Genomic DNA, 112,757 nt, shown 5'->3' on the forward strand with positions numbered 1-112,757 from the left:
ACTCGAGCAGATCGCTCTCCAGAAGGCCGACGTCGCATCGACATTCGCCGGCGTTGCCACGCAGTTGCAGCAGATCATCGACCGGCAGATCACCCCCAAGCTGCCGAAGTAGTAGGAGAGAACACTCATGGCCAACGTGCAATTCGCGGGAGTCACGCACCGCTACGAAGGAACCGATCGACCGGCAGTCGACCGTCTCGACCTCGACATCGCCGACGGTGAGTTCCTGGTACTCGTAGGACCTTCCGGTTGCGGTAAGTCCACCAGCCTGCGAATGCTCGCCGGTCTCGAGTCCGCGTCGGACGGTCGGATCGAGATCGGCGGCACGGACGTCACGCACCTCGCTCCGCGAGCACGTGACGTCGCCATGGTGTTTCAGAGTTACGCGCTGTACCCGAACATGACCGTCGAGCAGAACATGGGCTTCGCGCTCCAGAATGCCGGAGTGGGAAAGACGGAGCGCCGGGAGCGGGTACTCGAGGCCGCGCGGATGCTCGAACTCGAACCCTTGCTCGGACGGAAACCGGCAAAGCTGTCGGGCGGGCAACGTCAGCGAGTTGCCATGGGTAGAGCCATCGTTCGCCATCCCAAGGTGTTCTGCATGGACGAACCACTCAGTAATCTGGACGCCAAACTGCGCGTCAGCACACGGTCGCAGATCGCCGCCCTACAGCGTCGACTCGGCACCACGACGGTCTACGTCACCCACGATCAGGTCGAGGCGATGACGATGGGGGACCGAGTGGCGGTGATGCTGGACGGTCGCTTGCAGCAGGTGGCGAAGCCGCGCGAACTCTACGACAACCCCGTCAACACCTTTGTGGCCGCCTTCATCGGATCGCCCGGCATGAACCTGATCGAAGCGCCGGTCGAGGGTACCGTCGCAGTGCTCGGTGATCTGCGGATTCCGCTGCCCACCGGGGCGTCCGAGCGGGAGCGGGTCGTCGTGGGAGTGCGCCCGGAATCGTGGGATCTGGTGGGAGCGTGGCGAAAGGGCTCGCTGGCCGTGGATGCCGATCTGCTCGAAGAGTTGGGAGCCGAATCGTTCGTCTATGCAAAGGGTGCCCCGGATTCGCAGTGGCAGAGCCGATCCGGTCGAATCGTCATTCGCGTCGACCGGAAGATGTCGGTGGCACCGGGGGAGTCGCTTCATCTGCTGCCCAAGGCCGGCGAGGTGTACTTCTTTTCCGCGGAGACCGGAGTACGTCTGTAGCGATACTGTGTGCGGCATGACCGTCGCACGTTCGCTGTTGCTGTTCGTACTCGCCGCGCTGCTCGAAATCGGGGGCGCGTGGTTGGTGTGGCAGGGAATTCACGAGCACAAGGGATGGATCTGGGTGGGGCTCGGCGTCATCTCGCTCGGCCTCTACGGTCTGGTCGCCACCATGCAACCCGATGCGAACTTCGGGCGCATCCTCGCCGCGTACGGCGGGATCTTCGTCGCAGGTTCACTGCTGTGGGCGGTGGTGATGGACGGATTCCGCCCGGATCGTTTCGACATCGCCGGTGCGCTGATCTGTCTGGTCGGCGTCGGGGTGATCATGTACGCCCGGTAGGCCTTCGGCCCCGTGCGCGCTCAGGGAGTCCAGGGGGTCCCTAAGCGCGCACAGGGGCTTGCCCCTGCTACCAGATCTTCACACGCTTCTCCGGCTCCAAATACAGTGCGTCACCGGGCTTGACGTCGAACTCCTCGTGGAACGTGTCGAGGTTGCGGACGACGCCGTTGCACCGGAACTCCGGCGGCGAGTGCGGGTCAACGGCCAGACGGCGAAGCGCTTCGGCCTCACGGGCCTTCGTGCGCCATACCTGCGCCCACCCGAAGAACACGCGCTGCAAGCCGGTGAGTCCGTCGATGACCGGAGGTTCGGTACCTTCGGTCGCGATCTTGTACGCCGCGATCGCGATCGACAGGCCGCCGAGGTCGCCGATGTTCTCGCCGATCGTGAACTCGCCGTTGACGTGGTGGCCCGGCAGTTCCTTGGGCTCGAACTCGTTGTACTGCTCGATGAGAGCCTTTGTGCGCTTGCCGAATTCGCTGCGGTCCTCGTCGGTCCACCAGTCGACCATGTTGCCGTCGCCGTCGTACTTGGCGCCCTGATCGTCGAACCCGTGGCCGATCTCGTGGCCGATGACGGCGCCGATGCCGCCGTAGTTGGCAGCGTCGTCGGCTGCCGCGTCGAAGAACGGCGGCTGGAGAATGGCTGCGGGGAAGACGATTTCGTTCATGCCCGGGTTGTAGTAGGCGTTGACGGTCTGCGGCGTCATGAACCACTCGTCACGGTCGACGGGGCCGCCCAGCTTGGCCAGGTCACGGTCGTACTCGGCGGCGTATCCGCGACGGTAGTTGCCCACCAGGTCGGTTGCCGAGATCTCGAGTCCGGCGTAGTCGCGCCACTTGTCGGGGTAACCGATCTTCGGGGTGAACTTCTCGAGCTTGGCCAATGCAGCCTCACGAGTCTGCGGGCTCATCCACTCGAGGTCGGAGATGTTGCGGCGGTACGCCTCCTGCAGGTTTGCGACCAGTTCCAGCATGCGGGTCTTCGCCTCTGCGGGGAAGTGTCGATCGACGTAGAGCTTGCCGACGGCCTCGCCGAGCAGATCCTGGACCAGGCTTACCCCGCGCTTCCAGCGCTCACGGTTCTCTTCGGTTCCCGAGAGCGTGGTGCCGTAGAAAGCGAAGGTCTCGTCGACCAGGGCCGAATGCAGGTAAGGGGAGCGGGCATGAAGCACCTTCCACGCCGCCCATGCCTTCCAGTCGTCCAGTGACTCCGACGCCCAGAGTGCGGTGAAGGTGTGCAGGAAATCGGGCTGGCGGACCACGATCTCGGCGAACTTCTCCGAATCGGCGCCGAGACCGGACAGCCATGCCGCCCAGTCCAAACCGGGGTTCTGTTCGGTCAGTTCCTCGAAGCCCACCAGGTTGTAACTCAGATCTGCGTCACGACGCTTGACGACGTCCCAATGCCCGGCCGCGATCTTCTTCTCGAGCTCGAACACACGCTGGGCGTCGTAGCCGACGCCGGCGAGGGTGAACATCTTGTCGATGTGCGCGACGTACTTCTCGCGGATCTCCGCGTAGTTGTCCTCGCGGTAGTACGACTCGTCGGGGAGGCTGATTCCCGACTGGCTGAAGTGGATCAGGTACCGCTCAGAGTTCTTGGCATCGGTGTCGACGTAATGCGAGATGGCACCGCCGACGCCGACGCGCTGGTGGCGTCCGATCACGGTGGCCAGCGACGACCGGTCCGGCGCATCGGCGACGGCGTCGAGCTCGTCGTCGATGGGGCCGAGGCCTGCGGCCTCCACGGCGTCGGCGTCCATGAAGCTCGAGTACAGGTCGCCGATGCGCTGTGCATCGGTACCGGCGGCCGAGTTGGACTCCGCGGCTTCGGTGATGATGGTCTGTACGTCTTCTTCGGCCTTGTCGTAGAGCGTCCGGAAGGCCCCGTCGACTGCGCGGTCTGCCGGAATCTCGTATTCGGCGAGCCATTTTCCGTTGACGTGGACGAACAGATCGTCCTGCGCCCGTGTGTCGCCGTCGAGGTGGGTGAGGTCGATGCCTGAGCGATGAGCCGTGGTCATTTCTCCATCCTTACACGATCATGACGAACTGCTCGGTGTGTGCGCGATCGCTCCACGCCGAGTTCATCTCTTGTGCTGGGCAACGTCGGTATGGCATGGCACGATCGAATACGTGACCAGCAGACCTGCCGCAGATCCGCACCTGCAGGACCTCGCGCGACTGCGACGTGTGCGAGACCGTATCGACCGGGAGTACGCGCGGCCTCTGGACGTGGAGGCGCTCGCGCGGGGAGTGAACATGTCTGCGGGGCATCTCAGTCGCCAATTCCGTCAGGCATACGGAGAACCGCCGTACGCCTACCTGATGACCAGGCGAATCGAGCGAGCGATGGCGTTACTGCGGCGCGGAGACCTCAGTGTCACGGACGTCTGCTTCGAGGTCGGTTGCAGCTCTCTCGGCACTTTCAGCAGCAAGTTCACCGAATTGGTGGGGGTTCCGCCCAGTGTCTATCGGCGTGAGGCCGAGCAGTCGACGGCAGGAATGCCGTCCTGCGTGTCCAAACAAGTCACCAGACCGATCAGGAATCGAGAAGCGCAGACCGCGCAGCCGCAATTAACGTGATCGCCATGGACATCACCATTCACTCGAGTTTCCTTCCGCAGGACGACCCTGAAGCCGCCCTGAACTTCTATCGCGACACGCTCGGCTTCGAGGTTCGCAACGACGTCGGCTACGACGGGATGCGTTGGATCACGGTGGGGCCGCCCGGCCAGCCCGGCACCTCCATCGTGCTGCATCCGCCGGCCGTCGATCCCGGAATCACCGACGAGGAGCGCCGCACCATCATCGAGATGATGGCCAAGGGCACCTACGGCGGACTTCTCCTGGCCACCAAAGATCTGGACGACACGTTCGAGCGGCTTCAGGCCGGCGACATCGACGTCGTCCAGGAACCGACCGAGCAGCCGTACGGCGTTCGCGATTGCGCCGTCCGGGACCCAGCGGGAAACCTGATCCGTATTCAAGAACTGCGCTGAGCCCGTCAACTGCGCTGAGACCGTCGGCGATCGACTGACAGATGGAGACACGATGACTGCCTTGCACACCGCAGACAGCCACGATTTGATCCGCGTGCAAGGCGCGCGGGTGAACAACCTCGAAGACATCAGTGTCGAGATCCCGAAGCGGAGGCTGACGGAATTCACCGGCGTCTCCGGTTCGGGGAAGAGTTCGCTGGTGTTCAGTACGATCGCCGCGGAATCGCAGCGGATGATCAACGAGACCTACAGCGCTTTCGTTCAAGGATTCATGCCGACGCTCGCGCGGCCGGACGTCGATGTTCTCGACGGCCTGACCACCGCGATCATCGTCGATCAGCAGCGGATGGGAGTCGACCCGCGCTCGACCGTCGGAACCGCCACCGACGCCAACGCGATGCTCCGCATCCTGTTCAGCCGTCTCGGAAAGCCTCACATCGGTTCGCCTCAGGCGTTTTCGTTCAACGTGGCCTCGATCTCCGGAGCAGGCGCGGTCACGATGGAACGCGGCGGACGTCAGACGAAAGAGCGTCGCAGCTTCAAGATCACCGGCGGCATGTGTCCGCGGTGTGAGGGACGAGGGGCGGTCAACGATTTCGATCTGACCGCGTTGTACGACGACACCAAGTCGCTCAACGAGAGTGCGATCACGGTCCCCGGCTACAGCATGGAGGGTTGGTACGGCCGGATCTACCGCGGCTGCGGTTTCTTCGATCCCGACAAGCCGATCAAGAAGTACACCAAGAAGGAACTGAACGATCTGCTCTACAAAGAGCCGACCAAGATCAAGGTCGAAGGCATCAACCTGACGTACACGGGTCTGATTCCGCAGATTCAGAAGTCGTTCCTGGCCAAGGACGTCGACGCGATGCAGCCCCACATCCGGGCTTTCGTCGAGCGGGCGATCACGTTCACCACCTGCCCCGAATGCGACGGGACGCGACTGAGCGAGGGGGCGCGGTCGTCGAAGATCAAGGGCGTCAACATCGCCGACGCCTGCTCGATGCAGATCAGCGATCTCGCGGAATGGGTCAGCGGACTGAAGGAGCCTTCGGTCGCGCCGTTGCTCACGACGCTCGGTGAAACGCTCGACTCGTTCGTGGAGATCGGACTCGGCTACCTCAGTCTCGATCGGCCGTCGGGAACCCTCTCCGGCGGTGAAGCTCAGCGCACCAAGATGATTCGTCACCTGGGTTCCTCGCTCACCGACATCACGTATGTATTCGACGAGCCCACCACCGGCCTGCATCCCCACGACATCGCGAGGATGAACGACCTACTGCTGCGCCTGCGCGACAAAGGCAACACCGTGCTCGTGGTCGAGCACAAGCCGGAGACGATCGTGATCGCCGACCACATCGTCGACCTCGGTCCGGGTGCGGGTAGCGCCGGCGGAAACGTCTGCTTCGAGGGCACCGTCGAGGGCCTTCGTGCCAGCGACACCGTAACCGGCCGTCACTTCGACGACCGGGCCGCAATCAAAGAGACCGTGCGGGAGTCCACCGGAGCAATCGAGATTCGTGGAGCGAACTCACACAACCTCCAAGATGTAGACGTCGACGTACCGCTCGGCGTACTGGTCGTGGTGACCGGTGTGGCAGGGTCGGGCAAGAGTTCGCTGATCCACGGCTCACTCGCGAAACGCGAAGACGTGGTGTCGGTCGATCAGAGTGCGATCCGCGGCTCGCGTCGGAGCAACCCGGCGACTTACACGGGGCTGCTCGACCCGATCCGCAAGGCATTCGCGAAGGCCAACGGCGTGAAGCCGGCGCTGTTCAGTGCCAACTCCGAGGGCGCCTGCCCGACGTGCAACGGCAACGGCGTCATCTACAGCGACCTGGCGATGATGGCCGGCGTTGCCACTCTCTGCGAGGAGTGCGAGGGCAAGCGCTTCCAAGCCGAGGTACTCGAATACAAATTCGGTGGCAAGGACATCAACGAGGTTCTCACGATGTCGGTGGCCGAGGCCGAGGAGTTCTTCGGCGACGGTGAGGCCAAGACCCTCGCTGCGCACAAGATCCTCGTCCGACTGGTCGACGTGGGGCTCGGATACCTCACGATCGGCCAGCCGTTGACGACGCTGTCGGGCGGTGAGCGCCAGCGAATCAAGCTGGCAACTCACCTGGGCGAGAAGGGCGGCGTGTACGTCCTCGACGAGCCGACCACCGGACTGCACCTGGCCGACGTCGAGCAGTTGCTCGGCCTGCTCGATCGACTGGTCGATTCCGGTAAGTCAGTCATCGTGATCGAGCACCACCAAGCGGTGATGGCACACGCAGACTGGATCATCGACCTCGGACCTGGTGCCGGTCACGACGGCGGTCGGATCGTCTTCGAGGGCACTCCCGAGGAGCTCGTCGCCGACGGCTCCACACTCACCGGAAAGCACCTCGCGGCATACGTCGGCAGCTGACCGGGCTCCTACCTCAGGCGTCGATACCCAGGTTGATGACGGCGAGGTAGGACCCGTCCGACTGCTTTTCGACGGTCATGAGGCCGGTGTCGTCGTAGATGCCGTCACTGGCGTTGTTCGTGTTGTTCTCACGACCGGTGTGCTCGCTGTACGGGGACTGCGAGTACACCTCGTCGAGAAGGGTCTCGTCGAAGAAGGTCTGCGACGTGAGGACCGTCTTCTTGTCGATGTGAACCTTGACGTGGATGTGGGTGGTGCGGCCCATGTACCAGCCGGGAAAGATCGTGGTGAACTGCGCGATGCCGTTTGCATCGGTGGTCTGGGCGCCGCGCAGGTAGGTGCCGTCGTCGGTGGTGGTGGCTTCGGTGTCGCCGACGCTGTACGAACCGTCGGAGGTCTCACCGGACCCTCCCATGCCGCCGCCCATTCCGCCGGGGGCGCCTGACGGTGGTTCGCCCATTCCGCCTCCGGGTGCACCTGACGGAGGTTCACCCATCCCGCCGGCCGGGGGAGTTCCGCCACCGCCGCCGCCGTTGGCGCTCAGCGAACCGGATTCGAAGCCGGAGTACACGCCGCCGGCGTCGCAGTGCCAGATCTCGACGACGGCGTTACTGACCGCGCCGATGCTGCCGTCGACGTTGCACTGGCTGTTGTCCTGCACGCGCATTGCCACCTGCAGTGTGGTGCCCGGACGGTCTTCGCGGATGTCGCCGCGAATGGAGTCGACGTCGAACCAGTAGGGGCCCTGTGTCTCTTCCTTGCTCATGACACACTGCGGTGCTTTGGCCAGAAGTGCGGTGACAGCGTCGCCGGACGTGGCCGCGGCGGAAGCGCCGGAAGTCGTTGTCGTCGACGCAGTCGCAGCCGAAGTCGTCGTGGCGGTGCCACTGTTGCCGGAGCACGCTGCGATGAGCCCGCCGAGACTGATGGTTCCGCCGAGGGCGAGAGCCCGCCGACGGCTCACGCGCAGCCTGCTCGCTTCGATGTCTTTGTTCACGCCGCTGTACCTCCATTGTGTGGGCTGTTGTCTCAATGGTGGACGGGCGACCTGGTGCGGAACTGGTTATCCGCTGTGAACTTGCTGGGAGAGCATCTGGATGCTCGAGGTGGCCCGTACGTAGACCTGTCCGCCGGCGTCGACGATGCGCGTTTCGATCAGCGCGAGCCTGCGCCCGGCACGAATCACGGAGGCCTCGGCGCGTAAGACCGGCCCGCCGATGTCGGGTGAGCGCAGGAAGTCGATCTTGTGGTCGAGGACGCGATAGTCCTGGTCGACGCTGGTCAGGGTCTGGGCAGACAGGCCAGTGATGGCGTCGACTGCCGAGATGAGGACACCGCCCTGAACGGCGCCCAACGGGTTGGCCATCCAGGCCACGGGTGCGAACTCACCGACGACGGAACCCGGGGTCACGTCGACGACAGCAAGATCGAGGAGTCCGGCGAGTGGACCGCGTTCGAGTTTGCCGTCGCGGATTCCTTCGACGACGTCGGACCCGGACAACCCGCTCAGGTTGCTTGTCTTCTCCGGCGTCGGGACGGGCAGCGGCTCGCCCTCTACGTAGTCGTCGATTCCCACGACGGGGGGACGCGAGACCACCATGGCGCGACCAGCCATCACTGCCAGAAGGGTGCCGTTCTCGTCGCGAAGTTGCCCGGATGCGAGTCCGACGCCGTCGTCGAGATGCACGAGTGTTCCGGTGGCACCGACGTCCGCGATGTCGGGGATGTCGGCGCCCGCACTGACCGTGACCTGCGCGAGCACGGACTGATGGCCCGAGGTCAGTCCCGAGTACACCGCGCCACCCATGGCACCGTCGATCATGACTCCGATGGAACCGAGCACGGTCTTGCCACGGTGATCGTGGAATCGCTCGCCGACGGCCTGCGCGAAGGCCAGGTCCCCGGGCTCGACCGAAACGGCGCGCACACCCATCAATGTGTTGAGTGGGTCAAGCTTCTTGACGGGCGCGGCGGAGTTGTCGATGCTCATCCGTCGAGTATCTCCAGCGCGCCGAGTCCTGCCGAGACCGGGTCTCAACCACCGATACGTGAATGCATCTCCCAGACGAGGACTTCGGCCCCGGCGTCGGAGGTCAGCTGCTGGCCACCCGAATCGCTCAACCGGACAGCATCGCCCTCGTACAGTGTGCCGACGCCCTCCATCTCGGCAGTGCCCTGCGCGACGAAGACGTGCAGGAACCGTGCGCCCGGAAGATTCACGGAGGTGCCCGGCATAATGCGTGCGACATGCATGGCGGCGTTCTTGTTGTTGATGCGAATCGCCGAATGATCCTTGTAGCGCTCCATCCCGGAGGCAACCGGGATCAGACCGCCGCGCAGCAGTTCGTCGTCGATCTCGAGCTGTTCGTAACCGGGGGTCAGTCCACCTTCGTCCGGTACCACCCACATCTGAATGAAATGCACGGGGTCGGAATGCTGTTCGCCGCCGATACGCCACGAATCGTTCTTCTCACTGTGCATGATTCCGGTACCGGCGCTCATGCGCTGGGCGAGTCCCGGATAGATGACGCCGGTGTGGCCGATGGAATCCTGGTGCACGAGCGAACCGCGAAGCACCCAGGTCACGATTTCCATGTCCTTGTGCGGATGGGTGTCGAAACCGGTTCCCGCCAGTACGGTGTCGTCGTTGTTGACGAGCAGCAATCCGTGATGAGTGTTGTCCGGATCGTAGTGCTGTCCGAACGAGAACGAATGTTTCGAATCCAGCCAGGAGACGCGGGATTTCAAGCGATCGCCGGAGCGGTGCACATCGATGTGCGGTGTCGTCCGTGGGGCCTGTGCTCGACCAGATGCCATGGCTCCTCCTTCTGTACCACCGGGATCCACCACAATCGGGATCCGCCACTACCGGCATCCACCCTACGACGAACCTGCTGTGTAGTCCGAACATTGGGCGTACTCGGTGGTGTCGTCAGTTCGTCGACGCGTGCATCTCCCACACGAGTATCTCCGCATCGCCGATTCCCTCGACTCGTTGACCGCCAGTATCCTTGAGTCGCAACGAATCTCCCGGACCGAGCAATCCGACTCCCTCGACGTCGACAGTGCCACCGGCGATGAAGCCGTGCACGTACGGCGCATCCGGGAGAGATACCGACCCACCGGTCTCGAGGCGAGCAACATGCAGTGCCGCATGTTTGTTGTGCAAGCTGATCGCGCTGTGGTCGCGATGCGCGGGCATCCCCGACGCCAGGGTGATCAGGCCACCGCCGTCGAGTTCGGAGTTGATGTCGAGTTCCTGATAGCTCGGAGTCACTCCGGATTCGTCCGGGGGTATCCACATCTGGACGAGGTGAACGGGCTCGGTGACACGCGAGCCGTCGGCCCGGAAGCGATCGTTGCGCTCGGAGTGCAGGATTCCGGTACCGGCGCTCATTCTCTGCGCGAGTCCGCGATGGATGACCCCGGAGTGCCCAGCGGAATCCTGGTGAACCAGAGATCCGCTGAGCACCCACGTCACGATCTCGGTGTCGCGGTGCTGATGAGTGTCGAAACCGTAGTCGGCTTCGATGATGTCGTCGTTGTTCACCAACAGAAGTCCATGCGCGTACGCGGCGTGATCGAAGTTTCCGGCGAAGGGGAAACTGTGACGCGCCGTGAGCCAGCCGTAGTTGAGATGCGCACGTTCGTCAGCTCGCTGGACGACTACCGACGACATGTCAGCTCAGCGTCTCGTGTGCCGCCGGGATGGATCCCAGGCGTCCGGCCTGGAAGTCCTCGAAGGCCTGCATGACCTCGGACTTGGTGTTCATGACGAACGGCCCGGCCATCGCGATGGGCTCACGAATCGGTTTGCCGCCGAGGATGAATACCTCGAGAGATTCGGTCCGTGAATCCTGGCGATCGGAGGCGGCGACGGTGATGGAGTCACCGCGTCCGAAGACAGCTGTCTGTCCGACACGAATGGGCCGACGCTCGGCCCCGACCGTGCCTTCGCCGGCGAGCACGTAGACGATCGCGTTGAACTCGGGGTTCCACGGAAGCGTCAGGCTCGCACCCGGGGCCACAGTCGTGTGGGAGAGCGCGATCGGTGTGTACGTCGAACCAGGTCCGGCGTGGCCGGCGATGTCTCCGGCGATGACGCGTACCAAGGCTCCGCCGTCCGGCGAGGAAAGCAGGGCCACCTTGTTACCGGTGATGTCCTGGTACCGCGGAGATGCCATCTTGTTGTCGCGAGGCAGGTTGACCCACAGTTGGACGCCGTGGAAAAGGCCGCCGCTGAGGACGAGGTGCTCCGGCGGAGTTTCGATGTGGAGGATGCCGCCACCCGCGGTCATCCACTGGGTGTCGCCGCCGCCGATAATGCCACCGCCACCGTTGGAGTCCTGGTGCTCCATGATGCCGTCGATCATGTAGGTCACGGTTTCGAAGCCGCGGTGCGGGTGCCACGGTGTGCCCTTGGGTTCTCCGGGTGCGTAGTTGACCTCGCCCATCTGGTCCATGTGGATGAAGGGATCGAGGGCGGAGAGGTCGATGCCGGCGAAGGCGCGGTGAACGGGAAAGCCTTCACCTTCGTATCCGACCGGTGCGGTGGTGATGCTCTTGACGGGGCGGTCGACTGCTGACTCTGCCGGCTCGTCGAGACGGGGCAGGGCCAAGATGTTCTCGACTGTCACAGCAGGCATGTCGTACTCCTTGTATCCGTGAAGCTGATGTCAGGTAGTTGATTGTTCAACTATCTCATTCGGAGTCAACAAAGTCGAGCCCCGGGTATTCCCGGGGCTCGACTGGTGTTCGGATCAGCGCAACATGCTGCCGAGGGTCTTTGCCGCTGCCATGACCTCGGTGCCCAGCGCTGCTTGGTCCTCGGAGTCGAAGACGGAAATTCCGAGGCTGGAGATGGCGTCGCGGCGTCGGCCGGGGATCACCGCCGAGATTCCCAGGACGGACGGGATGACCTCGCCGACGGTCACTGCGTAGCCGCGTGCGCGTGCCGCCGTCACTTCCTCTCGTTCCCCGCTCGTCGGCGGGAGTGAGGCAAGGATGGAAAGCCCGGCGGAGCCGCGGTCGATCGGATCGACCTGCCCTGGATGAAACGCGACGTGAACCTTGGCGCTGCGTGGTTCGACCACCATCAGCGCGCGCACTTCGGTATCGCTCTCGCGGACCACCAGGTGCGCTGTCGCCTCGGTGGCCTCGGCAAGTTCTTGAAGTATCGGGCGAGCGAGAGTGCGCAAATCCTGTTCCACCGGTTCGGCGAGGGTGACCAGGCCGGCGCCGAGAGTGACGCGCTTGAAGGAGTCCTTGCGGCACAGGTGATGAGCCTCGAGCGTGCGGATCAACCGATGTGCGACAGTCCGGTGGACTCCCACTCCGTCGGCAATGTCGGTGACCGACAAGCCGTGCGGATAGGACGTCAGGAGTTCCAGGATCTCGAGTCCGTGGTGCAGCGTTTTCGACATGCTGGAGTCCACTTGAACTGCACTTTTGCGCGGTCGGTGTTCCTCGCTCAGCTCTGACATCAAATCCCTTTCTTGACGTTTGTGAGGTATGCCACCTACGCTTTGAACATATCGCACAGTGTGTGCGATTATCGCACACTTTACGAAGCTGCACAACCTTCGGGTGGATGCAGCGCAGCGTGTTCGGAGAGAACCTTCATGAGCAACTACAGCGTCGTGGCAACGGAGGACGTTGCCGCAATCCACCAGCTGTACGGCCACCAGAGTCATTGCATAGACTCTGGGCGCCAGCAGGATTGGGCGCAGACATTCACCGATGGCGGTGAGTTTCATTCCCCCAGTTATCCGGAACCCGTGGTCGGTTTCGACGACCTTGCGGCTTTTGCTGCTCGCTTCTTCGCGGCGGCGGAAGCTGCCGACGAGGTGCATCGCCACGTTCTGACCAATCTCGTCGTCGAGGCGGTGGACGAGAGTGCTCTCACAGTGCACGGGTACCTGCAGATCGTTGCCACCGCTCGCGGCGGAGACTCGCGACTGGTGCGGATGACAACTGTCACAGATCACGTGGTTCGGGTCGGTGAGGAGTGGAAGATCGCCCGCCGCACCGTTTCCCGCGACGACGCGCCCCGAGCGTCCGAACAAGCTTGAAGTGCCGAAATGTTTCTTGCACAACAATATTCAGTAGGAGAAGTACATCATGACCGAAAGCTCTGACCAGACGAACCCGGGCCGTACCGTTGTGACGCAGATGTCGGCGGTGTACCCGGAGTTGGCAGGCAAGGTCGCAGTGGTGACCGGCGCGGCTCAGGGTATGGGTGCGACGTTCGCCGAAGGACTGGCAACGCGCGGCGTACATGTCGTCGGCGCCGACATCAACGAAGAGCAGATGCTCGCCACGGCCGCACGAATCAACACGGACCTCGAATCGAATGCACTGGCGGACAAGCCGGGTCGCGTCGTCGGAGGTCGGGTCGACGTCACCAAGCCCGACGAGCATGAATTGCTTGCACAGTTGGCGTTGAAGGAGTTCGGCCGGGTCGATTTCTGGATCAACAATGCGGGTATCTTCCCGTTTGCGCTGGCCGAGGAGATCACCCCGGAGCAGATCGGCGCAACGCTGAGTGTCAATGTCGAAGGAGTGCTCTACGGTGCGCAGGCGGCGGCACGTCACCTCGGTCCCGGCGGCGCCATCGTCAACATGTCTTCGGTGTCTGCGCTGCGTGTGCGGAAGGGGAGGGGCGCATACTGCACGTCGAAAGCTGCCGTTGCGCACCTCACGGAGTCTCTCGCAGTGGAGTTCGGCGACAAGGGTATTCGGGTCAACTCCATTGCACCCGGCTACATCGACACGGCGATGACGAAGTGGGTCCAGGAAGATCCGATCGCGCTCGCGAACGCACTCGACGCGGTACCGCTGCATCGTCTGGGCTCGCCCGAAGAGGTCTTCGGCCCGCTGCTGTTCCTGCTCTCGGACAGCGCGCGTTACGTCACCGGGCACAGCATTGCGGTGGACGGTGGTTCGCGGCATGTCTGAGTCCACGACATATCCCGGCGTCGTTCTCGTTACCGGCGGTGCTGCCGGGATGGGAGCGCATCACGCGCGCACTCTCGCCGCGCGCGGTTCGCATGTCTGCATTGCCGATGTTTCGGATTCATCCGGCGTGGTCGACGACATCGTCGCCGCAGGCGGATCGGCATCCGCTCATATTCTCGACGTCACCGATGCCGAGGCCTGGGACCGGGTTGTCGACGAAATTCGCACCACCCGTGGGGAACTCGGCGGACTGGTCAACAATGCCGGTATCTCGCGTCGGCTCGAATTCATGGACACCCCGAACGACATCTGGGAGCTGACCATGAAGATCAACCTCTTCGGCCCGTTCTACGGTATGAAGGCGGTGGCGCCGCTGATGCGCGAGAGTGGTGGCGGATCGATCGTCAACATCTCGTCCATCGCCGGTCAGATCGGATACTTCTCTCCGGCTTACTCGTCGAGCAAGTGGGGTCTGACCGGTCTGTCGAAGTCGGCCGCAGGCAACTTCGCGCAGTGGGGGATTCGCGTCAACTCGGTGCACCCGGGACTGGTCGGTACGGCGCTGCTCGGCGGCGCGAACGACTTCGTCGCCGCGTCACTGAAGTCGGTTCCCTTCGGACGCATGGGAACTCTCGACGAGATCACCGAAGCAGTGCTGTTCCTGCTCTCGAACAGTTCCACCTACACCACCGGTACGGAACTCACTGTCGACGGCGGGTTGGTGTCGAACGGTCTTTACCACCGCATCATCGCGGAGACTGGAGAACTTTCATGACCGAACACTGGGACGTCGTTGTCATCGGTGGCGGCGGAGCAGGTCTCGCCGCTGCGGTGTCGGCAGCTGAAGAAGGCGCATCCGTTCTGCTGTTCGAATCCGAAACCGAACTCGGTGGATCCACCGCGCTGTCGGCCGGCATCTTCACGGCCGCCGGAACGAGCGTGCAGGCCGGCCTCGGCGTCGACGACTCGGCAGAGAAGTTCTTCCAGCACTACATGGACCTCAACCAGTGGATGCTCTCACCCGGATTGATTCGTGCGTTCTGCGAAAACGCCGGTCCGACACTGGAATGGCTCATCGGACTCGGCGTCGAGATTCCCGCGACGATCTCGGGTAACGCTCACCAGCCGGGACTCGCCCAAGCCGGCGTCGAGGACGTCTGGCGCGGCCACGTGCCCAAGGACCAGGGATACGGACTGATTCAGGTGCTGGACAAGGCTCGTCGTAAGCACGGGATCGAGGTCATCTTCGGAACACGGGTGCAGAAGCTGATCGAGGAAGACGGTCGGGTTGTCGGCGTTGTCGCCGACGACATCGAGGTGCCTGCGGGCGCCGTCGTTGTTGCCTCCGGTGGATTCGCGCAAGATCCGGGTTTGGTGGAACGCCACTTCCCGGACGCGAACAAGGCCGGAGAGGCCTTGTTCGTCGTCGCAGCCGAGGGGAGCCGCGGAGACCATCTTCGTTTTGCCGAAGACCTCGGTGCTTCCCTGGCGGGCGACGGCTGGGGTCTGATGCTGCCCACCGTCTACTTCCAGCGATTCCACCACTGGCAGGCCGGCTTTCCGCCGAAGTCGCGGATCTACGTCAACCAGGACGGCCGTCGTTTCATGGACGAGGACAGCTCGTACGCGGTCTCGACCGGCATCATCGACCATCAGGGTGGATACGGTTGGATGATCTTCGACGAGAACGCTCGCGTGAATCTGGCTCCAGGATATGCGGATTGGAATCCCGAACGCATCGAGGAAGAAGTTGCCGCCGGTGGCACGATTCGTGCGGACACGATCGAAGACCTCGCAGTGGCTACGGGTGTTCCGGTTGCGACGTTGGCGCAAACCCTGCGTCGATGGAACGACCAACTGCCCAGCGGTCACGACGACGACTTCCTCCGCCATCGCACGTTGCGGAACAAGGGTGCCGTCGGCAATCCGGATCCTATTGCGACAGCTCCGTTCTATGCCGCGAAAATCCTTCCGGCAGAGCTCGTCTGTACGCATGCGGGAATGGAGATCAACACCGATGCCGCCGTGCTCGGCAGCACCGGAGTACCTATCGAGGGTCTGTACGCCGCAGGTGAGGCCGGCGCCGGAATCCTCGGACTGAGATACGTGGGCGGCGGCAATGCGGTTGCCAACGCTTTGACCATGGGCCGCGTAGCGGGACGTAATGCGGCGAATTACACCAGGACCAGCGCTGAGAGCGCACCGGTCCATTCCATCGCGCACTCCTGACGTCCGACGTCTGCGCGGCACCGAATCCAGTCAGTATCCAATCCAGGCAGGGAACAACATGTCAGAGAATGAGACCATGGCGAGAGCCGAATCCACCGAGGGCAGCAGCGTGGCAACCGAACGACAGTCGACGACGAAGGTAATTCGCGCGGCCATCGTCGGTACCGTCGTCGAGTACTACGACTTCGGTATCTACGGATACATGGCCACGACGATCGCCGCGCTGTTCTTCGTTTCCCATGACCCGAACGCAGCACTGCTCGGTACCTTTGCAGCATTCGCCGTGGCCTTCTTCCTACGCGTGCCCGGCGGCATCTTCTTCGGCCACATCGGCGACAAGTACGGCCGCAAGAACGCGCTGTCCTGGACCATCCTCCTGATGGTTCTCGCGACAGCCGGAATGGGCCTGCTGCCGACTTACGCCACGTTGGGTGTGTGGGCGACGTCCATCCTGGTTCTGGCTCGTTGCCTGCAGGGCTTCGCGGCCGGCGGTGAACTCGGCGGCGCCAACGCGTTCGTCTCCGAGTCCGCTCCCAAACGGTGGCGTGCGACGCAGACCTCGATGGTCAATACCGGCACCTACCTGGGTTCGCTGGCAGCTTCGCTCATGGCCCTCGGCCTGACGTCGGTGTTCTCGCAAGAGCAGATCCTCGAATGGGCTTGGCGTATCCCGTTCCTGCTCAGCCTGCTGATCGGTGGCATCGGTATCTGGATCCGCAGCCAGATGGAAGACACTCCTCAGTTCGAAGAACTGCAGGACAAGGGTGAGACCAAGAAGCTTCCCATCCGTGAGTTGCTCAGCACCTCCGGTGGCAGCGTCGTCAAGATCATCCTGCTGGGCGCACTCATCACCGGCGGTTACTACATCGCCTCGGTGTATGCCGCGACGTACCTGCAGACCACCGGCGGTCATTCGTCGCGCGTTGCTTTCCTTTCCACTTCTCTTGCACTGGTTCTCGGCGTCATCACGTTGCCGATCTCGGGATACATGGCAGACAAGTACGGGCGTCGGCCGGTGCTGTTCGCCGGTAGTGCCGCCGCAGTGGTTCTCGGAATCCCGATGTTCATGATGATGGCCGGTTCTGGCATCTGGCAGGCGGTTGTCGGTCAGTCAGTGCTCTTCATCTGCGTTTCCGTTGTCAACGGTGCTTCGTACGTGACCTATGTCGAAATGCTGAAAGCATCTGTGCGGTACAGCGGTCTGGCATTGGGTAACAACGTCACCAACATGTTCCTCGGTGGCACCGCGCCTTTCATCGCCACCTACCTCATCAGCTTGACCGGCAACTCTCTCGCTCCGGCTGGATACTTCGTCTTCTGTGCGGTGATCACCCTCGTCACGGTCTTCTTCATCAAGGAGACCAAGGGTGTTGAACTGCAGGTTGATTGATCATCGGGTAGAACAGGAGCCTGACCGTGTCCCTCGCTGACAAGCAAGAAATCACCGAAGTTCTGTATCGCTACGCTCGGGCCGTCGATCGGAAGGATTTCGACAGCGTGGCCCTCTGCTACTTCGACGACGCGATAGACAACCACGGTGGCTACATCGGAACCGTCGACGGGCTGATCGAAGACATGAAGCTCAGACACAAGACGATCGACTCGTCGATTCACTGCATTTCCAACATACTGATCGACGTCAACGGCGATGTCGCTCATTGCGAGTCGTACTGTTTGTGCTTTCTGCGGCAAGAGCGTTCCGGTACGGATACGGTGCAGACGCTTGCGACGATCAAATGCCGTTACGTCGACAGGTTCGAAAGGCGCCACGGTGAATGGCGAATCGCCGATCGGATTGTCGTGTTCGACGAATCCCGTGAAGACGTGATCGAGAACATCCTGTCCACGGACTGGGTGACGCAACGTCGATCCTTCGACGATCCGGTGTACACCAGGACGCCTTGACCAGTAGTGCAGACGAAGGCCTTCACACACATCGTGTGTGAAGGCCTTTCGCCTGTTCACTTCTCGTGTCAGCTCACTGCGCCCGGTGCGGCGACCTCGGTCAAACGGCCGTCCGAGAGCCTGAGCCAGCGTTCGACCTTGACCTCGGCCAGGAATCTCTCGTCGTGGCTGACCACCACGAACGCCCCCTGATATGCATTCAGGGCACTTTCGAGTTGAGCAACGCTCACCAAGTCGAGGTTGTTGGTCGGCTCGTCGAGAAGAAGCAGCTGCGGGGCCGGATCGGCGAAGAGAACGCACGCCAATGTAGCCCGCAGTCGTTCACCGCCCGAGAGTGCAGCGACGGGAAGATGAGCACCCGCACCCCGAAAGAGGAAGCGCGCCAGGATGTTCATGCGTTCCGGTGCCGGTAGGCCTGGAGCAGACAAGGCAAAGTTCTCTGCGACGGTGCGTGCGGGGTCCAGTAGGTCGAGCCTCTGCGACAGGTATGCCACTCGACCGTCGGCTCGCGTGATCTCACCGGAAGTCGGCGCCACATCCCCGTTGACGATGCGTAGCAACGTCGACTTTCCGACGCCGTTCGGCCCGGTCAACGCGATACGCTCCGGTCCTCGAATGGCCAGGTCGATTCCGGAGTCGGCGAAGATCGCATGATCACCGAACGCGAATTGCATTCGCTCACCGAGGAACACCGTCCGGCCGGCGGGTACATGTGTGCCAGGCAATTCGAGTGAAATCGTCTGGTCGTCTCGAAGAGCGCGGCCCGCTTTGTCGAGTCGGTCCTTCGCCGCGTCGACCCGGGCGAGGTGTGTCTCGTTGGCCTTGCCTGCCGACTCCTGAGCATTGCGCTTCATGGTCCCCGCAAAGATCTTGGGCAAGCCCGCGTTCCCGAGATTGCGGGCAGCGTTACTTGCGCGTCGCGAAGCACGTTCTCGGGCCTGCTGCAGTTCGCGCTTCTCGCGCTTGACCTCTTGCTCGGCGTTGCGGATGTTCTTCTCCGCCACTTCGCGAGCCGAGCGTGCCGCGGCTTCGTAGTCGGTGAAATTGCCACCGTAGAAGCTGATCTCGCCGCTGTGAAGTTCGGCGATGCGGTCCATGCGGTCGAGTAGTCCTCGATCGTGACTGACCACCAACAGACAACCACTCCAGTCGTCGAGAACGTCGTAAAGCCTGCGGCGCGCGTCCAGGTCGAGGTTGTTGGTGGGTTCGTCGAGGAGAAGGACATCGGGGCGTCGCAGGAGTTGCGCCGCCAGTCCGAGCGAGACGACCTGCCCGCCGCTCAGAGTGTCGAGGCGACGATCGAACGTCATGTCGGCCAAACCGAGTCGACCGAGTTGGGCTCGCGTTCGTTCCTCGATATCCCAGTCGGACCCGATTGTCGTGAAGTGTTCTTCTCGTGTGTCCCCGGATTCGACTGCGTCCAACGCAGCGAGCGTCGGGGCGATGCCCAAGACCTCGGCAATGGTCAGATCGCCCGTCAGTGGCAGGTCCTGCGGAAGGTATCCGAGAACGCCGTCGACGGACACACTGCCGGCGCGCGGCCGCAACTGGCCGGCGATCAATCTGAGCAGAGTGCTTTTCCCGACGCCGTTCTGGGCCACCAGCCCGGTTCGGCCGCCGGGCACGGTGAATGACAATTCGTCGAAGACCGGAGTGTCGTCCGGCCAGGCAAAAGACAGATTCGAGCAAACGATGTAGGTATCGGACATGAATAGACCTCAGGTGTCGTGCGGGCGCGGCAACGCTGCTCCGCGAAGAGTCGGGTAAGTGAACGACAACAGGGCCACGACGGCAGCGCTCCGAGGCGTCTGCCGGTGGCCGTCATGCCCGGTTTTATCCGGAGATGTCGAGTTCACCAACCATGTCTGATCCTTTTTGGTCTGTGTTGTTTCATCCGACGATAACAGGAGCCGGTATCTACATACGAGCAATACCGGCGCAGAGAAGTTCGACCAGTCGTCGATACACCCGATCCGGGTCGGTGCCGGCCGGTTGTCCCTCTACCGATTCGAGGATGCAGAAGCCGTGCAGCGCACTGCGAAGAGACCACGCCGCCTGCTCCGAATCATCCGGGCTCAGACCGTATCCCGCGATCACCTTGTTGATGACGTCGACCACCTCGCCGACGGCGGAGACCAGATCGGGATGCGGAGCAGTGGGGTAGCGGTCGGTGATGGCGTAGAGCCCGGGGTGTACTCGGACGAACGCACGCCATGCGTCCGCGAGCGCCATGACGGCGTCGTCGCGCGAGAGACCGACCGCGGCGGCACGCAGTTGTTCGGCGAGAAGGCTGCGTGCGAGGAGGCTGAGTTGATGGTGGACGTCGTCGACCCCGTCGACGTGTTTGTACAGCGCTGACTGCCGGACGTCGAGGGTCTCGGCGAGTTGACTCAGTACCAGAGCGTCGGCGCCTTTGCTGTCGACGAGATCGGCTGCGGCAGCGATCACGCGTTCACGGGTAACCGGAGTTCTCATGCACGCATCTTCCCTGTATGACAGGCTTCGCGTCGGTGATACATTATCACCATGAGTGATGAAGTATCGCCACGCGAGCCGTCCGGCGATCAACTACGCCGTCGTGACCTGCGCGTAGTCGTCACCGGTGCATGCATCCTCGGGTTGACCTCGGTGCTCTACGAACTCTCAGGAGTGTCTCCGTCGACGGGTGCATTCTTTCGGTGTCTCTATGCGCTCATCCCTCTCGGCATGCTCGTGCTCGTTCAGCGTCGTCGGTCACCCCGGCCTTCGGTCTCGGCGCCCTGGATCGTGAAGTCTCTACTTGCCGGCGCGTTCCTCGGAATCGATCTGGTGCTCTGGCACGAGTCGATTCATTCGATCGGGGCAGGTCTTTCGACTGTGATCCTGAATTTGCAGGTGCTGTTCGTCGCAATCCTCGGCTACGTTGTCCTGCGCCAACGGATCGGCCGGGAACTGGTCGCCAGCCTTCCGTTGCTCTTTGTCGGAGTTGCTCTGGTAGCCGGGACGAGCACAACGCTCACCGGGTCGAATCCTGCTGTCGGAGTGTCGTTTGCCGTGATCGCCGCAGGCGCGTACGCGGTCTACATCTTCCTCATGGGTCTGGCTACTCGGGCGGCGGGCAGAACGGCGTTGCCGATGTTCGTCTCGACGGGAGCCACTGCCCTCACGGCAGGTGCATACGGCCTCGTGAGTGGAACTTTGGATCTGACCCCTTCGCTCGTAGCTCAAGGCTGGCTTGTGCTGCTCGCGTTGGTATCTCAGGTGATCGGGTGGCTGCTGGTAGCCAGCGCCAGTCAGCGTCTGCCTGCCAGTGCAGTCGCCGCCAGCCTCGTGTTGCAATCGGCGTCAGCACTGTTGTTCGGCGCGGTGATGCTTGCGCAGACCCCAACTCTCGTCCAACTTGCAGGTGCCGGAATGATTTTGGCCGGAGTGGTTGTGGCGACGCGGATACCCGCGAAGAAATCCTCGACGACTGTTGTCGGAAAACGAATGGAGACAAGCGTATGACCACGGCGGCTGACCACATCTACATCAACGGCGACATCAGGGCCATGGACGGTGCGGTCGGCGACAACGCGACCGCTGTGGCAGTCAAGGACGGCAGATTTGTCGCCCTCGGAACTGACGCCGAGATCTCGGCGCTGACCGATTCCGAAACCTCCGTTGTCGATCTCGCCGGAGCGGTGGTTGTTCCGGGGTTCATCGAGACGCACCTTCATCCGATGATGTGGGGTTTGATGCTCAGTGGGGTCGACGCAACGACGAATACGTGCCCGACCATCGAGAAGTTGATCACGGCGTTGGCCGCGCGGGCCGCGATCACACCAGTTGGCGAGCCCATCGAAGCGTGGGGCTTTGACGACAGCCTCGTGGCGGAAGATCGAGGCCTGACCGCGGTTGATCTGGACAAGGCTTCCACCGATCATCCGATTCTGGTGCGGCACTTGTCTGCTCACGGAATCTATGTCAACTCGGTCGCACTGGAGAAGGCCGGGATCGATGCCACCACGGTCGATCCGGAGGGTGGTGTCATCGTTCGGGACAGCGACGGTGTACCCACCGGTGAACTGTGCGAGGTTCCGGCAATGTCTCTGGTTCACGGACTTGTTCCGGATATGAACCCGGACGCGTCCAAGATCGCGATGCTGCGGGCGCAGGAAGTCATGGCGTCGGTGGGCGTGACGAGTTTCCACGACATGTACGTCACGGCCGAGATGTACGAGGCGTACCGGCAACTCGACGCCGATGGTGACTTGAGGCTGCGTGCGCGCCTCTATCTCGGCCACGGGGTTCACGATCAGTTGGGTGAACTCGCCGATTCGACGGAGCGAGTTCGTGTGGGCGGCGTCAAACTCATTTCGGACGGGTCGATTCAGTTGCACACCGCTGCGCTGACCGCGCCGTACCACGATCTGGGCGGATGCCACTGCGGCGGAATGGCAATCCCGGCAGGTGCGCTCGGGGCACTCGTCGAGGAACATCACGCCGCCGGCCGACAGGTTGCGATTCATACCAACGGTGATCAGGCCATCGATTTTGCATTGGACGCAATTGCAGCGGCACGGACGGCGCACCCGGACATCGAAGTTTCGCATCGCCTCGAGCACGTTCAGACGTTGCGGGAAGATCAGATCGCGCGGATGGTCGAACTCGGGGTGGTGGCGTCGATCTTCGTGAACCACGTCTACTACTGGGGTGACCGGCACCGCGATCGTTTTCTCGGACCGGGTCGCGGCGAGCGGATCAGCCCCGTGGCGTCGGTCGTGGCGGCGGGGCTTGCCTACGCGCTGCATTGCGACTGCCCTGTCACTCCAGTGAACCCGCTCTTCACGATGAACACCGCCGTACATCGTGTGACGCGAGAAGGTCATGTTCTGGGTGCGGAGCAACGGGTTTCCGCGTCCGAGGCGCTGGCCGGCTACACAAGCGCAGCCGCTCGTCTCACCGGTGAGTCATCGGACAAAGGTCGGATAGCGGTGGGACTTTTGGCGGATTTTGTTGTGCTCGACGGAGATCCGCTGCGCAGCGAATCGACAGACTTGAATGAACTGTCGGTCCTGCGCACGGTTGTCGGAGGTGAGACCGTCTTCGGGGCGTAGATGCTCGTCGTTTTACCTTGGGATTGGGTGCCGGTAGTCAACTCCTTACCGGCTTCGCAACTGTAGATGCACGTGGGCCGGGGAGCGAATTTGCTTCCCGGCCCACAGCTTTGGATGCAGCACGGGCAGTCGCGATTCGATGGTCGGACAAAGTTATTGGTGGAGTGCTGGTTTCGGAGCGCGCGAGAGTTTGTCCTGGCCGGCCGATCCGGCGGGGCGCAGCGATCGATGGCGCCCGTGTCCGTGGCGCTAGTGGACGAAATGCGGGGGTCTCGAAACGGCTCGATCCTTCTGTTTGCTCGAGGGTCGCTGTTCTCGGCGAGTTCGTTCGTGGATTCCCGGACATACCAAGAGTATCTAGAACTTGTTCTTGTTTGGATCGGAATGAATCGCCCGTTCGATCGCAGAACACTTTTTGGTAAATAGTTGCGATGCACAGCTAACTATTTCTAACGGTACTGGTCAGGGTGCAGAATTAGCCCTTGAGGGATGTCGAAATTCCTTCTGAACGTTTGACCAGTAAAACCGCCACAAAAGCTGATACGTGTGATAAAAATTGATCCGAAGCGGAGCGGTTGCTATGTATGAGCGAGGGCATGCACAGCGTCACGGTTCGGCTCGCAAGCTTTCTGCAACATGTTTGGCACCGATGGCGGATGTACCTCGTTCCGCCATCTCTTCACCCAATGCCCGGCAACGGGACAGACGAAATGAGTCTTCACATGCCTCGATTTTTCCCGGTCGGGGACGGACGAGAATCCCGTCTCCCCCGGCGCGCCACTGCTGTGTTGGCGGCTCTGCCGGCTGCACTGCTCCTCGCGACCTCGGGTGCGCTGCTTGCACCTGGTAGCGCCGCGGCCGCCCCGGGCGACGACATCACTGACCAGTGCCTGGAGATGTCCCAGAACGGTGGACCCTGGGTGAAGCCGGCGGCCTTCGATCCCAGTGGAACCGACTACATCCCAATCCCCGGTGACGAGGGCACGCAGTTGGCCTTCAACGTTCGTAATGTCTGCGACCTTCCTGCCACGCTCACTCTTTTCAGTGAGAGCTGGTCCGTCTCGGGCGGCGGCACTGCGACAGTGCGGGGCAAGCTCGACGGCCAGGTCGGCCAGCAGTTCGTGATCGGGCCGAATGCGAATTCGTCGACGCGGATCGAGCTGGTGAAAACGCCTCTCGCACAGAACGCCAACGTGATGGCTGGTTTCATGATTGGCATCCCTGCCGGCGAAGTTTTGCAGGGATACGAGATCAACCCCGGCTGGGGTCTCGTCCTGGTGGAGGGCGAGCCCGTCGTTGTTGCTCCCAGCGCGCCGACCGGTTTGACTCTGGGTTCGGCCGAAGTAGCGTCGGGCACACCCGTCAAGGTCTCCGGCAAGGCAGAGCCGAACAGTACCGTCACCGTGACCGGAGGCGGCGCCACCTGCACCGCCACCGCGGATACGAGTGGGAACTTCAGCTGCAACCTGACGATCACCACGCCCGGCAGTCATCCGATCACCGCCACTGCGACAAATGAGGGTGGGACCAGCCCGGCCTCTACCGCGGTGACGGTGAAGGTCACGGCGAAAACCACCGATCCAGGTGGCAGCAGCAGCGGTTCGCTCGGAAGTAGCACCGGTTCGCTCGGAAGTCTCGACCTGTTCGGCAGCCTCGGCGGATAACCACTCCGGCCCAACCGGCCACTTAGACCTCGCGATGCGCGGGGCGATCTCGACCATCTCCGCGCATCGCCAACCTTCTCGGTCACCGAATTCAATTCGGCGGCTTCATTTCCCATGCCCCTTCCTGGGGCTGTTTCACCGGAGTGCACATCCGCACGGCCCGGGCTCAACCAAGCGCGTCGGATGTCCCGCCGCGAACTGCACAGGAGGAATGCCAGATGAACAAGACCACAAAGGGTGCGATCGCCGCAGGTGCGGCTGCTGTTCTGCTCGCAGGTGGTGCCGGAACCATGGCTGCGTGGAACGCGTCGACCGGCGCTGGCGGAAGCCAGACCGTCAATGCCGGCTCGATGACGATCAGCGAAGCGGCCGGCTCCGGCGTATGGAAGCTCGGCGCGAACACGTTCAACCCGGCCAGCGACAAAATTGTCCCCGGTGACGTACTCACCTACACCGCCACGTACAACTACACCCTCGTCGGCACCAACCTGAAGGCGACGCTGACACCTACCGTCGGCGGAATCTCCGGGGCTCTCGCGAGCAAGCTGGAGGTCGCGACTGCCGGTGGTCAGAACGCGAGCGTCTCCGCGGGCACTGGCACGCGCGATATCACCACGACGATCACGTTCAAGCCGGACACCACCAACACGGACGGCGCTGGCCAGGCAGCCACGCTGTCGGGAGCCTCGGTCACCCTCGAGCAGACGCTCACCCCGTAGTTAATCCGTAACCAGAAGAAGGTCACGTGAAGACCCAATACAAATGGGCGATCGCAGCGTCGTCGGTTCTGCTCATCGGGTTCGTCTCGGTGCAGCAGACCGGCGCGCTGTGGCGCGATACCGCAGAATCGACCGGCGGCACTATCCAGGCAGGCATGCTCGATATCTCTGCCGGCGGTGAAGGGGTCAAGCAGTTCAACCTCGATGGGTTCAAGTTGGACAACAAGGGCCCGGGCGACAGCATTCAGATGCCTCTGCCGGTGATCAACTCCGGCAACGTGCAAATGAACTACGTGCTTTCCGATGTTGTACTCAACGGCGCGACCCCACCGCCGCTGAGCCTGCGCGTGGCCAAGGTAGCCAACGAGGCGGCCTGCACCGCCACTGGCGACGTGGGCACTGAGCTCTACAACGGTGCCATGGACGGCGCGGCCTTTTCCGAACAGCTGGTTCCGGCCGGGCAGATGCAGGTGTTGTGCCTGCGGGCCACGTTGGGCCAGGGCGCGGCAGCGAGCCAGCAGTCCAACGCGACGTTCACTTTCGACGCAAGCTCAGTGAGCCAGTCATGACCGTCACCGCGAGAAGCCGGCGTGCAGGCGAACGTGCCGAGTATCGACCCCGGCACAGCGCACACGTGGAAACATCTGAGCGGCAACATGATCCCGAACAAGGCGGAGACGACAAGACCACCCTATGGTGGTGGACTCGCACCATCGTCTCGTGGGTACTGCTGCTGCTGATGGTCGGCATTCTCGCGGTGATGGTCGTTATCCCTCGACTCACCGGCTCTACCGCGTACACGGTTCTCACCGGTTCGATGGAACCGACCATGCCCCCTGGCACGCTCATCGTGGTCAAGCCGACCCCCAACGAGGATCTGACCACCGGGGACGTGATCACGTTCCAGCCCGTCTCCGGCGATCCAGCGGTGGTCACCCACCGCATCGAAGGCATCTACTACACGGGGGAAGGGGAGCGTCGCATCCACACTCGCGGCGACAACAACCCCGTCGCCGACTCGTGGTCGCTGGTGCCCGAGCAGATCCGTGGTCGGGTCATCTACTCGGTGCCGTATCTGGGCCGGGTGAACTCGATGATCAACGGGCAATCGCGTTCGATTCTCACCACAGGCGTAGCTGCGGGCCTGGCTGTATATGCCGTGTGGATGGTCGTCAGTGGCATCCGCGACAAGCGGGGCAAGGCCGGTGACGACGAAAGTGGCACAGACCCGACTCTTTCCGGCCCTGAACTCGGCGCGCCGGTATTGCCCGCCGATCCATCGGCACCAACCTCCGAATCGAAATAGGACAGCAGAATGTCTACAGAACAGAAATCGGGCGGCGACGCGCGTCTCGGGGCGCGGATGCGAAGCCGTCTGGGCGAGACCGGTTGGATACGGACCCGGGCCGTGCTCTCACTGGGCATGGTCCTGGGCCTCGGAGCGGTCGGCACGATGGCGGCGTGGTCCGACAGCGCTACTGCGACCACCGGCATGTTCAGCACTTCGTCGGTCCAGCTGAAAGTCGACAACCAGCGGCCCGCACACCAATTCACCGAACTCAAGCGCAACAGCATGCTGCCAGGCCAGAGTGAGGCTGGGGCATTGACGGTTCAGAACACCGGAACTGCCAACTTCCAGTGGGCGGTATCGGCAACGGCCACGGGTTCGTCCGAGCTGATCGGGAAGCTCAAGGTTTCCCTACATCAGACCGGCGCCAACGACGGCAGTACCTGTTCAGGACCGATCATCGGGACGCAGCAAGCGTTCTCCGGGAACCCGACACTCGTCTCTGGCCGATCACTCGCTGCCGGTGTTTCGGAGCAGGTGTGCATCAAGGTGACCGTCGATTCGACCGCGGGTCAGACGGAGCAGTTCAAGATCGCCGATCTGGGCTTCAACTTCACCGCAACGGGGCAGTGATCATCGCGATGGACAGCACCGATGAGGAGGTGAGCGTGGGACGCAGTCGTGGCAAGGAAATTGCCTTGAATGTGGCTGCGGTCGCCGGGCTCATCTGCATAATCGCCACTCTCGCGTCCCTGATATTCGGGATCAAACCACTGGTGTTTCGCTCGGGTTCGATGGAACCTGCAATTTCCACCGGTGCGCTGGCGCTGGCGAAGACCGTGCCTGCAACTGAATTGGCTGTCGGCGACGTGATCAGCGTCGACAACGACCAAGGCGTGCGCATCACCCACCGCGTGGTCGAACTCGAATCGGCAGGAGCGGACACCGTGCTCGCCACGCTCAAGGGCGATGCCAACAATGTGGCTGATCGACTGCCCTACACCATCACCGAGGCCGACCGAGTGTTCATCAGCGTCGGCGGGCTCGGCTATGTCGTTGCTTGGCTTTCCAGCCCGCTCGCAACCTTCCTTGGCGGCGGATTGGTAGGCGCGGTGCTGGTCATCGCATTTGGACGAACTAAAGACCGGCGTCTGGAGAATGCCCGCGCCGCCACTACAAATGACGCCCGCGTCGATGCTGACGAAACCTGCGGGGAGCTTCAGGAGGCTCATAATGATTGAAATGCGACGGGCTAGCACCCGCATGAAGTCGCTGCGGTCGTTGATCGCTGTCGGCGGCGCTGCTGCAATGGCTTTCGGTCTGGCTCAGGCCACTGGGACGTTGGCAAATCCAACTGACGTGGTCAATTCGACTGGCGCACAGGTGGCGACGGGCAACTTCTATCCGACGCCGTTGACCTCGACTGTGAACTGCTCGACGTCGGGAGGAGCAGACCTATTGGGACGTAGAGCAAACCTGAGCTGGCCCGCGGTTCCAGGTGTCACGGGGTACAAGGTGGTTTTCGTGAGGAAATCCGATCCGAGCTACATCGTTCGAACGGATAATCTGTCGGCGAGCCAAACGTCCATCAGTGGAATTACCCATGGCAGTCGCAATGTGATGTGGGCGCGGGTGTACACCGTGAACGGGCCGGCAATCTCATCTGGTTTCATGTCGTCTGTCGAGATAACCCATAAGGACCTCGTAAGTAACAGGACCGAATGCGAGGGTAATCGTGGTCCGCAATTGGCTAACCAGGCCTGGGAAAATACCAACACCTGGAATCCGGCGACACCGGCACCCAACGGGGCGAACCCTCTGAGCAGGATGCAGGCCGAAGCGATGGTGCCGAACGAGCCTGATGCGTTGGAGACGACCACCACCCAAGCTCCGTCCACGAGCGAGACCGCCAATCCGACAACGTCTACCGAGCCGACCAGCACCACCGAGGCCACGACCACGACGGCACCGAGCACGACAACTCCGGCACCGACCACCCCGGAAACCACGTCGCCGGAGACCACTCCCTCGGCTGATCCGAAGCCGGTTCTGACGGACACAGTCGAGAGTGGCGGCCTCACCGGCGGCTGGACTGCGGGTGGTAACAGGGTTGCAGTGGTCGACGCCGACGGCAACGAACTCGCAAGTGGCCGTGTGGAATCGGGTTCCACTCTGCATTGGTACAACGGCCAGTTGTGGATTGTCGGGGCAACCGAGGTCTACCGCATCATGGAGTCACCGCAGGACGGCACATGGAAGTTCTACAAGGACAGCGGGCAGAACATGCCTGACTTCGGGTAGCGGCCAATCACTCGACGTCTGGACTGTGCCCCCGAGTTTCCGGACCCGGGGGCACAGTCGTAGCTGCGCATGTTCCGACGGTGTCGGGCAATCAGGTAACCGGCTGGTCGCCCGCTGGAGAGGTTTCGGCCGCCCGTGAACTGGATAAACCAACTGCAGACGGCAACGACGTGTAGAGATGCCTGAAGCGTTCGCAGTGGATTGGCACTTATTCGGGGCTCGAGTTATCTTACTGCAAAGTAAGTGTTTGGTGTCGGCGTCGATTGGGGCTATGCCGACCTGAGTACAGGGATCGATATGCGGATGAACCTGGGGGCAGGTGTTCGGCGACGTCGTTGGGCGCGCGACGTATTGGCAGCCGCGACGGCATGTGCGCTGGCGATGTCCGCGTTGCTCTCGGTACAGATTTCAGCGTCGGCGTCCGAGCTGGACGAGTACGTGAATTTGCCTTTGGTGAATCGGAATGCCGAACACGGTCCGGGCGGTGTCCATCCCGCGTTGCCGACTGATCTCGGCACCTTGCAAGCCCTTGTGGAAGAAGCCCGCGCCAGTGGTCGCAGTCCGGAATCCTATGCGGCCTTGCTGTTTCAGTATCGATTGGTCGCTGCCACGGAAGCCGCCGGAATCGATCTCTCATCGTGGAATCCGCGCGCCGGAGTGTCGGCTAATCGCACGAACCTGGTGAAGTCGTACCGCTACTACGAGGATCTGCAACTCGGTCACCCGGAATTGCAGTGGGCGGGCATGGGCGGACAGGTTGGTGCGGACTTCGGCGGAGGACTGATCGACTTCGAACTGATGGCGGACATGTACTCGTTTCCGAATCTGCAATATGTTTCCAATTCGATAGTTTCTCAGGTCACGGATCAGGTTGGCGTGCAAGCGCTGAACCAATTGCCGGCAGGGCTGCGCGCACTCGCCGCGGTGGGCAGGAACGTCACAGCGGACGACTTGGATTATGTGCTGGGGATGATCCTGGTGATGCAGAAGAACATCTTCTCGGATCTGATGCCGATGCATCAGGCATACGTGGATGAAGGACTTCCCGCGCTGGAGGAAATGCAGAGTGCCGGATTGTTCGGTCAGGATGTCATGGACGCCTGGCGTGATGTAGCCTCTGGCGATTCGAATCGGATTGCACGTGGGAACGTAGCACTGCTCCAACGTGAGCAAGGGGTGATCATCCGCGACCAGTGGGATACCGTGCGCGCCTACAAAGGTGATGTGGGAGAAGCGATCACCTACGCATCGACCGTTGCCGGCTCGCCCTCGGTCGCCGGCGTGGTCCCGCCTCGCTCGTTCCGGCCCCTCGAGTTCACGACGACACTTGCCGACGGACGCACCGCGACAGTGACACTGCCCCTACCGGATTGGAACTGGTCGGTGTACGAGGACCGGTGGGACTACATCACCTCGCAGCTCTTGCCGAAGTACCGAGCGATGGTCGAAGAAGATTGGCCGCGGCTCGTAGCCACATTGAGTGTTCCCTACGAAATTCAATTGGAGAGTCACCGCCCGATGGTGACCCTCCCACAAACTCTCGAATCGGCCCTCTCCAGTTTGAAAGTGACGGTTCAGTGATGTCGTCGGCGACATTCCGAAGGTTGGCGCCGCTGGTAGCGCTGACCGTTGCGCTGGTCCTGCCAGCAACGGCTGGAGCTGAGGTGCCGGACAGTGATGCCCCGAAAGACGTGCAAACTCCTGTATCCGAGGAGTTTCGAACCGACACCCCAACTCTGGGAGAGGTATTCAACGGGTTCACCGTCGGTGCTCTCAGTTCGGGGGAGTTCGCATCCGAAGAGGAGATCTTCACTGCACTCACGCCCGATGATCCGTTTTACGACGAGCCGGTGTTGACCGGCGCCGAGCGTCCCGGTGATCTCCTGAAGTCGAAGAAGGTGGATGTACTGTTCACCGGATACAAACCGGGACAGCTCGACGCCTACAAGATCATGTACGTTACAACCGGAATCGACGGTTCGACGCCGGTGGTGAGCACCGGGATCATGATGATCCCGATCGACGGAACACCGGCATCGGAGAAGAAAGTCATCAGCTACCAGGAGGCCAACGACAGCGTCGGCGGCTACTGTCATCCGAGTTCGCACTGGACGGGCGGCGATCCGTTGGACGGCGCCTCCTGGTCGGCGTTGGGTCCGCTGGCACTGATGTTCGGAAAAGGCTATGCCGTAGTGATATCCGACGTCGGGAACAACGGAGACCGTGATCCTCACGGCGTCTTCGCGGGCAAGTTCGCGGGGCACGCGCAGTTGGATGCTGTGCGCGCAGCATTTCAGCTGCAGGATTCCGAGCTGAATCCGGATGCGGAGATTGCGTTGTTCGGAATCGCTGGTGGTGGAGTCGGTTCGGCATTCGCCGCAGAATCTGCGCAGTCCTACGCGCCGGAACTCGATATCGTCTCGACAGTCCTCGAGGGCATGGTGATCAAGCCCCGAACATTCATGGAGACAACAGATTCCTCGGTCGGCGCAGGCTTCGGATTTGCGACGCTCCTTGGCCTCGAACCCTGGTACCCCGAGATGAAGTTGAACGACAAGCTCAATCCCGTGGGCCGAGCGATTGCCGACGTGTACCGGGATGAGTGCCAGATGCCGGCGTACTTCACGCTTCCGTTCGTACCGCTGGCGAGCCTTTTCGAGCCGGGGATCGATCCGATCACAGAACCCAGTTTCCAGCGCGCGTACGACGACAACGTACTGGGCCACGGTGCTCCGGCGTCGAAGGTATTGATAGCTTCGTGCGCAAAGGACGACTCCCCGATGTCACTTGTGCCGGCAGCTGATGCGCGAGAACTGGCGGACACGTACAGGAGTGGAGGGACCGACGTGAGCTACCAGCCCACCGATTGCAGTATGGACCGCGCATTCACGGATCCATACGGTTGGGGAACTGATCTGTTCGGAATGCAGACGATCGACTGGATAGCCCACAATTTCGACAACTGAGTGAAACTATCCGGTGACAGCGAGACGCAAACTCTGATGGCGGCGTACGAACATGCTGGGGACCCAACGGGGTGGGGATTCGGAATCGATTGTGAAGTGCGCACTGTTTTCGAGAAGGACTGCGATCGCGATCTTTGCTTCCAGACGAGCCAGCGCGGCCCCGACACAGAAATGTGCTCCTTTGCCGAAGGCGAAATGTGCTCGGGGATTGACTCTGTCGAGGTTCATCACCTGTGGTTCGACGAACGACTCGGGGTCGCGGTTCGCCGAACCCCACAGCAGTATGAGATGACTGCCGGCGGGCAGTGTCATGCCACCGAGTGTCGTGTCCGCGTTGACATGTCGGTGATGTCCGCGAAAGGGTGACTCGAGCCTGAGCGTTTCTTCCAGGAACGCACCCACGAGTAGAGGGTCCTCGCGCAGCTGCGTCTGCATCTCAGGGCGCTCGGCGAGCAACCGTGCAGAGTTGGCGATCAGTCCGGCGGTCGATTCGCCACCCGCACCGACGAGTTGCACCAACATCAGCACGGCCACGTCTTCGCTGAGTTCGCCTGCGTCACAGCAACGGACGAGGTCTCCGAGTAGATCATCCACCGGGTGAGCCCGTGCCTTACGAAACTTGCTGTAGAGGTACCCGGTGAGTTCGGCCGCCGAGGTGACGACGCCTGTCAACCGTTCTGCGGTCACGATGCCGCTGAGAAGTTCGGTGCTGTCGTACGACCACGCCAGCAATTGGGGGACGTCGTGTGCCGGCAGGCCGATCAGCGTGGCAACCATCTGCAGCGGCAGCGTGTCCGCTACCGACGTGACCCATTCGATCCGTCGACCGTCGAAGCCGTTGTCCCACAACTGCTGCGTGTACTCGGTCATCACCGGCTCGAGTGCTCGTATACGTTTGGCGACCAGTGTCGGCAAGACAAGTTTGCGCTGGTGTTGATGGTCGGGCTCGTCGGCAGTCGCGAGAACGTGAACAGCTTGGCCGCCGCCGTTCATGTCGAAGGTCATTGCCGAACCGTCCGGTGTACGAACCAGCACGCCGGTGAGGTTGTTGGAGAAGTCGTCGGTACGGGAAACGGCTTCGGTGACCAATTCCCACGTGGACACCAGATAGAAGTCGGTATCAGGAATGCGGTACACGGGGTGCCGGCGCCGGAGTACGTCGTATAGCGGGTACGGGTCGTCGATGTTCGACGGCAGGAAAGGGTTGATGTCGAGCGTCGATAGTGTCACGAAGGGAAGATTTCACGGCCGTCGAGGACAAGTCAACAGGTGGAAAATGCCTCTGAACTGGCATTTTGAGAAAATCTCACGCACTTCAACCCCCTCGTACTTCTCCCAGTTCAGAGGCTCGCGGCCTTCCGTAGCCTTGAGATTTCTGATTGAATCTGTCTCAGAGTGAGACGAGGTGACGGAGAGTGACCGGTGCAAACGAGCGCCGCGCCGCCGACTGGTTGGCCGGCGGTAACCGCCGTGAACTCGCAACCGAGCGCATCTTCGCGGCTGCGGCAGAGCTGATTCGAGAACAGGGATTCGATCGGTTCAACGCCGACGACGTCGCTGCCCGCGCAGGCTGTTCGAGGGCAACGCTCTACCGCTACGTAGGTGGCAAGTCCGCGATCCGCGAGGGGTTGTTGTCACGAGGCGCGGCATCCGTGGCGAGCCAGGTCGCGACTGCCGTCGAATCACTGCACGGCGACGAGCGCATCGTGGAGTCGATCCTCGTCGCCGTCGACGCGATCAGATCCGACGCTGCCATGAGCCACGGCCTTGCGGCAGCGCGGGCCAACGGAATCGACGAGTATCTCGTGTCCTCGCCGTTGCTCCCGCGTACTGCACTGGAACTTGCAGGATTGGATCCTGAAGGTCAAGAGTCGCAGTGGGTGGTTCGGATCGTGTTGATGCTGTTGGCGTGGCCTCTTGCAGACAGGGCCGCCGAACGAGGGATGGTCGAGTCGTTCATCTACTCCTGAGCGGGATTCCGTGTTCGTGAACGGTGCATCGGATCGTCGCTGCTGTAGACGGTTCGGTTCATTGCTTCATTCCTCGGCTCGGTACTCTGAGCTTGTCCGCTGCCGCGAAGGAGAGAGTCACGATGGTCGTACGCAGGCCCCGCGACCGTAAGCAGCAGATTCTTGCGGCTGCAGGTGAGCTTTTCCGTGAGCACGGTTATCACAACGTGTCTGTCGCTCAGGTGGCTGCTGCAGTTGGAATCACGGCACCTGCGCTCTATCGGCACTTCAAGAACAAGCCGGATCTCCTCTACGCCGCGGTCAACGCAGGCATCGAATCGCTCTACGATCGGGTCGCAGGTGCCGAGGATCTGAAAACACTGATCACCGAACTTGCGGCATCGGTGTCCAAACGTCGGGGTCTGTCGCTCCTGTGGCAGCGAGAGGCACGCTATCTGCCTGACGAGCAACGAGAGGAAATGCGTTCGACCCTCAAGAGTGCAGCTTCGCGCGATGCAGTGCTGATCCGAATTGAGCGTCCCGACCTCGACGAGGAAGACAGCTATCTGCTCGCCTGGGCTGTCATCGCAGTCTTCAACAGTGTGTCTTCGCATCGAGTGTCCTTGCCGAGGCGTCAGATGGAACTGCTGCTTGTCGAGTTGGCAGACCGCGCTGCATACGCGGAACTGGGTCGCTCAGAAGTGAAAGTCGTGGCGGCAACGGGTCACCTGCCCGTTGTGATACCCCGACGTGAACTCTTGTTGACCGAAGCAATTCGGCTGTTCGACGAGCGTGGATATCAAGCAGTCAATACCGAGGACATCGGTGAGGCTGCAGGGACGACAGGCCCGAATGTGTACAACCACTTCGATGCCAAGATCGACCTGCTGATCTCCGCGGTCGCGAGGGGCGGCGAGCGTCGCCGGCTCGGCGTTGCACAGGCTCTCGGCGCCGCAACCGGCCCGGAGGACGCGCTGTCCGGATTGCTTGCCGCACATATCGATTTCGCGATCAACGAGCGTCATTTGATCGGGTTGTTGATCAGCGAACTCGACCAATTACCGGACAAGTTCCGCCGCACGTGTGAACAGAATCAACGTGAGTACGTCGCGCTATGGGTCAAGATGCTCGAAGAAGTCCGTCCGGGCCTCGAGTCCGCCGCCGCCAGGATCACCGTCAATGCCACTTTGACAGTTGTGGAGAACGCCGTCCGAATCGGCCGGCTTCGCCGTCGCGACGACCTGTCGGACAGACTCTTCGAGATCGGCTGCGCCCTGCTGCTGGGCGCATGAAAAATTCGGGTAAGCGCCACGGGCGGCGGATCGACTCACGAAACTGATCGGAGACGTCATGCGTTTCGACGCAACAGAACTGACGATCGAGGAGCTTGCTCTTCAGGCTGACGTGCGGGAGTACCTCGACAAGCGACTCACCCCCGGTACCTACTCGCTCGGACTCGGGATGGCCGGGGCGGTGGATCCGGTGTTCTCGCGAGATCTGGGTCGACGTGGGTGGCTCGGCATGTCGCTGCCGAAGGAATACGGCGGGGGCGGACGGTCAGCAGTGGATCGATTGGTCGTCGTCGAAGAACTTCTCGCGCGGGGAGCGCCGGTCGGCTATCACTGGATCGGAGACAGACAGTCGGGTCCGAGCATCGCCGCCAACGGCACGGAAGAACAGAAGCGGTACTTCCTTCCCGGTATCGCGAGCGGTGAGTTCTCGTTCTCGATCGGGATGAGTGAGCCCGACTCGGGTTCGGACCTGGCATCGGTGCGCACTCGCGCCGAACGTGTCGATGGTGGCTGGAAAGTCAACGGCACCAAGATCTGGACCACCGGCGCCTTCCACGCCACACACATACTCGCCCTGCTTCGAACCTCGGCAGACAAGCACAACGGACTCACTCAGCTGATCGTCGATCGCGACAGCGAGGGTCTGACCGTCTCACCCATTCCGTTCATCGACGGTAGTGAGGACTTCTGCGAGGTGTCGTTCCAGGATGTTTTCGTGCCGGATTCGCGTCGCCTCGGAGACGTCGGAGCGGGCTGGGGACAAAACACCGGTGAACTCGCACTCGAGCGAGGTGGCGTCGACCGTTGGATGTCGCTGATGCCGGTCCTCGAGAACTTCGCGGCCAACCAAGCAGCGCAAGGCGGTCCAGCTGCCCTCGCCGATCTGGGCTCGATTACCGCACGCTGCTGGGCTTTTCGCGGGATGTCGCTGTCCATCGCACGGATGGTCGACGCCGGTCGCTCGCCGGTCACGGAGGCCGCGCTGATCAAGGAGATGGCAACACGCTTCGAACAGGACTGTGTTGCGACCGTCGCGCGGCACCTCGGCCGGGCTCCGGACCTTGCATCCGACGATCCGTACGAGTCGCTGCTCGCCCGGGCCGTGCTGGTGGCGCCGTCGTGGTCGATTCGCGGCGGTACCAACGAAATTCTCCGCACCGTGATCATGAAAGGGTTGGACCGATGAATTCGGGGTCACAGATCAACGCGTACACATTCGACGCCGACCTCGAATCGATGGTCGAGCAATTTTTCGCCGAGAAGTCCGGCACCGAGGTGGTAGCGCAGGCGGAGATCGGCGGTCTGCCCGCCGGATTATGGAGCGCGGCAGTCGAACTAGGGTTACCTCTGGTCGGCCTTCCCGAATCGGTTGGTGGTTCCGGTGGCTCGCTCCTCGACGCCGTGACTGTCCAGCGCGCGGCGGCGAGGCACGCTGCACCGCTGCCGCTCGCCGAGACGTACCTCGCGGGCAGGCTGGCAACAGCGGGCGGGTTACCCGTGCCCTCCGGAATCGCAACGGTCGCCCCGGGTTCGCCGCGCGACGATGTGCGCCGGACCGACGACGGTTTCCTGTCGGGAACCTTTCACGACGTGCCGTGGGGTAGTGCCGCATCAGTGCTGGCAGCAGTTCTCGGTGATCGCGTCGTACTCCTTGACATCTCCGACGCCGAGATCGGTGGCGGGACGGATCTTGCGGGGCAACCGCGTGAGAGCCTGACGTTCTCCGAAGCGCGGACCATTGACGGCGACAAACCGGTCGATGCCCGGATTCTCAGCAAGCTCGGCGCGTTCTTGCGCTCGGTGCAGATGTCGGGAGCGATGGAGTCGGCGTCGACGTTGACCCGGCGCTATGTGTCCGACCGGGTGCAATTCGGTAGGCCCGTCGCGCAGTTTCAAGCAGTCCAGCAGCATATCGTGACGCTTGCTCAGATGGCTTCGATGTCCACGCTGGCCGTCGATCGCACTGCACATGCACTCATCAGAGGCGACGCCGACTTCGAAGTGAGCGCAACCAAATTGGTGGTTTCGCAGAATGCGCTCGTGAGCGTCCGCGCCGCCCACCAGGCACACGGTGCAATCGGCATGACCCGCGAATACCGATTGCAACAACTGACGCGTCGACTGCACGCCTGGCGATCGGAGTTCGGCGACGAAATCGCGAGTGCGACGCAACTAGGAGAGGCCGTAGCGGCGTCGCCGTCACTGCACCGCTTGATCACCGACCCAGAACCGACATTGAAGCTGTAATCCTGACAGTCGTAAAGGATTACGTTGCGTTGCAACGAAGATCGCGCTTCAGCACCTTGCCTGCTGCCGACAGCGGCAATGCATCGACGAATTGGAAAGTGCGCGGAGATTTGTATCCGGCTATCAGCGTTTTCACGTGAGCGCGCAGTTCGTCGGCGTCGGCGTCGAAACCATGCCGAAGGACGACCACGGCATGGACACGCTCGCCCCACTGGGCATCGGGCAGACCGATCACGGAACAGGCCGCGACGGATTCGTGTTGTGCCAGAGCATTTTCGACCTCGGTGGAGTAGACGTTCTCGCCACCGGTGACGATCATGTCCTTGATGCGATCGACGATGAACAGGTAACCGCGGGCGTCGAGGTATCCGGCGTCGCCGGTATGCATCCACCCGTCGCGGAGCACTTCTGCGGTCTCCTTCGGTTTGTTCCAGTATCCGAGCATGACGTGGCTGCCGAACGTGACGATTTCGCCCACCTTGCCGGGTGGGAGTTCCGAGCCGGCCGGATCGACGATTTTCACCTCGCAATGAGGGAGCGCGCGACCAGCGCTGCGGAGGAGATCACCACCTTCGAGGTGATCGGCTGGACTCAGCATGCTGATGTGCGCGGTTTCAGTCATCCCATAGCCCTGAGCGAAGGAACTGTTGGGGAACATTTGCATGACCTGCCCGAGAAGCGTCGGAGATATGGGCGAGGCGCCGTATCTCAGGATCCTGACGCTGGACAGATCGTAGGTGGTTGCGTCTTCGCCCGTTTCGTTTTTGTGGGCGACCAACATCTGGAGCATTGTCGGCACCAGACCCACGGTTGTCGGGCGATAGCGGTCCACGGCCTCGAGGAACGTCCGTGGGCTGAAGTTCGCTACGAAGACCTGGGTTCCACCCATCAGCGACTGAGCCAACCATCCGACGATCCCGGCAATGTGAAACAGAGGGTTCACCGCGAGGTTCGTTCCGTTGCTGATTGCCACGCCGCCTGCCGCGAGAGTGCCCAGCGCCGAGGCCATCAGCGCTTGATGGCTGATCATCACGCCCTTCGGCACTCCGGTGGTCCCGCCGGTGTAGAGGAGTAGTGCAAGCGTGTCGCCGCCGACGCGCAGATCGTCGACCGGAATCGCCTCCGCGATCACCTGTTCGTAGTCGAGCATTCCGTCCGGAACTCGGTCGTTGCCGCAGTAGACGACAGTGGTCAGGCCTGGACACGCCTCGCGAAGGGTAGATCCGACGGAAGCAAAATTCTCGTCCACGAGTAATACCGTCGACCCTGAATCTTCCAGGGCGTATGTGATTTCCGCCGTGCTCCAGCGAGAATTGACCGGACTGGCCACTGCTCCGAACCACCAGCAGGCCAGGAGCGCCTCGTGGTAGTAGTCGGAGTTCGATGCCAAGATCGCGACTCTGTCACCGGTGCGCAGGCCTAACGTCTGCAGCCCGCCCGCGAGCCTCTTGATCCGGTCGACCGATTCGCGAGACGTGCGCACTCGGCCATCGGAGATCGTCATCACCGCTTCGGGCGACGCTCGTAGGGATCGGTGAACGAATTGAGTCAGCTGCATGCGATTCCTCCTGCGAGTGTGCGGCGAGTGCTCTGACTCGGATCAGTTCCGGCACTGATGCTATTGGCCTGACAATTGCCCTCACCCACCGCCTGAAATCATGCCCCACTCCGGTGCAATCTAGACGATTGTCCAGTTAACTCTGACGATTCCATCCTGCCGTGGGGTGATTTCTGCGAGAGTGTCGAACATGCGAGCAATCCTGGTAGCCGGTATGAGTGCGTTCGTGGCGGTCGTCTCGGCGCCCTCTGCCGGCGCCGAAACGACTACGAACCAAGTGCGCTCGTTTTCCGAGACCACGTCAGTCGGGGTCCACAATTCCTACGAGAAGGCGACGTTTCCGTACTTCGCCGACGCTTTGGATTCCGGGGCGTCGTTGCTCGAGCTGGACCTGTGGACCAACGGGGGCGGTCCGGACTGGCGTGTGTCGCACATGAATCCGGTGGTGAGCGACAGCAACTGCGTCGGCGCTCAGGACGCATCCGGGTTGCGAAGCGGTCTACGAGATCAGGGATTCCGTGGATGCCTGGCAGATATGCGGGCGTGGCACGAGGCCAATCCCGAGCACCCGCCGGTGATGATCAAGTTGGAAATCAAGGACGGGTTCACTGCCGGGTACGGACGTGGGCCCGCGGATCTCGACGCCCTGATTCTCGGGACACTCGGAGACGCGGTTTTCACGCCGGCCGATTTGATGGGGGAGTCCTACTCCACCCCGGATGCCGCCGTCACCGAGCGTGGATGGCCGAGCAATTCCGAAATGACCGGGAAATTTCTGTTCGAGCTGATACCGGGAACGATCGAGGAGGGAAACCCTCTCGATACGGAGTGGACGGACCGGCAGTATGCGACGCACCTGCGAGATCTGTCCTCCGCCGGGCTCGTCGAACTCGGCGCCGCCTTTCCCGCTGTTCACCGTGCATCACCGGGAGACCCACGTCTCGACCGCTATACCGACCCGGGGATCCGTCCGTGGTTCGTGATTTTCGACGGCGACGCTCTCGACTACACCGCCGGAGTCGTGGATCCGAGTTGGTACCACGATCGCGGCTACCTGCTCGTCATGACCGACGCGCACAAGGTCGCTCCGCAGATCGACGGAACCCATGCCACCGAAACCGAGGCGAGCGAGCGTCTCGACCTGTTGGCCGGGCAGCACGCAAGTTACATCACCGCGGACTGGTCGAGGTTGCCGAACGTACTGTCCACCGTGGTGCCGCGTCGGTGATTTTCGAATGGCCGGATCGTGAAGAGCGAGATCTGACGGGCGGCAATTCTCAGGAACAGGGTGCAGGATGGGTTCATGCGCACTGTCACGTGGAATCCCGAAGTCTACGGCCGCTATTCGGGTGAGCGGTCACGCCCGTTCGTGGACCTGGTGTCACGGGTGGCCACCGAAGACCCGACGCGGGTAGCCGACCTCGGCTGCGGATCAGGCACCCTGACCGCGATGCTCGGGGAAAGATGGCCGGACGCCTCGGTATCCGGATTCGACTCGTCTCCCGAAATGGTCGCGCAGGCCCCTACAGACCTACCGGGAAACGTCACCGTCGAGTTGGGGGACATCATGTCCTTCGACGCCACCGGTTACGACGTGGTCGTCAGTAACGCTGCATTGCAGTGGGTTCCGAGCCATCGCGAGCTGATCGACCAGTGGGCGGACACCCTGGAATCCGGATCGTGGCTGGCGTGGCAGGTGCCGGGTAACTTCGATGCTCCGTCCCATGCGCTCATGCGAGATCTCGCGGAATCAGCGGAATGGAGTGAGCGACTGGGTGGCGTCCTACGCGGCCCGGAAGGCGTCGACAGTCCAGTTCAGTACGCGCAGCGTCTCCAAGAACACGGATTCGACGTCGACGCCTGGGAGACGACGTACGTACACGTGCTGGCAGGTGCCGACCCGGTGCTCGGATGGGTACGGGGGACGGGGTTACGGCCCGTGCTCGACGTTCTCGGCGAAGCTGACGCTCCGGAGTTCGAGCGTCAGTATTCCGATCTGCTGCGGGAGGCCTACCCCGCAACAGCCGCCGGAACGCTCTTTCCGTTCCGGCGAGTGTTCTGCGTCGGACGCAAACGGTAACTACTCGGCTGGGTTGCGGTCAGCCGATCACTGCGCCGTGACAAAGCCTTCCGAGACCAGCCAGTCGCGGGCCACGTCCGCCGGCTCCTTGCCGTCGACGTCGACCTGCCGGTTGAGCTCGGTCATCACCTCGTTGGTCAGTCGCTCCGAGATCGGTGCCATGACTTCTGCTACCTGCGGATGTGCTTCCGCGAAGTCCTTTTTCATCACCAGTGCCGGATTGTATTTCGGGAAGAACTGGAGATCGTCGTCGAGCAGAACGAGATCGAGTGCGATGATGCGACCGTCGGTGGTGAACACCTCGCCGAACTTGCACTGATCGCCATCGGCTGTCGCCTGGTAGATGATGCCGGTCTGCAGGATCTGGCGTTGGGCACGAGAGGCGTCGAAACCGTATTTCGCTGCCAGGCCGGGATATCCGTCCTGGCGGACGTTGAACTCGGTCTCGACGCACGTCACCGCAGCTCCGGGATCGGATTCGACCAACTTCGCGTAGTCGGAAACGGTCTTGACACCGGTCTTCTCAGCGGTCTCCTTGCTCATCGCCAATGCATACGTATTGTTCATCGGCGCCGGATCGGTCCACACCATGTCGTTCGCAGCAAGGTCCGCATCGCGGACGGCCTCGAACTGCGCCTGCGAATCGGGAAGCGGTGTCTCGTTGCCGAGGTAGTTGATCCAGCCGGTTCCGGTGTATTCGTACGCAAGATCGATCTGGCCGTTCAACTGTGCGTCACGGGTGCTGTTCGAGCCCTGGATGTTCGTGAGGTCTCGAACATCCGCGCCCGCAGCGGCCATCGCGAATTCGATGACGTACCCGAGCACGATCTGCTCGGTGAAGTCCTTGGAGCCGACGGTCATCTTCACACCCTCGAGCTCCGGAACCGGCTCGATGCTGCCGGGGCCGACGGCCAGGGGCAGTGCGCCACCGGACTCGAGACCACACGAAGCGACAAGTGTGAGGCCGATCGTGGCAACCGCGAGTTTCCAGCCCCACGTTCTGGTGATCGAAGTCTTGGTCATCGCAATCCCTTGGGCCCGAGATAAGTTTCGGCGAGCGCGCCGAGCCAGTCGATCAGCAAGGCCAACGACACCGCCAGTACGGCACCGACCACGAGGGTGACGTTGTCGCGGAGCTTGTATCCGGTGTCGATCAGAATGCCGAGTCCGCCGGCACTGACCAGGAAGCACAGCGTCGCAGTACCGACGGCCAGAACGAGCGAAGTACGCAGTCCTGCAAGGATGTACGGGACGGCCATCGGGAACTCGAGTTGACGTAGGACCGTGAGCGAAGACATTCCCTGCCCGCGCCCCGCATCGATCAAGGTCTTGTCCACTTGCTGGTAGCCGAGGATGGTGTTGCGCAGCACCGGAAGCAACGAATAGAACGCAATGGGAAACACGCCGATCCAGAAGCCGGTCGTTCTTGTCGCGAGATAGAACAGCACGAGCAGGCCGATGGCAGGCGCTGCGGCTCCGATGTTGGCTATTCCCACGAAGAACGGTGCCAGGCGGGTGAATTTCGGCCTGGTCAGCAGGGTTCCGAGTGGAACCGCGATGGCGACGACGATGATGACCACGGCGGCGGTGATCAGTACGTGCTGCCAGGTCAGAGTGACGATGTTGTCGAGGTTGATGCTCGCCTTCTGCGTCGCGTTGAGATCTCGGCTGAATGCCCAGATCAACACGCCCGCAACCAGGATCAGGACGATGACCGGCTGCACATACAGTCGCATCCGTTCCGCACGGCGCGTGGCGGCGTTCTCGGCCGCACCCAGATCGGGGGCGTCCGGTTCCATCTCAGGCGCGGAGACGCGCTCCTCTGTCGTGGCAGTCATGTTCAACCCTCGACGTTCTCGGTGTCTGGCTCTTCGTCGTGGTCGTGCGCATGCTCCTCGCGCATTTCGGAGAGATGGCTGACCAGTGTGTCGATGGTGATGAGACCGACGTACTCGCCACGCCGTCCGGTGACCACGGTGGACGCATTGCTCTCTGCGAGAAGAGCTTCCAAAGCATCCTGCAGGGTGGACTGGATGGACACGGCTTCGCCGATCTCGTTACCGACACCTCGAAGAGTCGACGCATGGGCGAGATGGCCGGGCGAGACCCAGCGAAGCGGCCGTCCGCGCTGATCGAGAATCAGGGCCCACTTCCACTTACGCGCTGCGAGTGCGGTTCTCAAATCATCGACCGAATCGGTTTCGCGGGCGGTGAGGCACTGCTTGAGTTTGATCTGGCGCACGCGTGTCAGGGTCAGCTGCTTGAGCGAGGCGTCCGCCCCGACAAATCCGGCGACCATGTCGTTTGCGGGATTGGCGAGAATCGCTTCCGGAGTGTCGTACTGCATGATGCTGGATTGATTGCCCAGCACGGCAATACGGTCACCGAGTTTGACTGCCTCGTTGAAATCGTGCGTGACGAAGACAATGGTCTTACCCAACTCCGACTGCAGACGCATCAGTTCGTCCTGGAGCAGGCCGCGGGTGATCGGATCGACGGCACCGAAAGGTTCGTCCATCAACAGCACCGGAGGATCGGCAGCCAGCGCCCGGGCCACGCCCACACGCTGTTGCTGCCCGCCGGACAATTGGCGAGGGTAGCGGTCGCGATAGGTATCGGGATCGAGGCCTACGAGGTCGAGCATCTCGTCGGTGCGTGTTGCGATACGTTTCTTGTCCCAACCGATCAGACCCGGGACGGTCGCGACGTTCTTCGCAATCGTGAAGTGCGGGAACAAGCCTGCCTGCTGGATCGAGTACCCGATGCCACGGCGGAGCTTGTCCGGGTCGATCGACAGCGCGTCCTTGCCGTCGATGGTGATCTTGCCGGAGGTAGGTTCGATCAGGCGGTTGATCATGCGCATCGTCGTTGTTTTGCCGCAACCCGAAGGTCCGACGAAGACCACGATCTCACCGGCCGGAACAGTCAGCGAAACATTGTCCACCGCTGCAGCTTTCTGGCCCGGGTACCGCTTGGTGACGGACTCCAGGACGATCTCGACCCCGGATACCTTCTGATCTGTGGATACGTCAGACGGAATGGTTTCAGTCATTGCAGCCCCTTCGAAGTAGTGAGACGACCGATGACGACGTAGATTCCGTCGAGAATCAGAGCGAGAATGACGATCAGTACGGTGCCGACCAGCGCTTGCGGAACAGCATTCGGGCTACCGACACGCGAGAGTCCGGAGAAGATCAGGTTTCCCAGACCAGGACCTTTGGCGTACGCCGCGATGGCGAGGATGCCCATGAGCATCTGTGTACTGACCCGCATGCCGGTGAGGATCGACGGCCACGCGATCGGTAGCTCGATTCGACTCAGTACGTGCATGCGATTCATTCCGACACCGCGGGCTGCGTCCGTGATCGCCGGGTTGACTGCATCCAGACCGATGATCGTGTTCCGAATGATCGGGAGCAGGGCATACAAGATCAACGCGGTGATCGTGGGAGCGACGCCGAGACCGAGAATCGGAATGAGCAGTCCGAGGAGGGCGAATGAAGGAACCGTCAGGATCGTGCTGGCCAACGCCGTAGCGATGGAGGATCCCGCCGGGCTCCGGTAGACGAGAATGCCGATGATCACGGCGGCGATCGTCGCGATGATCACGGACTGGATAACTGCTGAAACATGAAGGTACGAGTCGGTCAACAACTGTTGTCGTCGTGCAACGACAAAATCCCATAGCGCGCCCATATTTCCGAACCCACTTTCTTCGGACTTCTGCTCGCTCGAACGTCTTCCCTCGACACCGACCGGCGCACAAGGGCTTTCCCCACAGCCTCCGTAGGCCGACGGGTTTCCCTCGACTGTCGTCCAAAAACTGAGATACTGCAACTAATTCCGATTGCAGCGTGTCGGATGTTGTTCTGGACGTGAGATTTTGCGAGACGCGGGTATGTACCCACTGCGAGCAGAGTTGAAACGCGCTGGAGATGGCAAAGCGGGAGAGTTCCGCAGAACTCTCCCGCATTGCTTGATTTGTCCGAATTGGCCTCAGGCCCAGCTGAGCGCATCCTCATCGGAGAGGCGCGGCAGACGATCGAACCAGGGGTTCTCACCGGGATGGCCGATGTTCACCACGAGGATCGTCTTGAAACGTCCGTCTGCGAAGAATTCGCCGTCGATGCCGTCGGCGTCGAACCCGGCCATCGGGCCGGCGACCAGACCCTGTGCGCGAATCGCGAGGATCACATATCCGGCCTGAAGTGCGGCATTGAACCGACTCGTCGAACTGGCGGCAGCCTCGTCGGATTCGAAGTAGTCCTTCATCTCCGGGCGAATGGGGAACAGGTTGGGGATGTGCTTGTAGAACTCGGTGTCCACCGCCAGTACGGCAACTGCAGGAGCGGCCTCGGTCTTGGCTTTGTTGCCGTCTGCCATGTGCTCGACGAGGCGTGCTTTGCCTTCCTCGGTACGGACGAACAGCACACGTAGCGGATTGGTGTTGGCCGCGGTCGGTGCCCACTTCGCGAGCTCCCAGATCGCAGTCAGTTCGTCGTCGGTCACAGGTTCGTTCGAGAAGGAGTTGGCGGTGCGAGCCGCAGTGAAGATGAGCTCGCGGCCGGCTTCGTCGAGTTGCTGGGCGGTGAATGGGGTGGCTGCGTCGAGAGACATCGGGGGTTTCCGTTCCGTGGTAGCTCGACCGAGCATCACCCGGTAAAGCTAGTTGCTAGTAAAAAAATAGTGCCTACGGATACGTTAGCACTGTGGCTAGGATGGTGGGGTGGCAAGCAAGAGCGAAGCGGGACACGAGCCCCGCGCATGTGACGGGGCTCTGGCCCGCGCGTTCGGCTTCCTGGGCAAACGGTGGAACGGCGTCATTCTCGGCACGCTGCTGAACGGGCCGGCGGGATTCTCCGAACTCAAGCGCGCGGTGGGCGGGATCAGTGATTCGGTGCTCTCGGAACGCCTGACGGAGTTGGCAGGGGCAGGCCTGGTGACGAGGAGCGTCGATGCAGGTCCGCCCATCGCCGTGGAGTACGAACTCACAGCGTCGGGGCAGGCGCTGCTCCCCGCTCTCAGTGAACTGACAACGTGGGCCGCCGAAAATCTGCCACCCGAGAGTTGCTCGAACTGAGCGCTAGCTCGAACGGCAGTTCAGCGACTGCGCGGGTCCTGTTTCTGCCAGTTGTTATTTCCTTACCGTTTTTCCCGGGCGATACTGGCCGAACATTTGTCGGTTCGGGGCTGCCTGGGGACGCCGGGTATGGCTCTTTTTGTGCTGCTGTTCGCATGGCTGAAGGAGAACGGCCGCCCGGTGTTCTCGACGACTCGATCTATCAATCGCCTGACGGACTTCGAAAATTCGGCCGGACGAAGTCGGAAGTGTGGTTCCGGAACAAGAAGGCATACAACGCCTCTCGGATTGACGACGCCGCGGTCGAGGCCGCAAACGGGTAGTTGGTGCGGGTGGCTGGGCAGATGTCGCCGCCACGGGTGGTGACGTGTCTGCGTTCGGAAGCGCAGACAGATTGGCCGGCATCTCAGGGTCTAGCGCCTGTGCCGCGAGATTCGGGCCGAGTCAGTGGAAATCTGCGCCGGCCGCGCAGGTACGACCGCAGGCTGTTGCGGGCCTTCTATCTGTCCGCGCAGCACAGTATCCGGCACAACGCTCAGTCGTAGGCTTTTTGTACCCGCAAACGGGCCGAGGGGCAGTGTCATACGCAGGCGGTTCTTGCGTTGGGAGGCGGAGACTGAACGTGTGGTGGGCGCTCCTCCGCGATAACGCGATCTATCAACTTGGACCGACTACCGCCGCGGCTGCGTGAGCGCCCTAGCGACTGACGCAGTGCGGTAGATGTATGTGCGCCGGGGGGGAGTGTGGCTCGTAGCGCTGAGAATCCACGGTGTTGAGACATGTCCGAGCCCGCTATGGTTTCCGGTGATGGACCGGCCGTCGATGCTGCCTGCACCCGAGGCCACCGCCGGCTGAAGGAGACAATACTGTGCTGCATCTGCGTGTCATCTCGCCGAGTGAGCGGACCGGAGATGTGCTGAACATGTTGGCCGCCGAACCTGGGGCTACTCATGTGACACTCGCACTCAGAGCCGCTGTCGATCCGCCGGGAGATGTGATCGAGGCCGATGTAGCCCGCGCATGCGCGAACGACGTGCTTGCCGCGTTGACTGCTCTGGACCTGGTGAGGGCTGGCGGTATTTCGTTCGAGCCGGCGGGAACCATGCTGTCCTTCTCCGCAGAACGGGCGGACACTGCGGCCCCGAGAAGACCCGACGAGACAGTGGTGTGGGAGCAGTTGCTCGGTCAGGTGCGCGAAGGTGCCCGACTGACTCCGGCGTTCCTGGCCTTCCTGGTGATCGCGTTTTTGCTCTCGGCAGTCGGTGTTGCCACGGCGTCGCCGCTGACCCTGGTCGGTGCAATGGTGGTGGGGCCGGAGTTCCGGCCGCTGGCAGCGCTTTCAGTGGGTCTGGTACGTCGAGACAAAGATCTCGTGCGAAATTCGATTCGTACCCTCGCGATCTCGTTTCCGGCCGCGATGGCCCTCACCGGCCTGGCTACCATGCTGTGGATTCGTCTGGGCTGGGTCGGAATCGGCGATGTCGAGAACGCCCGCGCATTCGACTTCATCTACGAGGTGGGGCCGTTCTCACTGGTGGTAGCACTGCTGGCGGGAGCGGCTGGCATGCTGGCAACGGTCACCTCTACCTCTACGGTCCTGGTGGGGGTGTTCATCTCGGTGACGACGGTGCCAGCTGCGGGATTGGCGGTCGTTGCGGTCTTCGCAGGTAAGTGGAATGTCGTGCTGAGTTCGCTGGCTCAGCTCGGTGTCAATCTGATCGGTATCGTGCTCGCTGGAGTAGTTGTGCTGCTGCTGTTCTCGTTGCCCCGATCCGGTCGCCAATGGAAATCAGTCACGCGCCGGGACGCCAGGCCTGGCACATCGCCGTAGGCGCCTGACCCACTGCCGGAACTGGACTTTCGAGGCTTCAGGCTGACAGCTGTCTTGCGGATCGGTGGGAATGTCTGCGCCGACAAACGCCGCGCCAAACAGATCCGGCATGCGAACTGTCGGATCTGGGTACCGCTGTCTGTACCGATCGTGGCTTCCAGGCTGGTTGCAGCGACTGGAAAAGGGGATCAATCGAGCCGCAACCGATTGGCAGCGTGACTTCACTCAGACCCTTCGGACCTGCAGCGCCGACGGCTCTGCCGGAGGAAACGGCCTGCCGCAGTGCTTGACAAGACCTGTCGAGATTCTCCTTGGTAGCGACGAAACATCTACGCAACGTAGATGCAACGTAACCAAAACTAGTGTTCTGGATCACACAGCGTTCGTGTGGTCGAGAGGCCTTTGGTCACGGATCTGTGGGCAGAACGGGTCCTGGTTCGCTACCGGTGGTGGATGAGGACAAGGTTCCGCGGGTTGAGCACACAGCTCGCGGAACCGCCCAACCACACGCCCCGACGAGGGCACCGGCCGACAGGAGTTCAGGTGTCCGTAGTTGCGGAAGTCTCGGCGATCGATTTCGCGGAGACCGAATTCGATTGGGCGCAGCGATCGACGCTGATTCGTGAAGTCGACCCACTCGTTCCGGGGCCACCATCCTTGGCGATGTGTCTGAGCGAACCGACGCGCGGACTGGTCGACATCGCTTCACTGCTTCTCGCGGCTCCGTGGTTGCTTCGATCGCCGCGTGGGGACGGGCATCCGGTCCTCGTTCTCCCCGGATTGCTGACTTCGGACGTTTCGACTCTCGCCTTGAGGACATACTTGAGCTTTCTCGGATACCGGGTTCACGGTTGGAATCTGGGTCTGAACACCGGTCCGACGGCGACGGTGGTCGACGGACTGCCTGCCGCATTGGCCGAGGTAGCAGATCGATACGAGCAGAAGGTGTCGGTAATTGGCTGGAGTCTGGGCGGTATCTACGCTCGAAAGCTGGCGAGGGACCTGCCGGATTCGGTGCGTCAGGTAGTGACACTGGGAAGTCCTTTCGGTCTCACCAGTCTGGAGCAGACGAGAGTCGGATCTCTCTACGCTCGTTTGTCCGGCAATCACGCGATACTGCCTCCGGTCGACGGCATCGAATCCGAACAGGGATCGCCTATTTCCGTTCCCGCCACGTCGGTCTACTCCAGGCACGACGGTATCGTTCCATGGCAAGCGTGCTGTGAAACCTCGGCAGGCCTGTCGGAAAGCATTGCGGTGCAAGGCAGTCACATGGGGTTGACCCACAACCCGTCGGCGTTGTGGACCGTTGCCGATCGTCTGGCGCAGGACGTCGACAACTGGCAACCTTTTGCGGCTCCGAAACGGCTTCGACGCATGTTTCCCTGCTGAGGTGCGAGGCTGAGGTCCGAGGCCGGGGTGTGGGGGAGAACCCTGAGTCCGACGCGGGGACGGACTCGTACCTGAGGACACACCGCGTCGGAAAAGATGGGTCCATGGCCTGATGCGCACAGGTGGATCGGCAGCGGATAGTGGAGGTCGACGCGGATGAACCGCGAGTTCCGTTGAAAGGAAACAACACATGACCTCCCCGATGAATACCCGCAAGCTCACCCGCGCCCGCTCGGGAGCAATGTTCGGTGGGGTGTGCGCCGGAATCGCTCGGTACTTCGGTTGGAAGTCGTCGACTGTCCGCTTGCTGTTCGTACTCTCGTGCCTGCTGCCCGGCCCGCAGTTTCTGATCTACATCGTGATGTGGATTTTCATTCCTCGTGAGCAGATCTGACCGAACCGCTCAACGGCGGCGGTCTTTCAGGCATTGCTTGGCCTCGTGCAATTCCTCCGAACTCAGTGGAGGAAGGGGCAGTGCGTCACGGTGCAAGCCCTCCGTGCGTAGGCCGTCGAGCATTACCGAGAGGTATCGACGCCACACGGTCGGGTTGACGGGCTGAGCAAATTCGGTGACTGCGCCCACCATGAAGATGAGGCCGAACAGGTCCGTCGGTACGGCGTCGGTGCGCAGCATCCCGGCCTCCTGGGCCCGGTAGAAGATCCTCTCGACCGACGGTTCGATGATGGATCGTTGGCATGCGACTTGCTCGCATCCCTCGTCGGTTCCGTTCAGGACGTCTTTGAGTCCGCGGTTGACCGACATACGGCTGCAGGCGAATTCGGCAAAGGTGACAAGTCCGTCCCACGGATCCGGATTGGCAAGTGACGCGTCCGCGGCCGCTGCCATGTCGGCGAAGTTCTGCTGGAAGACTCCGTCGATCAATTCTTCTTTGCTGGCGAACCGCCGATAGACCGTTCCGACGCCGACCCCCGCGCGCCGGGCGACGTCGTCGAGTGTGACGTCGATCCCTTCTTCGGCGAACAATTCACGTGCGGCGTCGATGATCAACTGCCGATTACGTGCAGCATCGGCGCGAAGGGGGCGCTCCATTGCGGTACTCATGTCCCCACTCTACCCGCCAAGTGGAGACAGCCTCTCCGTTTTCGTGTAGCGTTTTTGCTAACCGGAGAAGCCATCTCCGCATAGGTTGGGCGAGGGACTATGTCAGACATTGCTGAACGGACTGAATTCGAGCAGTCCTCAGCGCCTTCAGGGGACAACCACGCAAAGCGGTGGCTGGTTCTCGCGGTTCTGGGAATTGCGCAGCTGATGGTGGTCTTGGATGCCACCATCGTCAACATCGCGCTGCCTGCTGCGCAGCGCTCACTGGAGTTCGGTGATTCGGACCGCCAGTGGATCATCACGGCATACGCATTGGCGTTCGGCAGTTTGCTGCTACTCGGCGGTCGATTGAGCGACTTGTTCGGGCGCAGGCGAACTTTCATCGTCGGCCTGATCGGCTTCGCAGTCGCTTCCGCCATCGGTGGCGCAGCCGTCAACTTCGAAATGCTTGTTGCCGCTCGTGCCGGCCAAGGCGTATTCGGTGCGCTCCTTGCCCCGGCAGCCCTGTCGCTGCTGTCCGTGACATTCACGGATCCAGGTGAGCGTGCCAAGGCGTTCGGTATCTTCGGTGCCGTTGCCGGCGGTGGTGGCGCCATCGGACTGCTGCTCGGCGGCGCACTCACCGAGTGGGTCGACTGGCGCTGGTGCCTCTTCGTGAATCTCTTCTTCGCGGCGATCGCCCTGGTCGGTGCAGTCCTGTTGCTCGCGCCGCACACCAGTGACTCGCGACCCAAACTCGACATCCCCGGAACGATCCTGGTGTCGATCAGCTTGTTCAGCATCGTCTTCGGATTCTCGAAGGCCGAGTCGGACGGGTGGAGTGCAACTCCCACTATCTCGTGGCTCGTTGCCGGCGTCGTGTTCATGGCGGCGTTCATCTACTGGCAGACCAAGTCCGAGCACCCACTTCTTCCGCTGCGGGTGGTCCTCGACCGAATCCGGGCGGGCTCGTACCTGGCGATCTTCCTTTCCGGCGCAGGCATGTTCGCAGTCTTCCTGTTCCTGACGTACTACATGCAGCTGATCCTCGGGTACAGCCCGATCATGACCGGCCTCGCATTCATGCCGATGGTGTTCGGAATCGTGACAGCGGCAACGCTTTCGACAGCGGTTTTGCTGCCGCGCGTCGGTCCGCGAGTGCTGATCGTGAGCGGAATGGTCATCGCGGCGATCGGAATGACGCTGCTGGCCCAGATTTCCGTGGACAGCACCTATGCAGTCCACATTCTGCCGGGGCTCGTCGTCACCGGACTCGGCATGGGCAGCATTTTCGCCCCGTCGATGCAGGGAGCAACTTCAGGCGTGCATCACGAAGATGCCGGCGTCGCATCTGCCACGGTCAACACGATGCAGCAGGTGGGCGGCTCGATCGGAACTGCACTGCTCAGCACGATTGCCGCCTCGGCTTCTACCAACTACCTGGTGGGCCGCGAGATGAATCCGCTGACTCAGGCGCAGGCCGCCGTCGAGAGTTACACCACGACGTTCTATTGGGCCGCAGGCATATTCGCGGTCGGTGCGGTCTTGACCGGACTGGTTCTTCGGAGTGGACTGCTTCCGGATTCGCCGGAAGGTGAACCGGTAATCGCCCACTGACAGCAAATTTCGGGGTCGACGCCGCAATGGCGTCGACCCCGAAATCGACTCAGCAGTTCTTCCCGGGCGTTGCCTGAAACCGATGAAGGACGTGATCGAGTTGCTCGGAGGACAGCGCCGGCACGGGCAGTTCCCGATGGTCGGTGCGCGACGCGCAGAGTCCGTCGATCATGAACCCGAGTGCGCGGCGGTAAGCCTGAGGGGCCTCGTCGCCACCGAACTTCTGGGCCATCTTGACGACCTGCATGAGAAGCGGAATGTCGTTGACTTCGAAGTCGCTGCGCAGGGTGCCCTGTTCCTTGGCTCGATTGACAAGTACCGCAGTGTGTCGAGCGATCCCGGCGCGCGCGCGAGCGAAGGTGTCGGACGTGAAGCGTCCGTCCATCAGGAGATCGCCGAATCCGCGGTTGTCTGCCATGCGCAGAGAGATCACGTCGAGAAAGTAGACAAGACCTTCCCAGGCGTCGGGCATCTCTCGGGCGGTGGCGGCGATCGTTTCGATCTCGGAACACCGCGTGTCGAACAGTGCCTGGATCAGTTCGTCCTTGCTGGCGAACCGGCGATAGACGGTGCCGACGCCGACGCCGGCGTGCTTCGCGACGTCCGCCAGCGTGGCGTCGAGTCCTTGGGCAGCGAACACCTCGCGAGCGGAGTTGAGGATGCGCTCGAGGTTGGCCTTGGCGTCGGACCGAAGGCGCGGCTGTGAGCAGTCGGCCGAGGTCCCCGCATGAGAAGCGTCGGGGTGTGTTGTCGGCATCCTCACAGTCTACGGCACTAAGCGGAATGATCGATTCCGTTAGTGCTATATTACTAAGCGGAACGTGTGGTTCCGATTGTCCGTATGAGAGAAGCCGATATGAGCACGTCTGACATCTGGGTCGGGAGCAATCCGATCTCGATGGTGGGTACGCGGAGTGCAGGTTTCGCGGCAACGAGGCTTCGCGCCCTTGCCGGCGACGGCGCCTTTGCTCAGCTCGTTCGTTTTGCCCTCGTCGGCGGAGCCAGCAACATCTTGTACTTTGCCGCTTTTCTGGCGCTGCGCGGTGACGGAGCGCTGGTCGCCAACGCAGTTGGTGCGGTCTTGAGCACCATTCTGGCCAATGAGCTGCATCGCCGGCTCACCTTCCACGCCGCGGATCGCGTCAACTGGTTCACCGCGCAGTGGGAAGGCGGTGGACTCGCACTGGTCGGGTTGATCGCCAGTTCTGCCGCCATCAGTGCGCTCGGCTTCCTTCTCCCAGGCGCCGACGGGCTTCTTCAAGCCGGGCTTGTGATCGCCGTGAGCGGAATTGTCGGTGGCCTGCGATTCGTCGCCCTTCGCGGTTGGGTGTTCTGAGCGGTTCTCGAATTCGGATCGGACTCGGCTCGTAGGGAACACTGAGACCCATGAGCCTTTCGATAGCCGACTCCGGCATCCGTCTGGCTGTGCTCTGCATCGTCATGGCACTTGTCGCCACGCTCGTCTACCGATTCACCTATCTCGGTAGCGTTCGGGTGGTCCCCGGTGCCCTCGCTCGTGGCGCTCTTCAGCTGGCTGCGATTTCGTTGATCCTTGCCGCCGCCTTGGCCCACATCTGGTCGGCGCTCCTCGTGCTCGTCGGCATGTTCGTTGCAGCGTCTTTCACCGCGGCACGACGCTCGAACGCGGGGACGTCCGGAGTTTGGCTGACCATCGCGTTGGCGTCGGGAATCGGTGTGGTTCTGCCACTGATGCTGCTGTCCGGAGTGGTTCCGCTGCAAGGCGTCGCTCTGGTGCCGATCGGCGGCATTGTTCTGGGTGGCGCGATGACTGCAACATCGATGGCAGCCAAACGCGGACTCGACGCCGTCGACGACCGGTACGGGGAAGTGGAAGCAGCACTGAGCCTTGGATTTTCCCAACGCGATGCGCGGTGGGAGGTAGCCCGCACCGCTGCCTCCGATGCTCTGCTGCCTGGAGTCGACCAGACGCGCACCGTCGGCCTCGTGACATTGCCCGGAGCCTTTGTCGGTGTGTTGCTCGCGACGGGATCGGCCGTTCAGGCCGGTGCTGTGCAAATTCTTGTATTGGCAGGGTTGTTGTTGGCACAAACCTGCTCGGTGGCCGTGGCGTTGGAACTCGTCGCCCGCGGTTTCGTCTTTCGAGGTCAAGCTGTCAGGCCTGCGCGAGTTCGTTGATCTTGTCGCTGCGAAGGACGCGGCCGGGAAGATCGGGGGTGTTTGCCGCGAGGGTGATCATTGCCCTGCCGATGTTTTCACTGGTGGTCACGCTGCTGGGCCACACCCTGCGTAAGAGTGGGTGGAGAGGCACGGAGATTTGATACGACCGTTTCGATTCGTGAATCGTCCATGTATTCGACCAGCACTCTGTTGCCGACCATCACAACGGAACGGACTGGAGATCATCCGGCCGGAATGGCCAACTGAACGCTTGACCTGCAATTATGAGTCCATTTTGATCCGACTCGCGACTAAAGTCCCTACAAACCGGCTGGACGGTTGGCTGAAAATAGTTTTATGGACGAAGGAGTTGATGAAATACACGTTCTCGGATCGGAGTCCGCCGGTCGAATGGTAGAAGCGTCGGCGATCATCGTTCTCGGTGCGCTCTGTGCAGTAGTCGCAGGTTCGGGTGTGTTCTTTGTCGTCGGATCGATTGGTGGCTTCGCCCGATTGCTCTACCTGGTTGTTCGTGGTCCGCTCAACTCTTGCTCGGTACCGGTGTCGAATGTCGAGCTGGCGCCTTCGAGAACGTCATGTGGTCGTTGATGCTCCCGAACGTCGAGTGAAGACGATCAAGGATGTAGTTCTGACGCATGTTCCACGGTGACTTCGATCCCTGCTTCGGGAACTGTTCCACAGCACGCATGACGTACCCCGACGCCAGGTCCAGGATCGGCCGCTGGTCCATCTCTTCGCTCGCGTGCGGCACGCACTTCGAATAGCCGCGCTTGTCCATCTCCGTCAGCAGTCGGCAGACGTACATCGACGTGAGATCTGCTCGCAGAGTCCACGAGGCGTTGGTGTAGCCGACGCACATCGCGAAGTTCGGTACGTCGCTGATCATCATGCCCTTGTAGACGTAACGATCACCGAGGGTGACGGGTTCGCCGTCCACTTCGATCGACATCCCGCCGCACGCTTCCATCTTCAATCCTGTTGCAGTGACGATGATGTCAGCTTCGAGTTCGCGACCTGACGCGAGACGAATTCCGGTCTCGGTGAAAGTGTCGATGTGATCGGTCTCGATCGAGGCCTTGCCGGATCGGAGGGCTTTGAACAAATCGCCGTCCGGTACGACGCACAAGCGTTGATCCCAGGGATCGTAGGTGGGTGTGAAGTGAGGATCGAGTGGGATCTCTTCCGGGAGTTGGCGACTGATCGCGAGGTTCAGCAACCGCTTTGCGCGCGCAGGACTGCGCCGGCACAGTTGGTAGAAACTCAGGTTCACTACGATGCTCTTCCATCGAGCGATGCTGTGCGCGAGTTGATTCGGCAGTACTGCGCGAATGGTGTCCGATAATTTGTCGCTGGACGGCAGAGCCAGAATGTATGTCGGTGATCGCTGGAGCATCGTGACGTGGCTTGCGTCCCGTGACATCGTGGGGACCAATGTGACTGCGGTGGCGCCGCTTCCGATCACAACGACCTTCTTGTCGGAGTAATCGAGTTCTTCGGGCCAGAACTGCGGGTGCACAACCTCGCCGGCAAACGATTCACGTCCGGGGAAGTCGGGGGTGTATCCGCCCTCGTAGCTGTAGTAACCGCTGCAGAGATAGAGGAAGTTACAGGTCAATGTTTCGTCTTCGTCGCCGGTCGTGACCGTGACTGTCCACGTCGAGTCCGCTGACGACCATGATGCGGCCGTCACCTTCCGGTTGTACCGAATCTTCTTGTCGATCCCGTTCTCTCGCGCGGTGTCGCGCACGTACCGGAGGATCGAATCACCGTCGGCGATTGCTTTGGCATCTGTCCACGGCCGAAACGGGTAGCCGAGCGTGAACATGTCGGAATCCGATCGGATGCCAGGGTATTTGAAGAGGTCCCAGGTTCCGCCACTGTTCGCACGGGCCTCGAGGATTGCGTACGACTTGCCGGGAAGCTCGGTCTGGAGTCGATACGCAGCACCGATGCCGGACAAGCCGGCGCCGACGATCAGGACATCGAGGTGTTCGGTGCTCATCAGTTCGGACTCCGTATCGATCGTGTGGGGCCACCGGGCAGACTAAGTGTTCGATCTCCACACTACTGAACGATGCTCAGTAAGGCGAGGATGACCATGTGATCGTCGGCGGTCGGATAGCCGCACACAGTGGTTTACCTGCGGCGTCGGTGAGGCCGAGGTCTCCGTGGAGCATGCCGGAAGCGTCGGCCTCCTCGGCGATGTGCTCGGGGATCGCGTCGAGCATCAGCTTTGCGCGCCGAAACATCTCGAACGTCTGGTCATCGGATACCGTCACCCAGGACAGGTAGATGAAGCGTCCGCGAGGTGGACCCTGGATGTATGGACCGAGTAAGTCCCAGGCACCGGACTTTCGCTCCAGACTCGCTGTCAGTTCCCATCGCACTGTCTCGGTATCTCCCGGTACGAGGTCGAGGATTTCGTGTGGCTTGCCTCGGCGCTGAACGCCGACGTGGATGTTGCTGCGCTCTTCGAAGGTTGCGGTTTCGGAACACTCACGTCCGGGCAGGCTGTGACCGGTGATGATGATCTGCATATCGACATCATGCTCTGCATAGGTCGGGAGGGGTTGGCGTGGTGAGTCGTTCGGGTAGAACCTCTGTTGCGGCCGTGGTGGCGAGCATTCTGTTGTCGGGTCTCGGGTGGGGGTCAGGTGTTGCAGTGGCGACGGCGGACGAACCGGAAGTCGCGGGCGCGCTGGAGTCCTATGGCGAACTCTCGGCCGCAGTGTTTCCGGTCGGCGCCGGTGAGACGCAGCGGGTCGTCTATCGAACTCTGCGTACCGCTGACAGATGGGGAGAGTCGTCAGGGTCCGTATTTCTGCCGGAAGGCGCCCCACCGGCGGGCGGTTGGCCCGTCATCTCCTATGCCCACGGAACTTTGGGCAGTGCGGATCAGTGTGCACCCTCGTCGACCGGATTCGGTCCGGGCGAGATCGAACCGATCGAACGCTGGTTGGAGCAGGGGTACGCGGTGGTCGCTACCGACTACTCGGGAGTTGGTACCGACGGGGTGCTGGCCTATCTCGACGGACATGCCGCCGGGGCGAATGCCGTCGACATCGTGCGGGCCGCGCACGAGTTGTACGGCAATGTGCTGAGTCCGCGGTGGATGGTCGCGGGTTTGTCCGAAGGTGGTCATGCGGCGTACTTCGCGGGACACGATGCCACCACTCGTGCACCGGAATTGGATTTCCGTGGCTCGGTTGTCGTCGCAGGCCCCACACACATGGAAGGGCTGTTTCCGTTGGGCGGCCCGCTGTTTCCCGACATCGGTATCACCGGGCTGGTGGGATATGCGCTGTACGTCCTGGCTGGGATCGACGATCAACGACCCGAAGAGAACATTCGCGAGGTTCTCTCGCCGCAGGGGATCGAGTGGATGGAAAAGGCTCGGACACTGTGCGCCGGAGATCTCGGCCGACACATTCGAGCCGAACGAATCCAGTTGAGCTCGTTGTTTTCTCGGTCGGTATGGACGCCGCGCATGTACGACCTGTTCCGCGAGATGATGCAGGTGCCGGTCGACGGCTACGACCGTCCACTGCGCGTGGTGCAGAGCGTGTCGGACACAACGGTTCCTGTCGCCCTTACCTGGGCGCAACTGGTCGACATGCGTTCGCGGGGAACGCAGTTCGAGTATCAAGAACTCGCCGGAATCAGCCACGGTCAAACGACGGTCGCTTCGATGGACCAGACCATGGAGTTCGTCGATCGATTGATGAGGTGATGTCCTGGTGGTGTGGTTGTCCAGGGTGGCTGTTCAGCGCATACGCCGCGGACCGTAATCGTGGCCACCGTTGGCGAACCACACGATTGCCGCAATCGCGTACAGGATGCAGACCAGGAGTAGTAGGCCGCCTGCGATCCACAGCGAGATCTGACCGAGCCGTTTCACTCGATCGGACGCATACCGCGACCCGGCCACATCGCCGTCAGCCCACAGCGGATACACGTTGAAGGCGTGCGTGAAAGCGGAGAAGGAAAGCGGCCAGAAGAACAGCAGCGAGACCACTGCCCAGCCCGCATTGACGGGTGGTCGAATCGGGTGCTGAGGAACGGATTGCTGGACAGTGGGTTGATCCGGGGTGGTCATGGGGGGCTCCTGACATGAGGTGGCCCTTTCGACGCTACTGCGATGGAGCTGAAGAATCACTGAAAAACGGTGTTCGGTGATGCGATGTGGATCAGCGGCGTAAGTGTGCTGGATCAGCCGCATTGCCAGTCGTGACCGCTGGTGGTGGTTCCGGGTCATTGTTGTGCAGACGAGGGGCGTTCACGTCAGCGCAACTCGATGCCGCTCCGCGAGCATCCTCGCTACCGGCAGGACGTCCTTTGCTGCCATCTCGATACGTTCGAATACCTCGGGATTGAGGATGGTCGTTCCGTCGAAATCACCTGAGCTGAGATAGATCCCGACCGGAGCGGTCAGCGCTTGGAAGAAAGCGAACAGTGGCCGCAGGGCATGCTCCAACACGAGAGCATGGCGGTCGCTACCACCTGTAGCGGCAAGAATCACCGGAGTGTTGGCAAGCGCGTACTGGTCGACGAGATCGAAAAAATGCTTGAACATTCCCGTGTACGAACCGCGGAACACCGGTGACGCCGCGATGACGATATCGGCAGACTCGACTGCTGCCAGCGCTTCGGCGGTCACTGAGTCGACGTGATCGCGATCCAGAGCAGGTGCAAGACCTGGAATCAGATCCACGATCTCGAAAACTCGTGTGTCGATCTGCTCGAAGTCTCCCAAGGTTTCGACGATCAGGTCGACGAGGGCACGAGTCTTGGAGGGTTTTTGGAGATTGCCGACAACGGCAACAATTTTGAGCGGTGTGCTCATCGAAACTTTTATTCTTGGGACGACTTCAGTGATTCGATTTCCTTACGCACAACGGGGGCTACTTCGGTGCCGAGGATCTCGATCGCACGCAGCATGTCCTTCTGTGGCACGTTGCCGAACCCCATCTGGATCATGATGCGGTCATGATGGAACAGTTCGTACTGCGCCATCGTCTTGTCGATGATTTCCTGCGGACCGCCGAGGAAGAACGCACCCGCGGTGGTTGCCTGCGCTTCATATGCCCTGCGGGGCATGGGAACTCCGTTTCCGCGCTGATGATGATTCTGCATCCACCCGGCCTGGAAGTACGGGTACGACGTGTCGAGTGCTGTTTGCTTCGAGGTATCGACAAATCCTGGCGAAGCAATCGAGACAGCCAGTTTCTTCGGATCGTGTCCGAACTCCGCTGCAGCCCTGCGGTATAGATCGACGAACGGTTCGAACTGTTGGTAACTTCCACCGATGATGGCCAGTGAGAGGGGCAGGCCCAGTTTCGCGGCACGGACGACAGAGGCCGGAGTACCTCCGACTGCGATCCACACCGGAATCTGACGGTCCGGGCGGGGCGTCACGTCACCGTCGATCAGTGGTGGGCGAAGTTGTCCTTCCCAGTTGATCGGGTTCTCGTCGCGCAGTTTCAGTAGTAGATCGAGCTTTTCGGCGAAGAGTTCGTTGTACTGGGACAGGTCGTACCCGAAAAGCGGAAATGACTCCGTGTACGAACCTCGGCCGGCAATGATCTCGGCACGGCCTTCGGAAAGCAAGTCAACTGTCGCGAACTGTTGGAACACACGGACGGGATCGTCGGAACTGAGTACAGTTACGGCGCTGGACAGCTTGATATTGTCGGTAGCCTGAGCCATTGCCGCGAGCACAACTGCAGGGGCTGAGACTGCGAAGTCGGTGCGATGGTGCTCGCCGACGCCGAAGACATCGAGTCCAACCTGATCGGCAACGGTTGCCTGCTCCACCAAATGGCGAAGGTGGACACCGGGATTCATCATCGCGCCGGTAGTGGGATCTGGGGTGAGTTCACCGAAATGGTAGACGCCCAATTCGAAAGCCATGTTGTTTCTCGCTATCTGTTCGTGGGGGTGATGGAAAGTTGTTCTACGTGCGCATCGCATGCGCCGCCTTGATTCGTGTGATGTGTGGCAAGTCGGGAGAAGAAGCGTTCGAGTACCGGAAGCTCCTCGGTTTCAATGAGATCGGAGAAGTATTCGGCGATCCCTCGCGTGTGTATGGCGGACGCTTTTCGAAGCGTCTTCTTGCCTGCAGGCGTCATCGATACCGTCACGACGCGTCGATCGTTGTCCGGTCTAACGCGCTCCACTAATCCCGCCTCGACCAATCGATCGACGACGCGCGTCACGCCACTGGTGGTGACCAGGACCAGTTCGGCCAGATCGCCCATTCGGATCGTGTTTCCCGGAGCTTCGTGCAGTCGGAGCAGAACGTCGTACTGGCCAAGGGTGAGTCCGGTGGTGGTTCGAAGGTCCGCCTCCATCTTGCCGAGGATGACGCTGTGGGAGACGACGAGGTCGCGCCACACACGACCACGTGCGTGTTCATCAGTTGTCATCGGTGACGCCCTCCATTTATTTGCGACCGCAAGTATTGCTTACTCAAATAATACGCGTGTGACGGTCGAACTATTCCCTGCTCTTATTTGCGCTGGTAGCGAGGTATTGACTCGAACGCATGTTCGAGTATGATTTGGGGAGGGGATCGGGGGATTCAATGAGTGTCTTGTTGTCGGACGTGGTGTCTGGTTCTGCGGTGGGGTTGCGCGGACGCCTGTGGCAGTTGACGGCTTCTGAGTTGCGTGCTGCTGCTATCGAGGCGAGTGCGGAGATTCTTCGTCTCGAGGCTGTGCGGGTGGCGGTGGTGGACGAGTTGTCGTTGCGCCCGGATGATCAGGTGATTGCGAGCCGCGGGGTGGGGTCCTGGTTGGCGGCCAACACGATGCTGCAGGTCCGGGACGGGAAGAAGATCGCCGCCCTAGGTGCAGCTTTGCGGCCGTTTCCGGCTGTGGCAGCTCGGTTCGATGACGGGGACTGCTCGTTCGAGCATGCCGTGTTGATCGTGGCGTTCTGCGAATCACCACCGAAAGGCATGCCGGAGGAGGCGCTACCGAAGTGCATCGATTTGTTGTTGGCTGCGGCATCCGGTGTCGAGGCCACGACCTCGAAGGTGCGGAACGTGATCGCGACCTTGGAGCGGTTGTTCGAGTCGGATGAGATTCCGCCCGCCGAGGATGTCGATCTCAATGAGTTGCGGATCGCGTCGACATTGAATGGTCGGGTGGTGGTGCGTGGGGATTTCGATGCTCTCACCGGTGAAATGTTGTTGTCGGCGTTGTCGAATCTGACGATGCCGACCCCGGCACCGGACGGGACTCCCGATGCCCGGTCGGCGGCGAAACGCACGGCGGACGGGTTCACCGAACTGATCCGCCGTTACCTGGACTGCGCGAAGACCGGTACGGATGGTGGTCAGCGTCCGCACGTGAACGTGCACATCAACGCCCGTGATTTGGCTGAGCATCGGGACTGCGCCGCCACACCAACTGATGGTGGTGGAGTGGCTGTGTCTGATCTTGATGTCGGGCACATGCCGTGGCTGGGGCCGCTCTCGGTCTCGCAGACCAGACTCCTTGGGTGCGACTGCTTCCTCTCCACCGTTCTGCTCGACGATCACGGCACGCCCTTGGATGCGCAACCAGGAAAGAGGTTGGTCACCGCCGAACAACGCGTCGCCCTCATCGCCCGAGACAAAGGCTGCGCCTTCCCGGGCTGCACATGCGTGCCCGCCTGGACTGATGCGCACCATATCCGGCACTGGGCCAACGGTGGCCCGACGGTGATGAACAACCTGGTCCTGCTGTGCCGTTCACACCACCGGCTGATGCACCGAAAATCAGGGTTCGTCGGGAAATGGGAAATCCGAATCGGAGTCGACAACAAACCCTGGTTCATCCCGCCGCCCTCGATCGACCCCGGACAGCAACCCAGGCCGGCGAACACCACCTTCAAAACCTGAGAGGTCAAACCTCTTTGGCGACAACAGAACACGGACCGAGCACCGCATCGAAGGGATCCTCCGATGCGGTGCCAACCGGCCGTGGAGGAGTCGAATCAGCGCTTCGAACGCTTGTGGCGGTACATCTCCGCATCGGCCGTATCCCAAGTCTCGGAAAGGCTTTGGGTCATGGAAAAGTCGGCTCGACCGATCGAACAACAGACGTCGGCATTCCGGAACGCCTTCTCCAAACACTCGAGCAGGTAGTCGACGGCGCGCGGCTGTGTATCGGGCAGAGCGATTCCGAACTCGTCTCCGCCCAACCGTGAAACCACCGCACCAGGGTGCGCGCACGCTGCCAAGATCTTGCCGGCCCTTTGAACGTATTCGTCGCCCGCGGCGTGGCCGAGTTCGTCGTTGATGGTCTTCATGCCGTCCAGATCGACGATGATGATAGCTCCCGGATCGGCGAATTGGCGGTACCGAGTTTGCTCGGCCTCGAGGATGCGATTCCACCCGCGCCGATTGAGAAGACCTGTCAACGGGTCGGTCTCGGCATCGAGTTGCGCAGTTTCGGCCAGTCGGACTGACTGCGCGCGCTGATAGTCGACATCGAGAATGGTTCCGAGAAGTCGGCACAGGAGATTGAGGAGGGCTAGGTTGTCCTCGAGTGCGGAGTCGCCCGCACTCGGGTCGGCGCCACACAGAGTGCCGAAGAGACTGCCGTCGTTGTGGAGGATTGGGATGCTGACGTATGCGCCAATGCCTTCCCACCTGCCATCACGGGACAGTGCGCGCACGAGCGCCCGATTCGAAGAGACTGGCGGCGCATTTCCGAGTACCACCTCGCTGCATATGGTGTTTGGCCAAGCCCGGGTCTCGCCGACTTCGATGTGGAGTGGGTTGGGTGAGACGGTGAGAAAGATTTGATTGGACCCGTCGAACCGCGTGATCGACCACAGTGCCAGCGGAAGATATTCGTCGAGGTAGGACACGACCGAGCGACTTGCGTCGTCGAAATTCGTCAAAGGTGGCAAGAGTGGCAACATCGGGATGGTGCGCGTCTGGCCGTGCGGCATTTTGACCTCCTGATCGACCCTAGGATTCTGTCGATGTTCAGGCTCTTGGTCCCGCGTGCGACAAATCTTCCACGAACAGTCTGCCTCGAGAATCCTCGCGATTGCTGAAAGTGTGCTGTGATTCTTCCGACCGCGGGGCCGTTGATTCTTTGGTGGCCAGCTAATCTTCCGGTATGGAGCTGGCGCGTGGAGCGAACACAGTCGTTGAGGGAACTTCGCTGAAGGTGGCGGTGAACGGTAGCGCCCCGGGCACGGTAGACCTGATGGTGTTCCAGCTCGACGAACGGAACGAAGTACGGGACGACGCAGATTTTGTCTTCTTCAATCAGCCGGTCTCACCCGAAGGCGCGGTGCGCTTGGAGTCCGGCGGCGTCATCGAAATCGACATTGCGAGGTTGCCCGCTGACATCCATCAGCTGAGTGTTGCCGTGGCACTTGATGCGGCGGCAAACGGAACCCTGTCTGCTGTCGGGGGCCTTGGGGTCGTGGTGGAGCAGGTTGGTTCCACCGCCATCGCGGCTCAGGCTTTGGGGTTGACGAGTGAGAGAGCAGCGGTTCTCGTCGAGATCTATCGCCGCGGCACGGGCTGGAAGCTGCGAAACGTGTCAGCTGGCTGGGACAGCGGATTGGCGGACCTGGTAACAGCATTCGGCGTTTCGGTCGACGAGGAACCGCCGGCTCGACCCGCCGGCTCTGCTGAATCGACAGGCGGTATCCGGACCGTGCCCGACGAAGCCAAACTCTCCATGGTGAAGCGGGAGAAGCTGGACCTCCGAAAGCGCGAAGTGGCCAAGGTCCTGCTGACCAAGGGTGGCAACGGAATTCGGGCACGGGTGGTCCTGGTGATCGACAAAACCGGAAGTATGGCCAAGCAGTACCGCACCAGAGTGGTGCATCGTGTTGTCGAACGCATGATTCCCGTTGCGATCCAACTCGATGACGACGGCAAGCTGGAGCCGTACTTGTATGCAGTCAGCTTCGTCAAACTCCCCGAGATCTCTGTCCATGACGCGGAAGAGTGGTCGGATACCTACCTGCACTTGCGCGGCTCGCACGGCGGATTCAACTACGACAAGATCGGCGCCGCAAATCGTGAAGTGCCGATCATGACTGAGATTCTTTCCGGCCTGACACGTGGTTCCGCGCCGACGCTCGTCCTGTTCTTCACCGACGGTGGCTTCAGCGAGCGCAAGGAAATCACGAAATTGATGCGCGAAGCGTCTGGGCTCCCGGCCTTTTGGCAGTTCGTCGGAATCGGCAAGGCCAACTACGGAGTGCTGGAGAAGCTCGACGACCTCGACGGCAGGGTGGTCGACAATGCCGGATTCTTCGCGCTGGACGACATCGACACCGTCGACGACGCCCAGTTGTACACCCGTTTGCTGAGTGAATTCCCGGATTGGCACAAGGCAGCTGTAGCCGCGGGCATCACAACGCCGTGATTTAGCTAGTCGAAACCAACTGCGGTGCATTCTCTTTCAAGAATTCGTCGATGTGCGCCCAGGTGGAGTCTCTCGCGGTGGGGCCGGCAACGAGCCCGAGGTGACTTCCCGGCGCCTTCTCGAACCGGACCGACGGCGCTCCGGTGAGGACCGACGTGATCGCTTCCACCGAAGCGATGGGTGCAATCACGTCAGTGGTGCCGCCGACCGCGAGAACGGGAACGCTCAGAGCTGACAGTTTGATCTCGCGTCCGGCAAGCGTGACGGTGTCGTTGAAGAGATTGTTGCCCAGCATGAGTTGTTCGCAGATCTGCTGAAAAGCCTTGCCGGGGTATCCAGGCATGGCTGCCATGAACTTGTCTATCGATTCCATGCGAGCCAGTGTCTCGGTGTTGTGGAGGTTGCGCATGATGAACCATGGCTTGAGAACTTCGCGCTGCAACGCCGTCACCTTGTAACTCGCCTGAACGAGTGGAGCAGGTAGTCCGCCGACAAGATTGGTCGCGGACGTGAGTGGGGTGTCGCCCGTATATTTGCCGATCAGCCTCAAGGGGCTGATAGCGGGAATCTTCGTGTAATCGATTGGCGTTCCGATTGCCGTGATCGATGCGATCGGCAGGTCGGAGTGAGCGGAGCCCGTGAGCAGAGACATGGTCCCGCCGAGGCTCCACCCGATCAGCGAAACCGGTGCGCCGTCATGTAGGTCCGAGATCGTACGGATCGCTTCCGGGATGATGTCGTCGACCCAGGCCTCGAAACCCATCCCGCGGTCGGAGTACCGCATGGTCCCGTAGTCGAGGAGGTAGGGCGTGTTCGCCCCATCCAGTAGGTGCGCGGCGAGGCTTTGGCCCGCACGAAGGTCGTAACAGTCGGCTGAAACCGCGAGGGGCGGTACGAGGAGAACCGGATTACCTCTTGGCCTCCACAATGCGCCGAAGCGATACAGATCGCGGTGTGGACCTTCGCTGATCAGTACGGACGGGGTGCGTTCGGTCTTCTCGACACCGTCGCCGAACGAGAGTCCCCATGCATTGCGTGCTGCGGTGTCCAGCGTCGGACGCCATGTCGCGATCAAACCACTGATATCGAGCACTGGTTCCCCTCGGAGTCGAATCGGCGGACGGCCGAGTCAGCCGCGCTCGGTGTATGTTACCTGCCTTCACATACATCGACTTCGTGGGTGCAGAAACCCAGCTCGGCAACGGAGCCACCGTGCCGAGCTGGGGTGATCGGGGTGAAGCGGCAGTGATCAGGTGGGGACGATCAGGCGGGGACGATCAAGCCCGTCGCCGCCGTGGCCGTTGCGTAACGCTGTGCAACGTCTTCCCAGTTGATGACGTTCCAGTAGGCCTTCACGTAGTCGGCCTTGACGTTCTTGTACTGCAGGTAGAAAGCGTGCTCCCACATGTCGAGCATGAGCAACGGAACGATACCGATGCTGATGTTGCCTTGCTGGTCGGTGAGCTGCTCGATGACCAGGCGCTGCCCGACCGTGTCGTAGGCCAGTACCGCCCAGCCGGACCCCTGCAAAGTGGTTGCTACAGCGGAGAAGTGGTTGACGAATGCGTCGAAGGTGCCGAAGTGCTCGTCGATTGCGGCTGCCAACTCGCCCTCTGGCCGCTCACCGCCGTTGGGGGAGAGGTTCTTCCAGAAGATGGAGTGATTGGTGTGGCCGCCGAGGTGGAAGGCGAGGTTCTTGCTGAGCAGCGGCGCCTTCGCGGTGATCGTGCCGTCTTCGCGCGCAGCAGCCAACTGCTCGATTGCGCTGTTGGCGCCCGCCACGTACGTGGCGTGGTGCTTGCTGTGGTGCAGTTCCATGATCTCGCCGGAGATGTGCGGTTCGAGAGCGGCGTAGTCGTAATCCAGTTCGGGGAGAACGTATTCAGTCATGTGACATGCCTTCCTTTGAGGAAATGTTGTGAGTCGAGAGATTCCGATAGGTTCGATTGTGATAGACGAGCGGCGCTGACATGTGCTGCGGATCGATGACGTCGACGACGCGTGCAGTGACGATCACTGCGGCGCCACATGTAGTGGCATTCAAGGGAACCGCACGCAGGGCGTGGCCTGTCCCATGTAGGAACGGTTCACCCGTCGAGAGAAACGACCAGGGCATATCGTCTCCGAAGCGCACAGCGCCGCGGGTTGCGAACGTGGAAGCCAGTCGTTCGTTCGCCGAATTTGCCAGGTGAACAACAAAACTGCGGGCGGAAGCGATGACGCTCGCAGAGCCTCGCAACGACTGCAGTGAAAACGCCAGAACTGCAGGATCGGCGCTGATCGAGATCACCGACGATGACGTGATGCCGGCCGGGCCGTCATCGCCCGTTGCGGTGATGATCGAGACGCCGGCGGGATGGTTCCGGAACGCCTCGACGAAGGAGTTTCGGATGGACGGCTCCGCATCAACAGAGTCGTCCGAAACAGATTGGGTGCCAACCAGTTTTGTGGTCACTCCTCGCCCCTCTTCTGTCTCGGGTTTTGCTGCCGTTGCACTGTCTTGTGCAATACCGACGTTAAAACCTCGAGTGCAGTTGAGGTCAAGATGCTGTGGCGGACCTCACCGTCCGAGCTTGGCTGCCAGGCGTTCCATGTATCCGACAACCTCTTCGGGGCTCTTGTCCGGAGTGCCGAACATTGCTTCGGTGACACCGATGTCTTCCCAGTGGGCGAGCTTCTCCGAATCGGGTTTGCCTGCCAGGACGGTTATTTCAGGCTCGCCGACTCTACCTGCTTCGGCCCAGATCTTTCGGAGCAGTTCCACGTTTCCGTCGATCTCCTGCTCGATGGGTGTAGTGATCCACCCGTCGGCAGAATTTGCGATCCACTTGAAAGTCTTCTCGTTGCCGCCGCCGCCCAACAAGATGGGAGGACGGGGCTTCTGAACGGGCTTGGGCCAGGCCCAACTAGGCCCGTACTTCACGAATTGGCCGTCGTACGAAGCTTCTTCCTTCGACCACAGTTCACCCATGGCTTCGAGATACTCCCGGAGTGCGGTCCGGCGTTTGTTGGGCGGTACGCCGTGGTCGGCGAGTTCCTCTGCATTCCAGCCGAATCCGACTCCGAAAACCACGCGTCCGTCGGAAAGATGGTCCAGCGATGCGATGGTTTTCGCGAGAGTGATCGGATCGTGCTCGAGGGGGAGTGCCACCGAGGTGCCCAATCGGATGGTGCTCGTGACCGACGCGGCGGTGCCGAGGGCAACCCAGGGGTCGAGTGTGCGCATGTAACGGTCGTCGGGCAATTCGGCCGACTGGGTTCCGGGGTGATCGGAATCCCTCGAGACGGGGATGTGAGTGTGCTCCGGAACGTAAAAGGCGTCGAATCCATTCGCCTCCGCAGCCTTTGCTGCATCGGCAGGGCGGATGCCGCGATCACTGGTGAACAGGCTGAGTCCGTAGCGCACTGGTTCTCCTTCGATGGTCCGTCGAAAAACTGTAACCTGTTGCATCTTCGTTCGGATAGGTTTCCAGCCCAGTAAATCGATTGCCGACGTGACCGGGGACGTGGTGAACTCGGGCGGACTTGTTGTGGGTCGAGAAGTGGATGCAGTAGAGGTGGATGCAGTAGTGATGGATGCAGCGGAGATGAATCGGTTGTCGTGGAATGCGGCGACCGTCGCTCACAACAGTCACAAAGGAGACCAGGGACAGTTCTTTCGCAACGGCGGGTCGACCTTGTATCCGGAAGAACTGGCGCTGCTCGGCGAGATCGACGGCTCCTCGATTCTTCATCTGCAGTGCAATTCCGGTCAGGATTCGTTGAGTTTGGCCGCTCTCGGTGCCGCGGTGACCGGCGTCGACATCGCGGATTCCGCGATCGACTTCGCCCGAACCTTGTCCGCGGAATCCGGAATTGCCGCCGATTTCGAGCGTGCCGATGTATCTGCGTGGCTCCGCGCTGCTGCCGCTGGCCAGAGAAAGTTCGACCGAGTCTTTTCTTCGTACGGAACGGTGATCTGGTTACCCGATCTCGACCAGTGGGCCGAGGGGATTGCCGGTGTTCTCGCGCCGAACGGTCGATTCGTTCTGGTGGAGTTTCATCCGTTTGCCATGTGTTTCGACGAGAGGTGGTCGCTGACATACCCGTACGGAGGCGGGACTCCCGTGACCGAACCCCGTGGCGTGGGCGACTACGTGGCAGATTCGGCCGATCTCGTCTTGCCAGGCGCTGAGGGAAAAGGAGTCGAGAACTTCGAAAATCCTTTCCCCTCATGTGAATTCAACTGGTCCATTTCCGAGGTGCTAGGAACTTTGCGGCGCGCCGGATTGACGCTCGAGTCTTTCGACGAGTACCCGTACGCCAACGGTTGGCAAGGATTCGAGGAGATGGCTGAACTCGGCGGCAAGCGTTGGGGAGTCCCGGCCGGACGACCCGAGATCCCGCTCATGTATTCGCTGTCGGTTCGCTTGGCCGACTGACGCCTATTTCCCCCGCATTTGCGGGTAATTGCAGACACAGGTAGTAATTACCCCCATGCCCTCGACGCCACTGACACGACGCATCGCCGTCGACCTGTGCCGTCTTGGTGCCAACTGCTGTTGCTGTTGATTCCTTCCGACTCTCCTGAGTGAGAATGGCGCCGCTCTGTGCGCCTTCGCCCCTGCATATGCGCCCGTTGCTGCATGTGTGCCGGAATTTTCCGTACGTCGAGGAAGAACAGCGATGTCGACTCCTGTCGAAGCAATAGAACCAACATCAGTCACGGAACCGAACCGTGAGCCGCGTCGGCCGTGGACTTCGAGTGCGACCACTGTCGGACTGCCGGTGCTTTCCGTGATCGCATTCTTGGCCCTGTGGCAGGTCGCTGCCGCGAGCGGCACCTGGAGTGAGACCTTCGTGCCGTTCCCGAGCACGGTCTGGCATGCCTTCGTCAACACGATGACCACGCACGACGGAGTGCGCGGCTACCAGGGCTACCTGCTCTGGGAGCACCTCTACATGACGCTGCGACGGGTGCTGGTCGGTGTGATCATCGGCGTCGGATTGGGCGTGATCCTCGGTTTGGCCATGGGATCGGTGACATGGCTGCGGAGCCTGCTCGAACCGTGGTTGACGTTCCTGCGCGCACTGCCGCCCCTGGCGTATTTCTTCCTGCTGGTGATCTGGCTGGGAATCGACGAGGCGCCGAAGATTACATTGCTGGCGCTCGCTGCTCTTCCGCCGGCAGCGGTGGCCACCACAGCTGCTGTGGTCGCGGCGCCGGTCGGACTGGTCGAAGCGGCCAGGGCCCTGGGAGCCTCACGGGCGCAAGTGATCCGGGACGTCGTCGTCCCGTCGGCCTTACCGGAAACTTTCACGGGCATTCGGCTGTCGGTAGGTATGGCGTACTCGTCGGTGGTCGCGGCCGAACTGTTCAACGGCATCCCCGGAATCGGCGGAATGGTCAAGGATGCAAGCAATTACAACAACACGCCGGTCGTGCTGGTGGGGATCTTTGCCATCGGATTCTCCGGCCTGATCATCGACGGACTGCTGCGGGCTGCAGAGCGCCGCGCCGTTCCCTGGAGGGGAAAAGTATGACTGACAATCAGAAACACGCCAGCAGCAATCTGAAGCGCAGCAGTAATTCGACGCGCAATGAAGGAAGGGCTGCCCGGACGGCGTTCACGGTGCTGATCGGCGTCCTTGCCCTTGTTCTCGGTGCGTGCTCGGTGGATCATTCGGGCCAGGATTCGTCCAAGGAAACGATCCGTATCGCTTACCAGTCGTTCCCGAGCGGCGACTTGATAGTCAAGAACAATCGCTGGCTCGAAGACGCACTGCCCGAGTACAACGTGAAGTGGACGAAGTTCGATTCGGGAGCCGACATCAACACCGCCTTCATCGCCGGTGAAATCGATTTCGGCGCAATCGGTTCGAGTCCGGTTGCTCGTGGACTCTCGGCACCGCTGAACATTCCGTATCAGGTCGCGTTTGTTCTGGACGTGGCCGGCGACAACGAAGCCCTGGTGGCGCGCAACGCAACCGGAATCAAGACCGTCGCAGATCTGCGCGGCAAGAAAGTGGCCACGGCATTCGCCTCGACCGCGCACTACAGTCTGCTGGCAGCGCTGAACCAGGCCGGACTCAGTGCCGACGACGTCCAATTGGTGGATCTCCAGCCGCAAGCATCCCTCGCAGCCTGGCAGCGCGGTGACATCGATGCCGTCTACACCTGGCTGCCCACGCTCGACGAACTCCGTAAGGACGGAACACAGTTGATCGCCAGCCGTGAGCTCGCGACAGCAGGAAAGCCGACACTCGATCTTGGTGTGGTGTCGACTGCGTTTGCCAAGAATCACCCCGAGATCGTCGACACCTGGCGCCAGGTTCAGGCCCGCGCGCTCACGACGATCGCCACTGATCCGAACGCGGCAGCGGAAGCTGTTGCCGCACAATTAGGCGCCTCGAAGGAAGACGCGGCAGCGCAGTTGAAACAGGGTGTGTTCCTCACTCCGGAGCAGATCTCCTCGCCGGAATGGTTGGGCACCGAGGGCGCTCCCGGGAATCTGGCAGTGAACCTGCAGAGTGCAGCGCAATTCCTGGCCGAGCAGAAGCAGATCGACAGTGTGCCTGACCTGACGGTCTTTCAGAGTGCTCTCTATGTGAAGGGGCTTCCCGATGTCCTTGACCAGTAGCGTGACCGCGCAGCAGGCCTCGGGTGGATTCGCCCCCGACCGCCCGGGCGCGATCCGAATCGACACCGTCTCACACAGGTACGGCCACGGTCGAGAGTCCGTCACGGCACTCGGGCCCGTATCGATCGACGTCACACCTGGTGAGTTTCTGGTTCTCGTCGGAGCGTCGGGTTGCGGCAAGAGCACATTGCTGCGGCTGATCGCGGGTTTCGAAAGTCCTTCCAGTGGAACGGTTCAGGTCTCCGGATCCGACCCGATTCCCGGGTCGAGTGCGGGAGTGGTGTTTCAGCAGCCACGGCTCTTTCCGTGGAAATCGGTGGGCGGCAACATCGATCTGGCACTCAAATACGCCGGCGTTGCGAAGAGCGAACGCGGGCAAAGGCGTGACGAGCTTCTCGACCGCGTCGGTCTGGTCGGCACTGCGGACCGGCGTATCTGGGAAATCTCCGGGGGGCAGCAGCAGCGGGTGGCAATTGCTCGTGCCTTGGCGGCCGAAACGTCGTTGCTCCTGTTGGACGAACCCTTTGCCGCGCTGGACGCCCTCACTCGCGAGCGTCTGCAGGAGGACCTGCGCAGTGTCAGTGCCGAATCGGGGCGAACAAGTGTCTTCGTCACTCACAGTGCCGACGAGGCGGCCTTTCTCGGCTCCCGCGTCGTAGTTCTGACAAGCCGACCGGGCAAGGTCGCGCTCGACCTGAAAATCGATCTGCCACGAACCGGCGTCGATCCCGACGATCTCCGAGGCTCACCCGAATACGCGGCATTCCGAGCCGAAGTCGGCCATGCGGTCAAGGTTGCAGCTGCAGCGTAGGTACCCTGCGCGTCGACTACCAGGTGGCCGCGTCGATAATGGGAAGGAGAACGTGCAGGACACGACGAACAAGGAGTGGTCATGGCAACTGAGGTGGAGTCCGGTGACCTCGTGCAGGCAGCCGGCCATGCGGGTCCGTGGACGGTAGTCGAAGTTCGCCAGGGGATGGCGCTGCTCGAACACAGTGACGGGCACAGGTTGTCGCGTCGAACGACGACGTTGACCGTCGTCCGCAAGGGCTCGGGCAAGAAGGCAACGGCCGTCGAAGACGGGAAGGACGAAAACGGATCGCCAACTCTGTTCGACTGAAACCGCAGCTCGACTGAAACCGCAGCTCGACTGATCTTCCGTCAGTTCGAGACGGCGTCAGCTGGAGAAAATGTCGTCTACGCGTTTGTCGAAGTATTCGGCGATTCGGAACGCCAGTGACAGACGCGGGTCGAAGTGTCCCTTCTCGATCGAGATGACGGTCTGGCGTGTGATGCCGAGCGCGTCGGCGCACGCTTGCTGTGACAATCCGGCTGCCGTACGAAGTTCTTGAAGGTTGTTGCGCATCAGATCTCGTCAGATCTCGAATGTGGGGTGCGGTCCCTCGACACTGCCCAGTACCGGATTCCGAAGTCGGCCAGACCGAGGGCTGTAAACATTACGAGCGGCAGTTCGGGAGCGCCGAAGACATTGTGCGCGATCAGCGCGATCCCCATGGCAGTGATCAAGTCGGTGAACGCGCCGAAGCCGGCCTTGCGACTCCATTCTGTTTCGACGGTGTCCTCGGGGTAGGCGGGGGCCTTGTCGTTCTCCGATGGAAAAAGGGCCCACGCCGACCCGATACAAGCCGGTGCCATGACGATTGCGAAGACGATGAAGGCCAACGTCTTCCGATCATCGGCGGTCAATGTTGCAAAAAAGCTGAAGGCTAGCGTTGCTGCGACGCCGATACCGATGATCAGGCTCCACCGTGCCGTGGTGCTCATGAAGCCTCCCAGGTGTAAGAGTTCTTTGACATGCCTGAGCGTAGGTCTACGTGCGCTGGATGTCAAAGAACTCTTACATCGCGCTGAGGGTCAAGCGACCCCGAACGGCGCTGCGTATGAAAACTTCCCCGTCTGATCGGGGCGGTGCGTGGTGAGGGTCCTGATCTGAAAGTGCTCGCCCCACTCGGCTTCCGGAGACTCGATCCCGGCGTCCGTGCTGGTGACGAACCCGAACTGCGGGTAGTACTCGGTGCTGCCCAGGAGGGCGAGCAGTGGCACGTCCAGAGCGTCGGACGCACCGATCACCGCGTGCATCAGCGCCGAACCGACGCCGCTGCGTTGGTTGTCCGGTGTGACTGCCAACGGGCCGAGGCCAACCGCCTCAACGGGACCGACCCATCCGCGTGTTCCGATCACGAAACCAACGATCTCATCACCGGCGACGGCGACAAGGGACAACTTCGGTAAGTAGTCGTTCGAGGCGAAGAGCTGACGTGTCAGTTCGATCTCGTAGGGAGACTCGCCGGGCGGCGCTTGGTCGGCAAACGCCGCCCCGAGCAGTGAATAGATTGCGTCACGGTCGGAAGAAGTTTCGCGGCGGATGTACATGGCCACGAAACTACCCGCTTCATCTCCGATCGTGCTCCTCGTTTTCGGCCTGACGTGCCACTCGCTTTTCGTAATCCGCACGCCCGTTCGGATCTACCGATGTCAGCGCGCGGCGATCGTCGATCACCCGGCGTCCGATGTTGATCATCCATTCGGGTACTACAGCGTCGATGAGGTCCCAGCCCGCAAGGTAACGCGGAACAGTAGTTTCGGCTCGCCGGTGCGCGACCGTGTCGACGACAGCTTCGGCCACGACCTCGGGTTCAACCGTCGGCATGCCCTTTCCGAGTGGCACACCGGAGGAGAGCCCGGTGCGCACCGCGCTGGGCAGGATGGCGCTGACGCTGACGCCGGAATCTGCGAATTCGACACGAGCAGAGGCGGAAAGGCCCACCGCACCGAACTTGCTTGCGTTGTACACGGCCATTCCTGGCACCGGTAGCTTGCCTGCCATGGATGCGATGTTGACGACATGACCGCGTCGCCGATCCACCATGCCGGGCAGCACGGTGCGCATCCCGTGAATCGGGCCCCAGACATTGACGTCGAGGGTTACTCGACTGGTGGCGTCGGACTCGTCGAGGAAGCTGCCGAGCGGCATCACGCCCGCATTGTTGACCAGAATGTCGATGTGACCGAATTCGCCGATCACTGTGGAGACGAACACATCCCAGGATTCGCGTGAGGTGACGTCCAGAGCGTACCCGCGGGCCCGTGCGCCGATGGATGCGGCGGTGTCGACGGCCGTCTCCTCGTCGAGGTCGCCGACGCAGACGAGTGCGCCGCGAGCTGCGAACAACTCCGCTGTGGCCCGGCCGATTCCGCGGCCACCTCCGGAGATGACGACGACTGCTCCGTCGAGATCGATCGGCGGGTAGGTGGTGCCGAAAAGGCTCATGTGGTGTACTCCGGTTCGGGGGTGGTGGTGGGCTCAGCGGGGGTGTCGTCTGACGCAGGGTTGTCGGACAGCGTGTGGTTGTAGGCGTATGGATCGAAGGCCCGTAGCCGTCGACGCATGGCTCCTGACGACCACGGCCAGTTGAAGCTGTTGCGGCCGTTGACGTCGAAGAAATAGCTTTCGCAACCACCGGCGTTGTAGACCGTGGTACCCAATGCCTCCTGAACTTGAGAGTTGAAGGCTGCCTGTACTTCCGGGCGCACGTCGATGGTTTTCCAGCCGTGCCGACGAGCGTGGCCGATCGCCTGTGCCACATAGTTCAGTTGGGCTTCCAGAATCATGAAGGCCGACGTGTGTCCGGTGCCGAGGCTCGGGCCCAGCAGAATGAACGCGTTGGGGAATCCGCTGACGGCGGAACCGAAGTACGCCCGCGGGCTTCCCTGCCAATGATCGTCGAGTGATCGACCTTCTCCGTCGAATACCTTTGATGCGATGGGCATGTCGAGGATGTGGAAGCCGGTTCCGAAGATGATGGCGTCCACTTCCGATTCCACTCCGTCGGCTCCGATCACGGTGTTGCCGTGGATCTCTTCGACTGCGTTGGCATGGACGGTCACGTTGGGTCTGCCGAGGGCCGGGTAGTACGAGTTCGACATGAGTAGTCGCTTGCAACCGAGGGTGTAGTCGGGAGTCAGCGCCTTGCGTAGCTTCGGATCGCGCACCTGCAAGCGCAATTGGGCCGACCCGAGTTTCTGCACGATACGCAGGATCCACGGATTGCGGAACCCCAATCCAAGCGCTTCCATGATTCCGTATTCGATGCTGCGTAGAGCCTTGTGCGCTCCCGGTACGAATCGCATGACGGACCTTTCGATCCGCGGTACGTAGTGATCGGGTTTGGGAAGGACCCATTGAGCTGTGCGTTGGTAAAGGTGAAGGGCGGACACGTCGGAGACGATGCGCGGCACGAATTGGACTGCGGAAGCGCCGGTACCTACGACGGCGACGCGCTTTCCGGTCAAGTCGTAGTCGTGATTCCACTGCGAGGAATGAAACACCTCGCCCTCGAACGTTTCCAGCCCGGGGATCGCCGGCGTCAAGGGTTCGTTCCACGGGCCGGCGGCGGCTATCACGAAACGAGCAGTGAGTTCACCGCTGGAAGTTGTGATCTTCCAGAGTGATTGCGATGCGTCCCACTGTGCGGAGAGCATTTCTACCCCGAAGCGAACGTGCTTGTCGACCCCGTGGCGGACGGCCGTGTCCTCGATGTACTCGCGGATCTCCGGCTGCTCCGCGAACAGTCGGGTCCAATCCGGATTGGCGGCAAAGGAATACGAGTACAGGCCGGACGGGACGTCGCAGGCACAACCGGGATAGGTGTTGGCGCGCCAGGTGCCGCCGAGGGAGTCCGCTTTCTCGAGCAGGACAAAATTGTCGATCCCGAGGCGCTGCAGGTGAATTGCTGCACCGATCCCGGAGATCCCGCCACCGATGATCACGACCTCGAAGTGGTCAGTTCTGTTGTTCACTGAGTCTGCGCTTTCACTGGTGGGACGGGGTGGAGTGGAACGGGCGCGCATCGAGTTCGCGTTTCACGCTCGCACGTGTTGTACGTAGGGATGATTCGAAGGTGGCGAGCCGCCGTCGGCCGTCCATGAAGTTGGCGCCCATGACGGCGAGATCGTCGTCGGTGGCGTCTATGCGCAAGACCCTGGTTCCCGCAGCGCGCACCAGTTCGATTTCCCGGTCGAGGCCCTTGGACATGGAGTTCCGCAGGGCGCCGCGTTCGATACGGGCGGCGCCGTGCGCCGGCTTCAGTGTTCGAGATGCCATGGGCGCCAGTACAACCAGCTCGTCGAGTTCGAGGGGGAGCAGGAGGTCTACCGATGCCGTGGACGCCGCGCCGCCGTCGATGTACCTGACGCCGTCGATGGTGACAGGTGGGAACCAGCCGGGAATCGCCCAAGACGCTCGAAGCGCTTCACCGACTGTCGCTTTCGGAGCCCCCTGTGCCCCGAACGCGACCCGTCGCCCGGTTCTGTAGTCCATGGATACCATGTACGCGCACGGATGTGGGAGCCACGAATCGCCAGGGGCAAGAGATTCGGCGAGCGTGGTGAGCCAGGACGGGTCGCCGCCACCACGCGGTGCGATACCGCTCATCCGGCTCAGAACGGGAAGATCTCGACGTGTCACCAGTCGTGGATTGCCGATCCCCAAACTCGGAAGTGGCGGGATTCTTCCGGGCGCCGATGCTGTGTGGGCGAGGAGTTCGGGACGTGCGGCGGGCTCTCCGAGTTGCATGGCTACCAACTCGTCGACGCCGACTCCGCTGCCGAGCATTGTCACGAACTCGGCTCCGGCGGACGTGCCGATGATGGCGGTGGCTTCGCGGGGATCCCAGTCGAGGGCGTCCCGAACCGAGGCGAGGGCAGCAACGGTCCAGGCGAAGCCGAGGGTGCCGCCGCATCCGATTGCCAATCCCCGTCTAGGCGCGCTGTGTCGTCCGGACCCGGGCGCGGTGGTGCCGGTCACTTCTGAAGTCATATTTCGGAGACTATCAGTATCTGAATAACGTGGGTACCCCAAATTGGGGTTTCGGGAGTGCGCCTGCGGTGCGCTTCCGGTATTCGGCTACCGTTGGAATCTCGATACTCAGAACCGCGAGGAGGTTCCGATGGCGCGATTGACCAGGCAGGAAGCGCAGGCGATGACCCGCGAGACCTTGTTGGCGACGGCCGTCGAACATTTCCTCGATCGCGGGTACGCCGCCGCGTCGCTCGATCAGATCGCCGAGGATGCCGGTTATTCCAAAGGTGCGGTGTACTCGAACTTCAAGAACAAGGACGAGTTGTGCGCCGAGGTGCTCGGCCGAATCAGGTTGACCAAGGTCGGCGAGATCACCTCACAGCTCGGAGCCAATTCGACGCTCGACGACGCGGTGGCCGAGTTCGCGCGATGGGCCGAGCGAACCATCGGGGACAAGAGATGGACGCTGCTCGAAGTCGAGTTCTCGGTGCGATCGCGGCACAGCGAAGAGATCCGCGAAAAGATCGCGACGGGTGCCGATCAGGTGCGCGGATTGATTGCCGGAGTGGTGCAACATCTTGCCGAGTCCAACGGCGTGACGCCGACACTGGACCCGAACGCCGCGGCACTGCGCATACTCAGCGTCGGAATCGGTTTGGGGCTACAGCGTGCGATCAGCCCTGAGCTGCCGGTTGATCCGCTGGTGGATACGTTGCGGGAGATTTTGCTGGGTGGGTGAGTAGAACGCGGAGCATTCCGCCGATCTCGGCGACGGCGGTGCGCGAACCCACGCTCGGTCCCAGAACGTTGACGAAGCCGTGGATGAACCCGCGATAGCGTCGATCGGTCACGTGAACACCGTTGTCGCGCAATCGAGCTGCGTAGGCTTCGCCTTCGTCCCGGAGTGGATCGAATCCCGCCGTGATCACGATGGCCGGCGGCAGTCCGGTCGCGTCGGGGGCGCGTAGCGGCGACACCATCGGATCGAGTCGATCGGCATTGCTGCCGAGGAAGCTGGACTCGTAGAAGTTCATGTTGGCCTCGGTCAGGAAGAAACCTTCACCGAACGTCGTTCGCGAGGGGGCCTTCTCGTGAAAGTCGGTCGCGGGGTAGATCAACAGCTGCGCCGCCGGTGGGGTCTTGCCGTCGTCGCGGGCACGCAGCGCGACCGTTGCGGAAAGATGCCCGCCCGCGCTGTCGCCCCCGACAGCGATGCGCGTCGGGTCTGCGCAGAACTCGTCGGCGCGGTCGACGATATCGAGGTAGGCGGCGTAGGCATCGTGTACCGGTGTGGGGAAAGCGAATTCGGGTGAGAGCCGGTAGTCGACCGAGATGACCCGTGCGCCGGAGGTTTCGGCCAACAGGCGGCACGGGGCATCGTGGGATTCGATGCTGCCCTGTACCCACCCGCCGCCGTGGAAGTAGACGAGCAGAGCGCCGGTGTCGGCTGTCGGGACGTAGAGCCGGGCGCGAAGCAGGCCGTCGGCACCCGAAACGGAGATCTCCTCGGTGTGGACGGGCGTGGGCCTGCCGCCCATCATGATCGCGGTTCGGGTGAGATTGGCGCGAGCAGCGGCGAGCGACTGGGGATCGGTTGAATGCGAGGGGAGTGGCCGCGTCTTCGCGAGCGTGAGCAGAAGGTGTGCGTCGGCGTCGAGCGTGTTGCCCTCGATGACGACGGGTGGTCCGGTGATTCGACGTTTCACCGCGCTGGGCAGTGCGAATGCGGCTGCCACCAAGGATGCTTCGGCGCGATCTCGAATGCTGCGGCTGCTGGCCTGCTTCACGGATTCCGACACGTGGCGCAGACTACCAAGCATGACTACTGCGGCACTGTCGATCACGCAGATCGAGAACACACATCTGGTTCGGTGCGGTCACGCCAATTGGGTCCTGGTCGAAGAGGGGTCCGATCTGACCTTGATCGACGGCGGATATCCGGCCAACGGCACCGACGTCGAACGCTCGATCGAACAGATCGGTCACCAGCTCGGGGATGTTCGGGCAATTCTCGTCACTCACGCGCACATCGATCACATCGGTGGGATCGCGGACATCGTGACTCGGCTCGAGGTTCCGGTCCTGATGGATCCGTTGGAAGTGCCTCATGCGAAGAGGGAGTATCTGCAACAGTTGTCGCCGGTCGGAGTTCCGTTGCTGTTGTGGCGGCGAGGTGCTCCGAAATGGCTTCGCGACGTGATCGGAGTCGGCGCGTTGAAAGGTGCGGAACTGCCTCGGGCACAGTCCTTTGCGTCCGGTGGTGCGCTGGACGTTCCCGGTCGGATCGTGCCGATTCCCACTCATGGGCATACCGACGGCCACAGCGCTTACCTTGTTCCCGACGCAGGAGTGATCGCGTCGGGTGACGCTCTGGTGACCGGACATGCGACGTCGAGCGTCGCCGGACCACAATTTCTGGTGTGCCCCTTCAATCATGACCGTGAAGCGACCGACCAGGCGTTGGACAATATCGCCGCTGCACCGGCCGGCGTGCTGTTTCCCGGACATGGTCCGGTTTACGAGGGCAGCATGACTGCCGCGGTCGAACAGGCCCGAGCGGGCCGGACAAGGATGCGTCCATGACTACTGTCGAAACGGTCGACGAAGGTGCGGTGCACGGTTTCCTTCATCGACCTGCTTCTGTGTCCTTCGCGTCGCCCGTCGCCACGCTTGCACTGACTCACGGCGCGGGAAGTAACTGCGACACCGTGCTGTTGCGTGCTGTTGCCGACGGCTTTGCTGCGGCAGGAGCGCAAGTTCTGCGCTTCGATCTCGCGTTTCGGGTGCGTCGAGCTTCGGGGCCTCCGCATCCGTCGCGTGCTGCGGAGGATCGCGCGGGCATTGCCGAGGTGATTGCTGCTCTTCGCAAGGACTACTCGGTGCCCGGACCCGTTCTGCTCGGCGGACATTCGTACGGCGGTCGGCAGGCGTCGATGCTTGCGGCGGAGAACCCGGGACTTGTCGACGGCCTGGTCCTTCTCTCCTATCCACTGCATCCACCGAAGAAGCCCGAGAAGCTCAGAACCGAACACCTGCCCGAACTGAACACACCGACCGTTGTCGTCCACGGTTCGAAGGACGAGTTTGCGACAACGGAGGAGATGCGGGCAGCACTCGCCTTGATTCCCGCCGCGACGCGTCTGGTGGAGTTCGAAGGAGCTCGACACGACTTGTCCGTGGTGAAATTTCCGGTGGTGGAGGAGACAGTCGCGGCCGCATCGGCGGTGTTTGCGTTCTGAACGCCGAGCGGGCGGTTGCCCGTGTCGGTGGTTCCTGGTGAGATCGAACCATGAGTGCCCAGCCGTATCAGCCCAGTGCCCTGTCCGACGTCACGGTGAGCGTCGACGGTGACGACACAGTCGTCAGCTTTCCTCGGGTGCTGCCGTATTCCGTCGAGAAGGTGTGGGAGGCGATCACCGACCCGGAGATGTTGGCGCAATGGACGCCGTACACCGCCGATCGGAACCTGAGCCGTACCGGTGATGCGGTGATCACCATGCTCACCGAGGACGGCGCCCCCGAAATGTCGCTGCCGGTCACCGTTCACGTCGTGGAGACCACTCGGCGGCTCGAACACGAGTGGGGCCCGGACGAATTGGTGTGGGACCTGACCCCGATCGAAGGCGGTACCCGCGTCGTGCTGACGCAGAGGTCGCGCGCCGAGGGGATGGCGTCGGCGCTCGCTGCGGGGTGGCATCTGTGCTTCGACGTACTCGATGCCCTTCTGGCAGGCGAGCCCTTCGGGCCGATCGTGGGTGAACGGGCGCGCGAGTACGGCTGGGACGCACTCAACTCCGGTTACGCGCGACAGTTGGGCATCGACGAATCTCAGGTCTGGTAGCTGCTCAGAGTTTGTGACTGGCAGGCTTTCTGGTGGAGGCTCGCGCGATCAGTTCGACGGGAAGCTTCACGGATTCGACGTTCTTGCCGGAGATCAGTGCGAGTAGGTGCTCGAGCCCGGTCGCACCGATCTTTCGGGCGGGGGACCTGACCGTCGTCAGGGGCACCGGGAGTTGGGAGACAACCGGAATGTCGTTGTAGCCGACCAACGCAAGATCGTCGGGAATGCTCAACCCGAGATCACGGGCCACACCGAGTACGCCGATCGCGATGGTGTCGCTCACCGTGAAAACGGCGTCAGGGCGCGTGTTCCCGCTGAGCAGTGTGGCCGCCGCATCGACACCCCCTTGAACTTCGAACTCGGACGCCACTATTCGGTTCGGCGGCAGTTCCAGACCGGCTTCGGCCAGGGCATCGCGGAAACCCGCGACGCGTTCCCTCGACGTGCTGGCGTGATCCGGCCCCGCGATCACTCCGAGATCGCGATAGCCGCAGTCCAGTAGATGCTTCCCCGCGAGGTAGCCGCCGAGGCGGTCGTCGCCGCTGACAAAGGGAAGGCTTCGGTTGACGGATGACGTCGCCGAGTCGATGTGCCGGTTCAGCAGCAGGATCGGCAGTGAGCGCAGGGGGAGCGAGTCGACGAAATCGGTACCCGGCAGGTGGATGCTGCTCAGCATGAGACCGTCGACCTGCCGGCTCACCAGGAACTCGACCGCTTTGCGTTGCGCTTCCAGATCGTCGGGCGGGCTGGAGAGCAAGACGGAGTACCCGGCTGCGGTGGCGGCTTCCTCGATGCCTTGGAACATGGTGGCCACTACAACGTCTGTCAGTCTCGGCATCACGACGCCGATGGTGGTGGTCTTGCGGGTACGCAGGCTGGCTGCCCACAGGTTCGGTTGGTAACCGAGTTCCTCGGCAACCTGACGAACCCGGAGTGCGGAGTCGGACCAGCCGTCGGCGGGCTCGGGCTGACGGAGGACCCGCGACGCCGTCGAGATGTGGACCCCGGCCTGGTCGGCGATTTCGCGCAGCGTCGGCGGACGGCCGTTGCTGCGGTTCGACGGATCGGGCGTCATCTGCGTCGTGGCTCCTGGTGTGCGTCGGTTCTGAGTTGGTTCGGTGTCGGTCGGCAGTTCGGGGATTGACGGGTGCGCAACCGGGCTCTACTCTAGGCGATGCAAACGATTGCGCAATCGTTCTCGCAAAGGATTGCGCCCGAGAACACTGGAGGCCCCGTGACCACGCCGCAGTCCCTGTCCGAGCTTTTTGCCATCGACACCCTGCTGGACGCAGAGGAGATCGCGATCCGCGACACGGTCCGCAAGATGGTCGACGATCGCATTCGCCCGCACGTAGGTGAATGGTTCGAAGCGGCAGCACTGCCGGCTCGTGAGCTGGCCAAGGAACTGGGCGCGCTCGGCGTACTGGGCATGCACCTCGAGGGCTACGGCTGTGCCGGGATGAGCGCCACGGCGTACGGGTTGGCCTGCCAGGAACTCGAAGCTGTCGATTCGGGCATTCGCAGCCTCGTCTCGGTCCAGGGCTCGCTCGCCATGTTCGCGATCCACCACAACGGAAGTGAAGAGCAGAAGGAAGAATGGCTCCCGCGAATGGCGGCGGGTGAAGCCATCGGCTGCTTCGGTCTCACGGAACCCGATTTCGGATCCAACCCCGGCGGTATGCGAACCAACGCCAAGCGCGACGGCGACGACTGGATCCTCAACGGCACCAAGATGTGGATCACCAACGGCTCCATCGCGGACGTCGCCGTGGTCTGGGCTCGAACCGACGACGGCGTGCGCGGATTTGTCGTTCCCACCGACACTCCGGGATTCTCCGCCCCCGAGATCAAGAACAAGATGTCGCTCCGGGCGTCGGTCACCTCGGAACTGGTGCTCGAGGACGTGCGTCTGCCTGCCTCGGCGATGCTGCCCAAGGCTCGCGGACTGTCCGGCCCGCTCGGCTGCCTCAACGAGGCACGCTTCGGCATCATCTTCGGGGCAATGGGTGCAGCACGTGACTGCCTCGAGACTGCGATCTCATATGCACGTGATCGCAAGGTCTTCGACAAGTCGCTCGCCGCGTATCAGATCACCCAGGCCAAGATCGCCGACATGGCAGTCGAATTGGGCAAGGGGCAGTTGCTCGCCATCCACCTCGGGCGCCTCAAGGACGCCGGGACGGTTCGCCCCGAGCAGGTCAGCACCGGCAAGCTCAACAATGTCCGCGAGGCCATCAAGATCGCCCGTGAATGCCGAACCATTCTGGGCGCCAACGGCATCACGCTCGAGTACCCCGTGATCCGGCACGCCAACAACCTCGAATCCGTTCTCACCTACGAGGGCACGTCCGAGGTTCACCAGCTCGTGATCGGCCGCGCTCTCACCGGTGAAGAAGCTTTCCGGTGACGGCAGACGCTGTCGGAGCGCTCGACGGGTTGGTGATCGCTGATTTCGGCCGCGTCCTCGCCGGTCCGTACGCCACGATGATTCTCGCCGACCTGGGTGCCGAGGTCGTCAAGATCGAGCGGCCGGGTGTCGGTGACGACACTCGCAGCTGGGGCCCACCGTGGGTGGGGGACGAGTCGAGCTACTTTCTGTCGGTGAACCGCAACAAGAAGTCGGTCACTCTGGACCTGCGCGAGCGCGAGGATCTGGAGAGTGCACGCGAGCTGGTTCGCAATGCGGACGTCGTGGTGCAGAACTTCCTGCCGGGAACGATGGACCGTCTGGGGCTGGGCTACGACGCTGTCCGAGAAATGAATCCGCGTGCGGTCTACTGCTCGATCAGCGGCTTCGGTGGCAACAACTCTCTGCCGGGATACGACCTGTTGATTCAGGCGGTCGGCGGATTGATGAGTATCACCGGACCCGATCCCAAGACTCCCACCAAGGTCGGTGTCGCGGTGGTCGACGTCATCACCGGCCTGCATGCCAGCGTGGGAATCCTTGCAGCGCTGCGCCATCGCGATCGCACAGGCGAAGGGCAGCACGTCGAGGTCAATCTGTTGTCCTCGTTGCTGTCCGCACTGGCCAACCAGTCGTCCGGCTACGTGGCCGCGGGCGTGGTGCCGCAGGCAATGGGCAACCGGCATCCGAGCATCGCACCATACGAGGTATTCGACACCGCGGACCGTCCGCTGGTCCTCGCGGTCGGCAATGATCGGCAATTCAGTTCGTTGACAGAGGTTCTCGGAGTTTCCGAACTTGCCGCTGATGCGCGTTTCGCGTCCAACAGCGACAGGGTTGCGCATCGAGAAGAACTGTTCGACGCCGTCACTGCTGCATTGGCCAAGGGCTCTGCGGACTCGTGGTTCGAGGCACTGACCGAGCGAGGTGTTCCGTGTGGGCCTCTCAACGACATCGCCGACGCGATAGCGCTGGCGGAACGGCTGAATCTCGATCCGGTGGTATCCATCGACGACCCGCGTCGCGATGCACCGACTCGGCAGGTAGCCAATCCGATTCGGATGAGCGGCACGCCGGCAACCTATCGGTCGGCCCCGCCGCGGTTGGGGGAGGACAGCGTTCCCACTCCGTCCGGAGTCAGTTGACCCAAGCGAATCGGCCACCGGAATACCGGTGGCCGATCTGCGTGTGTGGCCGACTCAGCTGACCTTCAAGACCAGCTTTCCGGTGTTCGCTCCGGCGAAGAGAAGATTGAGGCTGTCGCCGAACGCGTCGATACCGCCGTCGACGACGTGCTCGCGAGCAGTCAATTCGCCACTCTTGATCCACTTTCCGATCTGCTCTTGTGCTTCTGCGTAGCGATCGAGGTAGTCGAAGACCACGAAGCCGGCCATCGTGGCGCGGTTGACGAGAAGTGACAGGTAGTGAGCAGGGCCTGGCTGAGGTTCGGTGGCGTTGTAGCCCGCGATGGCGCCGCAGATGACCACCCGAGCGCCGAGGCGCAGACGGGAGAGAGCGGCGTCGAGAATTTCTCCGCCGACGTTGTCGAAGTACACGTCGATACCGTCGGGAGCGTTGGACTTGAGCGCCTTGTATACGGATTCGTTCTTGTAGTCGATGGCGACATCGAAGCCGAGGTCCTCGGTGAGCCACGCGCACTTCTCCGGACCGCCGGCGATGCCGATGACCTTGCATCCGTGAAGCTTTGCGATCTGGCCGACCAGACTGCCGACCGCACCCGCGGCACCGGACACGACGACGGTGTCACCGTCTTTCAGCTTTCCGACGTCGAGTAATCCGAAATACGCAGTGACGCCGGGGAAACCGAGAGCGCCGAGCCAGGTCGGCAGGGGAGCGATCGATTCGTCGACCCGAGTGACGTCTGTACCGTCGGAAACGCCGTACTCGGAAGCGCCGAAGGATCCGGCCACGATGTCCCCGACCTGGTAATCGGGGTGCTGTGATTCGGTGATGCGTCCGACGCCGTGGGCGCGCATGACGGAACCGAGCTTGACCGGCGGAACGTACGACTTGACGTCGTTGAGCCAACCGCGCATCGCGGGGTCGAGGGAGAGGTATTCGACCTTGACGACAAACTCGCCCGGTCCGGCGGACGGGATCTCGGCATCGACGTATTCCCAGGTGGAAGCGTCGGGAAGTCCTGTCGGGCGGGCGGCGAGGCGTACTTGGCGGTTGGTCATCTCTCCCCTTCGGCGAAACGAATTGAACTTGAGGCCGGATTCAATATAGGTGATGGATCACGAACTGGGAAGAGTTGGATGAACCGATTGACGACTATGTATGTTCGATCGATGAGCAATGTGGTCGAAGACGCGCCTGGTTGGTTCACTCGGGCGTTGGCAGCGCCGGTCGAGACGGGGTCGGTGGAGGTCGAGGGTGCCTCGGTGCACTTTCGGGCTTGGGGGCCGGCGGGGCCGGGAATCGTGCTGATTCACGGCGGCGCAGCCCACAGTCGCTGGTGGGATCACATTGCGCCGCAGTTCGCCGAGGGGCGCCGCGTCGTCGCTCTCGACTTGACGGGCCACGGCGACAGTGACACTCGCGACGCCTACGCGATGTCCCAGTGGGCTCGCGAGGTGCTGGCGGCGGCCGAGGCCGGGGGAATCGACGGCAAGCCGATTCTGGTGGGGCACAGTATGGGTGGGATTGTTTCTTTCGTGGCCTCGCATCTGCATGGCGAACTGTTGGACGGGGTTGTCATCATCGATTCTCCGCTCAAGGCGCGTACGCCCGAAGAGGAGGCGGCTCGACGCCAGAATGCGTTCGGCCCCAAGAAGGTTTATCCCACCAGGGAAGACGCGATGGGCCGTTTCCGCTTCGTTCCGCCGCAGGATTCGGGTCTGCCTGCGGTGCGTGACCATGTGGCGGCCACGTCGATGGAGGAAGTCGAGGGCGGTTGGTCGTGGAAGTTCGATCCGAATTTCTTTCTCCGAGTAGGCGCCGAAGATGTCCTCGACAGCGAACCACGTTGCCGCGTAGCCTATTTCCGAGCCGAGAACGGCATCGTGTCCGATCGACTCATGGAGCACATGCGCGGATTGTTCGGAACGGAGGCCATCGTGGCGGAGATTCCCGAAGCCGGACATCACGTCATGATCGATCAGCCGTTGCAACTCGTGACCGGGGTGCGAACTGTGTTGAGTGCGTGGTCCGTCGCAAGTCAAGTGCCGGTAGATCAAGCGGCAGGTAACGTCGAGGGAAGGGTAGAAGCATGAGCACGGAATTGACGCTCGAACCGAAAGTCGAAGCTGCACTGAAGTTGTGGCACACCATGATCGAAACCGGCGATCTGTCGGCGCTACCGACGATCGTCGCGCCCGACGCGCAGTTCCGATCGCCCACGGGATTCAAGCCGTACCAGTCCGCGGATGCCGTTGTGCTCATTCTCAATACGGTGATCCAGGTGTTCGAGAACTTCGAGTACCACCGTCAGTTCGCCGGAGCCAACGGTCGACAGGTCGTGCTCGAATTCAGTGCGAACATCGGCGACAAGAGTCTCAAGGGAATCGACATGGTCGAATTCGACGAGGACGGCAAGATCGTCGATTTCGAGGTCATGGTGCGTCCGGCCAGCGGGCTCGCGGCTTTGGCTGCCGAAATGGGTAAGAGGCTCGGGCAGACGCTACCGACCTACAAAGCCTGAACTGAGTCCGGCCAAGGCTCAGTTCGTACTGAATCCGCCGTTGGAGTGAAGGAGTTGTCCCGTAATCCAGCCTCCGGCGTCGGACATCAGAAACCGAACGAGGTTTGCAGTGTCGCCGGGAGTACCCAGCCGGCCGGCAGGAGTCTGGAGGGTTGTGGCCTGTCTGATCTCGGGTGTCATCCATCCTGTGTCGATAGGTCCTGGGTTGACGACGTTGGCTCGTATGCCGCGTGATCCAAGTTCGACTGCGGCGGCGATGACGATGCGGTCGAGAGCGCCCTTGCTGGCCCCGTACGGAAGATTGTGGGCCGCATGGTCGCTGGTGAGTGCGATGATCCGCCCGGCCACCTGACTGACGTCGCGCTGTTCCGGAAGCCGTTCAGCGAACGCTTTGATCAGCAGCCAGGAGGCGCGAGTGTTGACGGCGAAATGTCGTTCCCAGCTCTCGACGGTGGTATCGAGGATCGAGCTGTCGACGCTTTCGCAATGTGAGAGCACCAGCCCACGGAGGTCGTTCCGCGCTGCGGCAGCGTCAACGAGCTGATCGGCCACGTCGGGCGAGGCCAGATCTCCAGGAACGAGGTCGACACGGCTTCCGAGTGCGCGACACTTCTCGGCAATGTCTTGCGGATCGTGCGCTCCGCGCCCGAACCCGACGCGTTCGTCGTAAGGCTCCCAGTAGCCGATAGCCAGATCCCAACCATCCTCGGCAAGGCCCAATGCGAGGCCCGCTCCGATCGACTTGCTCCGACCGACACCGGTGATCAATACGGTCCCGCGCTTGTCAGACACTGCTCGCCTCCAGAGATGTCCTGCAATTCAAATGGGGTGAGGTCACTTCAGATGGAAGCATCACTGTAGCGGGCGAGCTGTCGCCTGTATCGAGCGAGCTGTCGCCGTGCCTCGACCTGACCAGTGTCTTGACACGGCGCTGGTCACAGCGTTTGACTGAGATGCAAGCTCGAGTTGATTCGCCGGACTGTGTCCCGGGAGGTTGACCTATGCGCGGCAATGGAATTGCAGGCAAGGCTTTCTCAGGCGAGGGCTGTAGACGTGGACAAGAATCTCACCGAGCACGGTCTCATCGCGGGACCGTCTCGGTTCTGGCTTTGGTTGGGGTGTGCGTACTTTCGTTTGCCACCACTCAGATGGCCGGCGCGCAACCGGTTGCAGAGAATGTCGATACCGGGTTCGTGATCCCTTTTGCCGGGGCACCGGTCTACGAGAGCGTCGCGCCCACGCAGATGACTACTCCGGATCAACTCAACCAGCCACTCGGTCAGCAGACTGCGGAAGAGATTGCCGCGCAGATCGGACTCGAGCCAGCCGACGCTTTGACCGAGGAGCAGTATCGCGACCTCATGGCCGGTGGTGGGGTCGGTGGCAATCTCGAGGATGCCGAGGTGATCGACGAATGCGCCCGGATTCTCACCAATACGAACGGGCGGCCCCTCTATTCCGGCACTACGCCGTCGGTTCTGGCCAGTTACGGGTTGTACGTGAATCCCGACGGATTGCTGGAGAGTCCGGCCAACGCGGATGCGCCGACGCGACAGGTGAATACGCTGATCGCCCCTGCCGGTTTCGTGGGCACCTGGTTGCGCAACAACGGTGCAACGCACACTCTGATTGCGCTCTATCAGTCGGCATACACGGTGCAGGCAGTCTACGGATTTGCAGCGCAACAGATTTCGGGAGCAGCGCAGCTGGTGGCCAACACCAAAGGCGATGTGAATTCGGAAGTCGGCATGTCGATGGCACCGCCGCTCTGGATAGTGAACTTCGCACTGCTCTACATCTTGAAGCCGTCACTGGCGGCGGCCATGCCTGCGCACTGGGCTCCCATTCCGCCTGCCGTTGCCGACGCCGTGAAAGCGAGTCCCACCGGTCAAGTCGCTTTCAGTGACTACGCGTCCTATTTCGAGTGATCGGTCTGGCGGACAGCGCTCACGAACTTCTCGATCAACGCGTGGTCCTTGACGCCGCGGGAGGATTCGACGCCGCTGGAGACGTCGACGCCCCAGGCTCCGGTGGCATCGAGTGCGTCGCGAACGTTGTCCGGGGACAGTCCGCCCGCCAGGATCCACTTGCCTTGCGGGCGCGATTGCTGTTGGGCCCAGTTCCACGGCACCCCTGATCCGGCGTCTGCGCCGTCGATCAGGAGTTCGTCCTCGCCGAGGTCGAGATTGTAACCGTCGCGGACGTTGCTGGAGACGACCGCGCGGATGACGGTGAGGCCGGCATCGTGCAGCCGCTGCACTTGCTCGGCGTCGACAAGATCGTGAACCTGTACGGTGCGAAGCCCGGTGATCTTCGCGATCTCGAGGATCTGTCCGATCGGGTTGCCGAGAAAGACTCCGATTGCACGGATGTGATCGGGAACTCGCGCGAGCAGAGCGACTGCGAGTGTGGGGTCGACTTTGCGGACGCTCTCGGCGAAGACGAAACCGATGGCGTCGACGCCCAGGCCCACCGTGAGGTCGACCGTGTCAACGTCGCGTAGGCCACAGACCTTGATGAATGTCACCTGATACAGAGTACTAGCGTCGTCGTCTAGCCTCGTGCGTGCGACATTTCTACGCGCGAGAGGTTTGACGTGGACTGGCTCTACCGAATCAGTTTGATCTCGGGACCGCTGCCGGTGATCCTGACTGTCCTTGGGGTCCTGGGTGGCGTGTGGCTGCTCGGTTCGAACGTGCGCTGGTACTACCGCAGAGCGGTGCCGATCGCGGGGCTGATTGCGCTGGTGATCATGATCGCCGTGTGGATCACCGTCGAAAAGGTGATCGTGCCGTTCCCCGATCCCATCGAGATGTCGATCTACGTGTGGATCGGTCTCGGTATCTACGCGCTGCTACTTCTCGGGCCGCGAATCAAGGCGGGCGGAACCGTCGCGAAAGCGCTCCTGTCCGTGATCGCGACGGTTCTGGTCGTCATCACTGCCGCGACGCAGATCAATCTGGTTTTCGCCGCGTATCCGACTGTGGGAATTGCGTTCGGACACGACGATTTCGACCGCATCTCACTCAGTGAAGTTCCCGGTCCGACCGATCCTGTTGTCACCGGCGATCCCACCGACACTGTGTGGAAAGCGCCGGAGGGCATGCCGATTCGCGGACGGGTCACGACTTTGCCTGTCCCCGGGACGATTTCAGGATTCTCCGCGCGCGACGCGCAGGTGTATCTGCCGCCGTCGTACTTCACCAATCCGCGTCCGCTTCTTCCCGTGCTCGTGCTCATGGCAGGTCAGCCTGGCAAGCCCGAGGACTGGCTCCAGGGCGGAAAGCTGACCGCGACAATGGATGCCTTTGCACGAGATCACGAGGGGTTGGCTCCAGTCGTCGTGATAGCCGATGGAACAGGGTCGCAGATGGCCAATCCGCTGTGCACCGACTCGTCACAGGGCAAGGTCGGCACGTATCTGGCAAAGGACTTGCCCGCTGCGGTGGCGAATGCGTTCCAGATCGACACGAATCCGCGAGCGTGGGCAATCGGCGGGCTCTCCTACGGTGGCACCTGCTCACTGCAGATGGCGACCAATTACCCCGAGGTGTACCCGACATTCCTCGATCTGTCCGGTCAATTGGAGCCTTCGCTCGGTGACCGACAGCGAACCGTCGACGAGATATTCGGCGGCGACGAAGCGGCGTTCGTGAAGGTGAATCCGATGGACCTGCTGGCGACTCGGAAGTTCCCGAACTCGGGCGGAGTGTTCGTCGTCGGAACAGATGACAATGAGTTCAAGCCCGGTCAGCAAAAGGTGTACGAAGCGGCCAAAGCGGCCGGAATGGACGCCAGGTATCTCGAGCTTCCCGGTGGTCACAGCTTTTCGGTGTGGTCGGCCGGCGTCGAGCAGGAGCTGACGTGGATCTCGCAGCGAATGGGACTGATCAGCTGAATCCTGTTCCGGTTTTGGAACGTGTTCTATATTCGGTGTGTGGCTGTCGTTCGGCAGTCTCTCGATCGTTCACCGACTGGAGTTCAGGCACATGTACGAGTGGTCCGACACCGACCTGATGTTCCGCGACGCCTTGCGGGGCTTTATCGACAAAGAGGTGCGACCTCACGTCGACGAGCTCGAAAGCGGTGCGCTGCCGCCGTTCGACATCATTCGCAAGCTGTACTCGACCTTCGGTCTGGCGGACATGGCACGCGAGGGCCTCGAGAAGTCGCTGGCACGCGAGCGCGGCGATGCGCCCTCCGGTGACGGTGAGAAGTCGAGCGCCTTCAGCGGCGCCGGCAGCATGGGCGTCGTGCTCAACAGCGAATTGGCCGGAGTCAGCCTCGGCCTGGTCGCATCGTTGGGTGTCAGCCTCGGATTGGCCGCCGGAACTATCCGCAGCCGCGGCACACTCGCGCAGAAGGAACGCTGGCTCCCCGGCCTGGTGACATTCGAGACCGTCGGCGCCTGGGCGATCACCGAACCGGACTCCGGCTCGGATGCCTTCGGCGGCATGAAGTCCTACGTACGCCGCGACGGCGACGACTACATTCTCAACGGCAACAAGACCTTCATCACCAACGGTCCGTACGCCGACGTGATGATCGTGTACGCAAAGCTCGACGAGGGCGATGCGTCGGTTGATCGTCGCGATCGCAAGGTGCTCGCCTTCATCCTCGACAAGGGCATGGAGGGTCTCACACAGAGCCCGCCGTTCAAGAAGATGGGCATGAACTCCTCACCCACAGGTGAGCTGTTCTTCGACAACGTCCGCATCACCAAGGACCGTCTGCTCGGCGAGACCGAGGACAGCGGAAAGTCGGACGGCAAATCCAGCGCCAAGGAGAGCTTTGCCGCCGAACGCATCGGCATCGCGTCCCTGTCTCTCGGCATCATCAACGAATGCCACCGTCTGAGTATCGAATACGCGAAGTCCCGCAAACTGTGGGGACGTGAGATCGGGCAGTTCCAGCTCATCCAGCTCAAGCTCGCCGAGATGGAGGTCGCTCGAATCAACGTGCAGAACATGGTCTTCAATGCGATCGAGCGCACCGCAGCCGGAGACAAAGTGAGCCTGGCGGAGGCGTCGGCGATGAAGCTGTACTCCTCGCGCGCAGCGACCGAGGTAGCAATGGAAGCCGTGCAGCTGTTCGGTGGAAACGGCTACATGGCCGAGTACCGAGTCGAGCAGTTGGCGCGTGATGCCAAGTCGCTCATGATCTATGCGGGCAGCAACGAAATTCAGGTCACCCATATCGCCAAGGGTCTCCTGGGCTGACACCGGTACGTTTTCGCTTGTCGGTCGATCGCAGCAGGAACCAGATAGTCTTGCTGCGGTCGGCGACACCGCGCCGACGGATCGGAGTAAGCAGTGAACGCGTCAGATCCCATTGCGTCAGATTTCACTGCGCCGGATCCCACAAATGTTCATCCGATGGCCGGGCAACCGCGAGTGGTGTTGCTGAGGCCGTTGATCGACAACCCGTTGATCGAGGTAGGGGAGTACACCTACTACGACGATCCGGAGTTCGCCGAAGAGTTCGAGACTCGAAACGTGTTGCATCACTACGGTCCCGACAAACTGGTGATCGGCAAGTTCTGCGCCCTGGCCACCGGTGTCACCTTCATCATGAACGGCGCGAACCATCGTATGAACGGTGTCTCCACCTACCCGTTTCCGATCATGGGCGGTGATTGGGCCAGGCACATGGATTTGGTGCAGGATCTGCCGTCACGCGGTGACACCGTCGTCGGGAACGACGTGTGGTTCGGCGGGAACGTGACAGTCATGCCCGGTGTCCGGATCGGTCACGGGTCGATCGTGTCCACTGGCGCCGTCGTAACGCGCGACGTCCCGGACTACGCAATTGTCGGCGGCAACCCGGCAACGGAGATCAAGCGCCGCTTCAGTGCTGAAGACATCGAGAAGTTGGTGCGAATTGCGTGGTGGGACTGGCCGATCGAGAAGATCACCCGCCACGTCCGGGTGATCTCGGACGGGAGTGTCGCGGAACTCGAAGCGGTCGAGTGATCTACCGATCTGCTAGTTCGCTCGAGTGAGCGAGTAGTTCCGGACATAAAGCAGGGCGGCCGCGAGAAGGCCGACGGCAAGACCTGTTGCGGTGAAGGTGATCAGGTTCGGCTCGAGGTCGAAGTGGATGATGGCCGATTCGGGGTAGGGCTTCTGCGGGTCACGAGGTTCGGGAAGGACCACCGAATAGAAGGTGGGCGGCCAGATTCGTCCGACAACGGCGACCGCGAGTCCGTAGGCTGTGCCGAAAGCTGAAAGTGCAAGCGGAAGAGCAAATTTTCTACCGCGTGTGTCACGGGCCAGCCGCCATCCCGTCGCGTTCAGTATCGCCGAGACGGCAACGGCGACAGCGGTTCCGACTGTCAGAAACCACGCAGTTGCGGGGAACCAATGTGGCGCGTCAGAGTAGCTGTAGCCGTCGATCACCCACATGTATCCGGTCTTGCCGTCCTCCATCGGCGGCGGTGGTGGGGGTTGGATTCCGACATGTTCTGTTCGCGTGGATGGCGTGGCAAATCGCCAGGCGAGCACTCCGAGGACGCTCAGGAGTAATCCGGTCGCGATGAAAACTGCGAAGAGTGGTTCTGCAACACGGTCGCGCAGCGTTGTGAGTCGCATTCGACGATCGTCTCATCTCAGCCCGAGATCGAGAGTCTTTGTCGGTGGCTTCCATTAACGTGTGCGCATGACTCTCACACTCGGCATGATCACCTTCGACAGTCTCGATCCCGGTCCGCTCGCAACGTGGTGGGCAGCGCAGTTGGGCGGAAACATCGTCGAGGAAAACGACGGTTGGTTCTACATCGTCTCGGTCCCTGACAGCGCCACCAACTTCGCATTCCAGAAGGTCCCGGACCCCACCGCCGGCAAGAATCGCATCCATCTCGATTTGGGGAGTCCGGATCTCGACGCCGAGGTGGCGCGGCTCGTCGAGGCCGGAGCAACTGAGCACCACCGCGAAAACATGGACGGTTTCCGCTGGGTGACGCTCCTCGATCCTGATGGGAATCAGTTCTGCGTGTCCGGTCCTCACGCCTGAGCTAACCGATTCTGTGCTCACCTGATTCGTGGCCACTGATATCCCGGACACCTGTTCGGGCATGATGAGAGGCATGACTTCTCAGACTTCTCGGACGGCTCGGGCCGGGGCGGCTTCTCCGACCGGGGCCGACGCAGACGGCTTGTGCAGCTTCGTCGATTCGTCACCGTCGCCGTTCCATGTGTGCGCGACGGTGGCGACCGAGCTGACGGCCGGCGGGTTCGTCGAAGTCCACGAAACGCAGTCGTGGCCAGCCGAGCCCGGACGGTACTTCCTCGTGCGAGGCGGTTCGCTGATCGCCTGGAGCACCGAGGGCGTGGGAAACACCGCTCCGTTCCGGATTGTCGGAGGTCATACCGACAGCCCGAACCTGCGGGTCAAACAGCATCCCGACCTCACTTCGGCCGGGTGGCAGATGGTGGGCCTCGAACCGTATGGCGGTGCGTGGCTGAACTCCTGGCTCGACCGCGATCTCGGTATCTCCGGCCGATTGAGTGTCCGGGTGGGAAACACTGTGGAGCAGAAGCTGGTTCGCATCGACGACCCGATTCTTCGTGTTCCGCAGCTGGCTATCCACCTGTCCGAAGATCGCAAGGGTGTGACGCTGGATCCGCAGCGGCACGTCAACGGAATCTGGGGCGTGGGTTCGAAGCCCAAGTCGTTCATCGGCTTTGTCGCCGAGCGTGCGGGTGTAGCCGCGTCGTCGGTTCTCGGCTGGGAATTGATGACACACGACCTTGCGCCCAGCGCAGTCGTGGGGGTGGACAAGGAATTGGTCAGCGCCCCCAGGCTCGACAATCAGGGCACGTGTTATGCAGGGACACAAGCACTTTTGGCCGCGGCTGAGTCGCCCGGTCAGCAGGTCCCAGTGCTTGCTCTCTTCGATCATGAAGAGGTCGGCAGCATGTCCGATCGCGGAGCTTTCTCGGACCTGCTGAACACCGTGCTCGAGCGGATCGTGTTGGGACGCGGTGGTGGCCGCGAAGAATTCCTGCAGGCGATGGCCGGCTCGGTATGCGCGTCGGGCGACATGGCACACGCGACGCACCCCAATTACCCGGACCGCCACGAGCCCGCTCATCGGATCGAGATCAACGGTGGGCCGGTACTCAAGGTGAACCAGAACCTGCGCTACGCCACCGATGCGGCCGGTGCCGGCGAATTCGCGCTCGCGTGCGATCAGGCGGGAGTGCCGATGCAGCGCTACGTCCACCGCGCCGATTTGCCGTGCGGCTCCACCATCGGACCGATCACGGCATCACGCACCGGACTGTCCACCGTCGACGTCGGCGCGCCTCAGCTCGCGATGCACTCTGCCCGCGAGCTGATGGGCGCGGCAGATGTCCGCATGTATGCCGACGCGCTCGGTGCGTTCCTCACGCCGCGTAGTTAGAGGGTGGGTAGCTGGGAGCGGGCAGTCAAACGGCTGAGAGCCCAGCGGGTGTAGCCGGTAGATCCTCGAAGAAGTCGGCGCTCGGAGTGAAGAACATCGAGCCCGTCACGGCCGTCGAGAAATCGAGCAGACGGTCGTAATTGCCGCGAGGGTTGCCGAGAAACATGTTCTCGAGCATCCGTTCGGTGATCGCCGGCGTGCGGCAGTAGCCGATGAAAAAGGTGCCGATCTCGTCGTCACCGAGGCGCCCGTACGGCATGTTGGCACGCAGGATCTCGAGAGCCTTGCCGTTCTCGTCCTTGATTGCGTTGAGGGCTACGTGCGAGTTGGCCGGCTTCACTTCGGACGTCATCTCGATGTCCTCGAGCTTGCTGCGTCCGATCACACGTTCCTGCTCGTCGACGGTGATTGCTTCCCAGTCCCGCATCTTGTGGACGTAGCGCTGGATATGGACGTAGCTTCCTCCGGTGAACGCAGGATCTTCGTCTCCGACAGTCACGGCGGCGACGGCGTCGCGGCCCACCGGATTCTCGGTGCCGTCGACGAAGCCGATGAGGTCGCGGTTCTCGAAGTACTGGAAGCCGTGAACCTCGTCGACCACCGTGGCTGCGCCGTGCAGTCGCTTCGTGATCTGCCGAGCCACCTCGAAACACGCATCCATGCTCATCGCGCGGATGTGGAAGAGCAGATCGCCGGGAGTCGACGGCGCCGAGTGAACGTCACCCTGTAGAGCGGCGAACGGGTGCAGTAGCGCGGGGCGCGGACCGGCGAACAGTCGATCCCAAACCGACGAACCGATGCTTGTCACCACATCCAAACCTGATCCGGGGACGCGCAGCCCCACGGCGCGCTGCAGGCCGGCGACGTCGGCGAGTAGTTCTCGTGTGGTGTTCTCGCCACCCGGATTCACGGTCGCGACCAGGAAAATCGCAGCCGGAGTGAGGGGAGTGGTCACCGACTGGGACTGTGCCGTGAGGTCGGACTGACGAACATCCTGGGGCATGCGAGGCCTTTCGAGGGAGGAGAGTGGGCCAGCCCTGACTTTAGGAAAACCGACCGGATCACCCAACCGGGGCGGGTGTGACGGGCGATACTTCGCAGGCCCGGAGGTGTTGCGGGTGCTGCCGTCTGCGGAAGTCGTCGGCCCACACCGATAGACTGTCCCCCGGCACGTTCTTTCGTTGGGCACATTCGTGGTGTCCCGCTCCGCGCCGGCTTGCCTCTTGACTCCCGTAGGGAAGGGACCACTCTCCAGTGTCTGCTCACCAGGTCGATACCGTCACGCACGCATCGGCTGATCCCGATGCCGCTCAGCCGTTCAAGGAGCTCGGTCTCAAGGACGACGAATACGCACGCATCAAGGAGATCCTGGGCCGCCGTCCCACGGACGCCGAACTGGCGATGTACTCGGTGATGTGGAGCGAGCACTGCTCGTACAAGTCCTCGAAGGTCCACCTCGGATACTTCGGCAAGACCACCACCGACGAGATGCGCGCCAACATGCTGGCCGGCATCGGTGAGAACGCCGGCGTCGTCGACATCGGTGACGGCTGGGCAGTCACGTTCAAGGTCGAGAGCCACAACCACCCGTCGTACGTCGAGCCCTACCAGGGTGCGGCGACCGGTGTCGGCGGCATCGTCCGCGACATCATGGCCATGGGTGCTCGTCCGATCGCCGTCATGGATCAGCTTCGGTTCGGTGCTGCTGACGCCCCCGATACCCGTCGCGTCGTCGACGGTGTCGTGCGTGGTGTCGGTGGATACGGAAACTCCCTCGGCCTGCCGAACATCGGCGGCGAGACGGTCTTCGACGAGTCCTATGCAGGTAACCCGCTGGTCAACGCCCTCGCTGCCGGCGTCATGCGCGTCGAGGATCTGCATCTGGCCTTCGCTTCGGGTGCAGGCAACAAGATCATTCTGTTCGGTGCTCGCACCGGTCTCGACGGAATCGGCGGCGTCTCGGTCCTCGCGTCGGCGACGTTCGACGACGAGGGTGGAGACACCGGCGGACGTAAGAAGCTGCCCGCGGTTCAGGTCGGCGACCCGTTCACCGAGAAGGTGCTCATCGAGTGCTGTCTCGACCTCTACAAGGCCGGCCTCGTCGTCGGCATCCAGGACCTCGGCGGCGCCGGGCTGTCCTGCGCCACCTCCGAGCTGGCTGCGGCCGGCGACGGCGGCATGCACATCAACCTCGAGAAGGTTCCGATGCGCGCCACCGGAATGACCCCGGCCGAGGTGCTCTCGAGCGAATCGCAGGAGCGCATGTGCGCCGTGGTCACGCCCGAGAACGTCGATGCGTTCATGGAGGTCTGCAAGAAGTGGGACGTCCTGGCCACCGACATCGGCGAGGTCACCGACGGTGAGCACCTCACCATCTCCTGGCACGGCGAGACCGTCGTCGACGTTCCCCCGCGCACCGTCGCGCACGAGGGTCCGGTTTACCACCGCCCCGTCGAGCGTCCGGCAACGCAGGATGCCTTGATCGCGAATACGACTGCCGGACTGAAGCGTCCCGAAACCGACGCCGAGCTCGAAGCGACCCTGCTGAAGATGATCGCCTCGCCTGCCCTGTGCAGCCGCAAGTGGATCACCGAGCAGTACGACCGCTACGTCCGCGGAAACACCGTCCTGGCCGAGAACGCCGACGGCGGTGTCATCCGCATCGACGAGAAGACCGGACGCGGGATCGCACTGTCCACCGACGCTTCGGGCCGCTACACCGCGCTCGACCCGTACACCGGTGCGCAGCTCGCGTTGGCCGAGGCTTTCCGCAACGTGGCAGTCACGGGCGCAACGCCCAAGGCCGTCTCCAACTGCCTGAACTTCGGTTCTCCCGAGGACCCGGGTGTCATGTGGCAGTTCCAGCAGGCCGTTCGCGGCCTTGCCGACGGCTGCGCCACCCTCGGCATCCCCGTCACCGGCGGCAACGTCAGCTTCTACAACCAGACCGGATCCACGGCAATCCTGCCGACGCCGGTGGTTGCCGTCCTCGGTGTGATCGACGACGTTCACCGCCGCATCCCGACGGGCCTCGGACTCGAGCCCGGCGAGACGCTGATCCTGCTCGGCGAGACCCACGACGAGTTCGACGGTTCCATCTGGTCGCAGGTCGAGCACGGTCACCTCGGTGGCGTGCCGCCGAAGGTCGACCTCGCCCGTGAGCAACTGCTCGCCGACATTCTGCTCGCCTCTTCGCGTGACGGTCTCGTCACCGCGGCCCACGACCTCTCCGAGGGTGGACTGGCCCAGGCTGTCGTCGAAGCCGCGCTGGCCGGCGAAACCGGTTGCCGCATCCTGATTCCCGAGGGCGCAGATCCGTTCGTGACCCTGTTCTCGGAATCGTCGGGACGCGTCCTCGTTGCAGTTCCGCGTACCGAGGAGACTCGTTTCACCGGTATGTGCACCGCCCGCGGCTTGCCGTGGACGCGTATCGGGGTCGTCGACGAGGGCAGCGACTCCGTCGAGGTCCAGGGACACTTCTCCGTCACGATGGCCAAGCTCCGTGAGGCCTTCGAGGGAACGCTGCCCGCACTGTTCGGGTGATAGATGGTCGATTCCGGAGAACTGACTTCTTCTGACAGCCAGCCGCAGGAACACCACCTGCGGCTGGCTGTTCCCGCACCCCTCGAGAAGCTCGACAACCGCTTCACCGAGTGGGCGTGGGGGCTCCTCAAACTCGACTTCACCGGCATCGCGTTTGCCGCGTTCTTCTTCTGCTGGTCGTTGACCCCTTCGCTGTTGCCGCGCGATTGGCTTTTCCAAGGTCTGATCGGCGGAATCAACTCGGCCATCGGCTACGGCGTCGGTACTGCGATCGGTTGGGCTGTCGAGCGATACCTGCTCAGCGGGCGACGGTGGTGGCCACTGCCCGAGCCGGTGCCTTCCGCGATCAAGGTCTTCGTTCCGGTCGCGTCCATCGTCGCGGCGATCATCATGCTGGTCTACGCGGCCGGGTGGCAACGTGAAATCGCGGCACTGACCGATGCCGAAGGCACGACCACTTCCGGCTACATCCGAACCCTCGGACTGAGCCTGCTCGTCGGTGGCCTGCTCATCTCGATCTGGCGGGTCCTCCACGATCTGGTGAAACTGATTGCCCGACAGCTGATGCGGCGGTTCCACTGGTCACGGTCGGTGGCCAATGGCGTCGGTGCCCTGGTTGTCACCGTCCTGTTCTTCATGCTGGTCGACGGCGTCCTGGTCCGCGGAATCTATGCAGCGACCAACTCGATCTTCAGTCTGCAGAACTCGACCACTCGCGACGGCGTCGTCGAACCGCAGGATCCGATGAAATCGGGTAGCCCCGAATCAGCCGCTCCCTGGGACACATTGGGGTTCGAGGGACGAAACTTCGTCTCGCGCGGACTCGACGCGCAGGAACTCGAAGCGGCAACCGGTAAGCCTGCGATGGATCCGATTCGCGTATATGCCGGACTTGAAAGCGCCGAAGATCCCGAAGAGCGTATGGATCTGGTCATCAAGGAGCTGGAGCGAACCGGCGCCTTCCAACGCAAGGTCCTCGTGGTCATTCCGACGACGGGTACGGGGTGGGTCAATCCCACTGCGGCACAGGCAATCGAACTTGTGCATGACGGCGACACTGCTCTTGTCGCCAGCCAGTACTCGTACCTGCCGAGTTGGATCTCGTTCCTCGCCGACCAGGAGAAGGCGCAAGCTGCCGGACGCCTGTTGATCGAGCGGGTACACGAAAGATGGCTCCAGGAACCGGAAGCCACCAGGCCGAAGTTGATGGTCTACGGCGAGAGCCTCGGCGTCATGGCCGGCGCCGGAGCCTTCGACACACTGCAGGCGGCACGCGATACCGCCGACGGAATTCTGTGGGTTGGCCCACCGAACGCGACGCAGTTGTGGCGTTCGATCGAGAAGAGGCGCGATCCAGGCACTCCCGAAGTAGCTCCTGTCTACGCGGACGGCTTGGCCGGTGTGCGGTTCGCGGATCGCTCCGAAGACATTCCGACCGACGGGATGACGTGGCCGCAGCCGCGGGTTCTGTTTGTCCAGCACCCTTCCGATCCAGTGGTGTGGTGGTCACCCGACCTCATGTTCAATCGGCCCGAGTGGCTCAAGGAAGTACCGGGATTCGACCGCTCGCCGTCGATGAAGTGGTTCCCGGTCGTGACGTTCTGGCAGGTGTCTGCAGACCTCGGTAACGCCGCGGGAGTTCCGGACGGCCATGGTCACAATTACGGAACCTCCGTTCTGGACGCCTGGATCAGCGTTGCCCAGCCCGAGGGATGGACGGCCGCAGAAACCGAGCGGGTGCGATCGGCTTTGGTTGTCGCCGTGAAATCAGAGGGCCCCGAGAAGTGAGGGGAGTCGCCTCGATCGCGCTCTCCGCTACCGCGATCACCTGGAGCAACGTCGTGCTTCCGGCATTCGGTCTTTCGCCTCGTGCCCGCGCCGTGGTCAACACCGCGGCCGGTCTGTCGGCGATCGGAGTCCTACTCGCACGTGGTTACACCCGCGAGGAACTCGGCTTGGCGCACACCGGCATTCGTGGTGGTGCTCAGTTCGGCGGAGCCGCGGCGGGGGCGGTCCTCACCGGCTACAGCGTCGCTTTGGCCGTTCCGTCCTTGCGCGCGACTCTCGCTGCCGACGAGCGAGCAGACGGCCGCGAAGACTTCCTCGAATGGATCATCCTGCACATCCCGTTCGGGACGGTGCTCTCCGAGGAACTGTTGTTCCGTAGCGCGATGTCGGCCGTCTGGAGCCGCGAACTGAACAGGCCGACCGCGCAGGCTGTTCACGCACTGACCTTCGGGCTGTGGCACGTCGCCCCCGCCCGCGGTGCCGGCGACAACGTTCCCGCAGCCGTGGCGTTCACCGGCGCTTCGGCATTGCTGTTCGAGTGGCTGCACCGCCGTGGCGGCAGCGTACTTGCCCCCGCCCTGCTGCACCTGGCCACGAATGCCGGTGGCGCACTTGCCGTTCGTATCGCTACTCGCAGACAGGGAGTGAACTGATGCCGCCCCGCCGCGCCGTCGACCCCGCCGAATTTCGTGCCGCCGTCCTGGCCGTCGGCCCGTGGCTTCGAGATCCGGAACTGCCGAAGCCTTCGCGCAGTGAACTCGGTGCGGCAGTGAAGATGAGTGCGCGCACTCTCGAACAGATCGCCCCCGGATCGAGCGTCGAGGTGCGGGTCCCACCGTTTGTTGCGGTGCAATGCATCGAAGGTCCGCGTCACACGCGCGGAACCCCGCCCAACGTCGTCGAGACGGACGCTCGGACGTGGTTGCAGATGGTCACCGGACTGCTCGAGTTCTCCGAGGCCTCAGGTGACGGACGAGTCGACGCCTCAGGTAGCCGCGCTCCCGAAATTGCGCACTGGCTCCCACTGCTGCGGTTGACCTAGCAACAGAGGGGTTGGCGTAGTGACAGAGTGGTTGACGCAGTAACAGAGAGAGACCATCCGGTTCGCTTCGGCGTGATCTGAGACCCAAGGCAGCCCTCAGGGGAAGTGAGTCCCAAAATGGCCGTAGACTGTGGATGCCCCCCAACCCCTGCCCACAAAGGGAGCGCCCGGTGACTCGTGCCGATCTGTCGGTCAACAGTCCAAATCTCCTCGCTTCGAACCCGTCCGACGAGGACGAGAACGAGCCCCGCGAAGAATGCGGTGTATTCGGCGTCTGGGCGCCGGGAGAGGATGTGGCGAAGCTCACTTATTACGGCCTGTACGCACTTCAGCACCGTGGTCAAGAAGCTGCCGGCATTGCGGTAGCTGACGGCTCCCAGGTGCTGGTGTTCAAGGATCTCGGCCTGGTCAGCCAGGTATTCGACGAGCAGACCCTCGCAGCGATGCCAGGTCACGTCGCCGTCGGACATTGCCGTTACTCCACCACCGGTTCCACGACGTGGGAGAACGCGCAGCCCATCTTCCGTACCACCACTGCCGGTACCGGCATCGCGCTCGGCCACAACGGCAACCTGGTCAACACCGCTGAACTCGCGAGCCGCACCCGTGCAGCCGGCCTGGTCAACGACAAGCGCCCCAACGCAGCGACTTCCGACTCCGACCTCATCGGTGGTCTCCTGGCACACGCTGCCGGCGACAGCACCATCGAACAGGCCGCAATGGAATTGCTTCCCACGTTGGAGGGCGCGTTCTGCCTCACCTTCATGGACGAGCACACGCTGTACGCAGCGCGCGATCCGCACGGCATCCGCCCGCTCTGCCTCGGTCGACTCGACCGCGGTTGGGTAGTCGCCAGCGAGACGGCAGCACTCGACATCGTCGGTGCGTCGTTCGTTCGCGACATCGAACCCGGTGAGCTGCTTGCGATCGACGCCGACGGCGTTCGCTCCTCACGTTTCGCGAATCCGACTCCCAAGGGCTGTGTTTTCGAGTACGTCTACCTCGCGCGTCCCGACAGCGTCATCGGTGGCCGTTCGGTCCACTCGACCCGCGTCGAGATCGGCCGTCTGCTCGCCAGCGAGCATCCCGCCGAAGGTGATCTGGTCATCCCTGTTCCCGAGTCCGGCACCCCCGCAGCCGTCGGGTACGCCCAGGGTTCGGGCATTCCTTACGGCCAGGGTTTGATGAAGAACGCCTACGTCGGCCGTACCTTCATCCAGCCGTCGCAGACGATCCGTCAGCTCGGTATCAGGCTCAAGCTCAACCCGCTCAAGGAAGTCATCCGCGGCAAGCGGCTTGTGGTGGTGGACGATTCGATCGTCCGCGGTAACACTCAGCGTGCGCTCATCCGGATGCTCCGCGAAGCCGGCGCCCTCGAAATTCACGTCCGTATCGCCTCGCCGCCGGTCAAGTGGCCCTGCTTCTACGGTATCGACTTCGCCTCACCGGCCGAGTTGATTGCCAACGGCGCAGGCGGACAGGACGCGACGTTCGAGGAAATGCTCGACGGCGTGCGTCGTTCCATCGGAGCTGACACCCTCGGATACATCTCCACCGAGGGCATGATCGCCGCCACCGAGCAGCCGGCCAGCCGTCTGTGCGCCGCGTGCTTCGACGGGACCTACCCGATCGCGCTTCCCAAGGAAACCTCGATCGGCAAGAACGTCCTCGAGGGGATGCTCGAGAGCACCGCAGGTTCGACGGCCACTCGCGACAACGACAATGCGAGCGCGCTCAGCCGCCCCTGAACGTCAGAATCGTTGAAATTCGACAGCCGAGAATCTGCCGTCCACAGCATGTGGGCGGCAGATTTTCTGTTCACGACTTTCTGTTCCACGACACGGCATACGTCGTGAGCATCTGGCATAGTGCCCTCCGTGGCGCAACTGAGAATGGATGGGCACCGGGTCCTGGTCGCAGACCTGGTGGGGGACACCATCAAAGCGATCAACGGCTCGATGGTGGCGTACGAGGGTGCGATTACCTTCAAGAACGCCGGAATGGGCGGTGGCGGTGGGTTACGTGCCGCGCTGAAACAGAAGGCGGCAGGTGAATCACTGTCCCTGATGGAAGTCAGCGGACAAGGCACCGTCTACTTCGCGGTCGACGCCCAGGACATCACGATCATCGAGCTCAACAACGACGCTTTGCACGTCGAAGCCTCACAATTGCTCGCACTGGTCGGACAGCTGCGAACCGATGTGAAATTTGCCGGCCTCCGCGGCGCAGGTTCCGGACAGGGCTTGTTCACGACGGTCGTCAGCGGCACCGGTCTGGTGGCGGTGCTGTCGAAGGGCGGACCGATCATCGCGCTCGAAGTCAGCCCGCAGTATCCGCTGGTTGCCGATCCCGACGCCTTCGTCGCTCACCGCGGTCAGCTGAACCAGAGCTTCGTCACCGACGTCACCTGGCGCTCCGCGATCGGCGGTGGCAGCGGTGAAGCGTTCTCGCTGCGATTCGACGGATCCGGTGTCGTTTACATCCAGCCTGAGGAGCGCTGACCCATGCCGTTGGAATTGGTGAACAGCAAGGTCGTCAAGTCGACCCTCGCACCGGGACAGAACGTGCTCGCCCGCACCGGGTCGATGCTCTACTACACCGGCGACGTCCGCTTCATCCCGCACAGCATGGGCGGTGGGCCCGGCGCCATGCCGAACATGGGCGGGATCGCCGGGATGGCCGGCCGCATGATGTCCGGCGAACACGCACGCATGATGGCGGCCGAGGGAAACGGTGAGGTCTTCTACGGGCACGCCGGCTTGTACGTCGAGGTCATCCACCTCGACGGGTCGTCAATGCTCACCGTCGAAGCCGACCGACTCCTCGCACACGACGGTTACCTCCAGAGTTCGATAGTCGCTCTCACGTCGCAGGGCGGTGTGCGCGGAGCAGTACGCGGCGCCATGACCGGTCAAGGACTGTTCACGACGCAGTTGCACGGCCAGGGAAGCGTCGCGGTTCTCTCGCACGGGGGCGCGATTCCGTTGCAGGTCGGTCCGAACAATCCTCAGGTCGTCGTCGACCCGCAGGCATACGTGTGCCACATCGGTCAGATCAACGTCGACATCTCCGCGAACGTCGGTTGGCGCGAGGCCGTCGGCAAGGGCTCGGGGGAGTCCATCCAGCTGAAGATGACCGGCGCCGGCACCGTCTGGGTCCAGGCGTCCGAGCAGAAGTTCTGAGAGGGCACAGAGCATGGGTATCGAAATTCACAATCCGGCATCTCTGCCCGCCAACGACAACGTCCCGGGCAACGACTACGCCTTCTGCGTCGAGATGGCCGGACAACCGTGGTTCACGTCCAAGGGTGCGATGATCGCGTACTACGGAAACATCAACTTCGAGCCGCTCGGGCGCACGAGCATGACGGCGATCGTCGCGGCCAGGTTTTCTTCACCGCTCTACGCGGACGACTGGGTGCTCGCTCAGGGACAGGGCAAGTTGATCCTCGGGGACCGCGGATTCAACATCAATTCCTACGACCTCGACGACGGCAACCTCACGATTCGCGCGGCCAATCTCCTCGCCTTCGAGACGAGCCTGGACCTCAAACAGTCCATCGTCCCAGGCTTTTTGACGCTACTGGGGACAGGCAAGTTCCTGGCGTCGTCCAATGGCCCGGTCATGTTCGCGGAGCCGCCGCTGCGCATCGACCCGCAGGCGTTGGTGGGTTGGGCCGACTGCCCGTCGCCGTCCCACCACTTCGATGCCGACTGGATGCAGAGCTTCCTGGGCGCGGTTCGCGGAAGCATGTTCGGCGCGAATACCGGCGAAGAACGCCAGTTCGATTTCACCGGAGCCGGGACGGTACTGATCCAGTCGAGCGAGAAGGTCGTCCACGACGGACACCTCCTCAAACACATCGAATCCGAGACGGTCGCACTCGGGCAGAACAGTCTGCGCGCACTGCACGCCTCGATCGGTGCGCGGCTGCAGAACTGACGTCTCGGGGTACGCGAGGTCTCACCGAGGGGGCCGGTCCGGTAGCGTATGGGCGTAATCGTCGGTATTTGTGTGCGCGCTCTGGGTCTCGAGTCGAACGATCCATCTCGCGTCACGAGGATTGCAAACACTTCACATTGCAAGACCACTTACCTGTGCACGAGCAATACGTGCTCGCGAGAAATACAAGGCTGGAGTAGTAACCCGATGACCGAGGACAGTCACCGCACCGCAGGCGCCTCCTACGCGGCAGCAGGAGTCGATATCGCCGCAGGCGACCGGGCGGTGGAACTCTTCGCCCCTCTGGCCAAGAAGGCCAGCCGCCCCGAGGTCATGGGTGGCCTCGGTGGTTTCGCCGGCTTGTTCTCCCTCAAGGGTGACTACAAGGAGCCGTTGCTCGCCGCATCGACCGACGGCGTCGGAACCAAGCTCGCTGTCGCGCAGGCGATGGACAAGCACGACACGGTCGGACTCGACCTCGTCGCCATGGTTGTCGACGACCTCGTCGTCTGTGGCGCCGAGCCGCTGTTCCTCCAGGACTACATCGCCGTCGGCCGGGTCATCCCCGAGCGCGTCGCGGAATTGGTCAGCGGAATCGCCGAGGGCTGCATCCAGGCCGGCTGCGCTCTCCTCGGCGGCGAGACCGCCGAGCACCCCGGCATCATGGCCGACGGTGACTACGACCTTTCCGCCACCGGTGTCGGCGTCGTGGAGGCAGAGAAGCTGCTCGGACCGGATCGCGTTCGCCCCGGCGACGTCGTCATCGCGATGGGTTCTTCGGGACTGCACTCCAACGGTTACTCACTGGCCCGCAAGGTCCTGCTCGAGATCGACCGCATGAACCTGAGCGCACACGTCGACGAGTTCGGCCGCACGCTCGGTGAGGAGCTGCTCGAGCCCACCAAGATCTACGCCAAGGACTGCCTGGCACTCGCTGCCGAGACCGACGTGCGCACGTTCTGCCACGTCACCGGTGGCGGCCTCGCCAACAACCTCGCGCGCGTCATGCCCAAGGGCTTGGTCGCCGAACTCGATCGCGGAACCTGGAGCCCCGCTCCGGTCTTCGCCATGATCGCGCAGCGCGGACGCGTCGAGCGCGCCGAGATGGAGCAGACGTTCAACATGGGCGTCGGCATGGTCGCCGTCGTCGCACCCGAGGACGTCGACCGCGCACTTGCCGTCCTCACCGCACGCCACATCGACTGCTGGACGCTCGGTAGCGTCAAGAAGGCGTCGGACGCCGCTGCAGAGCGTGCGTTCCTGGCCGGAGACCACCCGCGCTTCTAGACCGCAACGTCAGCTGCCCCATCGGAGAGATCCGGTGGGGCAGTTTTGTGTGTCCGTGCAAGCAGACGCGAGGCGGAAAATGGAACGCAAAAATGAGGAAGAGCGATCAGCTCTTCCTCATTTCACAGTCTGCGCGGTGGCAGTGCGCGGTCAACGCCGCCAGTCGTCGTAGTCGTCCTCTCGCGCATGCCCTTCCCTATCGGAAGTCTGGTCCGATCGGACACTGCTCCGATGCGAGTTGGTCGATCCACCTGCGAGCTCTCTTTGCAGGCTGTCGAAATCCGTGGTCGGTACGCTGTATTTCAATTCGCGTGCAACCTTGGTCTGCTTTGCCTTAGCCCGGCCGCGGCCCATGGCTGACCCCCTCGCGCTTTCGCGGGGCGGCCTGGGGAATTTGGCGGCCCCGTTTGAGTGTGTAAGTTTCCTGACACACACTCTAGCGTGGAAAAGTCGCTTCCGCTTCCACGAAGGCCTCACCGCCGTGTCTGATTGCTCTCACTATGGCCGCGAGCTGCCAGGATGCTGAAAGAACTCGTCAGAACTTTGTGAGAACTGCTCAGAAGTTTCCGGGAATTGCGCGAATCGTCCCCACTCGGGCGTCGCCGCCGAAGACCGGAGCGGATGCGAGAGCCGCCAACTCCTCGGTCCACTCGGTGTTCATCCGCTTGAGCAGAGCTGCCGCCAAGGGCAGGAGCGCCCGCTCGTGACCGTCGTCGATCTTGAGGGCGAAAGCGGAACCGTCGGGAAGCGCTCCGGCGTAGATGCCGTCGTATCCGGTCTTGGAGAACAGACCCGGCACGGCGGACATCAGGCGCTGATCGTTGCGGCCGGTGCCCGAGACGAGGAAGGGGTTCTCGCGGACCGCGTCGGCCACAGCTCGTTCGGGTGAGTCGGGCTCAGCCGAGGGCAGGCGTCCGAATGCCCGAGCCAGGTTCGTGAGCGAGAGCGGCACGATCGGGAGACCACAACCGTCGATGCCGAGTTCCTGCTCTTCCTCGCCGCTGAGATCGAAGATCGTCTCCTGGATCGCGAGTTGGAGGGGATGAGTCGGCTCCATGTACGTCTCGAGCGGCCAGTCGTTCACGACGCACGTGGCGAGCATCGCGGAGTGCTTGCCCGAGCAGGTCATGTAGATCGGGCTGGGAAGCTCGCCCGCTGCGATCAGTTCGGCTCGGGCCAGTTCGTTGCCCGGCAGATCGGAGGGGCACTGCAACTGGTCGACACCGAGTTGGTAGCGAGCGAGAAGCGCTGCGACCAGTTCGATGTGATCGGCCTCGCCCGCATGTGAGGACGACGCGACGGCCAGCTCTTCCGGGCTGGTGGGTGCAAAGCCGTTACGAAGCGCAGCGACGGCTTGCAGCGGCTTGTTCGCCGAGCGCGGGTAGATGGGTGTGTGAATTTCCCCGAGTCCGACAACGACCTCGCCGTCGGCGCCGAGAATGACGGCCGATCCGCGATGCACGCATTCGCGGAATCCGGAGCGGACCACTTCCACCAATTCGATACTCACGAGTGCACCTGCGCTTCTGCTTGTTCGATGAACCTCTGGACGCGCGCGGTGACGTTCGGTGCAAGGTCGGTGTGTTCTGCGAGGAGCCGTCGAAGCCGCTCAGGATCCGTTCCGGCGAAGACCTCTCGAACAGTCACTCCGTGATCCGGTACGTGGACTCGGGTGACCGAATCGCCCGCGGCGATCGTGCCGGTCCGGTTGACGCGAAGGTAGGCGCCGACGTCGGTCCGCTCGGTGAATCTTTTGACCCAGCCCTTTTCCGCGGCCCAGATGCCGAAGGTGCCGCACGGGACGCGGGGCGCGGTCACCTCGAGTTCGAGAACGTCCGACGCCTCGGCTCCGGTGATGTGCCAACGCTCGCCGATCACGGCGTCCGTGACGAGCATCCCGCTGATGTGAAGATTCTCGCCGAACCATCCGGGGCCGAGAGGTCGGCCCAATTCGTCCGACCAGCGCTGCGCTTCGTCGCGCTGATACGCGTAGACAGCTTGGAAGGCGCCGCCGTGGAACTCGGTGTCGCAGACGTAGTCGCCACCCAGACCGAGTCGGCCGACCGCGACGCGGCCGTCGACGGGACGCTTGTCGATCGCGGTACGGGGGACTCGCCTGACGCCACTGTCACGTTCGGTGTGGACGACGCAGACCGCGTCGACCGTGCCCGTCACTTTCCGCGCAATCGGTTGACAGCCTCACGTCCGGCCTGGGGTGCGTCGTCCGCCACGATCGAATCCGGATCGATGGACGCAGCGCTGGGGCCGGCCATCAGTTCGGTGTCGACCGGGATGTTGCGCTTGATCAGAGCGAGTGCGATGGGGCCGAGCTCGTGATGATTGACGACGGTCCCGACGCGTCCGACGGCCCGTCCGCCCGCCGTGATCGGGTCACCCGGTTCCGGGACGGCTTCGGCGCTGCCGTCGAGGTGCAACATGACGAGATGGCGCGGGGGCTTGCCGAGATTGTGAACCCGGGCGACGGTTTCCTGACCGCGGTAGCACCCCTTGTCGAGGTGGACGGCGCCGTGCTCGGCCGGCCCACCGATCCAGTGGACCTCGTGCGGGATGGTCCGTTCGTCGGTGTCCAGTCCGAGGCGAGGCCTCGTCGCTTCGACGCGCAGTGCCTCGAAGGCCCAACTGCCGGCGGGCTTGGCGCCGGCATCGGTCAGCCTGGTCCACCACGCTGCCAGTTGCTCACGTGGGACGAGAAGGTCGAAAGAGTTCTCGGTAGGCCACGGCATGCGGCGGACAAATCCGCCGTCGGCCAAGGCGTGAGCGTCGTAGGCCTCGGTGGGTGTCTGAACCTCGAGTGCGGCGAGGACAGTTGACGCTTCGGGTCCGATCAGGCTCAGGACCGCGAGTTCGTTGCCGTCTCGAGGTTCGGCCTTGGACCAGAACACCATCTTCTTCAAGAAGGAGAGAAGGTCGGGTCCGCGGTCGGCCTCGGTGTCGATCCAGGTGACACCTGCCAGGTCCGTCTGCACGAAGTGGTGCTCGACGCGTCCGTTGACGTCCAGGCTCAAGTTCTCGGCACTCTTGCCGTCGGGGAGCGCGGCGATGTGCTGGCTCGAAATCGTGTGCAGCCACGTGAGGCGTTCGTCGCCGGGAATGGCGATCACGAATCTGTGACTGCGGTCGACCACCACTGCTGCGCGCTGCGCGGTTCGCTGTTCGCCGAGAGGATCGCCGTAGTGCCACGCGACACCGATGTCGGCCGAACCGTCCGGTGCGGTGACCGCGCCGGGGGAAGTCAGAAGTGGGCTGTTGGGCACAAGAGCGTTGTCGACCACGAGACCAGTCTAGGAGTGTGGGCGGGATCGCGGTTACAGGGCGGCCCCGGCGGCTTGGCGGATCGTTAGGGTTGATGGCATGCCTGATCGCGTATTGGTGACTCTCGACCATGAGGTGCTCGATGCTGACGCACCGTTTCTGCACGCCGACGACCTGGCGGTGGTGCGCGGCGACGGAGTCTTCGAGACGCTGTTGGTACGCGACGGCCGCGCCCGGGTGGTCGAGGGACACCTGAGTCGACTGGTTCTGAGCGCACGGGCACTCGGCCTGCCCGCTCCGGTTCTCGATGATTGGCGTCTGGCGATCGAGATGGCTGCCGAGGAATGGGGGACCGAGAAGGAAGGCGCCCTTCGTCTCGTTCTGACCCGCGGCCGTGAGAGCGGCGACAAGCCGACAGCCTTCGTGATGGTCGGTCCGGTGGCCGATCGGGTCAGACAGGTCCGCGAATCGGGGTTGTCGGTGATGACTCTCGAGCGAGGTTTCTCTGTCGATCTCTCTGCCCGGGCACCCTGGCAGCTACTGGGCGCGAAGACGTTGTCGTACGCAACCAACATGGCAGCGCTTCGATATGCGGCGAATTTGGGTGCTGACGATGTGATCTTCGTCAGTTCCGAGGGCAATGTGTTGGAGGGGCCACGCTCGACGGTGGTGATCGTTCGGGACAGGACTTTGATCACACCGCCTCCCGCACAGGGCATTTTGATGGGCACTACGCAGCGCGCCCTGTTCGACGTTGCCGGCAGTGCTCGCTTCGATTGCCGATACGAAACCCTCCGACCTGCGGATTTGATTGCGGCCGACGGAGTGTGGATGGTTTCGAGCGTCACGCTGGCCGCACGCGTCCATACACTCGACGGGCTCACATTGCCAGAGCCGAAGGTCTCCGGGGAATTCGCGGAATTGGTTGAACGTGCAATTGATTCGGATTCAGCAGGGCGATAGGCGAATAGGAATCGCGACAGGTCTCTACTACATTTGGTAGTAGCAAAGTCCTGCGGTCCAAACCGGACAGCAGTACCGTGTCCGCAGGGGCCGAGCGACTGCCCGCGTCTCGAACCCCGAAGCCTGTCCCAGGGCCCTACTCTCGGAGTAGCCAATGGATACTTTGGACGTCTCCAGGTGGCAGTTCGGTATCACTACCGTCTACCACTTCATCCTTGTTCCGCTGACCATCGGACTTGCGCCGATGATCGCGATCATGCAGACGATGTGGGTGGTCACCAAAAAGGACCACTGGTATCGGCTCACCAAGTTCTTCGGCAAGCTTTTCCTCATCAACTTCGCACTCGGTGTAGCCACCGGCATCGTGCAGGAGTTCCAGTTCGGCATGAACTGGAGCGAGTACTCGCGATTCGTCGGTGACGTCTTCGGAGCTCCGCTCGCATTGGAAGGCCTTGTCGCCTTCTTCATGGAGTCCGTCTTCATCGGACTCTGGATCTTCGGTTGGGGCAGGCTGCCCAAACTTGTACACCTGGCGTGCATTTGGCTCGTGGCGATCGGCGTCAACGCGTCGGCGTTCTTCATCATCGCGGCCAACTCGTTCATGCAGCATCCGGTCGGTGCGACGTACAACCCTGAAACGGGTCGTGCCGAGCTCACCAGTATCTGGGAGCTGCTGACCAACAACACCGCTCTCGCTGCCTTCCCGCACGCGGTTGCCGGCGCCTTCCTGACGGCGGCGACGTTTGTTGCCGGCATCAGTGGTTGGTGGATGGTGCGGAACATGCGCCGCGCCAAGCAGGCTGAGGCCGCCGAAGCCGAACGCCTCGAGTCCGACGCGCGCACGATGTACCGTCCGGCAACACGATTCGCGTTGCTCGTCATGATCGTGGCCGGAATCGGAATCATCTACACCGGTGACGTCCAAGGCAAGCTCATGTTCCAGCAGCAACCCATGAAGATGGCGTCGGCGGAATCGCTGTGCGACACCGAGATGGATCCGGACTTCTCGATCCTCACTATCGGTACTCACAACAACTGTGACAGCGTGACGCACGTTCTGAAGGTGCCGTTCGTTCTTCCATGGTTGGCCGAGGGCAAGTTCACCGGCGTCGAACTGCAAGGCGTGAACCAACTGCAGGAGCAGGCGGAGCAGGACTTCGGACCGGGTAACTACCGACCGAATCTCTTTGTCACGTACTGGTCTTTCCGCGCCATGATCGGCCTCGCCGCCGGTTCGGCAGCACTGGCTCTCGCGGGACTGTGGGTCACTCGTAAGGGGCGGGTCCCGGACCAGAAGTGGTTCGGAATCCTCAGCCTGGTCGCGATCCCCACTCCGTTCATGGCGAACAGCGCCGGCTGGATCTTCACCGAGATGGGCCGTCAGCCCTGGGTGGTGCATCCCAACCCGACCGGCGTCGACATGATCAGACTCACTGTCGACCAAGGTGT

At 62.2% G+C, this 112,757-nt stretch carries 116 protein-coding genes and 1 pseudogene (2 of these 117 cut by a window edge); 71 read left to right on the forward strand and 46 right to left on the reverse strand.

What is annotated here, in order from left to right; genetic code table 11:
* The 3 genes in view from ATN37_RS26635 to ATN37_RS26645 are tightly spaced (at most 16 nt apart) and all read left to right on the forward strand, a layout consistent with a single transcriptional unit that may run on beyond the window.
* Nucleotides 1-112, forward strand: the 3' portion of a protein-coding gene (locus tag ATN37_RS26635) for an ABC transporter substrate-binding protein (RefSeq protein WP_003940485.1). It extends 1,220 nt beyond the left edge of the window; only the last 112 of its 1,332 coding nucleotides appear in the window; its start codon lies off the left edge, out of view; the stop codon is at nt 110-112.
* A gap of 15 nt (nt 113-127) precedes the next feature.
* Nucleotides 128-1,213 carry an ABC transporter ATP-binding protein gene (locus tag ATN37_RS26640; RefSeq protein WP_007731405.1) on the forward strand — a complete coding sequence of 362 codons (1,086 nt, stop codon included), beginning with the start codon at nt 128-130 and terminating at the stop codon, nt 1,211-1,213.
* Between the two features lie 16 nt (nt 1,214-1,229).
* Nucleotides 1,230-1,556 carry a YnfA family protein gene (locus tag ATN37_RS26645; protein WP_218695823.1) on the forward strand — a complete coding sequence of 109 codons (327 nt, stop codon included), beginning with the start codon at nt 1,230-1,232 and terminating at the stop codon, nt 1,554-1,556.
* A 67-nt stretch (nt 1,557-1,623) separates the two neighbouring features.
* Here the strand turns inward: ATN37_RS26645 and ATN37_RS26650 are convergent, their stop codons facing one another.
* Nucleotides 1,624-3,582 (reverse strand): M13 family metallopeptidase, encoded by a 1,959-nt coding sequence (locus ATN37_RS26650; RefSeq protein ID WP_058037706.1) that lies wholly within the window; start codon nt 3,580-3,582, stop codon nt 1,624-1,626.
* Between the two features lie 112 nt (nt 3,583-3,694).
* Here ATN37_RS26650 and ATN37_RS26655 point away from each other — a divergent pair, with 112 nt between their 5' ends.
* Genes ATN37_RS26655 through ATN37_RS26665 form a run of 3 tightly spaced genes read left to right on the forward strand, consistent with a single transcriptional unit; the run spans nt 3,695 to nt 6,973 of the window.
* Entirely contained in the window at nt 3,695-4,144 is a 450-nt protein-coding gene (locus ATN37_RS26655) for a helix-turn-helix transcriptional regulator (RefSeq protein ID WP_030535180.1), read from the forward strand.
* Between the two features lie 5 nt (nt 4,145-4,149).
* Nucleotides 4,150-4,560, forward strand: coding sequence for a VOC family protein (locus tag ATN37_RS26660; RefSeq protein ID WP_003940539.1), 411 nt, complete (start codon nt 4,150-4,152; stop codon nt 4,558-4,560).
* A 52-nt stretch (nt 4,561-4,612) separates the two neighbouring features.
* Nucleotides 4,613-6,973 (forward strand): excinuclease ABC subunit UvrA, encoded by a 2,361-nt coding sequence (locus tag ATN37_RS26665; protein ID WP_218695824.1) that lies wholly within the window; start codon nt 4,613-4,615, stop codon nt 6,971-6,973.
* A 13-nt stretch (nt 6,974-6,986) separates the two neighbouring features.
* Here ATN37_RS26665 and ATN37_RS26670 read toward each other — a convergent pair whose 3' ends face one another.
* From ATN37_RS26670 to ATN37_RS26695, 6 genes are all read right to left on the reverse strand, one after another.
* Nucleotides 6,987-7,970 carry an intradiol ring-cleavage dioxygenase gene (locus tag ATN37_RS26670; RefSeq protein ID WP_218695825.1) on the reverse strand — a complete coding sequence of 328 codons (984 nt, stop codon included), beginning with the start codon at nt 7,968-7,970 and terminating at the stop codon, nt 6,987-6,989.
* A gap of 66 nt (nt 7,971-8,036) precedes the next feature.
* Nucleotides 8,037-8,963, reverse strand: coding sequence for a PaaI family thioesterase (locus tag ATN37_RS26675; protein ID WP_058037708.1), 927 nt, complete (start codon nt 8,961-8,963; stop codon nt 8,037-8,039).
* 44 nt (nt 8,964-9,007) lie between these two features.
* Complete coding sequence (locus ATN37_RS26680) at nt 9,008-9,790, reverse strand: pirin-like bicupin family protein (RefSeq protein ID WP_218695826.1); 783 nt, start codon at nt 9,788-9,790, stop codon at nt 9,008-9,010.
* Nucleotides 9,791-9,905: 115 nt separating this feature from the next.
* On the reverse strand, nt 9,906-10,652 hold the full coding sequence (locus ATN37_RS26685) for a pirin family protein (protein WP_003939960.1): 747 nt from the start codon (nt 10,650-10,652) through the stop codon (nt 9,906-9,908).
* 1 nt (nt 10,653) lies between these two features.
* Entirely contained in the window at nt 10,654-11,619 is a 966-nt protein-coding gene (locus ATN37_RS26690) for a pirin family protein (RefSeq protein ID WP_007731415.1), read from the reverse strand.
* A 114-nt stretch (nt 11,620-11,733) separates the two neighbouring features.
* Nucleotides 11,734-12,456 (reverse strand): IclR family transcriptional regulator, encoded by a 723-nt coding sequence (locus ATN37_RS26695; RefSeq protein ID WP_218695827.1) that lies wholly within the window; start codon nt 12,454-12,456, stop codon nt 11,734-11,736.
* 138 nt (nt 12,457-12,594) lie between these two features.
* On the opposite strand from ATN37_RS26695, the gene ATN37_RS26700 reads away from it, so the two are divergent.
* The 6 genes from ATN37_RS26700 to ATN37_RS26725 all read left to right on the forward strand — a co-directional run bounded on the left by ATN37_RS26700 (nt 12,595) and on the right by ATN37_RS26725 (nt 18,064).
* Nucleotides 12,595-13,044 carry a nuclear transport factor 2 family protein gene (locus tag ATN37_RS26700; protein WP_007731417.1) on the forward strand — a complete coding sequence of 150 codons (450 nt, stop codon included), beginning with the start codon at nt 12,595-12,597 and terminating at the stop codon, nt 13,042-13,044.
* 49 nt (nt 13,045-13,093) lie between these two features.
* Nucleotides 13,094-13,930, forward strand: coding sequence for an SDR family NAD(P)-dependent oxidoreductase (locus tag ATN37_RS26705; protein ID WP_064073464.1), 837 nt, complete (start codon nt 13,094-13,096; stop codon nt 13,928-13,930).
* On the forward strand, nt 13,923-14,705 hold the full coding sequence (locus ATN37_RS26710; RefSeq protein WP_064073463.1) for an SDR family NAD(P)-dependent oxidoreductase: 783 nt from the start codon (nt 13,923-13,925) through the stop codon (nt 14,703-14,705). Before ATN37_RS26705 ends, ATN37_RS26710 begins: the two co-directional genes overlap by 8 nt.
* Complete coding sequence (locus tag ATN37_RS26715) at nt 14,702-16,159, forward strand: FAD-dependent oxidoreductase (protein WP_050654819.1); 1,458 nt, start codon at nt 14,702-14,704, stop codon at nt 16,157-16,159. Before ATN37_RS26710 ends, ATN37_RS26715 begins: the two co-directional genes overlap by 4 nt.
* Nucleotides 16,160-16,235: 76 nt before the next feature.
* Nucleotides 16,236-17,549, forward strand: a complete 1,314-nt coding sequence (locus ATN37_RS26720; RefSeq protein WP_007731424.1) for an MFS transporter — start codon at nt 16,236-16,238, stop codon at nt 17,547-17,549.
* Between the two features lie 26 nt (nt 17,550-17,575).
* The gene (locus ATN37_RS26725) at nt 17,576-18,064 is read left to right on the forward strand and encodes a nuclear transport factor 2 family protein (protein WP_007731425.1); all 489 of its coding nucleotides are present in this window, start codon (nt 17,576-17,578) and stop codon (nt 18,062-18,064) included.
* A 68-nt stretch (nt 18,065-18,132) separates the two neighbouring features.
* On the opposite strand, the gene ATN37_RS26730 is transcribed toward ATN37_RS26725, so the two are convergent.
* Nucleotides 18,133-19,773, reverse strand: a complete 1,641-nt coding sequence (locus ATN37_RS26730; protein ID WP_007731426.1) for an ABC-F family ATP-binding cassette domain-containing protein — start codon at nt 19,771-19,773, stop codon at nt 18,133-18,135.
* 208 nt (nt 19,774-19,981) lie between these two features.
* Nucleotides 19,982-20,539, reverse strand: coding sequence for a TetR/AcrR family transcriptional regulator (locus ATN37_RS26735; RefSeq protein ID WP_021332048.1), 558 nt, complete (start codon nt 20,537-20,539; stop codon nt 19,982-19,984).
* 51 nt (nt 20,540-20,590) lie between these two features.
* Here ATN37_RS26735 and ATN37_RS26740 point away from each other — a divergent pair, with 51 nt between their 5' ends.
* From ATN37_RS26740 to ATN37_RS26790, 11 genes are all read left to right on the forward strand, one after another.
* The gene (locus ATN37_RS26740) at nt 20,591-21,550 is read left to right on the forward strand and encodes a DMT family transporter (RefSeq protein ID WP_058226217.1); all 960 of its coding nucleotides are present in this window, start codon (nt 20,591-20,593) and stop codon (nt 21,548-21,550) included.
* Nucleotides 21,547-23,142: an amidohydrolase gene (locus ATN37_RS26745; RefSeq protein ID WP_081558399.1), complete on the forward strand. Its 1,596-nt coding sequence runs from the start codon at nt 21,547-21,549 to the stop codon at nt 23,140-23,142. Before ATN37_RS26740 ends, ATN37_RS26745 begins: the two co-directional genes overlap by 4 nt.
* A 722-nt stretch (nt 23,143-23,864) precedes the next feature.
* Nucleotides 23,865-24,806, forward strand: a complete 942-nt coding sequence (locus ATN37_RS26750) for an Ig-like domain-containing protein (protein ID WP_081558862.1) — start codon at nt 23,865-23,867, stop codon at nt 24,804-24,806.
* A gap of 218 nt (nt 24,807-25,024) precedes the next feature.
* Nucleotides 25,025-25,525 (forward strand): alternate-type signal peptide domain-containing protein, encoded by a 501-nt coding sequence (locus ATN37_RS26755; protein ID WP_003939763.1) that lies wholly within the window; start codon nt 25,025-25,027, stop codon nt 25,523-25,525.
* Between the two features lie 26 nt (nt 25,526-25,551).
* Complete coding sequence (locus ATN37_RS26760) at nt 25,552-26,094, forward strand: hypothetical protein (protein WP_019745195.1); 543 nt, start codon at nt 25,552-25,554, stop codon at nt 26,092-26,094.
* 65 nt (nt 26,095-26,159) lie between these two features.
* Complete coding sequence (locus ATN37_RS26765; RefSeq protein WP_308125237.1) at nt 26,160-26,831, forward strand: signal peptidase I; 672 nt, start codon at nt 26,160-26,162, stop codon at nt 26,829-26,831.
* A 9-nt stretch (nt 26,832-26,840) separates the two neighbouring features.
* Entirely contained in the window at nt 26,841-27,446 is a 606-nt protein-coding gene (locus ATN37_RS26770; RefSeq protein WP_218695829.1) for a SipW-dependent-type signal peptide-containing protein, read from the forward strand.
* Nucleotides 27,447-27,454: 8 nt separating this feature from the next.
* Nucleotides 27,455-28,054, forward strand: coding sequence for a signal peptidase I (locus tag ATN37_RS26775; RefSeq protein WP_042453547.1), 600 nt, complete (start codon nt 27,455-27,457; stop codon nt 28,052-28,054).
* A gap of 1 nt (nt 28,055) precedes the next feature.
* The gene (locus ATN37_RS26780; protein ID WP_228401300.1) at nt 28,056-29,114 is read left to right on the forward strand and encodes a hypothetical protein; all 1,059 of its coding nucleotides are present in this window, start codon (nt 28,056-28,058) and stop codon (nt 29,112-29,114) included.
* Between the two features lie 297 nt (nt 29,115-29,411).
* Nucleotides 29,412-30,695 (forward strand): hypothetical protein, encoded by a 1,284-nt coding sequence (locus ATN37_RS26785; RefSeq protein WP_082931281.1) that lies wholly within the window; start codon nt 29,412-29,414, stop codon nt 30,693-30,695.
* Nucleotides 30,695-32,080, forward strand: coding sequence for a lipase family protein (locus ATN37_RS26790; RefSeq protein ID WP_256933489.1), 1,386 nt, complete (start codon nt 30,695-30,697; stop codon nt 32,078-32,080). The genes ATN37_RS26785 and ATN37_RS26790 overlap by 1 nt, the downstream gene beginning before the upstream one ends.
* A gap of 6 nt (nt 32,081-32,086) precedes the next feature.
* On the opposite strand, the gene ATN37_RS26795 is transcribed toward ATN37_RS26790, so the two are convergent.
* A complete protein-coding gene (locus ATN37_RS26795; protein WP_218695831.1) occupies nt 32,087-33,310 on the reverse strand; it encodes a cytochrome P450 in 1,224 nt (407 codons plus the stop codon).
* A 185-nt stretch (nt 33,311-33,495) separates the two neighbouring features.
* Here ATN37_RS26795 and ATN37_RS26800 point away from each other — a divergent pair, with 185 nt between their 5' ends.
* The 4 genes from ATN37_RS26800 to ATN37_RS26815 all read left to right on the forward strand — a co-directional run bounded on the left by ATN37_RS26800 (nt 33,496) and on the right by ATN37_RS26815 (nt 37,568).
* Nucleotides 33,496-34,050, forward strand: coding sequence for a TetR/AcrR family transcriptional regulator (locus ATN37_RS26800; protein ID WP_007731448.1), 555 nt, complete (start codon nt 33,496-33,498; stop codon nt 34,048-34,050).
* 122 nt (nt 34,051-34,172) lie between these two features.
* On the forward strand, nt 34,173-35,321 hold the full coding sequence (locus tag ATN37_RS26805; RefSeq protein WP_218695832.1) for a TetR/AcrR family transcriptional regulator: 1,149 nt from the start codon (nt 34,173-34,175) through the stop codon (nt 35,319-35,321).
* Nucleotides 35,322-35,379: 58 nt separating this feature from the next.
* Nucleotides 35,380-36,507, forward strand: coding sequence for an acyl-CoA dehydrogenase family protein (locus ATN37_RS26810; protein WP_042452718.1), 1,128 nt, complete (start codon nt 35,380-35,382; stop codon nt 36,505-36,507).
* On the forward strand, nt 36,504-37,568 hold the full coding sequence (locus ATN37_RS26815; RefSeq protein ID WP_042452716.1) for an acyl-CoA dehydrogenase family protein: 1,065 nt from the start codon (nt 36,504-36,506) through the stop codon (nt 37,566-37,568). The genes ATN37_RS26810 and ATN37_RS26815 overlap by 4 nt, the downstream gene beginning before the upstream one ends.
* Nucleotides 37,569-37,587: 19 nt before the next feature.
* On the opposite strand, the gene ATN37_RS26820 is transcribed toward ATN37_RS26815, so the two are convergent.
* A complete protein-coding gene (locus ATN37_RS26820; protein WP_218695833.1) occupies nt 37,588-39,126 on the reverse strand; it encodes a long-chain fatty acid--CoA ligase in 1,539 nt (512 codons plus the stop codon).
* A gap of 190 nt (nt 39,127-39,316) precedes the next feature.
* On the opposite strand from ATN37_RS26820, the gene ATN37_RS26825 reads away from it, so the two are divergent.
* Together ATN37_RS26825 and ATN37_RS26830 are read left to right on the forward strand one after the other, a co-directional pair.
* Nucleotides 39,317-40,354, forward strand: coding sequence for a phosphatidylinositol-specific phospholipase C domain-containing protein (locus ATN37_RS26825; protein ID WP_037128603.1), 1,038 nt, complete (start codon nt 39,317-39,319; stop codon nt 40,352-40,354).
* 75 nt (nt 40,355-40,429) lie between these two features.
* Nucleotides 40,430-41,206 (forward strand): trans-aconitate 2-methyltransferase, encoded by a 777-nt coding sequence (locus tag ATN37_RS26830; protein ID WP_030535206.1) that lies wholly within the window; start codon nt 40,430-40,432, stop codon nt 41,204-41,206.
* 27 nt (nt 41,207-41,233) lie between these two features.
* Here ATN37_RS26830 and ATN37_RS26835 read toward each other — a convergent pair whose 3' ends face one another.
* The 5 genes from ATN37_RS26835 to ATN37_RS26855 all read right to left on the reverse strand — a co-directional run bounded on the left by ATN37_RS26835 (nt 41,234) and on the right by ATN37_RS26855 (nt 45,823).
* Nucleotides 41,234-42,229 carry a glycine betaine ABC transporter substrate-binding protein gene (locus ATN37_RS26835; protein ID WP_003939988.1) on the reverse strand — a complete coding sequence of 332 codons (996 nt, stop codon included), beginning with the start codon at nt 42,227-42,229 and terminating at the stop codon, nt 41,234-41,236.
* Complete coding sequence (locus tag ATN37_RS26840; RefSeq protein ID WP_003939758.1) at nt 42,226-43,044, reverse strand: ABC transporter permease; 819 nt, start codon at nt 43,042-43,044, stop codon at nt 42,226-42,228. Before ATN37_RS26840 ends, ATN37_RS26835 begins: the two co-directional genes overlap by 4 nt.
* A gap of 2 nt (nt 43,045-43,046) precedes the next feature.
* Nucleotides 43,047-44,258, reverse strand: coding sequence for an ATP-binding cassette domain-containing protein (locus ATN37_RS26845; protein ID WP_218695834.1), 1,212 nt, complete (start codon nt 44,256-44,258; stop codon nt 43,047-43,049).
* On the reverse strand, nt 44,255-44,902 hold the full coding sequence (locus tag ATN37_RS26850) for an ABC transporter permease (RefSeq protein WP_054187726.1): 648 nt from the start codon (nt 44,900-44,902) through the stop codon (nt 44,255-44,257). Before ATN37_RS26850 ends, ATN37_RS26845 begins: the two co-directional genes overlap by 4 nt.
* 300 nt (nt 44,903-45,202) lie before the next feature.
* Complete coding sequence (locus ATN37_RS26855; protein ID WP_054781097.1) at nt 45,203-45,823, reverse strand: malonic semialdehyde reductase; 621 nt, start codon at nt 45,821-45,823, stop codon at nt 45,203-45,205.
* Nucleotides 45,824-45,932: 109 nt separating this feature from the next.
* Here ATN37_RS26855 and ATN37_RS26860 point away from each other — a divergent pair, with 109 nt between their 5' ends.
* From ATN37_RS26860 to ATN37_RS26885, 6 genes and pseudogenes are all read left to right on the forward strand, one after another.
* Nucleotides 45,933-46,286, forward strand: a complete 354-nt coding sequence (locus tag ATN37_RS26860) for a helix-turn-helix domain-containing protein (RefSeq protein ID WP_007731459.1) — start codon at nt 45,933-45,935, stop codon at nt 46,284-46,286.
* A gap of 155 nt (nt 46,287-46,441) precedes the next feature.
* Nucleotides 46,442-46,609, forward strand: coding sequence for a hypothetical protein (locus ATN37_RS26865; RefSeq protein ID WP_021332067.1), 168 nt, complete (start codon nt 46,442-46,444; stop codon nt 46,607-46,609).
* Nucleotides 46,610-46,632: 23 nt separating this feature from the next.
* A pseudogene (locus tag ATN37_RS26870) lies at nt 46,633-46,977 on the forward strand (transposase); the annotation flags it as partial.
* Between the two features lie 177 nt (nt 46,978-47,154).
* The gene (locus ATN37_RS26875) at nt 47,155-48,117 is read left to right on the forward strand and encodes a DUF389 domain-containing protein (protein ID WP_007731461.1); all 963 of its coding nucleotides are present in this window, start codon (nt 47,155-47,157) and stop codon (nt 48,115-48,117) included.
* 543 nt (nt 48,118-48,660) lie between these two features.
* Nucleotides 48,661-49,509 (forward strand): alpha/beta fold hydrolase, encoded by an 849-nt coding sequence (locus ATN37_RS26880; protein ID WP_020970664.1) that lies wholly within the window; start codon nt 48,661-48,663, stop codon nt 49,507-49,509.
* A gap of 190 nt (nt 49,510-49,699) precedes the next feature.
* Nucleotides 49,700-49,903, forward strand: coding sequence for a PspC domain-containing protein (locus tag ATN37_RS26885; protein WP_003939828.1), 204 nt, complete (start codon nt 49,700-49,702; stop codon nt 49,901-49,903).
* Nucleotides 49,904-49,912: 9 nt separating this feature from the next.
* Here ATN37_RS26885 and ATN37_RS26890 read toward each other — a convergent pair whose 3' ends face one another.
* Nucleotides 49,913-50,572, reverse strand: a complete 660-nt coding sequence (locus ATN37_RS26890; protein WP_080712681.1) for a TetR/AcrR family transcriptional regulator — start codon at nt 50,570-50,572, stop codon at nt 49,913-49,915.
* 99 nt (nt 50,573-50,671) lie between these two features.
* Here ATN37_RS26890 and ATN37_RS26895 point away from each other — a divergent pair, with 99 nt between their 5' ends.
* Entirely contained in the window at nt 50,672-52,168 is a 1,497-nt protein-coding gene (locus ATN37_RS26895) for an MFS transporter (RefSeq protein WP_003940566.1), read from the forward strand.
* A gap of 49 nt (nt 52,169-52,217) precedes the next feature.
* On the opposite strand, the gene ATN37_RS26900 is transcribed toward ATN37_RS26895, so the two are convergent.
* Complete coding sequence (locus ATN37_RS26900; RefSeq protein ID WP_007731468.1) at nt 52,218-52,925, reverse strand: TetR/AcrR family transcriptional regulator; 708 nt, start codon at nt 52,923-52,925, stop codon at nt 52,218-52,220.
* A 141-nt stretch (nt 52,926-53,066) separates the two neighbouring features.
* On the opposite strand from ATN37_RS26900, the gene ATN37_RS26905 reads away from it, so the two are divergent.
* Both ATN37_RS26905 and ATN37_RS26910 read left to right on the forward strand, forming a co-directional pair.
* Entirely contained in the window at nt 53,067-53,504 is a 438-nt protein-coding gene (locus ATN37_RS26905) for a GtrA family protein (protein WP_020908979.1), read from the forward strand.
* Nucleotides 53,505-53,554: 50 nt separating this feature from the next.
* Nucleotides 53,555-54,325: an ABC transporter permease gene (locus ATN37_RS26910; RefSeq protein WP_042452705.1), complete on the forward strand. Its 771-nt coding sequence runs from the start codon at nt 53,555-53,557 to the stop codon at nt 54,323-54,325.
* 523 nt (nt 54,326-54,848) lie between these two features.
* Here the strand turns inward: ATN37_RS26910 and ATN37_RS26920 are convergent.
* Both ATN37_RS26920 and ATN37_RS26925 read right to left on the reverse strand, forming a co-directional pair.
* Entirely contained in the window at nt 54,849-56,330 is a 1,482-nt protein-coding gene (locus ATN37_RS26920) for an NAD(P)/FAD-dependent oxidoreductase (RefSeq protein ID WP_083056767.1), read from the reverse strand.
* Nucleotides 56,331-56,406: 76 nt separating this feature from the next.
* A complete protein-coding gene (locus ATN37_RS26925) occupies nt 56,407-56,865 on the reverse strand; it encodes a DUF5990 family protein (RefSeq protein WP_042452701.1) in 459 nt (152 codons plus the stop codon).
* A gap of 38 nt (nt 56,866-56,903) precedes the next feature.
* Here ATN37_RS26925 and ATN37_RS26930 point away from each other — a divergent pair, with 38 nt between their 5' ends.
* Nucleotides 56,904-58,058, forward strand: a complete 1,155-nt coding sequence (locus tag ATN37_RS26930; RefSeq protein WP_042922323.1) for a lipase family protein — start codon at nt 56,904-56,906, stop codon at nt 58,056-58,058.
* Nucleotides 58,059-58,091: 33 nt separating this feature from the next.
* Here ATN37_RS26930 and ATN37_RS26935 read toward each other — a convergent pair whose 3' ends face one another.
* The 4 genes from ATN37_RS26935 to ATN37_RS26950 all read right to left on the reverse strand — a co-directional run bounded on the left by ATN37_RS26935 (nt 58,092) and on the right by ATN37_RS26950 (nt 60,753).
* On the reverse strand, nt 58,092-58,424 hold the full coding sequence (locus ATN37_RS26935) for a CD225/dispanin family protein (protein ID WP_007731480.1): 333 nt from the start codon (nt 58,422-58,424) through the stop codon (nt 58,092-58,094).
* 180 nt (nt 58,425-58,604) lie between these two features.
* A complete protein-coding gene (msuE, locus tag ATN37_RS26940; protein ID WP_218695835.1) occupies nt 58,605-59,171 on the reverse strand; it encodes an FMN reductase in 567 nt (188 codons plus the stop codon).
* An 8-nt stretch (nt 59,172-59,179) separates the two neighbouring features.
* Nucleotides 59,180-60,238, reverse strand: a complete 1,059-nt coding sequence (locus ATN37_RS26945) for an LLM class flavin-dependent oxidoreductase (protein ID WP_047271106.1) — start codon at nt 60,236-60,238, stop codon at nt 59,180-59,182.
* 11 nt (nt 60,239-60,249) lie between these two features.
* Nucleotides 60,250-60,753, reverse strand: a complete 504-nt coding sequence (locus ATN37_RS26950; RefSeq protein ID WP_218695836.1) for a MarR family winged helix-turn-helix transcriptional regulator — start codon at nt 60,751-60,753, stop codon at nt 60,250-60,252.
* Between the two features lie 158 nt (nt 60,754-60,911).
* On the opposite strand from ATN37_RS26950, the gene ATN37_RS26955 reads away from it, so the two are divergent.
* Complete coding sequence (locus ATN37_RS26955; protein WP_218695837.1) at nt 60,912-62,213, forward strand: HNH endonuclease signature motif containing protein; 1,302 nt, start codon at nt 60,912-60,914, stop codon at nt 62,211-62,213.
* 95 nt (nt 62,214-62,308) lie between these two features.
* On the opposite strand, the gene ATN37_RS26960 is transcribed toward ATN37_RS26955, so the two are convergent.
* Complete coding sequence (locus tag ATN37_RS26960; protein WP_081558375.1) at nt 62,309-63,271, reverse strand: sensor domain-containing diguanylate cyclase; 963 nt, start codon at nt 63,269-63,271, stop codon at nt 62,309-62,311.
* Between the two features lie 173 nt (nt 63,272-63,444).
* Between ATN37_RS26960 and ATN37_RS26965 the strand changes: the two genes are divergently transcribed.
* Nucleotides 63,445-64,713 carry a VWA domain-containing protein gene (locus tag ATN37_RS26965; RefSeq protein WP_218695839.1) on the forward strand — a complete coding sequence of 423 codons (1,269 nt, stop codon included), beginning with the start codon at nt 63,445-63,447 and terminating at the stop codon, nt 64,711-64,713.
* Nucleotide 64,714: 1 nt separating this feature from the next.
* On the opposite strand, the gene ATN37_RS26970 is transcribed toward ATN37_RS26965, so the two are convergent.
* The 4 genes from ATN37_RS26970 to ATN37_RS26985 form a co-directional block, all read right to left on the reverse strand.
* Complete coding sequence (locus tag ATN37_RS26970) at nt 64,715-65,806, reverse strand: alpha/beta fold hydrolase (protein WP_058226197.1); 1,092 nt, start codon at nt 65,804-65,806, stop codon at nt 64,715-64,717.
* Between the two features lie 170 nt (nt 65,807-65,976).
* A complete protein-coding gene (locus ATN37_RS26975) occupies nt 65,977-66,603 on the reverse strand; it encodes a superoxide dismutase (protein WP_030535220.1) in 627 nt (208 codons plus the stop codon).
* Nucleotides 66,596-67,168 carry a flavin reductase family protein gene (locus tag ATN37_RS26980; RefSeq protein WP_042451450.1) on the reverse strand — a complete coding sequence of 191 codons (573 nt, stop codon included), beginning with the start codon at nt 67,166-67,168 and terminating at the stop codon, nt 66,596-66,598. The genes ATN37_RS26975 and ATN37_RS26980 overlap by 8 nt, the downstream gene beginning before the upstream one ends.
* Before the next feature lie 105 nt (nt 67,169-67,273).
* Nucleotides 67,274-68,119, reverse strand: a complete 846-nt coding sequence (locus tag ATN37_RS26985; protein ID WP_003940048.1) for an LLM class F420-dependent oxidoreductase — start codon at nt 68,117-68,119, stop codon at nt 67,274-67,276.
* 88 nt (nt 68,120-68,207) lie between these two features.
* Between ATN37_RS26985 and ATN37_RS26990 the strand changes: the two genes are divergently transcribed.
* The 5 genes from ATN37_RS26990 (at nt 68,208) to ATN37_RS27010 (ending at nt 72,453) form a co-directional block, all read left to right on the forward strand.
* Complete coding sequence (locus ATN37_RS26990; RefSeq protein WP_218695840.1) at nt 68,208-69,134, forward strand: bifunctional 2-polyprenyl-6-hydroxyphenol methylase/3-demethylubiquinol 3-O-methyltransferase UbiG; 927 nt, start codon at nt 68,208-68,210, stop codon at nt 69,132-69,134.
* A gap of 244 nt (nt 69,135-69,378) precedes the next feature.
* Nucleotides 69,379-70,236: an ABC transporter permease gene (locus ATN37_RS26995; RefSeq protein WP_003939782.1), complete on the forward strand. Its 858-nt coding sequence runs from the start codon at nt 69,379-69,381 to the stop codon at nt 70,234-70,236.
* On the forward strand, nt 70,233-71,333 hold the full coding sequence (locus tag ATN37_RS27000; RefSeq protein WP_218695841.1) for an aliphatic sulfonate ABC transporter substrate-binding protein: 1,101 nt from the start codon (nt 70,233-70,235) through the stop codon (nt 71,331-71,333). Before ATN37_RS26995 ends, ATN37_RS27000 begins: the two co-directional genes overlap by 4 nt.
* Entirely contained in the window at nt 71,317-72,144 is an 828-nt protein-coding gene (locus ATN37_RS27005; protein ID WP_007733784.1) for an ABC transporter ATP-binding protein, read from the forward strand. Before ATN37_RS27000 ends, ATN37_RS27005 begins: the two co-directional genes overlap by 17 nt.
* Nucleotides 72,145-72,225: 81 nt before the next feature.
* The gene (locus ATN37_RS27010; RefSeq protein WP_030535223.1) at nt 72,226-72,453 is read left to right on the forward strand and encodes a hypothetical protein; all 228 of its coding nucleotides are present in this window, start codon (nt 72,226-72,228) and stop codon (nt 72,451-72,453) included.
* Nucleotides 72,454-72,510: 57 nt separating this feature from the next.
* Here the strand turns inward: ATN37_RS27010 and ATN37_RS27015 are convergent, their stop codons facing one another.
* The 6 genes from ATN37_RS27015 to ATN37_RS27040 form a co-directional block, all read right to left on the reverse strand.
* Nucleotides 72,511-72,699: a helix-turn-helix transcriptional regulator gene (locus ATN37_RS27015; RefSeq protein ID WP_003940277.1), complete on the reverse strand. Its 189-nt coding sequence runs from the start codon at nt 72,697-72,699 to the stop codon at nt 72,511-72,513.
* Nucleotides 72,699-73,118: a hypothetical protein gene (locus ATN37_RS27020; RefSeq protein WP_218695843.1), complete on the reverse strand. Its 420-nt coding sequence runs from the start codon at nt 73,116-73,118 to the stop codon at nt 72,699-72,701. Before ATN37_RS27020 ends, ATN37_RS27015 begins: the two co-directional genes overlap by 1 nt.
* A gap of 90 nt (nt 73,119-73,208) precedes the next feature.
* Nucleotides 73,209-73,727, reverse strand: coding sequence for a GNAT family N-acetyltransferase (locus ATN37_RS27025; RefSeq protein ID WP_003940356.1), 519 nt, complete (start codon nt 73,725-73,727; stop codon nt 73,209-73,211).
* Between the two features lie 19 nt (nt 73,728-73,746).
* Nucleotides 73,747-74,625: an SDR family oxidoreductase gene (locus tag ATN37_RS27030; RefSeq protein ID WP_065455251.1), complete on the reverse strand. Its 879-nt coding sequence runs from the start codon at nt 74,623-74,625 to the stop codon at nt 73,747-73,749.
* Nucleotides 74,622-76,154, reverse strand: coding sequence for an NAD(P)/FAD-dependent oxidoreductase (locus ATN37_RS27035; protein ID WP_054187715.1), 1,533 nt, complete (start codon nt 76,152-76,154; stop codon nt 74,622-74,624). Before ATN37_RS27035 ends, ATN37_RS27030 begins: the two co-directional genes overlap by 4 nt.
* A gap of 13 nt (nt 76,155-76,167) precedes the next feature.
* Nucleotides 76,168-77,172, reverse strand: a complete 1,005-nt coding sequence (locus tag ATN37_RS27040) for a patatin-like phospholipase family protein (RefSeq protein WP_218695844.1) — start codon at nt 77,170-77,172, stop codon at nt 76,168-76,170.
* A gap of 130 nt (nt 77,173-77,302) precedes the next feature.
* On the opposite strand from ATN37_RS27040, the gene ATN37_RS27045 reads away from it, so the two are divergent.
* On the forward strand, nt 77,303-77,893 hold the full coding sequence (locus ATN37_RS27045) for a TetR/AcrR family transcriptional regulator (protein WP_007733795.1): 591 nt from the start codon (nt 77,303-77,305) through the stop codon (nt 77,891-77,893).
* On the opposite strand, the gene ATN37_RS27050 is transcribed toward ATN37_RS27045, so the two are convergent.
* A complete protein-coding gene (locus ATN37_RS27050; RefSeq protein ID WP_308125238.1) occupies nt 77,829-78,953 on the reverse strand; it encodes an alpha/beta hydrolase in 1,125 nt (374 codons plus the stop codon). The genes ATN37_RS27045 and ATN37_RS27050 overlap by 65 nt on opposite strands.
* Nucleotides 78,954-78,972: 19 nt before the next feature.
* Here ATN37_RS27050 and ATN37_RS27055 point away from each other — a divergent pair, with 19 nt between their 5' ends.
* The 3 genes from ATN37_RS27055 to ATN37_RS27065 are packed head-to-tail and all read left to right on the forward strand — an operon-like array spanning nt 78,973 to nt 80,995.
* Nucleotides 78,973-79,737, forward strand: coding sequence for an MBL fold metallo-hydrolase (locus ATN37_RS27055; RefSeq protein ID WP_065455254.1), 765 nt, complete (start codon nt 78,973-78,975; stop codon nt 79,735-79,737).
* Nucleotides 79,734-80,393, forward strand: coding sequence for an alpha/beta fold hydrolase (locus tag ATN37_RS27060; protein WP_058037738.1), 660 nt, complete (start codon nt 79,734-79,736; stop codon nt 80,391-80,393). Before ATN37_RS27055 ends, ATN37_RS27060 begins: the two co-directional genes overlap by 4 nt.
* Nucleotides 80,394-80,443: 50 nt before the next feature.
* Complete coding sequence (locus ATN37_RS27065; protein ID WP_003940599.1) at nt 80,444-80,995, forward strand: SRPBCC family protein; 552 nt, start codon at nt 80,444-80,446, stop codon at nt 80,993-80,995.
* 4 nt (nt 80,996-80,999) lie between these two features.
* Here the strand turns inward: ATN37_RS27065 and ATN37_RS27070 are convergent, their stop codons facing one another.
* The gene (locus ATN37_RS27070) at nt 81,000-82,070 is read right to left on the reverse strand and encodes a LacI family DNA-binding transcriptional regulator (RefSeq protein ID WP_064073436.1); all 1,071 of its coding nucleotides are present in this window, start codon (nt 82,068-82,070) and stop codon (nt 81,000-81,002) included.
* Between the two features lie 159 nt (nt 82,071-82,229).
* Between ATN37_RS27070 and ATN37_RS27075 the strand changes: the two genes are divergently transcribed.
* A complete protein-coding gene (locus ATN37_RS27075) occupies nt 82,230-83,402 on the forward strand; it encodes an acyl-CoA dehydrogenase family protein (protein WP_003939770.1) in 1,173 nt (390 codons plus the stop codon).
* Nucleotides 83,399-84,547, forward strand: coding sequence for a CaiB/BaiF CoA-transferase family protein (locus ATN37_RS27080; protein ID WP_003939934.1), 1,149 nt, complete (start codon nt 83,399-83,401; stop codon nt 84,545-84,547). Before ATN37_RS27075 ends, ATN37_RS27080 begins: the two co-directional genes overlap by 4 nt.
* Nucleotides 84,548-84,601: 54 nt before the next feature.
* Here ATN37_RS27080 and ATN37_RS27085 read toward each other — a convergent pair whose 3' ends face one another.
* Nucleotides 84,602-85,603 (reverse strand): NADP-dependent oxidoreductase, encoded by a 1,002-nt coding sequence (locus ATN37_RS27085; protein ID WP_003939765.1) that lies wholly within the window; start codon nt 85,601-85,603, stop codon nt 84,602-84,604.
* 111 nt (nt 85,604-85,714) lie between these two features.
* On the opposite strand from ATN37_RS27085, the gene ATN37_RS27090 reads away from it, so the two are divergent.
* Complete coding sequence (locus ATN37_RS27090) at nt 85,715-86,638, forward strand: alpha/beta fold hydrolase (RefSeq protein ID WP_058037741.1); 924 nt, start codon at nt 85,715-85,717, stop codon at nt 86,636-86,638.
* Entirely contained in the window at nt 86,635-87,066 is a 432-nt protein-coding gene (locus ATN37_RS27095; RefSeq protein ID WP_003940510.1) for a nuclear transport factor 2 family protein, read from the forward strand. The genes ATN37_RS27090 and ATN37_RS27095 overlap by 4 nt, the downstream gene beginning before the upstream one ends.
* An 18-nt stretch (nt 87,067-87,084) precedes the next feature.
* On the opposite strand, the gene ATN37_RS27100 is transcribed toward ATN37_RS27095, so the two are convergent.
* The gene (locus ATN37_RS27100) at nt 87,085-87,858 is read right to left on the reverse strand and encodes an SDR family oxidoreductase (RefSeq protein ID WP_058037742.1); all 774 of its coding nucleotides are present in this window, start codon (nt 87,856-87,858) and stop codon (nt 87,085-87,087) included.
* 209 nt (nt 87,859-88,067) lie between these two features.
* Between ATN37_RS27100 and ATN37_RS27105 the strand changes: the two genes are divergently transcribed.
* Entirely contained in the window at nt 88,068-88,994 is a 927-nt protein-coding gene (locus ATN37_RS27105; protein WP_218695847.1) for a hypothetical protein, read from the forward strand.
* On the opposite strand, the gene ATN37_RS27110 is transcribed toward ATN37_RS27105, so the two are convergent.
* A complete protein-coding gene (locus tag ATN37_RS27110; protein ID WP_058037744.1) occupies nt 88,982-89,593 on the reverse strand; it encodes a phosphoribosylanthranilate isomerase in 612 nt (203 codons plus the stop codon). The genes ATN37_RS27105 and ATN37_RS27110 overlap by 13 nt on opposite strands.
* A gap of 69 nt (nt 89,594-89,662) precedes the next feature.
* On the opposite strand from ATN37_RS27110, the gene ATN37_RS27115 reads away from it, so the two are divergent.
* From ATN37_RS27115 to ATN37_RS27125, 3 genes are all read left to right on the forward strand, one after another.
* Nucleotides 89,663-90,964: an esterase family protein gene (locus ATN37_RS27115; RefSeq protein ID WP_030535234.1), complete on the forward strand. Its 1,302-nt coding sequence runs from the start codon at nt 89,663-89,665 to the stop codon at nt 90,962-90,964.
* Between the two features lie 91 nt (nt 90,965-91,055).
* On the forward strand, nt 91,056-92,285 hold the full coding sequence (locus ATN37_RS27120; RefSeq protein WP_007733810.1) for an acyl-CoA dehydrogenase family protein: 1,230 nt from the start codon (nt 91,056-91,058) through the stop codon (nt 92,283-92,285).
* A gap of 156 nt (nt 92,286-92,441) precedes the next feature.
* Nucleotides 92,442-93,038, forward strand: a complete 597-nt coding sequence (locus ATN37_RS27125; RefSeq protein ID WP_037125853.1) for a CatB-related O-acetyltransferase — start codon at nt 92,442-92,444, stop codon at nt 93,036-93,038.
* A gap of 12 nt (nt 93,039-93,050) precedes the next feature.
* On the opposite strand, the gene ATN37_RS27130 is transcribed toward ATN37_RS27125, so the two are convergent.
* Nucleotides 93,051-93,656 (reverse strand): hypothetical protein, encoded by a 606-nt coding sequence (locus ATN37_RS27130; protein ID WP_218695848.1) that lies wholly within the window; start codon nt 93,654-93,656, stop codon nt 93,051-93,053.
* A 67-nt stretch (nt 93,657-93,723) separates the two neighbouring features.
* Between ATN37_RS27130 and ATN37_RS27135 the strand changes: the two genes are divergently transcribed.
* Together ATN37_RS27135 and ATN37_RS27140 are read left to right on the forward strand one after the other, a co-directional pair.
* Nucleotides 93,724-94,077, forward strand: a complete 354-nt coding sequence (locus tag ATN37_RS27135; protein WP_003939907.1) for a VOC family protein — start codon at nt 93,724-93,726, stop codon at nt 94,075-94,077.
* 73 nt (nt 94,078-94,150) lie between these two features.
* A complete protein-coding gene (locus ATN37_RS27140) occupies nt 94,151-95,470 on the forward strand; it encodes a M18 family aminopeptidase (RefSeq protein ID WP_218695850.1) in 1,320 nt (439 codons plus the stop codon).
* 25 nt (nt 95,471-95,495) lie between these two features.
* Here ATN37_RS27140 and ATN37_RS27145 read toward each other — a convergent pair whose 3' ends face one another.
* Nucleotides 95,496-96,473, reverse strand: a complete 978-nt coding sequence (locus ATN37_RS27145; RefSeq protein ID WP_218695851.1) for a Dyp-type peroxidase — start codon at nt 96,471-96,473, stop codon at nt 95,496-95,498.
* A 251-nt stretch (nt 96,474-96,724) separates the two neighbouring features.
* Here ATN37_RS27145 and purL point away from each other — a divergent pair, with 251 nt between their 5' ends.
* From purL to purM, 9 genes are all read left to right on the forward strand, one after another.
* Entirely contained in the window at nt 96,725-99,013 is a 2,289-nt protein-coding gene (gene purL / locus ATN37_RS27150; protein WP_007733819.1) for a phosphoribosylformylglycinamidine synthase subunit PurL, read from the forward strand.
* A 3-nt stretch (nt 99,014-99,016) separates the two neighbouring features.
* The gene (locus ATN37_RS27155; protein WP_081558360.1) at nt 99,017-100,801 is read left to right on the forward strand and encodes an alpha/beta-hydrolase family protein; all 1,785 of its coding nucleotides are present in this window, start codon (nt 99,017-99,019) and stop codon (nt 100,799-100,801) included.
* Entirely contained in the window at nt 100,798-101,454 is a 657-nt protein-coding gene (locus tag ATN37_RS27160) for a CPBP family intramembrane glutamic endopeptidase (RefSeq protein WP_007733821.1), read from the forward strand. The genes ATN37_RS27155 and ATN37_RS27160 overlap by 4 nt, the downstream gene beginning before the upstream one ends.
* The gene (locus ATN37_RS27165) at nt 101,454-101,843 is read left to right on the forward strand and encodes a sterol carrier family protein (RefSeq protein WP_007733822.1); all 390 of its coding nucleotides are present in this window, start codon (nt 101,454-101,456) and stop codon (nt 101,841-101,843) included. The genes ATN37_RS27160 and ATN37_RS27165 overlap by 1 nt, the downstream gene beginning before the upstream one ends.
* 170 nt (nt 101,844-102,013) lie before the next feature.
* Nucleotides 102,014-103,591, forward strand: a complete 1,578-nt coding sequence (purF, locus tag ATN37_RS27170) for an amidophosphoribosyltransferase (RefSeq protein ID WP_003940541.1) — start codon at nt 102,014-102,016, stop codon at nt 103,589-103,591.
* Nucleotides 103,592-103,735: 144 nt separating this feature from the next.
* Nucleotides 103,736-104,344 carry an AIM24 family protein gene (locus tag ATN37_RS27175; RefSeq protein ID WP_003940441.1) on the forward strand — a complete coding sequence of 203 codons (609 nt, stop codon included), beginning with the start codon at nt 103,736-103,738 and terminating at the stop codon, nt 104,342-104,344.
* A 3-nt stretch (nt 104,345-104,347) separates the two neighbouring features.
* A complete protein-coding gene (locus ATN37_RS27180) occupies nt 104,348-105,025 on the forward strand; it encodes an AIM24 family protein (RefSeq protein ID WP_003939918.1) in 678 nt (225 codons plus the stop codon).
* Between the two features lie 13 nt (nt 105,026-105,038).
* Nucleotides 105,039-105,785, forward strand: a complete 747-nt coding sequence (locus ATN37_RS27185) for an AIM24 family protein (protein WP_165639040.1) — start codon at nt 105,039-105,041, stop codon at nt 105,783-105,785.
* Between the two features lie 207 nt (nt 105,786-105,992).
* Entirely contained in the window at nt 105,993-107,072 is a 1,080-nt protein-coding gene (purM, locus tag ATN37_RS27190; RefSeq protein WP_003940225.1) for a phosphoribosylformylglycinamidine cyclo-ligase, read from the forward strand.
* Nucleotides 107,073-107,222: 150 nt separating this feature from the next.
* Here the strand turns inward: purM and ATN37_RS27195 are convergent, their stop codons facing one another.
* From ATN37_RS27195 to ATN37_RS27210, 4 genes are all read right to left on the reverse strand, one after another.
* Nucleotides 107,223-107,426: a DUF3073 domain-containing protein gene (locus tag ATN37_RS27195; RefSeq protein WP_003940337.1), complete on the reverse strand. Its 204-nt coding sequence runs from the start codon at nt 107,424-107,426 to the stop codon at nt 107,223-107,225.
* 202 nt (nt 107,427-107,628) lie between these two features.
* Nucleotides 107,629-108,582 (reverse strand): asparaginase, encoded by a 954-nt coding sequence (locus ATN37_RS27200; RefSeq protein WP_003940365.1) that lies wholly within the window; start codon nt 108,580-108,582, stop codon nt 107,629-107,631.
* Nucleotides 108,579-109,247: an MOSC domain-containing protein gene (locus tag ATN37_RS27205; RefSeq protein ID WP_030535239.1), complete on the reverse strand. Its 669-nt coding sequence runs from the start codon at nt 109,245-109,247 to the stop codon at nt 108,579-108,581. Before ATN37_RS27205 ends, ATN37_RS27200 begins: the two co-directional genes overlap by 4 nt.
* Nucleotides 109,244-110,365: a folate-binding protein YgfZ gene (locus ATN37_RS27210; RefSeq protein WP_083056788.1), complete on the reverse strand. Its 1,122-nt coding sequence runs from the start codon at nt 110,363-110,365 to the stop codon at nt 109,244-109,246. Before ATN37_RS27210 ends, ATN37_RS27205 begins: the two co-directional genes overlap by 4 nt.
* A 79-nt stretch (nt 110,366-110,444) precedes the next feature.
* Between ATN37_RS27210 and ATN37_RS27215 the strand changes: the two genes are divergently transcribed.
* Nucleotides 110,445-111,308 carry an aminodeoxychorismate lyase gene (locus tag ATN37_RS27215; RefSeq protein WP_007733829.1) on the forward strand — a complete coding sequence of 288 codons (864 nt, stop codon included), beginning with the start codon at nt 110,445-110,447 and terminating at the stop codon, nt 111,306-111,308.
* Nucleotides 111,309-111,462: 154 nt separating this feature from the next.
* A protein-coding gene (locus ATN37_RS27220) for a cytochrome ubiquinol oxidase subunit I (RefSeq protein WP_003939875.1) crosses the window boundary here: on the forward strand, nt 111,463-112,757 show its 5' portion. Its footprint extends 205 nt past the window's final position; 1,295 of the gene's 1,500 nt are visible here — the first part of the coding sequence; it begins with the start codon at nt 111,463-111,465; its stop codon lies off the right edge, out of view.

This window comes from Rhodococcus sp. MH15 (assembly GCF_019266045.1).
Taxonomy (GTDB): Bacteria; Actinomycetota; Actinomycetes; order Mycobacteriales; family Mycobacteriaceae; genus Rhodococcus_F; species Rhodococcus_F qingshengii.

Coding starts and splice junctions, on each gene's coding strand:
- ATN37_RS26640 (WP_007731405.1), top strand. CDS start 128: ATGGCCAACGTGCAATTCGCGGGAGTCACGCACCGCTACGAAGGAACC.
- ATN37_RS26645 (WP_218695823.1), top strand. CDS start 1,230: ATGACCGTCGCACGTTCGCTGTTGCTGTTCGTACTCGCCGCGCTGCTC.
- ATN37_RS26650 (WP_058037706.1), bottom strand. CDS start 3,582: ATGACCACGGCTCATCGCTCAGGCATCGACCTCACCCACCTCGACGGC.
- ATN37_RS26660 (WP_003940539.1), top strand. CDS start 4,150: ATGGACATCACCATTCACTCGAGTTTCCTTCCGCAGGACGACCCTGAA.
- ATN37_RS26665 (WP_218695824.1), top strand. CDS start 4,613: ATGACTGCCTTGCACACCGCAGACAGCCACGATTTGATCCGCGTGCAA.
- ATN37_RS26675 (WP_058037708.1), bottom strand. CDS start 8,963: ATGAGCATCGACAACTCCGCCGCGCCCGTCAAGAAGCTTGACCCACTC.
- ATN37_RS26680 (WP_218695826.1), bottom strand. CDS start 9,790: ATGGCATCTGGTCGAGCACAGGCCCCACGGACGACACCGCACATCGAT.
- ATN37_RS26685 (WP_003939960.1), bottom strand. CDS start 10,652: ATGTCGTCGGTAGTCGTCCAGCGAGCTGACGAACGTGCGCATCTCAAC.
- ATN37_RS26690 (WP_007731415.1), bottom strand. CDS start 11,619: ATGCCTGCTGTGACAGTCGAGAACATCTTGGCCCTGCCCCGTCTCGAC.
- ATN37_RS26695 (WP_218695827.1), bottom strand. CDS start 12,456: ATGTCAGAGCTGAGCGAGGAACACCGACCGCGCAAAAGTGCAGTTCAA.
- ATN37_RS26700 (WP_007731417.1), top strand. CDS start 12,595: ATGAGCAACTACAGCGTCGTGGCAACGGAGGACGTTGCCGCAATCCAC.
- ATN37_RS26705 (WP_064073464.1), top strand. CDS start 13,094: ATGACCGAAAGCTCTGACCAGACGAACCCGGGCCGTACCGTTGTGACG.
- ATN37_RS26710 (WP_064073463.1), top strand. CDS start 13,923: ATGTCTGAGTCCACGACATATCCCGGCGTCGTTCTCGTTACCGGCGGT.
- ATN37_RS26715 (WP_050654819.1), top strand. CDS start 14,702: ATGACCGAACACTGGGACGTCGTTGTCATCGGTGGCGGCGGAGCAGGT.
- ATN37_RS26720 (WP_007731424.1), top strand. CDS start 16,236: ATGGCGAGAGCCGAATCCACCGAGGGCAGCAGCGTGGCAACCGAACGA.
- ATN37_RS26730 (WP_007731426.1), bottom strand. CDS start 19,773: ATGTCCGATACCTACATCGTTTGCTCGAATCTGTCTTTTGCCTGGCCG.
- ATN37_RS26735 (WP_021332048.1), bottom strand. CDS start 20,539: ATGAGAACTCCGGTTACCCGTGAACGCGTGATCGCTGCCGCAGCCGAT.
- ATN37_RS26740 (WP_058226217.1), top strand. CDS start 20,591: ATGAGTGATGAAGTATCGCCACGCGAGCCGTCCGGCGATCAACTACGC.
- ATN37_RS26745 (WP_081558399.1), top strand. CDS start 21,547: ATGACCACGGCGGCTGACCACATCTACATCAACGGCGACATCAGGGCC.
- ATN37_RS26750 (WP_081558862.1), top strand. CDS start 23,865: ATGCCTCGATTTTTCCCGGTCGGGGACGGACGAGAATCCCGTCTCCCC.
- ATN37_RS26755 (WP_003939763.1), top strand. CDS start 25,025: ATGAACAAGACCACAAAGGGTGCGATCGCCGCAGGTGCGGCTGCTGTT.
- ATN37_RS26770 (WP_218695829.1), top strand. CDS start 26,841: ATGTCTACAGAACAGAAATCGGGCGGCGACGCGCGTCTCGGGGCGCGG.
- ATN37_RS26775 (WP_042453547.1), top strand. CDS start 27,455: ATGGACAGCACCGATGAGGAGGTGAGCGTGGGACGCAGTCGTGGCAAG.
- ATN37_RS26780 (WP_228401300.1), top strand. CDS start 28,056: ATGCGACGGGCTAGCACCCGCATGAAGTCGCTGCGGTCGTTGATCGCT.
- ATN37_RS26785 (WP_082931281.1), top strand. CDS start 29,412: ATGCGGATGAACCTGGGGGCAGGTGTTCGGCGACGTCGTTGGGCGCGC.
- ATN37_RS26790 (WP_256933489.1), top strand. CDS start 30,695: ATGTCGTCGGCGACATTCCGAAGGTTGGCGCCGCTGGTAGCGCTGACC.
- ATN37_RS26805 (WP_218695832.1), top strand. CDS start 34,173: ATGGTCGTACGCAGGCCCCGCGACCGTAAGCAGCAGATTCTTGCGGCT.
- ATN37_RS26810 (WP_042452718.1), top strand. CDS start 35,380: ATGCGTTTCGACGCAACAGAACTGACGATCGAGGAGCTTGCTCTTCAG.
- ATN37_RS26815 (WP_042452716.1), top strand. CDS start 36,504: ATGAATTCGGGGTCACAGATCAACGCGTACACATTCGACGCCGACCTC.
- ATN37_RS26820 (WP_218695833.1), bottom strand. CDS start 39,126: ATGCAGCTGACTCAATTCGTTCACCGATCCCTACGAGCGTCGCCCGAA.
- ATN37_RS26825 (WP_037128603.1), top strand. CDS start 39,317: ATGCGAGCAATCCTGGTAGCCGGTATGAGTGCGTTCGTGGCGGTCGTC.
- ATN37_RS26830 (WP_030535206.1), top strand. CDS start 40,430: ATGCGCACTGTCACGTGGAATCCCGAAGTCTACGGCCGCTATTCGGGT.
- ATN37_RS26835 (WP_003939988.1), bottom strand. CDS start 42,229: ATGACCAAGACTTCGATCACCAGAACGTGGGGCTGGAAACTCGCGGTT.
- ATN37_RS26840 (WP_003939758.1), bottom strand. CDS start 43,044: ATGACTGCCACGACAGAGGAGCGCGTCTCCGCGCCTGAGATGGAACCG.
- ATN37_RS26845 (WP_218695834.1), bottom strand. CDS start 44,258: ATGACTGAAACCATTCCGTCTGACGTATCCACAGATCAGAAGGTATCC.
- ATN37_RS26850 (WP_054187726.1), bottom strand. CDS start 44,902: ATGGGCGCGCTATGGGATTTTGTCGTTGCACGACGACAACAGTTGTTG.
- ATN37_RS26855 (WP_054781097.1), bottom strand. CDS start 45,823: ATGTCTCTCGACGCAGCCACCCCATTCACCGCCCAGCAACTCGACGAA.
- ATN37_RS26865 (WP_021332067.1), top strand. CDS start 46,442: ATGGCTGAAGGAGAACGGCCGCCCGGTGTTCTCGACGACTCGATCTAT.
- ATN37_RS26885 (WP_003939828.1), top strand. CDS start 49,700: ATGACCTCCCCGATGAATACCCGCAAGCTCACCCGCGCCCGCTCGGGA.
- ATN37_RS26890 (WP_080712681.1), bottom strand. CDS start 50,572: ATGAGTACCGCAATGGAGCGCCCCCTTCGCGCCGATGCTGCACGTAAT.
- ATN37_RS26895 (WP_003940566.1), top strand. CDS start 50,672: ATGTCAGACATTGCTGAACGGACTGAATTCGAGCAGTCCTCAGCGCCT.
- ATN37_RS26900 (WP_007731468.1), bottom strand. CDS start 52,925: ATGCCGACAACACACCCCGACGCTTCTCATGCGGGGACCTCGGCCGAC.
- ATN37_RS26905 (WP_020908979.1), top strand. CDS start 53,067: ATGGTGGGTACGCGGAGTGCAGGTTTCGCGGCAACGAGGCTTCGCGCC.
- ATN37_RS26910 (WP_042452705.1), top strand. CDS start 53,555: ATGAGCCTTTCGATAGCCGACTCCGGCATCCGTCTGGCTGTGCTCTGC.
- ATN37_RS26920 (WP_083056767.1), bottom strand. CDS start 56,330: ATGAGCACCGAACACCTCGATGTCCTGATCGTCGGCGCCGGCTTGTCC.
- ATN37_RS26925 (WP_042452701.1), bottom strand. CDS start 56,865: ATGCAGATCATCATCACCGGTCACAGCCTGCCCGGACGTGAGTGTTCC.
- ATN37_RS26935 (WP_007731480.1), bottom strand. CDS start 58,424: ATGACCACCCCGGATCAACCCACTGTCCAGCAATCCGTTCCTCAGCAC.
- msuE (WP_218695835.1), bottom strand. CDS start 59,171: ATGAGCACACCGCTCAAAATTGTTGCCGTTGTCGGCAATCTCCAAAAA.
- ATN37_RS26945 (WP_047271106.1), bottom strand. CDS start 60,238: ATGGCTTTCGAATTGGGCGTCTACCATTTCGGTGAACTCACCCCAGAT.
- ATN37_RS26950 (WP_218695836.1), bottom strand. CDS start 60,753: ATGACAACTGATGAACACGCACGTGGTCGTGTGTGGCGCGACCTCGTC.
- ATN37_RS26955 (WP_218695837.1), top strand. CDS start 60,912: ATGAGTGTCTTGTTGTCGGACGTGGTGTCTGGTTCTGCGGTGGGGTTG.
- ATN37_RS26960 (WP_081558375.1), bottom strand. CDS start 63,271: ATGCCGCACGGCCAGACGCGCACCATCCCGATGTTGCCACTCTTGCCA.
- ATN37_RS26965 (WP_218695839.1), top strand. CDS start 63,445: ATGGAGCTGGCGCGTGGAGCGAACACAGTCGTTGAGGGAACTTCGCTG.
- ATN37_RS26975 (WP_030535220.1), bottom strand. CDS start 66,603: ATGACTGAATACGTTCTCCCCGAACTGGATTACGACTACGCCGCTCTC.
- ATN37_RS26995 (WP_003939782.1), top strand. CDS start 69,379: ATGTCGACTCCTGTCGAAGCAATAGAACCAACATCAGTCACGGAACCG.
- ATN37_RS27000 (WP_218695841.1), top strand. CDS start 70,233: ATGACTGACAATCAGAAACACGCCAGCAGCAATCTGAAGCGCAGCAGT.
- ATN37_RS27005 (WP_007733784.1), top strand. CDS start 71,317: ATGTCCTTGACCAGTAGCGTGACCGCGCAGCAGGCCTCGGGTGGATTC.
- ATN37_RS27010 (WP_030535223.1), top strand. CDS start 72,226: ATGGCAACTGAGGTGGAGTCCGGTGACCTCGTGCAGGCAGCCGGCCAT.
- ATN37_RS27015 (WP_003940277.1), bottom strand. CDS start 72,699: ATGCGCAACAACCTTCAAGAACTTCGTACGGCAGCCGGATTGTCACAG.
- ATN37_RS27020 (WP_218695843.1), bottom strand. CDS start 73,118: ATGAGCACCACGGCACGGTGGAGCCTGATCATCGGTATCGGCGTCGCA.
- ATN37_RS27025 (WP_003940356.1), bottom strand. CDS start 73,727: ATGTACATCCGCCGCGAAACTTCTTCCGACCGTGACGCAATCTATTCA.
- ATN37_RS27030 (WP_065455251.1), bottom strand. CDS start 74,625: ATGAGCCTTTTCGGCACCACCTACCCGCCGATCGATCTCGACGGAGCA.
- ATN37_RS27040 (WP_218695844.1), bottom strand. CDS start 77,172: ATGACTTCAGAAGTGACCGGCACCACCGCGCCCGGGTCCGGACGACAC.
- ATN37_RS27045 (WP_007733795.1), top strand. CDS start 77,303: ATGGCGCGATTGACCAGGCAGGAAGCGCAGGCGATGACCCGCGAGACC.
- ATN37_RS27055 (WP_065455254.1), top strand. CDS start 78,973: ATGACTACTGCGGCACTGTCGATCACGCAGATCGAGAACACACATCTG.
- ATN37_RS27060 (WP_058037738.1), top strand. CDS start 79,734: ATGACTACTGTCGAAACGGTCGACGAAGGTGCGGTGCACGGTTTCCTT.
- ATN37_RS27065 (WP_003940599.1), top strand. CDS start 80,444: ATGAGTGCCCAGCCGTATCAGCCCAGTGCCCTGTCCGACGTCACGGTG.
- ATN37_RS27070 (WP_064073436.1), bottom strand. CDS start 82,070: ATGACGCCCGATCCGTCGAACCGCAGCAACGGCCGTCCGCCGACGCTG.
- ATN37_RS27085 (WP_003939765.1), bottom strand. CDS start 85,603: ATGACCAACCGCCAAGTACGCCTCGCCGCCCGCCCGACAGGACTTCCC.
- ATN37_RS27090 (WP_058037741.1), top strand. CDS start 85,715: ATGAGCAATGTGGTCGAAGACGCGCCTGGTTGGTTCACTCGGGCGTTG.
- ATN37_RS27095 (WP_003940510.1), top strand. CDS start 86,635: ATGAGCACGGAATTGACGCTCGAACCGAAAGTCGAAGCTGCACTGAAG.
- ATN37_RS27105 (WP_218695847.1), top strand. CDS start 88,068: ATGCGCGGCAATGGAATTGCAGGCAAGGCTTTCTCAGGCGAGGGCTGT.
- ATN37_RS27120 (WP_007733810.1), top strand. CDS start 91,056: ATGTACGAGTGGTCCGACACCGACCTGATGTTCCGCGACGCCTTGCGG.
- ATN37_RS27125 (WP_037125853.1), top strand. CDS start 92,442: ATGGCCGGGCAACCGCGAGTGGTGTTGCTGAGGCCGTTGATCGACAAC.
- ATN37_RS27130 (WP_218695848.1), bottom strand. CDS start 93,656: ATGCGACTCACAACGCTGCGCGACCGTGTTGCAGAACCACTCTTCGCA.
- ATN37_RS27135 (WP_003939907.1), top strand. CDS start 93,724: ATGACTCTCACACTCGGCATGATCACCTTCGACAGTCTCGATCCCGGT.
- ATN37_RS27140 (WP_218695850.1), top strand. CDS start 94,151: ATGACTTCTCAGACTTCTCGGACGGCTCGGGCCGGGGCGGCTTCTCCG.
- ATN37_RS27145 (WP_218695851.1), bottom strand. CDS start 96,473: ATGCCCCAGGATGTTCGTCAGTCCGACCTCACGGCACAGTCCCAGTCG.
- ATN37_RS27155 (WP_081558360.1), top strand. CDS start 99,017: ATGGTCGATTCCGGAGAACTGACTTCTTCTGACAGCCAGCCGCAGGAA.
- ATN37_RS27165 (WP_007733822.1), top strand. CDS start 101,454: ATGCCGCCCCGCCGCGCCGTCGACCCCGCCGAATTTCGTGCCGCCGTC.
- ATN37_RS27175 (WP_003940441.1), top strand. CDS start 103,736: ATGGATGGGCACCGGGTCCTGGTCGCAGACCTGGTGGGGGACACCATC.
- ATN37_RS27180 (WP_003939918.1), top strand. CDS start 104,348: ATGCCGTTGGAATTGGTGAACAGCAAGGTCGTCAAGTCGACCCTCGCA.
- ATN37_RS27185 (WP_165639040.1), top strand. CDS start 105,039: ATGGGTATCGAAATTCACAATCCGGCATCTCTGCCCGCCAACGACAAC.
- purM (WP_003940225.1), top strand. CDS start 105,993: ATGACCGAGGACAGTCACCGCACCGCAGGCGCCTCCTACGCGGCAGCA.
- ATN37_RS27195 (WP_003940337.1), bottom strand. CDS start 107,426: ATGGGCCGCGGCCGGGCTAAGGCAAAGCAGACCAAGGTTGCACGCGAA.
- ATN37_RS27215 (WP_007733829.1), top strand. CDS start 110,445: ATGCCTGATCGCGTATTGGTGACTCTCGACCATGAGGTGCTCGATGCT.